At 71.3% G+C, this 115343-nt stretch carries 102 protein-coding genes, 3 tRNA genes, 1 other RNA gene and 1 pseudogene (2 of these 107 running past the window's edge); 36 read left to right on the plus strand and 71 right to left on the minus strand.

Translation table 11 applies throughout. The features are described 5' to 3' along the window. Positions 1 to 1487, minus strand: partial view of an acyltransferase family protein gene (locus ASF89_RS10505; protein WP_055814412.1) — the 5' portion only. Its footprint begins 616 nt before the window's first position; only the first 1487 of its 2103 coding nucleotides appear in the window; it begins with the start codon at positions 1485 to 1487; its stop codon lies beyond the left edge, outside the window. 62 nt (positions 1488 to 1549) lie between these two features. After that, entirely contained in the window at positions 1550 to 2338 is a 789-nt protein-coding gene (locus tag ASF89_RS10510; protein ID WP_055796093.1) for an SGNH/GDSL hydrolase family protein, read from the minus strand. A gap of 86 nt (positions 2339 to 2424) precedes the next feature. Between ASF89_RS10510 and ASF89_RS16235 the strand changes: the two genes are divergently transcribed. Further along, positions 2425 to 3021 (plus strand): DapH/DapD/GlmU-related protein, encoded by a 597-nt coding sequence (locus ASF89_RS16235; protein WP_055796090.1) that lies wholly within the window; start codon positions 2425 to 2427, stop codon positions 3019 to 3021. Here ASF89_RS16235 and ASF89_RS10520 read toward each other — a convergent pair. After that, on the minus strand, positions 3006 to 3236 hold the full coding sequence (locus ASF89_RS10520; protein WP_055796088.1) for a hypothetical protein: 231 nt from the start codon (positions 3234 to 3236) through the stop codon (positions 3006 to 3008). The genes ASF89_RS16235 and ASF89_RS10520 overlap by 16 nt on opposite strands. A 42-nt stretch (positions 3237 to 3278) precedes the next feature. Beyond that, positions 3279 to 4181, minus strand: coding sequence for a D-alanyl-D-alanine carboxypeptidase family protein (locus tag ASF89_RS10525; RefSeq protein ID WP_055814414.1), 903 nt, complete (start codon positions 4179 to 4181; stop codon positions 3279 to 3281). A gap of 158 nt (positions 4182 to 4339) precedes the next feature. Between ASF89_RS10525 and rfbB the strand changes: the two genes are divergently transcribed. Genes rfbB through ASF89_RS10540 form a run of 3 tightly spaced genes read left to right on the plus strand, consistent with a single transcriptional unit; the run spans position 4340 to position 7327 of the window. Further along, on the plus strand, positions 4340 to 5326 hold the full coding sequence (gene rfbB, locus ASF89_RS10530) for a dTDP-glucose 4,6-dehydratase (RefSeq protein ID WP_055814417.1): 987 nt from the start codon (positions 4340 to 4342) through the stop codon (positions 5324 to 5326). Next, on the plus strand, positions 5323 to 6213 hold the full coding sequence (gene rfbD / locus ASF89_RS10535) for a dTDP-4-dehydrorhamnose reductase (RefSeq protein ID WP_255354984.1): 891 nt from the start codon (positions 5323 to 5325) through the stop codon (positions 6211 to 6213). The genes rfbB and rfbD overlap by 4 nt, the downstream gene beginning before the upstream one ends. After that, positions 6188 to 7327, plus strand: a complete 1140-nt coding sequence (locus ASF89_RS10540; RefSeq protein WP_055814420.1) for a glycosyltransferase family 1 protein — start codon at positions 6188 to 6190, stop codon at positions 7325 to 7327. Before rfbD ends, ASF89_RS10540 begins: the two co-directional genes overlap by 26 nt. A gap of 74 nt (positions 7328 to 7401) precedes the next feature. Here the strand turns inward: ASF89_RS10540 and ASF89_RS10545 are convergent, their stop codons facing one another. Genes ASF89_RS10545 through ASF89_RS10555 form a run of 3 tightly spaced genes read right to left on the minus strand, consistent with a single transcriptional unit; the run spans position 7402 to position 10431 of the window. Next, a complete protein-coding gene (locus ASF89_RS10545) occupies positions 7402 to 8745 on the minus strand; it encodes an LCP family protein (protein ID WP_055796078.1) in 1344 nt (447 codons plus the stop codon). Next, positions 8742 to 9287, minus strand: a complete 546-nt coding sequence (gene purE, locus ASF89_RS10550) for a 5-(carboxyamino)imidazole ribonucleotide mutase (protein ID WP_255354985.1) — start codon at positions 9285 to 9287, stop codon at positions 8742 to 8744. Before purE ends, ASF89_RS10545 begins: the two co-directional genes overlap by 4 nt. 16 nt (positions 9288 to 9303) lie before the next feature. Further along, positions 9304 to 10431, minus strand: coding sequence for a 5-(carboxyamino)imidazole ribonucleotide synthase (locus tag ASF89_RS10555; RefSeq protein ID WP_055796074.1), 1128 nt, complete (start codon positions 10429 to 10431; stop codon positions 9304 to 9306). 119 nt (positions 10432 to 10550) lie between these two features. Between ASF89_RS10555 and ASF89_RS10560 the strand changes: the two genes are divergently transcribed. Continuing rightward, positions 10551 to 11012 carry a GtrA family protein gene (locus tag ASF89_RS10560; protein WP_055796072.1) on the plus strand — a complete coding sequence of 154 codons (462 nt, stop codon included), beginning with the start codon at positions 10551 to 10553 and terminating at the stop codon, positions 11010 to 11012. Here ASF89_RS10560 and ASF89_RS10565 read toward each other — a convergent pair. The 3 genes from ASF89_RS10565 to ASF89_RS10575 are packed head-to-tail and all read right to left on the minus strand — an operon-like array spanning position 10988 to position 13653. Next, positions 10988 to 12292 (minus strand): UDP-glucose/GDP-mannose dehydrogenase family protein, encoded by a 1305-nt coding sequence (locus tag ASF89_RS10565; RefSeq protein ID WP_055796068.1) that lies wholly within the window; start codon positions 12290 to 12292, stop codon positions 10988 to 10990. The genes ASF89_RS10560 and ASF89_RS10565 overlap by 25 nt on opposite strands. 37 nt (positions 12293 to 12329) lie before the next feature. Continuing rightward, on the minus strand, positions 12330 to 12869 hold the full coding sequence (locus tag ASF89_RS10570; RefSeq protein WP_235476385.1) for a PH domain-containing protein: 540 nt from the start codon (positions 12867 to 12869) through the stop codon (positions 12330 to 12332). A gap of 4 nt (positions 12870 to 12873) precedes the next feature. Continuing rightward, positions 12874 to 13653: a biotin--[acetyl-CoA-carboxylase] ligase gene (locus tag ASF89_RS10575; RefSeq protein ID WP_055814423.1), complete on the minus strand. Its 780-nt coding sequence runs from the start codon at positions 13651 to 13653 to the stop codon at positions 12874 to 12876. Between the two features lie 115 nt (positions 13654 to 13768). Here ASF89_RS10575 and ASF89_RS10580 point away from each other — a divergent pair, with 115 nt between their 5' ends. Next, complete coding sequence (locus ASF89_RS10580) at positions 13769 to 15394, plus strand: acyl-CoA carboxylase subunit beta (protein WP_055798243.1); 1626 nt, start codon at positions 13769 to 13771, stop codon at positions 15392 to 15394. Beyond that, on the plus strand, positions 15391 to 15660 hold the full coding sequence (locus ASF89_RS10585; RefSeq protein ID WP_082475084.1) for an acyl-CoA carboxylase epsilon subunit: 270 nt from the start codon (positions 15391 to 15393) through the stop codon (positions 15658 to 15660). Before ASF89_RS10580 ends, ASF89_RS10585 begins: the two co-directional genes overlap by 4 nt. 356 nt (positions 15661 to 16016) lie before the next feature. On the opposite strand, the gene ASF89_RS10590 is transcribed toward ASF89_RS10585, so the two are convergent. The 4 genes from ASF89_RS10590 to ASF89_RS10605 form a co-directional block, all read right to left on the minus strand. Next, entirely contained in the window at positions 16017 to 17066 is a 1050-nt protein-coding gene (locus ASF89_RS10590; protein ID WP_055814426.1) for a hypothetical protein, read from the minus strand. Continuing rightward, complete coding sequence (locus ASF89_RS10595) at positions 17063 to 18319, minus strand: ATP-binding protein (protein ID WP_055796062.1); 1257 nt, start codon at positions 18317 to 18319, stop codon at positions 17063 to 17065. Before ASF89_RS10595 ends, ASF89_RS10590 begins: the two co-directional genes overlap by 4 nt. Beyond that, positions 18309 to 19013, minus strand: a complete 705-nt coding sequence (locus ASF89_RS10600) for a response regulator transcription factor (protein WP_235476384.1) — start codon at positions 19011 to 19013, stop codon at positions 18309 to 18311. The genes ASF89_RS10595 and ASF89_RS10600 overlap by 11 nt, the downstream gene beginning before the upstream one ends. Positions 19014 to 19132: 119 nt before the next feature. Then, on the minus strand, positions 19133 to 20374 hold the full coding sequence (locus ASF89_RS10605) for a class I SAM-dependent RNA methyltransferase (protein ID WP_055814429.1): 1242 nt from the start codon (positions 20372 to 20374) through the stop codon (positions 19133 to 19135). Between the two features lie 26 nt (positions 20375 to 20400). Here ASF89_RS10605 and ASF89_RS10610 point away from each other — a divergent pair, with 26 nt between their 5' ends. The 4 genes from ASF89_RS10610 (at position 20401) to ASF89_RS10625 (ending at position 25508) form a co-directional block, all read left to right on the plus strand. Further along, the gene (locus ASF89_RS10610) at positions 20401 to 21078 is read left to right on the plus strand and encodes a nucleoside triphosphate pyrophosphatase (RefSeq protein WP_055814431.1); all 678 of its coding nucleotides are present in this window, start codon (positions 20401 to 20403) and stop codon (positions 21076 to 21078) included. A gap of 91 nt (positions 21079 to 21169) precedes the next feature. Beyond that, entirely contained in the window at positions 21170 to 22927 is a 1758-nt protein-coding gene (locus ASF89_RS10615; RefSeq protein WP_055814434.1) for a biotin carboxylase N-terminal domain-containing protein, read from the plus strand. Positions 22928 to 22995: 68 nt separating this feature from the next. After that, positions 22996 to 23829 carry a purine-nucleoside phosphorylase gene (locus tag ASF89_RS10620; RefSeq protein ID WP_055814437.1) on the plus strand — a complete coding sequence of 278 codons (834 nt, stop codon included), beginning with the start codon at positions 22996 to 22998 and terminating at the stop codon, positions 23827 to 23829. Next, positions 23826 to 25508 carry a phospho-sugar mutase gene (locus ASF89_RS10625; protein WP_055814440.1) on the plus strand — a complete coding sequence of 561 codons (1683 nt, stop codon included), beginning with the start codon at positions 23826 to 23828 and terminating at the stop codon, positions 25506 to 25508. Before ASF89_RS10620 ends, ASF89_RS10625 begins: the two co-directional genes overlap by 4 nt. 66 nt (positions 25509 to 25574) lie before the next feature. Here ASF89_RS10625 and ASF89_RS10630 read toward each other — a convergent pair whose 3' ends face one another. The 10 genes from ASF89_RS10630 to ASF89_RS10675 all read right to left on the minus strand — a co-directional run bounded on the left by ASF89_RS10630 (position 25575) and on the right by ASF89_RS10675 (position 35856). Next, positions 25575 to 25847 (minus strand): PTS sugar transporter subunit IIB, encoded by a 273-nt coding sequence (locus ASF89_RS10630; protein WP_055796035.1) that lies wholly within the window; start codon positions 25845 to 25847, stop codon positions 25575 to 25577. Between the two features lie 27 nt (positions 25848 to 25874). After that, positions 25875 to 26321, minus strand: a complete 447-nt coding sequence (locus tag ASF89_RS10635; protein WP_055796032.1) for a PTS sugar transporter subunit IIA — start codon at positions 26319 to 26321, stop codon at positions 25875 to 25877. Position 26322: 1 nt separating this feature from the next. Then, a complete protein-coding gene (locus tag ASF89_RS10640; RefSeq protein WP_055796029.1) occupies positions 26323 to 27447 on the minus strand; it encodes an adenosine deaminase in 1125 nt (374 codons plus the stop codon). Between the two features lie 48 nt (positions 27448 to 27495). Beyond that, a complete protein-coding gene (locus tag ASF89_RS10645; protein ID WP_055814443.1) occupies positions 27496 to 28788 on the minus strand; it encodes a thymidine phosphorylase in 1293 nt (430 codons plus the stop codon). Positions 28789 to 28828: 40 nt separating this feature from the next. Further along, complete coding sequence (locus ASF89_RS15715) at positions 28829 to 29248, minus strand: cytidine deaminase (protein ID WP_055796021.1); 420 nt, start codon at positions 29246 to 29248, stop codon at positions 28829 to 28831. Then, a complete protein-coding gene (locus ASF89_RS10655) occupies positions 29245 to 30534 on the minus strand; it encodes an ABC transporter permease (protein WP_055796018.1) in 1290 nt (429 codons plus the stop codon). The genes ASF89_RS15715 and ASF89_RS10655 overlap by 4 nt, the downstream gene beginning before the upstream one ends. Further along, entirely contained in the window at positions 30531 to 31814 is a 1284-nt protein-coding gene (locus ASF89_RS10660; protein ID WP_055796014.1) for an ABC transporter permease, read from the minus strand. The genes ASF89_RS10655 and ASF89_RS10660 overlap by 4 nt, the downstream gene beginning before the upstream one ends. After that, positions 31811 to 33331, minus strand: a complete 1521-nt coding sequence (locus ASF89_RS10665) for an ABC transporter ATP-binding protein (RefSeq protein WP_055796012.1) — start codon at positions 33329 to 33331, stop codon at positions 31811 to 31813. Before ASF89_RS10665 ends, ASF89_RS10660 begins: the two co-directional genes overlap by 4 nt. Positions 33332 to 33486: 155 nt before the next feature. Then, positions 33487 to 34575: a BMP family protein gene (locus ASF89_RS10670; RefSeq protein ID WP_055814446.1), complete on the minus strand. Its 1089-nt coding sequence runs from the start codon at positions 34573 to 34575 to the stop codon at positions 33487 to 33489. Between the two features lie 162 nt (positions 34576 to 34737). Continuing rightward, positions 34738 to 35856, minus strand: coding sequence for a mannose-1-phosphate guanylyltransferase (locus ASF89_RS10675; RefSeq protein WP_055814920.1), 1119 nt, complete (start codon positions 35854 to 35856; stop codon positions 34738 to 34740). Positions 35857 to 36035: 179 nt separating this feature from the next. Here ASF89_RS10675 and ASF89_RS10680 point away from each other — a divergent pair, with 179 nt between their 5' ends. From ASF89_RS10680 to ASF89_RS10700, 5 genes are all read left to right on the plus strand, one after another. Next, positions 36036 to 37220 carry a glycosyltransferase family 1 protein gene (locus ASF89_RS10680; protein ID WP_055814923.1) on the plus strand — a complete coding sequence of 395 codons (1185 nt, stop codon included), beginning with the start codon at positions 36036 to 36038 and terminating at the stop codon, positions 37218 to 37220. 132 nt (positions 37221 to 37352) lie between these two features. Further along, a complete protein-coding gene (gene sdhC / locus ASF89_RS10685) occupies positions 37353 to 37805 on the plus strand; it encodes a succinate dehydrogenase, cytochrome b556 subunit (RefSeq protein WP_082475083.1) in 453 nt (150 codons plus the stop codon). Positions 37806 to 37809: 4 nt separating this feature from the next. Then, the gene (sdhD, locus tag ASF89_RS10690; protein ID WP_055796004.1) at positions 37810 to 38253 is read left to right on the plus strand and encodes a succinate dehydrogenase, hydrophobic membrane anchor protein; all 444 of its coding nucleotides are present in this window, start codon (positions 37810 to 37812) and stop codon (positions 38251 to 38253) included. Between the two features lie 65 nt (positions 38254 to 38318). Beyond that, a complete protein-coding gene (gene sdhA / locus ASF89_RS10695; protein ID WP_055795999.1) occupies positions 38319 to 40127 on the plus strand; it encodes a succinate dehydrogenase flavoprotein subunit in 1809 nt (602 codons plus the stop codon). 1 nt (position 40128) lies between these two features. Beyond that, positions 40129 to 40884 carry a succinate dehydrogenase iron-sulfur subunit gene (locus ASF89_RS10700; RefSeq protein WP_055795997.1) on the plus strand — a complete coding sequence of 252 codons (756 nt, stop codon included), beginning with the start codon at positions 40129 to 40131 and terminating at the stop codon, positions 40882 to 40884. A 94-nt stretch (positions 40885 to 40978) separates the two neighbouring features. On the opposite strand, the gene ASF89_RS10705 is transcribed toward ASF89_RS10700, so the two are convergent. Then, positions 40979 to 41326 (minus strand): hypothetical protein, encoded by a 348-nt coding sequence (locus tag ASF89_RS10705; RefSeq protein WP_055795995.1) that lies wholly within the window; start codon positions 41324 to 41326, stop codon positions 40979 to 40981. Then, entirely contained in the window at positions 41316 to 42506 is a 1191-nt protein-coding gene (locus tag ASF89_RS10710) for a DUF6177 family protein (RefSeq protein ID WP_156463371.1), read from the minus strand. The genes ASF89_RS10705 and ASF89_RS10710 overlap by 11 nt, the downstream gene beginning before the upstream one ends. 209 nt (positions 42507 to 42715) lie before the next feature. On the opposite strand from ASF89_RS10710, the gene ASF89_RS10715 reads away from it, so the two are divergent. Next, entirely contained in the window at positions 42716 to 43168 is a 453-nt protein-coding gene (locus ASF89_RS10715) for a hypothetical protein (protein WP_055795989.1), read from the plus strand. Between the two features lie 4 nt (positions 43169 to 43172). Here ASF89_RS10715 and ptsP read toward each other — a convergent pair whose 3' ends face one another. Next, positions 43173 to 44828, minus strand: a complete 1656-nt coding sequence (gene ptsP / locus ASF89_RS10720; RefSeq protein ID WP_082475082.1) for a phosphoenolpyruvate--protein phosphotransferase — start codon at positions 44826 to 44828, stop codon at positions 43173 to 43175. Between the two features lie 152 nt (positions 44829 to 44980). Here ptsP and ASF89_RS10725 point away from each other — a divergent pair, with 152 nt between their 5' ends. The 9 genes and pseudogenes from ASF89_RS10725 (at position 44981) to ASF89_RS10765 (ending at position 54936) form a co-directional block, all read left to right on the plus strand. Then, positions 44981 to 46084, plus strand: coding sequence for a YihY/virulence factor BrkB family protein (locus ASF89_RS10725; protein ID WP_055814453.1), 1104 nt, complete (start codon positions 44981 to 44983; stop codon positions 46082 to 46084). A gap of 10 nt (positions 46085 to 46094) precedes the next feature. Beyond that, a complete protein-coding gene (locus ASF89_RS10730; RefSeq protein WP_055798228.1) occupies positions 46095 to 46940 on the plus strand; it encodes an exodeoxyribonuclease III in 846 nt (281 codons plus the stop codon). Positions 46941 to 46963: 23 nt separating this feature from the next. Next, a complete protein-coding gene (gene trpS, locus ASF89_RS10735; protein WP_082489928.1) occupies positions 46964 to 48019 on the plus strand; it encodes a tryptophan--tRNA ligase in 1056 nt (351 codons plus the stop codon). A 2-nt stretch (positions 48020 to 48021) separates the two neighbouring features. After that, positions 48022 to 48666, plus strand: coding sequence for a GNAT family N-acetyltransferase (locus tag ASF89_RS10740; protein ID WP_055795983.1), 645 nt, complete (start codon positions 48022 to 48024; stop codon positions 48664 to 48666). Further along, positions 48663 to 49697 (plus strand): bifunctional diaminohydroxyphosphoribosylaminopyrimidine deaminase/5-amino-6-(5-phosphoribosylamino)uracil reductase RibD, encoded by a 1035-nt coding sequence (gene ribD / locus ASF89_RS10745; protein ID WP_055814456.1) that lies wholly within the window; start codon positions 48663 to 48665, stop codon positions 49695 to 49697. Before ASF89_RS10740 ends, ribD begins: the two co-directional genes overlap by 4 nt. 23 nt (positions 49698 to 49720) lie before the next feature. Further along, positions 49721 to 50335 (plus strand): annotated as a pseudogene (gene ribA, locus ASF89_RS10750) (GTP cyclohydrolase II); the annotation flags it as partial. Between the two features lie 178 nt (positions 50336 to 50513). Further along, the gene (locus tag ASF89_RS10755; RefSeq protein WP_055814462.1) at positions 50514 to 51860 is read left to right on the plus strand and encodes an MFS transporter; all 1347 of its coding nucleotides are present in this window, start codon (positions 50514 to 50516) and stop codon (positions 51858 to 51860) included. A 101-nt stretch (positions 51861 to 51961) separates the two neighbouring features. Then, entirely contained in the window at positions 51962 to 53863 is a 1902-nt protein-coding gene (locus ASF89_RS10760) for an ABC transporter ATP-binding protein (protein WP_055814465.1), read from the plus strand. Positions 53864 to 53895: 32 nt separating this feature from the next. Then, positions 53896 to 54936: an enoyl-CoA hydratase/isomerase family protein gene (locus tag ASF89_RS10765; RefSeq protein ID WP_055814468.1), complete on the plus strand. Its 1041-nt coding sequence runs from the start codon at positions 53896 to 53898 to the stop codon at positions 54934 to 54936. A 30-nt stretch (positions 54937 to 54966) separates the two neighbouring features. On the opposite strand, the gene ASF89_RS10770 is transcribed toward ASF89_RS10765, so the two are convergent. From ASF89_RS10770 to ASF89_RS10835, 14 genes are all read right to left on the minus strand, one after another. Next, entirely contained in the window at positions 54967 to 55995 is a 1029-nt protein-coding gene (locus ASF89_RS10770; RefSeq protein ID WP_055814471.1) for a Gfo/Idh/MocA family oxidoreductase, read from the minus strand. After that, entirely contained in the window at positions 55992 to 56639 is a 648-nt protein-coding gene (locus tag ASF89_RS10775; RefSeq protein ID WP_082489929.1) for an isochorismatase family protein, read from the minus strand. The genes ASF89_RS10770 and ASF89_RS10775 overlap by 4 nt, the downstream gene beginning before the upstream one ends. A gap of 4 nt (positions 56640 to 56643) precedes the next feature. Further along, the gene (gene dacB / locus ASF89_RS10780) at positions 56644 to 58155 is read right to left on the minus strand and encodes a D-alanyl-D-alanine carboxypeptidase/D-alanyl-D-alanine-endopeptidase (protein ID WP_235484074.1); all 1512 of its coding nucleotides are present in this window, start codon (positions 58153 to 58155) and stop codon (positions 56644 to 56646) included. A gap of 33 nt (positions 58156 to 58188) precedes the next feature. Continuing rightward, positions 58189 to 59169, minus strand: coding sequence for a Gfo/Idh/MocA family protein (locus ASF89_RS10785; protein WP_055814477.1), 981 nt, complete (start codon positions 59167 to 59169; stop codon positions 58189 to 58191). A 124-nt stretch (positions 59170 to 59293) separates the two neighbouring features. After that, positions 59294 to 59366: transfer RNA gene (locus ASF89_RS10790), tRNA-Thr, on the minus strand. A gap of 61 nt (positions 59367 to 59427) precedes the next feature. Continuing rightward, the gene (locus tag ASF89_RS10795) at positions 59428 to 60108 is read right to left on the minus strand and encodes a TetR/AcrR family transcriptional regulator (protein ID WP_055795961.1); all 681 of its coding nucleotides are present in this window, start codon (positions 60106 to 60108) and stop codon (positions 59428 to 59430) included. Between the two features lie 14 nt (positions 60109 to 60122). Beyond that, on the minus strand, positions 60123 to 61286 hold the full coding sequence (locus tag ASF89_RS10800) for a DNA polymerase III subunit delta' (protein ID WP_055814480.1): 1164 nt from the start codon (positions 61284 to 61286) through the stop codon (positions 60123 to 60125). Then, the gene (gene tmk / locus ASF89_RS10805) at positions 61283 to 61903 is read right to left on the minus strand and encodes a dTMP kinase (RefSeq protein ID WP_055814483.1); all 621 of its coding nucleotides are present in this window, start codon (positions 61901 to 61903) and stop codon (positions 61283 to 61285) included. The genes ASF89_RS10800 and tmk overlap by 4 nt, the downstream gene beginning before the upstream one ends. Then, positions 61903 to 64815, minus strand: a complete 2913-nt coding sequence (gene topA, locus ASF89_RS10810) for a type I DNA topoisomerase (protein ID WP_055795951.1) — start codon at positions 64813 to 64815, stop codon at positions 61903 to 61905. The genes tmk and topA overlap by 1 nt, the downstream gene beginning before the upstream one ends. Before the next feature lie 137 nt (positions 64816 to 64952). Beyond that, positions 64953 to 65345 carry an Rv3654c family TadE-like protein gene (locus ASF89_RS10815; RefSeq protein ID WP_055795947.1) on the minus strand — a complete coding sequence of 131 codons (393 nt, stop codon included), beginning with the start codon at positions 65343 to 65345 and terminating at the stop codon, positions 64953 to 64955. Further along, the gene (locus tag ASF89_RS10820; protein ID WP_055814486.1) at positions 65342 to 65698 is read right to left on the minus strand and encodes a hypothetical protein; all 357 of its coding nucleotides are present in this window, start codon (positions 65696 to 65698) and stop codon (positions 65342 to 65344) included. Before ASF89_RS10820 ends, ASF89_RS10815 begins: the two co-directional genes overlap by 4 nt. Positions 65699 to 65701: 3 nt before the next feature. After that, complete coding sequence (locus ASF89_RS10825) at positions 65702 to 65947, minus strand: DUF4244 domain-containing protein (protein WP_055795940.1); 246 nt, start codon at positions 65945 to 65947, stop codon at positions 65702 to 65704. Positions 65948 to 66050: 103 nt separating this feature from the next. Then, positions 66051 to 67157, minus strand: coding sequence for a type II secretion system F family protein (locus ASF89_RS10830; RefSeq protein WP_055814489.1), 1107 nt, complete (start codon positions 67155 to 67157; stop codon positions 66051 to 66053). Next, on the minus strand, positions 67147 to 68274 hold the full coding sequence (locus tag ASF89_RS10835) for a TadA family conjugal transfer-associated ATPase (protein WP_082489930.1): 1128 nt from the start codon (positions 68272 to 68274) through the stop codon (positions 67147 to 67149). The genes ASF89_RS10830 and ASF89_RS10835 overlap by 11 nt, the downstream gene beginning before the upstream one ends. Before the next feature lie 377 nt (positions 68275 to 68651). Here ASF89_RS10835 and acs point away from each other — a divergent pair, with 377 nt between their 5' ends. Continuing rightward, positions 68652 to 70604 carry an acetate--CoA ligase gene (acs, locus tag ASF89_RS10840; protein WP_055814492.1) on the plus strand — a complete coding sequence of 651 codons (1953 nt, stop codon included), beginning with the start codon at positions 68652 to 68654 and terminating at the stop codon, positions 70602 to 70604. Positions 70605 to 70607: 3 nt separating this feature from the next. On the opposite strand, the gene ASF89_RS10845 is transcribed toward acs, so the two are convergent. Both ASF89_RS10845 and ASF89_RS15960 read right to left on the minus strand, forming a co-directional pair. Continuing rightward, positions 70608 to 71084 (minus strand): RidA family protein, encoded by a 477-nt coding sequence (locus ASF89_RS10845; protein ID WP_055795929.1) that lies wholly within the window; start codon positions 71082 to 71084, stop codon positions 70608 to 70610. Further along, positions 71084 to 71242, minus strand: a complete 159-nt coding sequence (locus ASF89_RS15960; protein ID WP_200913435.1) for a hypothetical protein — start codon at positions 71240 to 71242, stop codon at positions 71084 to 71086. Before ASF89_RS15960 ends, ASF89_RS10845 begins: the two co-directional genes overlap by 1 nt. A gap of 50 nt (positions 71243 to 71292) precedes the next feature. Here ASF89_RS15960 and ASF89_RS10850 point away from each other — a divergent pair, with 50 nt between their 5' ends. The 3 genes from ASF89_RS10850 to ASF89_RS10860 all read left to right on the plus strand — a co-directional run bounded on the left by ASF89_RS10850 (position 71293) and on the right by ASF89_RS10860 (position 74987). Beyond that, positions 71293 to 73869 carry a transglycosylase domain-containing protein gene (locus tag ASF89_RS10850; RefSeq protein WP_055814495.1) on the plus strand — a complete coding sequence of 859 codons (2577 nt, stop codon included), beginning with the start codon at positions 71293 to 71295 and terminating at the stop codon, positions 73867 to 73869. A gap of 5 nt (positions 73870 to 73874) precedes the next feature. Beyond that, entirely contained in the window at positions 73875 to 74816 is a 942-nt protein-coding gene (locus tag ASF89_RS10855) for a metallophosphoesterase (protein WP_055798215.1), read from the plus strand. A 97-nt stretch (positions 74817 to 74913) separates the two neighbouring features. Beyond that, a tRNA-Pro gene (locus tag ASF89_RS10860) sits at positions 74914 to 74987 on the plus strand. Positions 74988 to 75113: 126 nt separating this feature from the next. On the opposite strand, the gene ASF89_RS10865 is transcribed toward ASF89_RS10860, so the two are convergent. The 8 genes from ASF89_RS10865 to ASF89_RS10900 all read right to left on the minus strand — a co-directional run bounded on the left by ASF89_RS10865 (position 75114) and on the right by ASF89_RS10900 (position 84149). Further along, entirely contained in the window at positions 75114 to 75719 is a 606-nt protein-coding gene (locus ASF89_RS10865; RefSeq protein ID WP_055795924.1) for a thymidine kinase, read from the minus strand. Next, entirely contained in the window at positions 75719 to 76468 is a 750-nt protein-coding gene (locus tag ASF89_RS10870; RefSeq protein ID WP_082475076.1) for a response regulator, read from the minus strand. The genes ASF89_RS10865 and ASF89_RS10870 overlap by 1 nt, the downstream gene beginning before the upstream one ends. Continuing rightward, a complete protein-coding gene (locus tag ASF89_RS10875; protein WP_055814498.1) occupies positions 76455 to 77597 on the minus strand; it encodes a hypothetical protein in 1143 nt (380 codons plus the stop codon). Before ASF89_RS10875 ends, ASF89_RS10870 begins: the two co-directional genes overlap by 14 nt. Beyond that, complete coding sequence (locus ASF89_RS10880; RefSeq protein WP_055814501.1) at positions 77594 to 78850, minus strand: sensor histidine kinase; 1257 nt, start codon at positions 78848 to 78850, stop codon at positions 77594 to 77596. The genes ASF89_RS10875 and ASF89_RS10880 overlap by 4 nt, the downstream gene beginning before the upstream one ends. 150 nt (positions 78851 to 79000) lie before the next feature. Then, complete coding sequence (locus tag ASF89_RS10885; RefSeq protein WP_055814504.1) at positions 79001 to 80095, minus strand: Rv2578c family radical SAM protein; 1095 nt, start codon at positions 80093 to 80095, stop codon at positions 79001 to 79003. Between the two features lie 56 nt (positions 80096 to 80151). Beyond that, positions 80152 to 81630 carry a malate:quinone oxidoreductase gene (locus ASF89_RS10890; protein ID WP_082475075.1) on the minus strand — a complete coding sequence of 493 codons (1479 nt, stop codon included), beginning with the start codon at positions 81628 to 81630 and terminating at the stop codon, positions 80152 to 80154. A 95-nt stretch (positions 81631 to 81725) separates the two neighbouring features. Next, positions 81726 to 82787, minus strand: coding sequence for an aspartate-semialdehyde dehydrogenase (locus ASF89_RS10895; RefSeq protein ID WP_055814506.1), 1062 nt, complete (start codon positions 82785 to 82787; stop codon positions 81726 to 81728). A gap of 96 nt (positions 82788 to 82883) precedes the next feature. Then, positions 82884 to 84149, minus strand: coding sequence for an aspartate kinase (locus ASF89_RS10900; protein ID WP_055795907.1), 1266 nt, complete (start codon positions 84147 to 84149; stop codon positions 82884 to 82886). A 148-nt stretch (positions 84150 to 84297) separates the two neighbouring features. Here ASF89_RS10900 and ASF89_RS10905 point away from each other — a divergent pair, with 148 nt between their 5' ends. Continuing rightward, on the plus strand, positions 84298 to 85107 hold the full coding sequence (locus ASF89_RS10905; protein ID WP_082489931.1) for a DUF1206 domain-containing protein: 810 nt from the start codon (positions 84298 to 84300) through the stop codon (positions 85105 to 85107). Between the two features lie 6 nt (positions 85108 to 85113). Here ASF89_RS10905 and recR read toward each other — a convergent pair whose 3' ends face one another. The 6 genes from recR to ffs all read right to left on the minus strand — a co-directional run bounded on the left by recR (position 85114) and on the right by ffs (position 95520). Further along, entirely contained in the window at positions 85114 to 85713 is a 600-nt protein-coding gene (gene recR, locus ASF89_RS10910) for a recombination mediator RecR (protein ID WP_055795905.1), read from the minus strand. Positions 85714 to 85715: 2 nt separating this feature from the next. Beyond that, complete coding sequence (locus tag ASF89_RS10915; protein ID WP_055814510.1) at positions 85716 to 88076, minus strand: DNA polymerase III subunit gamma and tau; 2361 nt, start codon at positions 88074 to 88076, stop codon at positions 85716 to 85718. 125 nt (positions 88077 to 88201) lie between these two features. Then, a complete protein-coding gene (locus tag ASF89_RS15720; RefSeq protein ID WP_162240692.1) occupies positions 88202 to 93121 on the minus strand; it encodes a choice-of-anchor G family protein in 4920 nt (1639 codons plus the stop codon). A gap of 104 nt (positions 93122 to 93225) precedes the next feature. Further along, on the minus strand, positions 93226 to 94317 hold the full coding sequence (locus tag ASF89_RS15415) for an HTTM domain-containing protein (protein WP_055814516.1): 1092 nt from the start codon (positions 94315 to 94317) through the stop codon (positions 93226 to 93228). Beyond that, a complete protein-coding gene (locus ASF89_RS15865; RefSeq protein WP_055814519.1) occupies positions 94314 to 95180 on the minus strand; it encodes a DUF5819 family protein in 867 nt (288 codons plus the stop codon). The genes ASF89_RS15415 and ASF89_RS15865 overlap by 4 nt, the downstream gene beginning before the upstream one ends. Positions 95181 to 95423: 243 nt before the next feature. Continuing rightward, an RNA gene (ffs, locus tag ASF89_RS15420) (signal recognition particle sRNA small type) lies at positions 95424 to 95520 on the minus strand. A 54-nt stretch (positions 95521 to 95574) separates the two neighbouring features. Here ffs and ASF89_RS10935 point away from each other — a divergent pair. Continuing rightward, the gene (locus tag ASF89_RS10935) at positions 95575 to 96252 is read left to right on the plus strand and encodes an SDR family oxidoreductase (RefSeq protein ID WP_055814522.1); all 678 of its coding nucleotides are present in this window, start codon (positions 95575 to 95577) and stop codon (positions 96250 to 96252) included. 105 nt (positions 96253 to 96357) lie between these two features. On the opposite strand, the gene ASF89_RS10940 is transcribed toward ASF89_RS10935, so the two are convergent. Together ASF89_RS10940 and pta are read right to left on the minus strand one after the other, a co-directional pair. Beyond that, positions 96358 to 97551 carry an acetate/propionate family kinase gene (locus ASF89_RS10940; RefSeq protein WP_055795884.1) on the minus strand — a complete coding sequence of 398 codons (1194 nt, stop codon included), beginning with the start codon at positions 97549 to 97551 and terminating at the stop codon, positions 96358 to 96360. Then, a complete protein-coding gene (pta, locus tag ASF89_RS10945; protein WP_055798203.1) occupies positions 97548 to 99689 on the minus strand; it encodes a phosphate acetyltransferase in 2142 nt (713 codons plus the stop codon). Before pta ends, ASF89_RS10940 begins: the two co-directional genes overlap by 4 nt. A gap of 83 nt (positions 99690 to 99772) precedes the next feature. Here pta and ASF89_RS10950 point away from each other — a divergent pair, with 83 nt between their 5' ends. Further along, entirely contained in the window at positions 99773 to 100264 is a 492-nt protein-coding gene (locus ASF89_RS10950; protein ID WP_055795881.1) for a GNAT family N-acetyltransferase, read from the plus strand. A 7-nt stretch (positions 100265 to 100271) separates the two neighbouring features. Here ASF89_RS10950 and ASF89_RS10955 read toward each other — a convergent pair whose 3' ends face one another. Both ASF89_RS10955 and ASF89_RS10960 read right to left on the minus strand, forming a co-directional pair. Beyond that, positions 100272 to 100853: a DUF805 domain-containing protein gene (locus tag ASF89_RS10955; protein ID WP_082489933.1), complete on the minus strand. Its 582-nt coding sequence runs from the start codon at positions 100851 to 100853 to the stop codon at positions 100272 to 100274. A gap of 131 nt (positions 100854 to 100984) precedes the next feature. Then, positions 100985 to 101069: transfer RNA gene (locus ASF89_RS10960), tRNA-Ser, on the minus strand. 100 nt (positions 101070 to 101169) lie between these two features. On the opposite strand from ASF89_RS10960, the gene ASF89_RS10965 reads away from it, so the two are divergent. Then, positions 101170 to 101541, plus strand: a complete 372-nt coding sequence (locus tag ASF89_RS10965; RefSeq protein ID WP_055795877.1) for an RNA-binding S4 domain-containing protein — start codon at positions 101170 to 101172, stop codon at positions 101539 to 101541. 152 nt (positions 101542 to 101693) lie between these two features. Then, positions 101694 to 102311 carry a hypothetical protein gene (locus ASF89_RS10970; protein ID WP_055814525.1) on the plus strand — a complete coding sequence of 206 codons (618 nt, stop codon included), beginning with the start codon at positions 101694 to 101696 and terminating at the stop codon, positions 102309 to 102311. 9 nt (positions 102312 to 102320) lie between these two features. On the opposite strand, the gene ASF89_RS10975 is transcribed toward ASF89_RS10970, so the two are convergent. The 3 genes from ASF89_RS10975 to ASF89_RS10985 are packed head-to-tail and all read right to left on the minus strand — an operon-like array spanning position 102321 to position 106241. Further along, positions 102321 to 104228 (minus strand): helicase HerA-like domain-containing protein, encoded by a 1908-nt coding sequence (locus ASF89_RS10975; protein WP_055814528.1) that lies wholly within the window; start codon positions 104226 to 104228, stop codon positions 102321 to 102323. Between the two features lie 9 nt (positions 104229 to 104237). Then, positions 104238 to 104984: a phosphatase PAP2 family protein gene (locus tag ASF89_RS10980; protein ID WP_082489934.1), complete on the minus strand. Its 747-nt coding sequence runs from the start codon at positions 104982 to 104984 to the stop codon at positions 104238 to 104240. 27 nt (positions 104985 to 105011) lie between these two features. Next, a complete protein-coding gene (locus ASF89_RS10985) occupies positions 105012 to 106241 on the minus strand; it encodes a multidrug effflux MFS transporter (protein WP_055814532.1) in 1230 nt (409 codons plus the stop codon). 316 nt (positions 106242 to 106557) lie between these two features. On the opposite strand from ASF89_RS10985, the gene ASF89_RS10990 reads away from it, so the two are divergent. Then, positions 106558 to 107124: a TetR/AcrR family transcriptional regulator gene (locus tag ASF89_RS10990; protein WP_055795861.1), complete on the plus strand. Its 567-nt coding sequence runs from the start codon at positions 106558 to 106560 to the stop codon at positions 107122 to 107124. Positions 107125 to 107131: 7 nt separating this feature from the next. On the opposite strand, the gene ASF89_RS10995 is transcribed toward ASF89_RS10990, so the two are convergent. From ASF89_RS10995 to ASF89_RS11025, 7 genes are all read right to left on the minus strand, one after another. Further along, positions 107132 to 107668, minus strand: coding sequence for an MOSC domain-containing protein (locus ASF89_RS10995; protein ID WP_055814535.1), 537 nt, complete (start codon positions 107666 to 107668; stop codon positions 107132 to 107134). Between the two features lie 83 nt (positions 107669 to 107751). Further along, positions 107752 to 108849, minus strand: coding sequence for a sugar-binding protein (locus ASF89_RS11000; protein ID WP_055795855.1), 1098 nt, complete (start codon positions 108847 to 108849; stop codon positions 107752 to 107754). Between the two features lie 105 nt (positions 108850 to 108954). Then, positions 108955 to 110322: a multiple monosaccharide ABC transporter permease gene (mmsB, locus tag ASF89_RS11005; protein WP_200937168.1), complete on the minus strand. Its 1368-nt coding sequence runs from the start codon at positions 110320 to 110322 to the stop codon at positions 108955 to 108957. A 5-nt stretch (positions 110323 to 110327) separates the two neighbouring features. Then, positions 110328 to 111848: a multiple monosaccharide ABC transporter ATP-binding protein gene (gene mmsA, locus ASF89_RS11010; RefSeq protein WP_055798200.1), complete on the minus strand. Its 1521-nt coding sequence runs from the start codon at positions 111846 to 111848 to the stop codon at positions 110328 to 110330. A 344-nt stretch (positions 111849 to 112192) separates the two neighbouring features. After that, the gene (locus ASF89_RS11015; protein WP_200913434.1) at positions 112193 to 113212 is read right to left on the minus strand and encodes a LacI family DNA-binding transcriptional regulator; all 1020 of its coding nucleotides are present in this window, start codon (positions 113210 to 113212) and stop codon (positions 112193 to 112195) included. Between the two features lie 119 nt (positions 113213 to 113331). Next, positions 113332 to 114711, minus strand: a complete 1380-nt coding sequence (locus ASF89_RS11020) for an MFS transporter (protein WP_055814538.1) — start codon at positions 114709 to 114711, stop codon at positions 113332 to 113334. A gap of 59 nt (positions 114712 to 114770) precedes the next feature. Next, positions 114771 to 115343, minus strand: the end of a protein-coding gene (locus tag ASF89_RS11025; RefSeq protein WP_055795850.1) for a cystathionine gamma-synthase. 585 nt of this gene lie beyond the right edge of the window; 573 of the gene's 1158 nt are visible here — the last part of the coding sequence; the start codon falls outside the window, past its right edge — the gene reads right to left on this strand; the stop codon is at positions 114771 to 114773.

Consider the following 115343-nt stretch of genomic DNA (forward strand, 5'->3'; position numbering starts at 1 on the left):
ACGATCGCGACACGCGGCGCGTCGGCGGCGTCCGACCCGAAGTGGCACGGCGAGAGATCGGGTGAGCCCTGCGGCCGATAGCAGTCGAACGCTCCGCCAGTGTCGTCGAAGACCGCTGCCGTGGCCGGGACCAGGGTGTCTCCGAGCTCGGGGTTGACGCAGTCCCCGTCGCCCGCGAACGCAGCGGCTCCGAAGCACTCGACGCCGCCCGCGAGCAGCGACTGCGTCTCGCGGGCGCTCTCGGCCGCGACCGCCCGGGCCTGCACGATGCCGACCGTCGGCACGATGAGGGCGAGGACCATGCCCGCCGCGACGGCTCCGAAGGTCCAGCGCGGCGGGCGTCGGGTGAGCGCCTTCGCGGTGCGGGCCGGATCCTCGATGACGACCTTCGACAACCAGGCGAGCGCGATCGCCAGCACGAGGATGATCACCTTGACCCCGCTGTCGAGGTCGCGACCCAGCACGAACGGGGTCAGCACGATGAGGGGCCAGTGCCAGAGGTAGAGGGAGTACGAGACGTCCCCGAGCAGGCGCACCGGTCCGAACTCGGCCAGGGGCGTCGGCGACCAGCGACCGTCGGGGCTGCCGGCCGAGATGACCAGGAGGCTGCCGACGACGGGGAGCAGGGCGGTGTAGCTCGGGAACGGCGTCGCGCCGGTGAAGGTGAGCACGGCGACGGTGATCATGCCCCAGCCGAGCCAGGCCAGGACGGTGCGGGCGCGATCGTTCGCCCGCACGACGTCGGGGGCGACGATCGCGAGGATGCCGCCGGCGGAGAACTCCCACGCCCGCGTGTGCGTGACGAAGTAGGCGCTGGCGGGGTCGGTGGCGGTGAGCCAGACGGACAGTCCGAGCGAGACGACGAAGACGAGCACGAGAAGCCCGAGCACGGCGCGTCGTCGCACCGCGATCGTGCCCCCGCGGGTGAGCAGCAGGGCGAGGGCGATGAGCAGCGGCCACGCCACGTAGAACTGCTCCTCCACCCCGAGCGACCAGAAGTGCTGGACGGGCGTCTCGACGTTGTCGGCTGCGAGGTAGTCGACCGAGTCCGAGGCGAGCACCCAGTTCTGCACGTAGAGGACGCTGCCGATGACCGCGCGGAGGAACTGCTGCCAGAGCGACTGCGGCACGGCCACGAGGACCGTGACGGCGGTCACGACGAGGACCGTCAGGGAGGCGGGCAGGAGGCGCCGGGCACGACGGGCCCAGAACTGACCCAGCCGCACGTGGCCGGTCTTGTGCACCTCCCGCATGAGGTGGCCGGTGATCAGGAAGCCCGAGATGGCGAAGAAGATGTCGACGCCGACGAATCCGCCGGGCAGGCGTGCCGGCCAGAGGTGGTAGAGGACCACGACGAGGACGGCCGCCGCGCGCAGAGCCTGGATCTCGGGTCGGAGACCGGACGGGGAGGCTCGGACGCCGGCCTCGCGCCGTCCTCCCGAGGGGCCTGGTGAGACGGGCGCACGATCGGGGGTCTGGACTGACACCGCAAGATCATAACCCGCACCGCGGCGCCCCCTCGTCGGCCGTGGCGCGGGCGCCCCGGACGTCAGGACGCGGGGACCTCGGCCTCGGCGTCGTCACGCGCGACGGCGACCTCGACGAGCGCCTCGGCGACCGCCTCGGCGATGGCGCGGTGACCGCCGTCGTTGGGGTGGATGCCGTCGTCGATCATGAGGTCGGGTCGGGCGTAGAGCGGTTGGCCGATGTCGAGGAACGTGCCGTCGACCTTCGCGACCGCCGTCTGCACGACCGCGCCCATGATCGTGATGGTCGGCGGGGTCCGCCCCGCGCCCCAGATCGGCGACACGGCGACGATCTCGGCATCGGGGAGCGCGGCGCGCAGGTCGGCGAATGTCTTGTCGATCTCGATCTTCAGCTCGTTGAGGTCGTCGGTGCTCCGCGCGTCGTTGAGACCGCCCGAGACGACGACGGCGTCCGGGCGCGACGCGACGACGTCCGCGATGCGCTCGTCGTAGGTCTCTCCGCACGATCCGCCGGGCGAGACGTATCCCGACCCTCCGCATCCGAGGTTCATGCCCTGCCAGCCGAAGACGTCGTCGAGGAGCGAGACCCAGCCCTCGGCCGCGCTCGTGGCACCGGTGCCGACCGTGTACGAGTCGCCGAGATAGGCGACCCGGGCGGGCGTCGTCCGAGGACTCGTGTCGCCCCCGACCGCGACGTCGCTCTGCGACGGCGCCTCGGGGGTCGCTGCCACGGCGGGCGGCGACTCGGACGGGCCGGCCAGCGCGACGCCCGCGAGCACGGCGACGGCCAGGGCCGCGGTCGCCATCGTCACGACCGTCGTGCGTCGGCCGAGCAAGGGGGTGTGGCGCATTCTTCTCCTCGTGCGGGCTCGGTCCCGTGGTGCCCGTCGGTGGGTTCGGCGGGATCGCCGCAGGTCGATAATAGAGTGGGCTCGTGATGCAGACGTTGAGCCGGTGGGTGCGTGCCGTCACCCGAGCGCACCTCCTCGCCGAGCGGGTGGCGGCTCTCGAGAACGCCGTCGCCGCCGCTGCGCCGCCGGCGGGGAGCGGCATCCCCCCGTACGTCGAGGTCGGTTCCGAGGCCCGCATCGGCGACGGAGTCGACTTCTTCGGCACCGACCGCGCCCGTGTCGCCGTCGGGGCTCGCTGCCGCGTGCTCGACGGCACCCGCATCTTCGGCCCGGCGACGATCGGCGAGGGCACGTTCCTCAACCGCGACGTGTACATCCGCCCTCGGACCACGATCGGCGCCGGAGTGTCGGTGGGGCCCTTCGCCCGCTTCGTGACCGAGACGCACGATCTCGGCGACCCCACGGGGCGCGCCGGCCGCGGCCGCACCGAACCCATCGTGGTGGGCGACGGCTGCTGGATCGGCGCCGACGTGACGGTCCTCGGCGGTGTGACGATCGGCGACGGCAGCGTCGTCGCCGCCGGCAGCGTGGTCATCCGCGACGTGCCGGCCGACACGCTCGTCGGCGGCGTCCCCGCACGCGTGATCCGGGGCCTCGGCCCCGAGGCTCAGCGACCGGAGTAGTCGGCCGACTTCTTGACGGCGGCCTTCGGCACCGACATCGAGCTGAGCACGTTGTAGAAGCCCACGCTGTTCACCTCGCGGTAGGTGACGCCGATGGACTTGAGCGACGAGACCATGGCCGACGTCGACAGGTGCCGCAGGGTGCGGACGTCGACGAGGCACGTGTAGCCGCGGCCGACGCCGCTGAGCGTGTCGGTGCAACGGAGGATGAGCATGGGTGTGTCCTCGGGTGATAGGGGTTCAGGAGAGGCGGGGCGTCAACGACGCCAGTAGTCGGCGTTCTCGACGAGAGCGCTCGTGGGGATCGACAGGGACGCCATGATGCTGGTGAAGACGGCGGCGTTGACCTCGAAGTAGGGGGTGGCGACGACCCGCATCGAGTTGATCATGTCGATCGTCGAGAGGTGTCGGAGGCTGCGGATGCCGAGGAGCGCCGTGTACCCGGCCGGCCTCGACCCGATGGCCTGCGTGCTCCGCAGGACCACCACGTCGCCGGTGCCGACCTTGGGTGCCGCCGAGCCCGCGTTCCCCACCCAGGCGCCGACGTAGTCGAAGTGCCAGGGCTCGGGGCGCGAGAACCCGTTGCCGGTCGGCTTCCATCCGTACGACGGCGCATTCGCGTCCATCCATCGCTTGGCCGTGGTTCCGGCCGTCTCGACGCCCGACCCGAAGTCGCACGAGATGGCCCAGCCGTGGTTCGAGGTGCCGGGGTAGGCGGCGAGGTTGCCCGTGCCGTTCTGGTAGTGGTTCCAGTAGTCCTGCTGCCGGGCGTACGTGCGGTAGCCCTCGGTGATGATGAGGGGGCGCCCGACCGCGCGGGAGAACGCGAGGCTCATCGAGAGGTACTGGCGGGCGGCGTCCGAGCGCAGATAACCCGAGCCGGCCACGGTGGTCACGATGGGGGTGAGCGCCGACGTCGGGATCTTCCCGTTGGCGAAGCCGCCCCACGACGACGCCTGCGCCGCGGCCAGGGCCTGCGCCACGGTGGTCACGCCGTCGGTCGACTCGCCGAGGTTGGCGGCCGCCATCGCGGGTCGGGCGTCGAGCGTCGTCAGCGCGGCTCCCCCGGCGGCGACCGCGGCGAACGCGAGCAGGCGACGCCGGTCGACGGACCGGACGGCGGGATGAGCCGTGTCGGCCGGTGCGTCGCAGATGTCCATGTCATCAACGGTCACACGGATTTGTCCCCCGAACCACCCCCCGACCAGGGTTCGGCAGAAAGGGGGACAGACAGGACGGGAGACCTCCGACGGCCCTGCGGACGACCTGTCCCCCTAAGATCGATTGACCCTTCCGCGACCGACCCACAAGGAACAGTGTGAAAATCCTCGTCACCGGCGGCGCCGGTTTCATCGGCTCGAACTTCGTCCGCCGCACCCTCGAAGACGCCTATCCGGGACTGGAGGGCGCCGAGGTCGTCGTCCTCGACGCCCTGACCTACTCGGGGAACGAGGCCAACCTCGCCTCCGTCGCCGACTCCCCGCGGTACACGTTCGTCAAGGGCGACATCCGCGACGGCGCCCTCCTCGACACGCTCTTGCCCGACGTCGACGCCGTCGTCCACTTCGCCGCCGAATCGCACGTCGACCGCTCGGTGCGAGACGCCTCGATCTTCGTCGAGACCAACGTGCTCGGCACGCAGCAGCTGCTCGACGCCGCTCTGCGCAACGACCTGAAGCGCTTCGTGCACGTGTCCACCGACGAGGTCTACGGCTCGATCGCCGAGGGCTCGTGGGCCGAGGACCGCCCGCTCGAGCCGAACTCGCCCTACTCGGCCTCGAAGGCCGGCAGCGACCTCCTCGCCCGGAGCTACCACCGCACGCACGGCCTCAACGTGTCGATCACGCGCTGCAGCAACAACTACGGCCCCTTCCACTTCCCCGAGAAGGTCATCCCGCTGTTCGTCACGAACCTCATCGACGATCGGCATGTCCCCCTCTACGGCGAGGGGAACAACATCCGCGACTGGCTGCACGTCGACGACCACACGCGCGGAATCGCGATGGTCCTCGTCGACGGACGCGCCGGCGAGATCTACAACATCGGCGGCGGCACCGAGCTGACCAACCGCGAGCTCACCGAGATGCTGCTCGAGTCGACGGGCAAGGACTGGTCGTACGTCGACCGCGTCCAGGACCGCCTCGGACACGACCTGCGGTACTCCGTCGACATCTCCAAGATCCGCGACGAGCTCGGCTACGAGCCCCGCGTCCCCTTCTCCGAGGGTCTCGCCGAGGTCGTGCAGTGGTACCGCGACAACCGCGAGTGGTGGGAGCCCCTCAAAGAGCGCGCGGCCCTGTCGTGAGCACGCCCCAGAACCTCCGGTACCTCGTCACCGGGGCACGAGGCATGCTCGGCTCCGACCTGCTCGAAGCGCTCTTCGGACGTGAGGTCACCGTGCTCGGTCGCTCCGACCTCGACGTGACCGACCGCGACTCCGTCTTCGCGGCCGTCGAGGGTCACGACGTCGTCATCAACGCCGCCGCGTACACGGCGGTCGACGCGGCGGAGACCGACGAGGAGGCGGCGCTCGCGGTGAACGGGACCGCAGCCGGCATCCTCGGCGAGGCCACCGCCTCCTCGGGGGCCCGGCTCGTCCAGGTGTCGACCGACTACGTCTTCGACGGCTCGGCCACGTCGCCGTACTCCGAGTCGACCCCGCCGGCCCCGGTGAGCGCCTACGGACGCACCAAGGCCGAGGGCGAGCGTCTCGCCCGCGAGGCCAACCCCGACGGCACCTACGTCGTACGCACGGCGTGGCTCTACGGGCGTCACGGCGGCAACTTCGCCAAGACCATGCTGCGGCTCGCCGCCACCCACGACACGGTCAGCGTCGTCGCCGACCAGGTGGGTCAGCCCACCTGGACGATGGATCTCGCCGAGCAGATCGTCCGTCTCGTCGACGCCGACGCCCCCGCCGGCGTCTACCACGGCACCAGCTCGGGTCGAGCCAGCTGGTACGACTTCGCCCGTGCGGTCTTCGAGAACGCCGGCCTCGACCCCGAGCGCGTCACGCCCACCGACAGCTCGAGCTTCGTCCGCCCGGCACCGCGCCCGGCGTTCAGCGTGCTCGGCCACGACGCCTGGGCCGCAGCGGGTCTCGAACCCCTGCGCCCCTGGGACGCCGCCCTCAGCGACGCCGCTGCGAAGGGGGTCTTCTCGTCCGATGACGACGCTTCGAGTGGTCGTTGACCAGATCCTCGCGCCGGTGCCCGGCGGCATCGGCCGCTACACCGTCGAGCTCACCCGCGGTCTGATCGCGACGGCCCCGCGCGGGTGCGACGTCGAGGCGGTCGTCGCCGCGCATCCTCAGGCCGACTACGACCGGATCGACGACCTCCTCCCCGGGCTCGCGGGTCTCGCCAAGGCCCCCCTCGGCCGGCGCGAGCTGTCGCTGGCGTGGCAGTCCGGCCTCGTCGGCCTGCCGGGCCGGGGCATGGTGCACTCGACGAGCCTCCTCGCGCCGCTCTCGCGGCACGACCGCTCGCTCGAACCCTCGACGCAGACCGTCGTCACGATCCACGACACCGTCCCGTGGACGCATCCGCACACCCTCACCCCGCGGGGCGTCCGCTGGCACAAGGCGATGGCCCGGCGGGCTCACCGCTTCGCGGACGCCGTCGTCGTCCCGACCCACGCGGCCGCGGACGACCTCGCCGAGCGCTTCGACTTCGGCGACCGGCTGCGCGTGATCGGCGGCGCCGTGAGCAGCGACCTCGCGGTGCCGACCGATGCCGACGCCCTCGCCGACGCCCTCGATCTGCCTCCCGCCTACGCGCTCAGCGTCGGCACGCTCGAGCCCCGCAAGGGCATCGAGCCGTTGATCCAGGCGATGGGGCACGCCGACGCACCCGAGATCCCGCTGCTCATCGTGGGCCCCGACGGGTGGGGGGACGTCAGCATCGCCGACATCGTCGCGCGAGAGGGTCTGCCGGAGGGGCGCGTGCGCTCGCTCGGATTCGTCTCGGACGCCCAGCTCGCCGTCCTGCTGCAGCGCGCCTCCGTCTTCGTCTTCCCGAGTCTGGCCGAGGGCTTCGGGCTGCCCGTCGTCGAGGCGCTGAGCCTCGGCACCCCGACGGTGATCTCGGACACCCCCGCCCTCGTCGAGGTCGCGGCGGACGCCGCCGTGATCGTCGCGCGCGATGATCCGGAGGGCTACCCCGGGAGGCTGGCCCAGGCCATGTTCCAGGTGGTCAACGACGTCGAGTTGAGCACGCGTCTCGGCGTGGTCGGACTCGATCGGTCGCATGCCTTCAGCTGGACCGACTCTGCCGACAAGGTCTGGCAGCTGCACGCCGATCTCTGACGACGCGCGCAGAAAGGCCCCCGCGGGTCACCCGCGGGGGCCCTTCGTCCGCGCGCGGGACGTCCGGTCGTCGATCAGCCCCCGGCCGACGCCGTGGCCGCCGCGACGTCGGCGCGGATGACGCCGAAGTCCGGGTACACGTTGTCGTAGGTCGGCGGGACGATCTCGAGGTCGGCGATCTCCTGCCCCTTGGTCTTCAGCGCGAGCTCGACGAACGCACCCAGAGCGCCCCGCGGGATGTCCGTGTCGACGGTCTGCACTCCGGCGGCCGCCACCGACTGGAACTTCGCCAGCACCGTCGCCGGCTGGAACTGCGTCAGCAGCGCCTGCTGCACCTCGCGCTGACGCGCCATGCGGTGGTAGTCGTCCGAGCCGTGCCGGGCGCGTGCGTACCAGAGGGCGTGATACCCGTCGAGGGTCTGCTCGCCCGGTTCGATCCAGCCCTCGACGTTGATCGGCTGCCCGGCGGCGTCGACGCCGCCGTTGATCGGCAGCCGCCCCTCGGTGTTGTCGACCTGGATGCCGCCCAGCGCGTCGATCAGCTGAGCGAATCCCTCCATGTCGATCAGCACGTAGTACTGCAGGGTCAGCCCCGTGACACCGGACACGGCGTCGCGCATCGCCTCGACGCCCGCGTTCGAGCCCCGCTCCTCGGCGTCCGGATAGAGCTCGGGGTGCTCTTCGCCATAGGTGTAGAGATAGCTGACGAGGCAGTCGTCGCCGCACGAGTAGCCGTCGGGGTAGACGCCCCACAACGGCGATCCCTCCGAGAACGGGGCGTTGTAGAGATTCCTCGGGATCCCGATGAGCGTCGCGGCGCCCGTCTCGGCGTCGATGCTCGCCACCGAGATGCTGTCGGGGCGCAGCCCCGTGCGGTCGGCCCCGGCGTCGCCGCCGAGCAGGAGGATGTTGTAGCGACCGTCGACGGGATCGGCGGCCTGCGCCTGCGACGTGAAGAGGTCGTTCAGCAGCCGATGCTGCACGCCCGAGAGATAGGCCCCCCACGCAGCCGGTCCGACCGTCGCGAACAGCAGGAGCGCCATGGCGCCGGCCAGGAACCCGCGCGAGGTCGGCGTCGTGCGGATGATGCGGACCAGGCGCAGCGTGTCGAGGGTCAGGACCACCCACAGCACGGCGAAGTAGATCAGGAACAGCTGGACGACCGTGAGAGCGACGACGCTCGTCGCCATCTCGATCAGCGGACGTCGGTAGAAGAGCGCGAGCAGGACCGACACGACGGCCACGCCCCAGAAGACGAGCGTCGACGCCAGCCCGATCCGGCCGAGGCGTCGGCTGCCGGCGAGCACCTGCGCCGAGCCGGGCACCAGCACGTTCAGGACGACGAGCACCCAGGCCCGCTTCGTCATGAACGTCTCCGACCCGAGGTCGGGGTGGCGGACGGGCAGCGTCGCGCTCACAGCGACCGCTGCAGGGCCGCGTTCTTCTCCTCGACGAGCTCGCCGAGACTGCTCGCATACTCCGCGAGACGGTCGGCGACATCGGGGTCGGACACCCCGAGGATGCGCGCGGCGAGGAGTCCGGCGTTGGCCGCCCCGCCGATGGAGACCGTGGCGACGGGGATGCCCGCGGGCATCTGGACGATCGAGAGGAGCGAATCGAGGCCGTCGAGCTTGGCCAGGGCGACCGGCACGCCGATGACGGGCAGGGTGGTGACCGAGGCGAGCATGCCGGGCAGGTGAGCCGCGCCTCCCGCCCCCGCGATGATCACGCCGAGCCCGCGCCCTGCGGCCTCACGGCCGAAGCGGATCATCTTGTCGGGCGTGCGGTGCGCCGAGACGACCTCGACCTCGTGGGCGATGCCGAACTCCGAGAGGATCTCGGACGCGCTCCGCATGGTCGGCCAGTCGCTGTCGGACCCCATCACGATCGCGACCCGCGGCGGGACGCCGGGGTCGTTCGCGACGGACGGGGCGAAGGAGGCGCGGTTCGGGTCTGACACGAGCTAGAGGATAGCGTCAGCCCTCGAAGAACGCCGCACCGGCGCGCGCCCGGTAGGTGGCCTCGTCGAGGTCGTCACCGGTCGCGGTGACGTGGCCGACCTTGCGACCCGGTCGAGGGTCCTTGCCGTAGTCGTGCACCTTGACCGCCGGCTGGTGGGCCATCAGCGCCGGGAGCCGGTCGGCCAACGAGCCCTCGCGGGGGCCGCCGAGCACGTTCACCATGACGCTCCACGGCTCGTGCGCGCTCGTGTCGCCGAGCGGCAGGTCGAGGACGGCGCGGAGGTGCTGCTCGAACTGGCTGGTCGTCGATCCGTCGATGGTCCAGTGCCCCGTGTTGTGCGGGCGCATGGCGAGCTCGTTGACGAGGAGACGGTCGTCGACGGTCTCGAAGAGCTCGACGGCCAGCACACCGGTCACGCCGAGCCGCTCGGCGATCGTGCGGGCGAGGGCCTCGGCGGTCTCGGCCAGGCGTCCGGCGCTCCCCGGCGCCGGGGCGATCACCTCGGCGCACACGCCGTCGCGCTGGATGCTCTCGACCAGCGGCCATGCGACGATCTCGCCGCTCGTCCGGCGGGCGACCGACTGCGCGAGCTCGCGACGGAACTCGACGAGCTCCTCGACGAGGAGCGCCTCGCCCTCGGCGAGCTGCGCGAACCAGTCATCGGCCTCGTGGGCGGCCCGGACGACGCGGACCCCCTTGCCGTCGTAGCCGCCCCGAGCCGTCTTGACCACCGCACGGCCGCCGTGGTCGGCCAGGAACGCATCGAGCGAGGCCGTGTCGCGGACGGCGTCCCAGTCGGGAACCGGCAGGCCGAGCTCGGTCAGTCGGCGGCGCATCACGATCTTGTCCTGCGCGACGGCGAGCGCCTCGGGCGAGGGGTGGACGGCGACGCCCGCCGCGACGAGGGCCGCCAGGACGTCCTGCGGCACGTGCTCGTGATCGAAGGTCACGGCGTCGACGTCGCGGGCGAAGTCGATCACCGTCGCGACGTCGTGGTAGTCGCCGACCCCCGTCGCCGCGAGACGGGCGGAGCTGCCCTCGACCTCGGCGAGCACGCGGATGTCGATCCCGAGGTGGACGGCCGGGGGCACCATCATCCGGGCGAGCTGGCCGCCTCCGATCACTCCGACGCGGTAGGCCATGGTCTCTCCTCGGTGCTGGCGCCCCTCGATCCGGCGGGGGGCCGGGTCGACGGGGCGGCGGTACGATCTTCGGGGCTCGTCGAGCCCTCCCCATCTTGGCCGAATCCTCGAGGAGGCGCATGCGCCGGCTCGCTCTGCAGCTCGCCCGCTACGGGACCGTCGGCGCCCTCGGGGTCGTCGTCGACCTCGGCCTGTTCAACCTCTTCCGCGCGACGGTCTTCGAGCCCGACCGGGTCGAAGCCGGCCCGATCCTCGCCAAGGTCGCCTCCGGCGTCATCGCGATCGTCGTCGTCTGGCTCGGCAACCGGTACTGGACGTTCCGGGCGACCCGGCGCAGCCACGCCCTCCGCGAGGCCCTGGAGTTCTTCGCCGTCGCCCTCGGCGGGCTGCTCATCGGCCTGGCCTGCCTCGGGGTGTCGCACTACCTCCTGGGCTTCACGTCGGCCGCCGCCGACAATCTGTCGACCAACGTCATCGGCCTGGCCCTCGGCTCGGTCTTCCGATTCACGCTCTACAAGCTCTGGGTGTTCCATCCCGAGCGCGTCGGAGTGATCGATCAGGGGCGGCCGAGCCCCCGGTAGTCGAAGCCGGCGCCGCGCCAGGCGGCGACGTCGAGCGTGTTGCGACCGTCGACGACCCGAGCGTGCGCCATGAGACCCGAGACCACGGCGGGGTCGAGTTCGCGGAACTCGGTCCACTCGGTCAGCACCAGGGCGACGTCCGCGTCGCGGAGGGCGGACTCGACGTCGTCGACGTAGTCGAGCTCGGGGGCGATGCGCGACGCGGTGTGGTTCGCCTCGGGGTCGTAGGCGGTGACGACGGCGCCGGCGGCGCGGAGGCGACGGGCGACGTCGAGGGCGGGCGAGTCGCGGATGTCATCGCTGTTCGGCTTGAACGCGAGACCCAGGACGGCCACCCGGGCTCCGGAGACGTCGCCGACGAGCTGCTCGGCGAGCGCGACCACGCGGTCCCGACGGCGGAGGTTGATGGCGTCGACGTCGGCGAGGAACGCGAGCGAGTCGAGGCCGAGCTCGTCGGCGCGAGCCTGGAAGGCGCGGATGTCCTTGGGCAGGCAGCCGCCTCCGAAGCCGATACCGGCGTTGAGGAAGCGGCGGCCGATCCGCGCGTCGTAGCCGATCGCGTCGGCGAGCTGCGTCACGTCGGCGCCGGTGGCCTCGGCCACCTCGGCCATGGCGTTGATGAACGAGATCTTCGTCGCCAGGAAGGCGTTCGCGGAGACCTTCACCAGCTCGGCGGTCGCGTAGTCGGTGACCAGGCGGGGGGTCTCGGCGGCGAGGGCGGTGGAGTACACCTCGTCGAGCTGCGCGGTGGCGCGCTCTCCGGCCTCCCCGGGAGCCACGCCGTAGACGAAGCGGTCGGGGGTGAGGGTGTCCTTCACGGCGAACCCCTCGCGGAGGAACTCGGGGTTCCAGGCCAGGTCGGCCCCCGAGGAGGCGCGGACGACGTCGGCGAGGCGCGTGGCCGTCCCGACGGGAACCGTCGACTTGCCGACGACGAGGTCGCCGTCCGAGAGGTGGGGCAGCAGCCCCTCGACGGCCGCGTTCACGTAGGTGAGGTCGGCGGCGTGGCTGCCCTTGGTCTGCGGGGTCCCGACGGCGACGAAGTGGACCTCGGCCCCGGCGGCGTCGGCCAGGTCGGTCGAGAACCGGAGGCGGCCCGACTCGAGGGCGCGTCCGAGGACCTCCGGGAGCCCGGGCTCGAAGAACGGGGCGCGACCCGCGGCCAGCTCGGAGACCTTGTGCTCGTCGACGTCGATGCCGACGACCTCGTGTCCGAGCTCGGCCATGCAGGCCGCGTGCACGGCGCCGAGGTAGCCGCAACCGATCACAGAAATACGCATTGGTGACACCTTTTGTCGTTCGTGGGGCGGAACGGGTCTAGTCGCCGTTCCCGAGGGCAGACCCGTCGGCCGTGGCCGACTGGTCGTGGTGACGTCGCCGGGCGACGAAGTCCGTGTTCTGTTCCATCATGTCGTGAAGCGTCGACTGCACGAGGTCCGCGCCCGGCACGTCCCACAACACGATCGGCCGATCGAGGCCGCTGTTGATCAGCACGTCGCCGCTGCGGAACAGGCTCTGCACGCCGTTCTTCCTGACCGTGAGATCGTAGCCGCGACTGTGCAGGAGCTCCTGACGCGTCCTGACCAGGAGACCTCGCCGCAGGATGATCCGTCTCGTCGTGATGACGTAGTGCCGCCCCATCCAGACGAGCAGAGGCACCAGCCAGAGCAGCACGATAGCGAGCCCGGCGAGGGCGAGCACCAGCTGGTTCTGCCAGTCGGCCTCGAAGCGGCCACCGAGATAGCCCGCCCCCGCGCACACGGCCAGCAGGGCGACGCTCGGCCAGAACATGACCCGGGCGTGCGGCCTGAGCCTCGCCACGACGACCTCGGGCGTCTGCGGGTCGACGGAGCTCATGGGGTCATTCATAGCGCAGATGGGTGACGTCGCCCGAGGACACCGCCACGTCGTCGCCGGATGCGGGGCGGACGATCAGCCGGCCGACGCCGTCGAGCCCCACGGCGATCCCGTGCAGATCCGCGCCGCCCGGCAGCTCCACCCGCACGTCGCGTCCGAGCGTCGAGCACTCCGCCTCGGCGCGGGCGTGGAGCCCCGACGCCCGCGCGTCGCCCCCTGCCGCGACCAGGGCGTCGAACGCGGGGAGCAGGTCGGCGAGGAACGACGAGAGCACGCGATCGGCCAGCGTCAGCGCGTCGCCCTCCGCCCCGTGGAGGACGAGAGAGGTCGCGGTCGCGGTCGGCAGCCGGTCGGCCGGCACGGTCAGATTCACCCCGACGCCGACGACGATCCCGCCGTCGGACCGGGCCTGGGCCAGCACGCCGCAGACCTTCCGACCGTCGATCTGGACGTCGTTGGGCCACTTCAGCCCCACGATGCCCCCCGTCTCCGCCACCAGGGACGCCAGGGAGGCGCGCATCGCCGCACCGGCGAGCAGTGGCACCCAGCCGCGGGACTCCGCGACGAGCCCGCTCGGGTCGAGCAGGACGCTGGCGGCGAGGGTCTGATCGGTCGGCGCGACCCACGAGCGGTCGAGGCGACCCCGCCCCGCGGTCTGGCGGAGGGTGGCGACGACGTCGCCGTGCCGAGCGGGCTCGCGATCGACGAGGTCGGCGTTGGTCGACCCGGTCGTCTCGACGTGCTCGAAGGTCGGGGCGAGCGCCGAGCTGAGGGGGAAGGTCACCGCGACAGCCTAGGCGGACGAACCCGGACGGTGCACGGAACCCACCATCGTCGCCCCCTCGCACGCGTGGAAACCTCCAACGGCTCGAGACGGAGCGATCAGTAGAGTGAGGCTCGTGACCTCCGACACGACGCCCTCCCCCGAGACGACCGCCAGCGCCCAGCCCGACCTGCACACCACGGCAGGCAAACTGGCCGACCTCAGGGCGAGATACCACGAGGCCGTGACGGCCAGCGGCGAGGCCGCCGTCGCCAAGCAGCACGCGAAGGGCAAGAAGACGGCGCGCGAGCGCATCGATCAGCTGCTCGACCCCGGTTCGTTCGTCGAGCTGGACGAGTTCGTCCGTCACCGCACCCACGCCTTCGGCATGGAGGCCAAGCGCCCCTACGGCGACGCCGTCGTGACCGGCACCGGCACCATCCACGGTCGCCAGGTCGCCGTCTACAGCCAGGACTTCACGATCTTCGGCGGCTCGCTCGGCGAGGTGGCGGGCGAGAAGATCATCAAGGTCATGGAGCTCGCCCTGAAGACGGGTGTGCCGATCCTCGGGATCCTCGACTCCGGCGGGGCCCGCATCCAGGAAGGGGTCGTCGCGCTCGGCAAGTACGGCGAGATCTTCCGCCTCAACACGGCGGCCTCGGGTGTCATCCCGCAGATCTCGCTCATCATGGGCCCGGCGGCAGGAGGCGCGGTGTACTCCCCCGCGCTCACCGACTTCGTCATCATGGTCGACAAGACCAGCCACATGTTCGTGACCGGGCCCGACGTCATCAAGACCGTCACCGGCGAGGACGTCGGCTTCGAGGAGCTCGGCGGCGCATTGACCCACAACAAGGTCAGCGGGGTCTCGCACTACCTCGCGAGCGACGAGGACGACGCTCTCGACTACGCCCGGTCGCTGCTGTCGTACCTGCCCGACAACAACCTCTCCGAGCCTCAGGTCTTCGAGCGGACCGTCGAGCTCGAGACGACCGACCACGACCGGGCGCTCGACACCCTGATCCCCGACAGCCCCAATCAGCCGTACGACGTGATGACCGTCATCGAGCACGTCGTGGACGACGGCGAGTTCCTCGAGGTGCAGCCCCTCTTCGCGCCGAACATCGTGATCGGCTTCGGCCGCGTCGAGGGCCGCTCCGTCGGCATCATCGCGAACCAGCCGTCGGCCATGGCCGGCACCCTCAACATCGAGGCGGGCGAGAAGGCCAGCCGTTTCGTCCGCTTCTGCGACGCCTTCGGCATCCCGATCCTGACGCTCGTGGACGTCCCCGGCTACCTGCCCGGCACCGACCAGGAGTGGACCGGCGTCATCCGCCGCGGCGCCAAGCTGCTCTACGCCTACGCCGAGGCCACCGTGCCGCTCGTGACCGTCATCACGCGCAAGGCGTACGGCGGGGCGTACATCGTCATGGGATCCAAGCAGCTCGGGGCCGACATCAACCTCGCCTGGCCGACCGCGGAGATCGCCGTCATGGGCGGCCAGGGCGCCGTCAACATCCTGTACCGCAACGAGATCAAGGCCGCCGAGGCCGCCGGCGAGGACGTCGCCGCCGTCCGGAGCCGACTGGCCAAGGAGTACACCTACAACGTGGCGAGCCCGTTCCTGGCCGCGGAGCGAGGCGAGCTCGACGGCGTCATCGAGCCGTCCGCCACCCGCGTGGCCGTCGTCAAGGCCCTTCGCGCGCTCCGCACGAAGCGGGCCGTGCAGCCGCCCAAGAAGCACGGGAACATCCCCCTGTGACCGGCCGTCACGCGGCTCTGCCCGACGAGGACGATCGGCACGACGACCGATCCGCGTCGGAGGTGCTGCGCGTCGTCTCAGGCCGTCCGACCGACGCCGAACTGGCGGCCGTCGCGGCGGTCCTGGCCGCGCGCGCGGTCGAGGCCGAGGCCGAGCGGGCGGTCCGCGCCGCACCCGCGACCGAGTCCGCCTGGTCCCGATCGCGACGCCGACCCCGGGGGCCGTCGACCTCGGGGCCCGGCCAGTGGCGCTCCTTCTCGGGCTGACGACCACCGGAGACGTGCTCGGTGGACCTCTTGTCCCCCGGGGCGGAGACGCCATGGGGGTCGCTCCCCGGTCCGATCCGCTCAGCGCTGCCCACCCGAACAGGGGTAGACGGAGCTATCGTCCCCTGGTTGTCCCCCTAAATGTCGACTTTGCACTTCGGGTTCCGGCGGGCATCATTGATCGTGCTAGGTGTAACTCTTCGAGTCGCACCACCGTTTGAGAACCAACTAGGGTAAGCGGGTTCTCATTCGGGGGCGGGTCAGGGCGGCATTCGGGTTGCCGCCCTGATCCGAAATCTTGCGAAGGGCCGGACTCACGTCCGGCCCTTCTGCTTTCCCCGGTGGCACGGACCGACTCAGTCGGAGCCGGTCCGGGGGATCTGCAGCCAGAGCTGGACCTCGTCGTCGTCGTCGTCCTCGTCCGCCTCGCTCGCCACCCCTCGCCCGAGCGCGCTCGAGCTCGGGTCGGGCGACCCCAGTCCGACCACGGACACGGCGTGGTCGCCGCCCCCCGGCACCGTGCGGACGATGATCCGATCCGCCGACGATCCGCGCAGGGCCTCGGCGAGAGTGCGGTGGATCCGTTGCAGATCCGTCCCATGGACGTCGTCCAGGCCGCCCTCGTCGAGCAGGCTCACGACCGCCCCCCGCCGTCGGGCCGACATGACCTCGCGCCGCACGTCGTCGTCGAGCAGTCGCCGCCCGCGGATCTCGTCCCGGATGGCCCCCTCGAGGTTGAGGCACTCCTGCCGCTGCTCGGGTGTCAGGTCCCCCTCCTGGGTGACGATGGCGGCGAGCATCGGCCGCGCCGTCCGGCCCGTCTGCAGCAGGCGGTACTGCCTCTCGTTGACGTGCGCCTCCTGAGCGGCCTGCCAGTCGGCGGCCTCGTGCTCCGCGAGGATGAACTCCCTCGTCTCGCGGCTCGCCCGCGTCAGCGCCGACGACATCCAGGCGGCGAAGGCCACCCACACGACGCTGCCGATGACGCCGAGGTCCGCGAGCGTGTCGAAACCGCTCCACGCCGCTCCGTGCAGCGCCATGAAGCCCACCCCGAGCCAGGCGAAGGCCTGCCGTCGACGGGTGGCGACGATGACCATCAGTGTTCCGATGGCGGCCACGTACCAGGTCGCGTACCCGTTCTCGTCACCCGAATCGAGCTGAGACGTGATCTGCAGCGGGATGACGATGCTGACCGCCAGGGCGAACGAGGCGATCCAGACCGGCATCGCCGAGAGCCTGCTCGGCCAGAGCGCCGCCACGGTCGCCGCGGCGTAGGCGACCATGCAGGCCGCCACGGGCCACGGATCGTCGAAGCGGTCGAGCGAGACGGCCGCCAGCACGAGGTGGTAGCACGAGAAGACGGCCGCGAGCGAGACGATGAGCCACCGCGGGACCCGCACCCTCATGACAGCGACCCCGGCATGGGCGGAGTGATCTCGCCGCTCGGCCAGAGCAGCCGGACCACCGTGCCGACCCCGGGCCGCGAGTCGATGCACGCCCGCCCGCCGGCGTTGCCGAGGCGCTCGACGATCGAGACCCGGACCCCGAGCCGCTCACCCGGAACGCCCGACGGGTCGAATCCCCGCCCCGTGTCGCCGACCTCGATGATGGCGCCGCCCTCCGGCCCGGCCGCGAGGCGGATCCACCGACGGACGCCCGCATCGTCGCCGGCGTGCTGCGAGCTGTTGACGAACGCCTGGACGGCCGCGCTGTAGAGGGCCTCCGCCGCGGCCGACGGGACCGAGCGGCCCCCGATCCCCTCGGCGCGGAGGTCGACGGCGACGCCCATCTCGGCGCTGACCGTGACCAGCCGGTCGCGCATCGACTCGAGAGACGTCGTCGACTCGTCGAACGGCGTCGCCGCCGCGGCCGACGCCAGATGCGCCATGGCGTTCCGGGCCATGTTCGTCGCCAGCACGCGCTCCTCCGGCGAGTAGGCGCGGGCGGCCTGGATGAACGTCGTCAGCACGCTGTCGTGGACGATGGCGTCGACCTGAACCCGCTCGAGCTCCGTCGCGTGCTCGCGGATGGCGGACGAGTACCGGGCCACGGCCAGCGCCTGCGCGCCATCGACGTTCGCCGCGGCCTGACGCAGGATCACGACGAGGATGAGCACGGCTCCCCCGAGCAGCACGGCGTAGGTCGCGTCGAGGGTGGCGTGCGCGAACGAGACCGCGCCTCCCGAGGGGGTCAGGCGGATGAGCCCGTAGACCAGAGGCGCCGCGAACAGGTAGCCGACCGCGATCCAGGCCGTGAAGGCGTAGGCGGCGGCCGCCGTCGCCACGGTGCAGAGGTACCAGAGCCACGGCACCGAGGTCTGCACGACGCTCGGGTCGGTGACGGCGAGAGGCCAGGTGATCAGCGCGATCAGATACGAGACGGCGACGAAGGCGGCCGCCGTCTCGGCACCGCGGACGACCACGCTCGCGACGGCGACGGCGATGAAGCCCCCGAAGACAGACGCCCCGATGATCCATGCCCAGGCGCTCTGCATCGAGCCGATCTGAGCGAGCATCGCGGGGACGGTCTGCAGGCCGAACACGATGCCGGCGGCACCGACGACGCGCCCGACGACCTTCTCGAGGAGCGCGCGGCTGATCGGGTTGCGTGACGGACGAAGCGGTGGTGTCGGCCCGGCGTGAGCCGGGTCAGCGGCCATCCCCGCCGTCCGCGTCGAGGCCCGGCAGGATGCCGTCCTCGACCGCTCGACGGAGGAGGTCGACCTTGGTGGGCGCCGGGCGGCCGACCTCGACGTACTTCACGCGGATGCGGTCGAGGTACTCGCGCGCCGTCGAGTAGCCGATGCCGAGCTGCTGCGCCGCGAGCTTGAGCGGAAGACCCGAGGCGTAGAGGTGCAGGATCTCGCGCTCGCGACGCCCGAGCTGGGCCTTGGCGAAGTCGCGGTCGGCGTCGATCGCGCTCGCCCACTCCAGGTTGTTGAGCACGTCGCCCCGGGCGACGGTCGCGACGGCCGCCATCACGGTCTTGGTCGCGGACGACTTCGGGATCACGCCGGCGGCCCCGGCGGCCAGGGCCTCGCGCACCGACGCGACGCGGTCGGCGATGCTGTGCACGAGCACGGCCGAGCCGGTCGCCTGCACCCGCTTCACGTTCTCGGTGACCGTCGACCCGTCGCCGAGCGAGAGGTCGAGGACCACGACGTCGACCTCACGACCTGCGAGGTTCTCGACGAGATCCTGCACGCCGGCGGCCGTCAGCACGACCTCGAAGCCCTCGTTCTGACAGGCCGCCTGGATGCCCAGACGCACGGACTCGTGGTCGTCGACGATCGCGACCCGCACGGGCGACGTCGTCGGGGCGGGTGTGTTCGGATCCGTCACTGTCTCTGACACGGTGTTCCTTCGCTCGACGTGCGTCCGGGTCCCTGAGATCCCGGGCGTGCACGTCGGACATCGTACCGGCGGTACCGCCCCGCCGCCGGAGTCGCCCCGACGGGCGCCTCCCGGGCCGATCAGACCCGGACGAGTCGGGCGACGGTCTCGACGTGGTGCGTGTTCGGGAACAGGTCGAACGCGCTCAGGGCGTCGACGTCGTACCCGTGGTCGCGGAAGAGCGCGATGTCGCGGGCCAGGGCCACCGGATCGCAGGCCACGTACACGATCTGCGCCGGGCCGAGACCGGCGATCTCGGTCACGACCTCGCGCCCCGCACCCGAGCGCGGCGGGTCGAGGACGATCGTCGAGGCGCTGTGACGACCTCGTTCGAGCGCACCGGCCTGCGCGGCCGTCTGACGGATCCACCGCTCGACGCGCCCGGTGACCGCCGACGCCCCGAGCCAGTCGGCCAGGTTCTCGGACGCGTGCTCGGTGGCGCGCTCGTCGCTCTCGACGCTCGTGATGCGCGTCCCGGGGCCGAAGGCGTCCCCGACGGCCGCCGCGAGCAGACCGACGCCGCCGTAGAGGTCGAGGTTCGCGGCCTTCGGATCGAAGAGGTCGGGTCGGATCGCCTGCTGCACCGCGGTGGTGAGAGTCGAGGCGGCCTCGCGGTGCACCTGCCAGAAGCCGCGATCGTCGAGCCGGAACTCGCGGTCGCCGACGGTCTCGTAGATCGTCGTGCGGGACTGGTCGCCGATGATGAGTCGAGCGCCGCCGACGCTCGGGGCCAGGACGTCCACATGAGCCTCGCCCGGGAACGAGTCGCCGAGCGGCGCGGCCTCGACCAGCTCGGGGCTCGCGAGCGGCAGGTCGTCGACGCGGACGACCGTGTGCGATCGGGCCGCGTAGGGGCCGGTGCGACCGTCGGCGTCGACGTGCAGCCGCACGCGGGTGCGCCAGCCGGTGCCGCCGCGCTCGTCGTCGCCGGGCAGCGCGCGGACCTCGACGTCGGACCGCTCGGCGTCGAGCCCGCCCGTGCGGGTCAGGGCGTCCCGGAGCACCTGCCGCTTGAGCTCCCGCTGGTGCGACAGCTCGATGTGACCGAACTCCGCTCCTCCGGCGCGCTGGGCGGGGTCGACCTCGAGCGCAGCCGCCGACCAGACGTGCGGTCGGCGGTGCTCGCTCGGCGTCGTGACGGCCACGGTCTCGGCCCGCCAGAACGACCTCTTGCGGTCCTCGGTGATGCGCGCGACGACGCGCTCGCCCGGCAGCGTGTCGGACACGAACACGACGCGCCCGTCGAGCCGTGCGACCGAGATCCCCCCGTGTGCGATGCCCGTCACGTCCAGTTCGACCTCTCGGCCCAGCATGTCTCCCATGCGACGAGTCTGACAGGCTGGTCGGCATGACCGTACCCCTCTACCTGGCGAGCACCTCCCCGGCCCGGTTGTCGCTGCTGCGCGCTGCCGGCATCGAGCCCGTCCTCATCAGCCCGGGGGTCGACGAGGACGCCGCGGTCGCGATCGCCGAGACCGAGGCGGGGCGTGCGCTCACCGCCCCCGAGACCGTGGCGCTGCTGGCCCGGGCGAAGGCCGAGGCCGTGCTCGACACCCGCCTCGACGGGGGCGCCCTCGACGGTCTGGTGCTCGGCGGCGACTCCGCCTTCGAGTTCGACGGCGAGGTGCACGGGAAGCCGCACGACCCCCTCATCGCGCTCGAGCGCTGGCGACGCATGGCCGAGATCGGCCACGGCACCCTCTGGTCGGGGCACTGGCTGATCGACCACCGGGGCGGCGCACCCCGCCGCGACGACGCGTTCCCCGAGGGAGGCGCGGGTCGGGTCGCGAGCGCCGAGCTCACCTTCGCCGACGACCTCGACCCCGACGAGCTCGCCGCCTACGTGGCGACCGGCGAACCGCTCGAGGTCGCGGGGGCGTTCACCATCGACGGTCGCGCGGCGGCCTTCATCACCCGGATCGACGGGACGCCGAGCGCCGTCGTCGGGCTCTCGCTGCCCGAGCTCCGCTCGATGGTGCGGGGATTCGGGGTGCCCTGGCACCGACTCTGGACGTCGGCGGGCTGATCGGCCTTGTAGGACCCGTCACGCGCCTCCGGGGCCTTTTTGTGCACGTCATCCAAAGAAGGGTGAGGGTCGCCCAATATGCTGAGGGACTATGCCGCGTATCAGCAAGGTCCTCATCGCCAACCGTGGAGAGATCGCCGTCCGGGTGATCCGGGCCGCGCGTGACAGCGGCATCGGCTCCGTCGCCGTCTACGCCGATCAGGACCGCGATGCGCAGCACGCGCGACTCGCCGACGAGGCGTACGCCCTCGACGGGACGACCAGCGCCGAGACGTATCTCGTGATCGACAAGATCCTCGCCGTCGCCCGTCGCTCCGGAGCGGACGCGGTCCACCCCGGGTACGGCTTCCTCGCCGAGAACGCCGACTTCGCCCGCGCCGTGCAGTCCGCCGGCCTGATCTGGATCGGCCCGTCGCCCGAGGCCATCGAGCAGCTCGGCGACAAGGTCTCCGCCCGGCACATCGCCGAGCGCGTCGGCGCCCCGCTCGCGCCGGGCACGCTGAACCCCGTGTCCGGGGCCGACGAGGTGCTCGAGTTCGTCGACCAGCACGGTCTCCCCGTCGCCATCAAGGCGGCCTTCGGCGGCGGCGGACGCGGCCTCAAGGTCGCCCGCACCCGCGACGAGGTCGCGGAGATGTTCGACTCGGCCACCCGCGAGGCCGTCGCGGCCTTCGGACGCGGCGAGTGCTTCGTCGAGAAGTACCTCGACCAGCCGCGGCACGTCGAGACGCAGTGCCTCGCCGACGAGCACGGCAACGTCGTCGTCGTCTCGACCCGCGACTGCTCGTTGCAGCGCCGCCACCAGAAGCTCGTCGAGGAGGCCCCGGCTCCGTTCCTGACCGACGAGCAGACGACGCAGCTGTACGAGTCGTCCAAGGCGATCCTCCGCGAGGTCGGCTACGTCGGCGCCGGCACGTGCGAGTTCCTGATCGGCAAGGACGGCACGGTCTCGTTCCTCGAGGTCAACACCCGGCTGCAGGTCGAGCACCCCGTGTCCGAGGAGATCACCGGCATCGACCTCGTCCGCGAGCAGTTCCGGCTCGCGGAGGGCGGCGTGCTCGACTACGACGACCCGATCGCCCGCGGGCACTCGTTCGAGTTCCGGGTCAACGGCGAGGACGCCGGCCGCGGGTTCATGCCCGCCCCGGGTCCCGTCCACGTGTTCACGGCCCCCAGCGGGCCCGGCGTCCGCGTCGACAGCGGGGTCCAGGCCGGCGACGAGATCAGCGGATCCTTCGACTCGCTGCTCGCCAAGCTGATCGTGACCGGCGCCACCCGCGACGAGGCCCTCGAGCGGTCGCGCCGCGCCCTCGCCGAGTTCGAGGTCGCCGGCCTCCCCACCGTGCTGCCCTTCCACCGCGTCATCGTGGACGACCCGGCGTTCGCACCCGCCGACGGCGCCCCCTTCTCGATCTACACCCGCTGGATCGAGACCGAGTTCGAGAACACCATCCCCGCCTGGAGCGGCGAGGCCGGCACCCCGCGCGCGGACGACGAGCGCACCACCGTCGTCGTCGAGGTGGCCGGCAAGCGCATCGAGGTGTCGCTGCCCGCCGGTCTCGGCGCCCGCACCGCGCCTCCGGCGACCGCTCCGAAGCGACGGGGAGCGTCGCGTGCGGGCGTCGTCACCGCCACGGGCTCGTCGGTGACCTCGCCCATGCAGGCGACGGTCGTCAAGCTCGCCGTCACCGAGGGGCAGCAGGTCGTCAAGGGCGATCTCGTGCTCGTGCTCGAGGCCATGAAGATGGAGCAGCCCGTCACGGCCCACCGCGACGGCGTCGTCTCCGCCATCGACGCGACCGTCGGCCAGACGGTCTCGTCGGGTCACGTCCTGCTCAGCATCGACTGAGGGGTCGCGGAGCCGAGGAGGCGCGGGTCAGGCCGAGCGGCCGGGTCGCAGACTCTAGAGTGGTGGGCATGTCCGAGACACCCACGCACCCGCTCGACGACCGCTCCGCCGACCCCTTCGAGGTCGCCCGTACCGCTGCGGCGGAGATCGCGGAGAGGACCGGCGTCGACCGGCACGACATCGCCCTCACGCTCGGGAGCGGCTGGGCCAAGGCCGCCGACCTGATCGGCGAGACGGTCGCCGACATCCCCGCCACCGAGATCACCGGATTCAGCGCGTCGGCCGTCGTCGGCCACACCGGCTCGATCCGCAGCATCCTGCTCCCGTCGGGCAAGCACGCCCTGGTCATCGGCGCCCGCACGCACTACTACGAGGACCACGGCGTCCGACGCGTCGTCCACAGCGTCCGGACGGCCGCCGCGACCGGCGCCACGACGATGATCCTGACCAACGGCGCCGGGGGCATCCGCGAGACCTGGAAGCCGGGCACGCCCGTCCTGATCAGCGATCACATCAACCTCACCGCCGATTCGCCCCTCGAGGGCGCCACGTTCATCGATCTCACGGATCTCTACTCCGCCCGGCTGCGCGAGATCGCCCGCTCGATCGACCCCTCCCTCGACGAGGGCGTCTACACGCAGTTCCGCGGCCCCCACTACGAGACCCCGGCCGAGGTGCAGATGGCCAAGGCCATCGGCGGTCACATCGTCGGCATGTCGACGGCGCTCGAAGCCATCGCCGCTCGACAGGCGGGCATGGAGATCCTCGGGATGTCCCTCATCACCAACCTCGCGGCGGGCATCCAGACGACCCCGCTCAGCCACCAGGAGGTGCTCGAGGCCGGTCGCGAGGCCGAGCCCGTCATCAGCGACCTGCTCGCCCGCATCGTGGCCGCCCTGTGACCGCGGCGGAGCTCACGGGCGACGCGCTCCTCGAGGCGGCGACCGCGTGGCGCGACCAGGATCCCGACCCCGAGACGCGTGACGAGCTCGACTCGCTCATCGTGCGGGCGCGGGAGGGCGACGTCGACGCGACTGCCGATCTGGCCGACCGGTTCGACGGCAGGCTCGAGTTCGGAACGGCAGGTCTCCGCGGCGCCCTCGGAGCCGGGCCGCGTCGCATGAACCGCGTCCTCGTCGCCCAGGCGGCCGCGGGCTTCGCGGCGTTCCTGACGGGGCGCGAGACCGAGCCCTCCATCGTCATCGGCTACGACGGGCGCAAGAACTCCGACGTGTTCGCGCGCGACACCGCCGAGATCATGGCGGCGGCGGGGGTGCGGGCCACGATCCTGCCGCGGGCCCTGCCGACCCCCGTCCTGGCGTTCGCCGTCCGTCACCTCGACGTCAGCGCGGGCGTGATGGTCACGGCGAGTCACAACCCGCCCCAGGACAACGGCTACAAGGTCTACCTCGGCGGCGTCGACGCCGGATCGCAGATCGTCTCCCCCGTCGACGGGGAGATCGCGGATCGCATCGAGGAGGCCGCGAGGTCGTCCGTCGACGGCATCCCCCGCTCGACCGACTTCAGCGAGGCCGGCGACGATCTCGTCATGGAGTACGTCCGGCTGACCGCTGCCGTGGCCGGCACCGCACCGACGGGCCGTCAGCCGCGCGTCGTCTACACGGCCCTCCACGGCGTCGGCTGGGAGGTCGCCCGCCGCGTGTTCGCGACCGCGGGCTTCGCCGAGCCGATCCCCGTCAGCGAGCAGAGCGCACCCGACGCGGACTTCCCGACCGTGGCGTTCCCCAACCCGGAGGAGCCGGGCGCGATGGATCTCTCGTTCGCGACCGCCGACCGCGTCGGCGCCGACCTCATCATCGCCAACGATCCCGACGCCGACCGCCTCGCCGTCGCCATCCCGTCCGACGGCGGATGGCGCCGACTCAGCGGCAACGAGGTCGGCGCCGTCCTCGGCTGGCGCGCGGCCGAACGTGCTCGGGCCGCCGACCTCGACGGCACGCTCGCGGCGAGCATCGTCTCGTCTCCGGCGCTCCGCGAGATCGCTCGCGTCTACGGACTCGACTACGCCGACACCCTCACCGGCTTCAAGTGGGTCTCGCGGGTCGGCGGTCTCCTCTACGGCTACGAGGAGGCCCTCGGCTATCTCGTCGATCCCGACGTCGTCCGCGACAAGGACGGCATCTCGGCCGCGGTCGATCTGCTCGCCCTGGCGACGGAACTGCACACCGCCGGTTCGAGCCTCTCGGAGCACCTGGTGGCGTTCGACGAGCGGTTCGGCGCCTACGCCTCCGCGCAGGTCTCGATCCGCGTCGACGACCTCGCCACGATCGGCGCCCTGACCGCCCGTCTCCGTGCAGCTCCCCCGGCCGCCATCGGCTCGCATCGGGTCGACCGGATCGACGACTTCCGCGACGGCTTCGGCGGCTTCCCCGCCGGGGACATCCTGCGGTACTGGCTGACCGACGGCTCGCGGGTCATCGTCCGGCCGAGCGGGACGGAGCCGAAGCTCAAGGTCTACATCGACTCGTCGAGCGCCGAGGGCGACGCGGCAGCCCGCCGTGCGACGGCGGAGGCCTCGGTCGCGGACCTCGACGCCGGGATGCGCGAACTGCTGTCCTGAGCACCACACGGGCACGACCGCAGGGGTTCCCGCGGTCGTGCCCGTGTCAGAGGCCCCGAGGGTCGCTCAGCCCAACGACTTCTGCAGCTTCTCGCTGAGCTCCTGCTGGTCGAAGTGGTTGACGATCACGATCACGTCCGCGAAGGTGCTGCCGATCGCGTCGACGAACTCGGCGGAGGTCAGGATGACCTGCGCGTCGTCGGCGACATCCCGGATCGAGCCGACGTCGGCGGCGACCACGTCGGCCTCGATGTCGAGTCGGGCCAGGACGCGCTCGGCGTTGACCTTGAGGATTCCGCTGCTGCCGATGCCGGCCCCGCAGATGGTGACGATCTTCATCAGTTCGCTTTCGTGTCGGTACCGGGTCTAGGCCGGGACGCCCATGAGACGCCGGATCTCGTCGGCCGTCGTGGCCGCCGCCAGCGCGGGGATGACGGACGCGTCGTTGAAGATGTTCGCCAGATCGGCGACGGACTCGAGATGGGCGCCGACCGTCGGCAGCGCCAGCCCCAGCACGACCGACACGGGATCGTTGTGCGGATGGCCGAAGGGGACGGGTTCGGCGAGGGTCACCACGGCGAGGCCGTCGCGCACCACGCTGTCGCCCGGGCGAGCGTGAGCCAGGGCGAGCCCCGGCGCGATGACCACGTAGGGGCCGTGCTCGTCGATCATGCGGACCATCTCGTCGCCGTAGCCCTCGAGCGCGGCACCCGAGGCCACGAGTGCGGCGCCGACCACGCCGACGGCGGCGCGCCAGTCGTCGACCGGCGACGCGATGACGATCGCGCTGTCCGGCAGCGCGGGGAGCGCCATGTCAGACCCCCTCGAAGCCGCGTGCGATGCGATCCGCGAGATCGTCGCGGTCCTCGAGGGGCAGGAACGACGCGGCGGCGGCGTTGAGCTGGAACGCCTGGAGGTCGGACAGCGAGTAGTCGAAGGCCTGCGTGAGCAGCGCCAGCTCGCGGCTGAGGCTGGTCGCGCTCATGAGGCGGTTGTCCGTGTTGACCGTGACCCGGTAGCCCAGCTGGTACAGCAGGTCGAAGGGGTGGTCGTCGAGGTCGGAGCCCCAGGCGGAGATCGCACCCGTCTGCAGGTTCGACTGCGGCGACAGCTCGAGCGCGATCTCGCGGTCACGGACCCACGAAGCGATCGGCCCGAGCTCGACGGTCGTCTGATCCCCGCGGTTGCGGACCACGCGGATGTCCTCGGCGATGCGCACACCGTGGCCGAGGCGGAGCGCCCGCCCGTCGAGGAGCGCGCCCCGGATGCTGTCGAGGCCGTCCGCCTCGCCGGCGTGCACCGTCACGGGGAAGAACTCGCGCGCCAGGAGGTCGAAGGCCGCGCGGTGTCCTCCTGCCGGGTGCCCCTCCTCGGGCCCGGCGAGGTCGAAGCCGATGACGCCCGTCTCACGGTGCCGCACCGCGAGGGTCGCGATCTCGAGGGACCGGTTCTCGTGTCGGAGCGCGGTGAGGATCTGCCCCACCGACAGCTCGTGCCCCTCGTCGGCGAGCTGGTCGACGGCGTCGTCGACGCCCGACTGCACGGCCGCGACGGCGTCGTCGAGGGAGAGGCCGCCACGCAGATGCTGCTCGGGGGCCCAGCGGACCTCGGCGTGCACCACGCCGTCGGCCGCGAGATCGAGGACGAACTCGCGAGCGACCCGCTCGAGGGCCTCCGCGGTCTGCATCACGCCGACGGTCACGTCGAACGTGGCGAGGTAGTCGGGGAGGTTGCCCGCCGAGGCCGACTCGACGAACCAGCGGTCGAGAGCGTCGGCCCCGCCCGAGACCGGCAGATCGAACCCGCTCTCGGCGGCGAGCTCGACGATCGTCTCCGGTCGGAGTCCCCCGTCGAGGTGATCGTGCAACGACACCTTCGGGAGGGAGGCGATCTTCGGCCCGCCGTCGGGCATGCGGTAGTCCTTGTCCGGTGCGCTCATGATGCTCAATCTACTCGTGGCGCGCCTCCCGGATCTGGACGACGGCTGCTACGCGATGCGCTCCGCGACGATCGAGCGGGACGCCGGAGCCTCATCGCCGATCGTCCATCCGCCGGCGACCGCCTCGAGCGCGCGCTCGAAGCGTTCGGGCTCGTCGGTGTGCAGAGTGAAGAGCGGCTGACCCGCCACGACCGCGTCGCCCGGCTTGGCGTGCAGCTCGATGCCCGCTGCGGCCTGGACGGGATCCTGCTTGCGAGCGCGCCCGGCGCCGAGACGCCAGGCGGCGATCCCGAAGGGCAGTGCGTGCTGCTCCGTCACGTGACCCGAGCGGTCGGCGGTCACGACCTGCGTCTCGCGGGCCGTGGGCAGAGCCGCGTCGGGGTCGCCGCCCTGCGCGCGGATCATCCGGTTCCAGGCGTCCATCGCGCGGCCGTCGTCGAGGGCCGCCTCGACGTCCGCATCGGGCAGGCCCGCCGAGGCCAGCATCTCGCGGGCGAGCGCCACGGTCAGCTCGCGGATGTCCGCCGGGCCGCCCCCCGCGAGCGTCTCGACGGACTCGCGGACCTCGAGGGCGTTGCCGATCGTCAGTCCGAGCGGCACGTTCATGTCGGTCAGGAGCGCCGTCGTCGCCACGCCCGCGTCGGTTCCGAGGTCGACCATGGTGCGCGCCAGCAGGCGCGACTGCTCGATGTCCTGGATGAACGCGCCCGAGCCGAACTTCACGTCGAGCACGAGGGCCGCCGTGCCCTCGGCGATCTTCTTGCTCATGATCGACGACGCGATGAGGGGGATGCACTCGACCGTCCCCGTGATGTCGCGCAGGGCGTAGAGCTTGCCGTCGGCGGGAGCGAGTCCCGACCCGGCCGCGCAGACGACGGCGCCGCTGTCGGCCATGATCTCGCGCATCCTGTCGTTCGAAATCGACGCCTGCCAGCCGGGGATCGACTCCAGCTTGTCGAGCGTGCCGCCCGTGTGGCCGAGTCCGCGACCCGACAGCTGCGGCACGGCGACGCCGAACGAGGCGACCAGCGGAGCCAGGGGCAGGGTGATCTTGTCGCCCACTCCCCCGGTCGAGTGCTTGTCGACGGTGGTCTTGCCGAGACCGGAGAAGTCCATGGTCTCGCCGCTGCGGATCATGGCGAGGGTCATGTCGCGGATCTCGCGCCGCTCCATGCCGTTGAGGAAGATGGCCATCGTCATCGCGGCCATCTGCTCGTCACCGACGTAGCCACGCGTGTACGCGTCGATCAGCCAGTCGATCTGCGCGGTGCTCAGCTCACCCGAACCGCGCTTCACGCGGATCAGGTCGACGGTGTCGAACGGCTCGACGATGGTGGTCATGGTTCTCCTTCGGTGCTGGCGGCTCCGCCCAGGCGGATGGTCACGGACGCGAGTCGCGGAACTCGTCGAGCTGACGGGGGCCGAACGCGTCGGGGATGACCTCGTCGATGGTCTTGAAGCCCGAGACCGTGTCGAGGATCATCGAGGCGTCGGAGTGCTCGTAGAGCAGCTGACGGCATCGGCCGCACGGCATCAGCACATCGCCGTTCCCGTCGACGCAGGCGAAGGCCGCGAGGCGCCCGCCGCCCGACATGATGAGGTCGCTCACGAGCGAGCACTCGGCGCACAGCGTGATGCCGTACGAGGCGTTCTCGACGTTGCAGCCCGACACGAGGCGCCCGTCGGTCGTGAGGGCCGCAGCCCCCACCGGGAACCTCGAGTACGGGACGTAGGCCTTGCTCATGGCCGCGCGGGCGGCCTCACGCAGAGCCGACCAGTCGGTCTCGTCGACGACGCTCACGACTTGATGTAGGGCTTGCCGGACGCGGCCGGGCCCCGGGACTGGCCGACGAGACCGGCGACGGCGAAGATCGTGACGATGTACGGGAGCATGAGCATGAACTCGCTGGGGACGGGCGAGCCGATGGCGCCGAGCACGTTCTGGAGGTTGCTGGCGAACCCGAACAGGAGCGCCGCCAGGGTCGCCCGGATCGGATCCCACCGGCCGAAGATGACCGCGGCGAGTGCGATGAAGCCGGCGCCGGCCGTCATCTCCTTCTGGAAGTTCCCCAGCGAGCCCAGCGTGAAGTACGCGCCGCCGAGACCGGCGATCGCGCCGGCGAGCGACACGTTCCAGAACCGCGTCGCGTTGACCTTGATGCCGACCGTGTCGGCGGCCTGCGGGTGCTCGCCGACCGAGCGGAGGCGCAGACCCCAGCGGGTGCGGAACAGCCCGTAGAACACGAGCGCGATGGCGATGTACATCAGGTACACGATGATCGTCTGGCGGAAGAACACGGGGCCGATGATGGGGATCTGGCTGAGGACCGGGATGTCCAGCTGCGGGAACCGCACGCCGCGGCTCAGCGACTCCGAGCGCGCCAGCACCTGCGAGTACAGGAAGCTCGTCAGACCGGTCACCAGCACGTTGAGGACCACTCCGACGATGACCTGGTCGACGATGTACCGGATGCTGAAGACGGCCAGGACCATCGACACGAGCACGCCGGCGATCATCGCGCCCACCAGCCCGACGTAGGCGGAGCCGGTCGCCGAGGCCACCAGGGCCGAGACGAAGGCGCCGGCGAGCAGCTGCCCCTCGATGGCGACGTTGACGACGCCGACCCGCTCGCTGATGACGCCGCCGAGCGCGCCGAAGATCAGCGGCGTGCTGAGGGCCAGCGCACCGAGGAGCAGGCCGGGGACGGGGATCGTCGCGCCCGCGCTGGTCCAGGTGAGGAAGGCGACCAGGAAGAGCACGCCGAAGACCGAGACGAGCCAGATCGGCACCTTCTCGGCGCGGACGACGCGGACGACCGACGCCGCGGTCAGGAGTGCCAGGACGATCGACAGCACGAGACCGGTGCCGGCCGAGGGCAGCACCGCGTCGGGCAGGGCGAAGAAGTCCGTCGCCGTCGCGAGGCGGAACGTGCTCGACCCCTCGCGGCCGAAGGCCACGAACAGCACGAACGCGATCACGGTGAAGATGCCGAAGGCGATGGGGGCCTTGTAGCTGCGGGTGACCGCACGGGCCAGATCGGGCGACGCGGCGGCGGGGGCCGCGGTGTCGGGGCTGAGGGTGCTCACTTGGTGACCACCGCCTCCTTGGTCGAGGCCTTGCGCACCGGGCGGGCGCCCGGGGCCGGCAGACGGAAGATGCTGCGCACGAGCGGCGGGGCCGCCACGAACAGCACGATGAGGGACTGCACGACGAGGACGATGTCGATGGGCACGCCGTTGGCCGCCTGCATCGAGTAGCCGCCCGCCTTGAGGGCGCCGAAGAGGATGCCCGCGGCGAAGACGCCCCAGGGGCGCGATCGCCCGAGGAGGGCGACCGTGATCGCATCGAAGCCGATGCCGGCGTCGATGCCCGAGGTGAACCCGGAGGTCAGGGTCCCCAGCACCTGCGTGGACCCGGCGACACCGGCCAGCGCACCGGAGATCAGCATGGCGTAGAGGTAGATGTTCTTGACGTTCATGCCGGCCGTCCGCGCGGCGTGGGGGTTCTCACCCACCGCTCGGAACCGGAACCCGAGGGTCGAGCGGTTGATCAGCCACCAGACCGCGGCCGTGATGGCGATCACGAGGATGAAGCCCCAGTTGAGCCCGTAGCTCGGGCCGAACAGGTCGGGCAGGATCGCCGTCTCCAGCGTCGCGGGCGCCTTGGGGTTGTTGCTGCCGGGCGCCTGCAGGAGACCCTGCGTTCGCAGCATGAAGGCCAGCAGGTAGAAGGCGATGTAGTTGAGCATGATCGTGAGGATCACCTCGTGCGCACCGGTGCGCGCCTTGAGCAGACCCACGATGCCGCCCCACAGAGCCCCGGCCGCGATGCCCGCGGCGAGAGCCAGCGGCAGGTGCAGCGCCAAGGGGAGGTGGAACGAGAAGCCCACCCAGCCGGCCGCGGCGGAGGCCATGAGCATCTGCCCCCGCGCACCGATGTTGAAGAGTCCGACCCGGAAGGCGACGGCGACGCCGAGACCGGCGGCGATCAGGGGGACGGCGTAGTTCAGCGTCTCGGTCAGGGGGCGGATGCCCGCGGCGAACCCGTCGACCCGGAAGTTGTAGACGGCGCCCTGGAACAGCGACAGGTACGAGCCGCCGACCGACGACCCGAAGGCCTGCAGGAAGTCGCTCGGCCGCGAGAAGAAGTAGCCCATCGTGCTCTGGACGTCCTGATCGGTGAACCCGATCAGCAGACCCGACACGACGAGCGCCAGGACGACGGCGAGCACGGAGATCGCCGCGTTGCCGGTGGTGATCTCCCTCAGGAGGCGCGACCCGCGCGAGTCGCCGTCGTCGCCGGCGGGCGCCGTGGTCGGTGTGGTCGGGGGCGTCGGACCCGACGTCGTGGTGGTGGCGTCGCTCACGCTGCCTGCTCCGTTCCCTGCGGCATCTCGCCGGCCATCATGAGCCCCAGCACCTCGCGGGGCGTGCTCGCCGGCACGATGCCGACGATCGTTCCGCGGTACATGACCGCGATGCGGTCCGCCAGTGCGGCGACCTCGTCGAGCTCCGTGGAGACGACGATGACGGGCACGCCGCGATCCCGGGTCTCGACGATGCGCTTGTGGACGAACTCGATCGACCCGACGTCGATGCCCCGGGTCGGCTGGGCCGCTACGAAGAGCCGCAGGTCGCGACTGAGCTCGCGGGCCAGGACGACCTTCTGCTGGTTGCCGCCCGAGAGCCGCCCGGCGGGGGTGGTGATGCCCTGGGTGCGGATGTCGAACTCGCGGACCTTCTCGACCGCGAACGCCGCCAGCTGAGCGAGCTTGAGCGAACCGCGCTTGACGAACGGGCCGGACTGCGACCGGTCGAGCATGAGGTTCTCCGCGACGGTGAACTCGCCGACGAGGCCGTCCTGGTTGCGATCCTCGGGGACGAAGCCGACTCCGGCGTCGAGCACCTGGCGGACGCTCCGGCCCGTGATGTCGCGGCCGTCGAGAGACACGCGGCCCTCGACCCGGGGCTGGAGGCCGAGGATCGCCTCGGTCAGCTCGGTCTGGCCGTTGCCCTGGACACCGGCGATCGCGAGGATCTCGCCCCGGCGCACCTCGAACGAGACGTCGTCGACGACGACCTGGCCGATGGGGTCGACGACCCGCAGCCGCTCGACGACGAGCGCGGCCTCGCCCGGCACGGCCTCCGACTTCTGAACGGTCAGCTCGACGGCCCGGCCGACCATGAGCGAGGCGAGCTCGGCGTTCGAGGCGCTCGGCTCGGCCTCTCCGACGACCTTGCCGAGGCGGATGACGGTGATGCGGGTCGCGACCTCTCGCACCTCGCGGAGCTTGTGGGTGATGAAGACGATGGCGGTGCCCGCGTCGCGCAGCTGACGCATGATCACCATGAGCTCGTCGGTCTCCTGAGGCGTGAGCACCGCCGTCGGCTCGTCGAAGACGAGCACCTTCGCGTCGCGCGACAGCGCCTTGATGATCTCGACCCGCTGCTGCACGCCGACGGGCAGCTCCTCGACGAGAGCGTCGGGGTCGACGTCGAACCCGAAGCGGCTGCTGATCTCGCGCACCTTCGCGCGGGCGGCGTTCAGATCGAGCAGACCGCCGGCCCGGGTCTGCTCGTGTCCGAGCATGACGTTCTCGGCGACGGTGAACACGGGGACGAGCATGAAGTGCTGGTGGACCATGCCGATGCCGGCCGCCATCGCGTCGCCGGGGCCCGCGAACCCCTGGACGACGTCGTCGAGGAGGATCTCGCCCTCGTCGGCCTGGTAGAGGCCGTAGAGGACGTTCATCAGCGTGGACTTGCCGGCGCCGTTCTCACCGAGGAGGCAGTGGATCTCCCCCGGCTCGACGGTCAGGCTGATGTGGTCGTTGGCGGTGAGTGCGCCGAATCGCTTCGTGATGCCCCGGAGTTCGAGCTTCATCTCAGGTGTCCACCTCGGGTCGGGTGATGGGAAGGGGTCCGGGGCGCGTCGGGTCGGCGTGCGTCCGGGGGCGTTGCGAGGGCCGGGAGCGACGGGGTGACCGTCGCTCCCGGCCCTGGGTCAGTCGATGCTAATCGATGACGGGAGGTGCGTCGTTACTCGGTGAGTGCCGAAGGCGACTCGACCGTGATGGAGCCGTCGATGATGCCGGCCTCGATCTCGTCGAGCTCGCCCTGGAGTCCGGCGTCGACCTGGTCCTCGTAGTCGTGGAACGGGGCGATGCCGACGCCCTCGTTCTCGAGGGTCCCGACGTAGGGCTCGTTGGTGAACTCGCCGTCGGCCGCCTGGCTCACGACGTCGTCCGTCGCCTGCTTGATGCCCTTCAGCACCGAGGTGAGGAACAGGTCGCTGTTGGCGCTGTCGGTCTCGTAGGTGTCGCTGTCGGCGCCGATCAGCACGATCTCGTCGCCCGAGTCGCGGATCGCCTCGGCGGCGCTCTGGTAGATCGGTCCGCCGACGGGGAGGATCACGTCTGCACCCTGCTCGATGAGCGTCTGCGCGCTCTGCTTGGCGACCGTGCCGGCCTCGAAGCCGCCGGTGAAGGTGCCGGTCTGGCTCGCGACGTCCCAGCCGACCGTCTTGACGTCGGCGTCCTTCTGCTCGTTGTAGTACTCGACGCCGTCCGCGAAGCCGTCCATGAAGATGGTGACGGTCGGGAACTGCATGCCGCCGAAGGTGCCGACGGTGCCGGTCTTCGAGAAGCTCGCCGCCGCGTAGCCCGCGAGGAACGCCGCCTCGGACGTGTTGAACGTGATCGGGCGGACGTTGTCGGCGTCGTTGGCCGCGTCGTCGATGGTGGCGTAGTCGATGTCGGGGTTCGCCGCGGCCGCGGTGCCGGTCGCGTCGGACAGCGCGAAGCCGACCGTCACGATCAGGTTGCAGCCCTCGGAGGCGAGGTTCGTCAGGTTGGCGTCGTAGACGGTCTCATCGGCCGACTCGACGGTCTTCGGAGTGGCGCCGATGGCCTCGGCGGCCTCGGTCAGGCCCTCGAAGCCGAGCTGGTTGAACGATTTGTCGTCGAACCCGCCGGCGTCGGAGACCATGCACGGGACGAAGTCGCTCGAGGCGGCGCTGGACGAGCCGCCGTCGGCCTCCTCGGGAGCCGAGGCACAGCCGGCCAGGATCGCCGCGGTGCCGAACAGGGCGATACCGCTGAGCACGGCCTTGCGCGCAGTTGTAGTCAAGTTGTCCTCCAAGATGCAGCCCGACAGCTGAGCCGGGCACGTATGGCTGTCAGGTTACTCATTGCGACGGGCGCTCATGACCGTCCCGGCGTGATGATGCCGTGACGTTACACAAGCGGGACCGACGTGTAACGGGGACGAAACGAAACGCTCCGACGAGAGCTAGAGGACGTCGCTGCGACCGCTGAGCTTCAGGGCGTCCACCACCGATTTCACGCGCTGGGCATTGGCCGTCGTCGTGACGAGGAGGGCGTCCGGGGTGTCGACGACGATGATGTCGTTGACGCCGATCAGCGAGATGAGCCGGTCGCTGCCGGCGACGACGATGCCGCTCGAGGCGTCCGCGAGCACCCGGGCGTTCTCGCCCAGGATCGCGAGGTCGCTCTTGCGTCCGCCCGAGTGGAGCTTGGCGATGGAGGCGAAGTCCCCGACGTCGTCCCAGTCGAAGTCGCCGGGGATGACCGCGAGGCGACCCGCGGCGGCGGCGGGCTCGGCCACCGTGTAGTCGATGGCGATCTTCTCGAGAGCGGGCCACACGAGATCGACCACGGCACCCCGGCGGGGGGTGTCCCATGCCTCGGCAAGCTCCTCGATGCCGGCGAGCAGCTCGGGGTTCGTCTGCCCCAGCTGCTCCAGGAGGCGGTCGGCACGGGCGATGAACATCCCTCCGTTCCAGAGGTAGTCGCCTCCCGCGACGTAGGCCTCGGCGGTCTCGAGGTCGGGCTTCTCGACGAAGGACTCGACCATGCGGGCCGAGGGCGCGCCCTCGACCGTCAGCTCACCGCCGACGTGGATGTAGCCGAAGCCGATCGCGGGCTCGGTGGGGGTGATGCCGATGGTGGCGATGTAGCCCTCGTCGGCGACGACGATGGCCTCCCGGACGGCTCGCGAGAAGCCGCGGCTGTCGGCGATGACGTGGTCGGCGGCGAACGATCCGATGATGACGTCGGGCTCGCGCCGACGGAGGATCGCGGCGGCGAGGCCGATGGCGGCGGTGCTGTCCTTCGGCTCGCTCTCGAGGACGACGTTGTGGTCCTCGAGGGCGGGGAGCTGACCCTCGACGGCCGCACGGTGGGCCCGACCGGTGACGACCATGATGCGCTGCTCGCCGTTGAGGGGCGCGAGGCGGTCCCAGGTCGCGCGCAGCAGGGTCGAGCCGCTGCCCGTGAGGTCGTGCAGGAACTTCGGAGCGTCGGCGCGGCTGAGGGGCCACAGCCGCGACCCGATCCCCCCGGCCGGGATGATGCTGTAGAACCGGTCGAGGCTGTCCTGGGTCGTCATGCCCCCCACCATACTGAGCGCCCGGCGTCGGTCGGCGCTCCCCTCGGCCGTCGACCCCGCGGGTCACCCCGGCGCTCACCCGGCCGTTCATGCGGACGCCACCCGTCGGCCACGACGTCGAGGCGGGGACGACACCCGGCGGCGTCAGCCTGGGCTCACCGCGAGCCGAGGAGCACCGTTTGAGAGTCGTCGTCGTGACCGAGAGCTTCCTCCCCACCGTCAACGGGGTGACGACCAGCGTCCTCCGGGTGCTCGACCACCTCGCGGCCCGGGGGCACGAGGCACTGGTCATCGCGCCCGCCGGGCGCGGCCACGACTCGTACGCCGGGTTCCCGGTGCACCGGGTTCCCTCGGTCGCCTACCGCCAGTTCCCCGTGGGGCTGCCCAACCCCTCGGTCGCGGGCGCCATCGCCGCCTTCGCCCCCGACGTGGTGCACGCGGCGTCGCCGTTCCTGCTCGGTGCCCAGGCGATCTCGGCCGCGGCGCGACTCGGCGTCCCGAGCGTCGCCGTCTTCCAGACCGACGTGGCCCGGTACGCGGCGACGTCCGGACTCGGAGCGACCACCGCCTCCCTGGCCTGGCGCCTCGTCCGTCGGATCCACCAGCAGGCGACGCTGACGCTCGTGCCCTCGACGGCGTCGCGCCGGGATCTCGAGGCCGTGGGCGTGGACCGGCTGGCGACGTGGGGGCGCGGCGTCGACTCGGTCCGCTACCACCCCAACCACCGCCACTCCCCCGCGACGGCGGCGTTCCGCGCCACACTGGCGGACCCCGACGAGGTCGTCGTCGGGTACGTCGGTCGTCTCGCCGCGGAGAAGGAGCTCGACCGCCTCGCCGCCCTGCGGGGCGTCGAGGGCATGCGACTGGCGATCATCGGCGGCGGCCCGAGTCTGCCCGGGCTCCGTCGGCGACTGCGGCACCTGGACCCGGTCTTCACGGGGCCGCTGCACGGCTCGGACCTGGCGACGGCCTATGCGTCGCTCGACGTCTTCGTGCACACGGGGACGACCGAGACCTTCGGTCAGACCATCCAGGAGGCGCACGCCAGCGGGGTGCCGGTGGTCGCCCCGGCGGCCGGCGGGCCTCTCGATCTCGTGCGCCACGGCGTCGACGGCTATCTCGTCGACCCCCGTCACGACCACTCGCTCCGTCGAGCCGTGCGCCGACTCGTGGAGGCGCCGGAGCTCCGCGCGCGTCTCGGCGAGGCGGGACGACGGGCCGTCGTCGGGCGGACGTGGGAGCGCCTCGGCGACGATCTGCTCGAGCACTACGCCGACGCGCGTCGCTCGATGGCCGCCGCGCTGCCGGTCGGGCCGCGGTCCGCCGAGGCCCCGCGCGCCCGCGGTCTTTCGACATCGAACTAATTGGACCGGCCGTGTCCGCCGGGCGAGCGGCCTCGAACATAGACTGAGGACGTTCTGAGAACACATACGGCGGACACGGCTGTCCTCTTCCGACGACAGCCGGACCGCCCCAGTCCGCAAGGAGGGCAGCTCATGGCCGAGCAGTCGACGGGAACCCTGGCCTCACCGTCAGGGCGACAGGGGGCACCCGAGATCGGGGAGCCCCGCGGGAAGAACCGCCTGGTCGGCACCCTCTACCGCGGACGCGAGGGCATGTGGTCGTGGGTCCTGCACCGCATCACCGGCGTCAGCATCTACTTCTTCCTGCTCGTGCACATCCTCGACACGGCTCTCGTGCGGATCAGCCCCGAGGCGTACAACGCCGTGATCGGCACGTACAAGAACCCCGTCATGGGACTCGGCGAGACCGCGCTCGTCGCGGCGATCCTGTTCCACGCCCTCAACGGCCTGCGCATCATCCTCATCGACTTCTGGGGCCCCGGCACGAGGCACCAGCGTCTCCTCTTCTGGATCGTGATCGGCGTGGCCGCGGTGCTCTTCGCCGGCTTCGCCCCCCGCCACCTCATGAACGTCTTCTCGGAGTAGCACGATGACCACCGACACCATCGAGGCCCCCCGGTCGGCCCGCCCCGCCTCCCGCAGCTCGAACCTCGAGAAATGGGGCTGGATCTACATGCGGGCGAGCGGCGTCGTCCTCGTCGTCCTGATCTTCGGGCACCTCTTCATCAACCTGCTCGCCGCCGAGGGCGGGATCAAGGCCATCGACTTCGCCTTCGTGGCGGGCAAGTGGGCCTCGCCGTTCTGGCAGGTCTACGACACGCTCCTTCTCTGGCTCGCGCTCATCCACGGATCGAACGGGATGCGGACGATCGTGAACGACTACGTCTCGAAGCCCCTGGTCCGCCGGGTCCTCCTCGGCGCGCTGCTCGTGTCGTCCGTCGTGCTGCTGACCCTCGGCACCCTCGTGATCTACACGTTCGATCCGTGCCCGGCCGGCGCCCCCGCCGATCTGCTGCCCTCGATCTGCTCGTAGGCGCCCGGCCCGACCCGCGCCTCCTCGACCACACTCCCCTGCACCACACACCGACGGAAAGCACCGTGACCACACCTTCCCCCGCTCCTGAGAGCACCATCGTCGACGGCATCCACTACCACCAGCACGACATCGTCATCGTGGGAGCAGGAGGCGCGGGGATGCGGGCCGCCATCGAGGCCGGTCCGAACGCCAGCACCGCCGTCATCTCGAAGCTCTACCCCACGCGCTCGCACACCGGAGCCGCGCAGGGCGGCATGGCCGCGGCCCTGGCCAACGTGGAGGACGACAACTGGGAGTGGCACACCTTCGACACGGTCAAGGGAGGCGACTACCTCGTCGACCAGGACGCCGCCGAGATCCTCGCCAAGGAGGCCATCGACGCCGTCCTCGACCTCGAGAACATGGGGCTGCCCTTCAACCGGACGCCCGAGGGCAAGATCGATCAGCGTCGCTTCGGCGGGCACACGGCGGAGCACGGCAAGAACCCCGTCCGTCGCGCCTGCTACGCCGCCGACCGCACCGGCCACATGATCCTCCAGACCCTGTACCAGAACTGCGTCAAGCACGGGATCAACTTCTTCAACGAGTTCTACGTCCTCGACCTGATCATGGGCGAGATCGACGGGGAGGAGCGCCCGGCCGGCGTCATCGCCTACGAGCTCGCGACCGGCGACCTGCACGTCTTCCAGGGCAAGGCCGTCATCTTCGCGACCGGGGGCTTCGGCAAGATCTACAAGACGACGTCGAACGCGCACACCCTCACGGGAGACGGCGTCGGCATCATCTGGCGGAAGGGTCTGCCGCTGGAGGACATGGAGTTCTTCCAGTTCCACCCGACCGGCCTCGCCGGTCTCGGCATCCTCCTCAGCGAGGCGGCGCGCGGCGAGGGCGCGATCCTCCGCAACAGCGAGGGCGAGCGCTTCATGGAGCGCTACGCCCCCACCATCAAGGACCTCGCACCTCGCGACATCGTCGCCCGCTGCATGGCGACCGAGATCCGCGAGGGCCGAGGCGCCGGTCCGCACAAGGACTACGTCTACCTCGACATCACCCACCTCGACCCCGCGGTGATCGACGCCAAGCTGCCCGACATCACCGAGTTCGCCCGCACCTACCTCGGTGTCGAGCCCTACACCGAGCCCGTCCCCGTCCTCCCGACGGCGCACTACGCGATGGGCGGCATCCCGACGAACGTCAAGGCCGAGGTGCTGCGCGACAACACGACCGTCGTCCCGGGCCTCTACGCCGCCGGCGAGTGCGCCTGCGTGAGCGTGCACGGCTCGAACCGCCTCGGGACGAACTCGCTGCTCGACATCAACGTCTTCGGCAAGCGCGCCGGCAACAACGCGGTCGAGTTCGTCCGGGACGCCCCCTTCGTCCCGCTGCCCGACGACCCGGCGGGCTTCGTCCGGGGGCTCGTGGCCGACGTCCGCGCCGCGACCGGCACCGAGCGCATCGCGACCCTCCGCAAGGAGCTGCAGGACAGCATGGATCGGAACGCGCAGGTCTTCCGCACGGAAGAGACCCTCGACGAGGTCACGCACGTGATCGCCGACCTGCGGGAGCGGTTCAAGAACATCAGCGTGCAGGACAAGGGCAAGCGGTTCAACACCGATCTGCTCGAGGCGATCGAGCTCGGGTTCCTGCTCGACCTCGCCGAGGTCGTCGTGTACTCGGCGCGCTCGCGCCAGGAGAGCCGCGGCGGGCACTTCCGCGAGGACTACCCGACACGCGACGACGAGAACTGGCTCGTGCACACGATGGCCTACCTGACGGGCGACCCGCACTCGTCGCTCGCCGGCGACCACATCCGCCTCGACACGAAGCCCGTCGTCATCACGAACTACCAGCCGATGGAACGGAAGTACTGACATGAGCACCGCTGTCCTCGAGAACGCCCCCGCCGGGGCCGACGCCGTCCCCACCTTCACCGCGACGCTGATCATCCGGCGTTTCGACCCCGAGGTGGACTCCGAGCCGCGCTGGCAGGACTTCGACGTCCAGGTGCTGCCGACCGACCGCGTGCTCGACGCGCTGCACCAGATCAAGTGGGAGCAGGACGGCTCGCTGACCTTCCGCCGCTCGTGCGCGCACGGCATCTGCGGCTCGGACGCCATGCGGATCAACGGCCGCAACCGCCTCGCCTGCAAGACCCTCATCAAGGACCTCGACCTGACGCAGCCGATCTACGTCGAGGCGATCAAGGGCCTGCCCCTCGAGAAGGACCTCGTCGTCGACATGGAGCCGTTCTTCCAGTCGTACCGTGAGATCCAGCCGTTCCTGATGGCCTCCTCCAAGCCGGAGAAGGAGCGCCTGCAGAGCGCCACGCAGCGGGCCCGCTTCGACGACACGACCAAGTGCATCCTCTGCGCCGCGTGCACCTCGAGCTGCCCGGTCTTCTGGACCGACGGCCAGTACTTCGGGCCGGCCGCGATCGTCAACGCGCACCGGTTCATCTTCGACTCGCGCGACGAGGGCGCTCAGGTCCGACTCGACATCCTCAACGACAAAGAGGGCGTCTGGCGCTGCCGCACGACCTTCAACTGCACCGAGGCGTGCCCTCGCGGCATCCAGGTGACCCAGGCGATCGCCGAGGTCAAGCAGGCCGTCCTCCGCGGGAAGGCCTAGCGCAGATCGGAGTCATGACGAGGGGTGCCGGGCGATCGCCCGGCACCCCTCGTCATGCGACGCCCGACGCCGGCCGAGCCGCCACCGTCAGGGCTCAGTCGTCCTCGACGATGCAGACGGCGTCGAGGGCCAGGGCGAGGCGGAGAGCCACCGACACACCGGCCTCGCCGTCGTCTCCGAGGGGCGCCGACGCGTCGATCCAGAAGACCGGGAGGCGCACCTCCGGCGGGTCGGGCAGCAGGCGCTCGATCTCGCCCACCGTCGCGAGCTCCTGAGCGCCGTAGACGGTCAGCAGGGCCCGGCCGCCCCGGGCGAAGACCTGGTGAGCCGTCGCCCCGTCGATCGGTCGGACCCCGTACGACTCGTCGATGGCGCGTGCCGCCGTCGCGAGATCGAGTCCGTCGGGAGCCTGAGGACTCAGGATCGTGATGTCACGAGGCACTGTCGCGCCCCTCCTTCGCCTCTCCGTCGTCGGTCGACGGGTCGTCGGGCCCGTCGGGGGTCTCGTGGTCGGCCGGCGAGGTCTCCGCACCGTCGGCGTCGCCCTGGTGCAGGAGGTCGAACTCCTGGAGGTCCTCCTCCCAGGTCTGCAGCAGCGGGCTCGAGACGAGGGTGGCGAGGCGTTCGGGTCCGACGGCCTCGAGGGTCTGGTGGAGGGCGTCCCACCCGGCGGTCCTCGCGTCGCCGAGCGGCAGGACGAACGCCGGGAGGCTCGGTCGACCGACGACCTTGGCGTCGTCACCCGTCGGGAGCGTCGCCAGCTCGAGGCCGAGCCGCCTGACCGACGGCGCCCCGATCAGCAGGGCGACGGGGTTGGGAGGCGGGTAGGTGACGGCGCAGACGCACCGGTCGGCCTCGCCCTCGCGGGCCACGACGAGCGCGAACGTCGGCAGACTCCGCCGCGCGATCTCGGCCAGGGCGTCCGTGAGACGCGTGATGCCGGCGTCGAGCGAGTCTCCCTCGACGTCGTCGACCACGTCGACCGTCACGGAGACCGTCTCCTCGATGCCGTGCTCGGTGACACGGGCGGTGACGGTCCCCGAGAGGTGAGGCCCCTCGGCGAGGATCCGCAGGGGCTCCGGAGCCGCGTGCCTGGCGTGCTGCGTCATGACCCACCGGTCCCACGGATGCAGCAACGGCTCGGTCACGCCCCAGGAGACGGGGAGACTGCCGGAGACGGCCTCGGCGATGAGCTCCACCGCGCCTCCCAGGCTGGTGTCGTGCGCGGCGCGATGCAGGATGGTCAGGTCGACCGTCAGCTGGATCCTCGTGTCGATCGCCTGGCTGATCTCGGGGAACTCGACCACCTCCGTGCCGACCTCCTCGACGGGCGTGCCCGCGTCGTCGACGTCGACGTACGGGCGACCGGTGAGACCGTCGCGCAGGTCTCCGCGGTCGTCGTGCACGACCCAGGCGGCTCCTGCCTCGACCAGGGCCGATCGGAGTCCGACCGTGAGCCGCGACCGCTCGCTCGAGACGAGGACGACGCGCCGGCGATGACGACGACGACGCAGGAGATCCGCCAGGGGCGGGCTCAGGCGGAGCACCCGGCCCCGACCGTCGACACGGACCACGCGCGACGTGACGGCGTCGACGAGAGGATGTTGAATTGGGGTTCCCACACGCCCAGTCTGCTCCACGGAAGCCGAGGCGGTCCGGACCGCCGCCGACTCGCAGCCCCCGCGCATGGCCGGGCGGGGACCCCGGGAGGCCACCGCGCGGGCTCGACGACGATGCGGGCGCGGACGCCTAAACTGATGAGAGCTCCTCACGGGTCGTCGACGACGCCCGCGACGACTCCACCACGACCCCGAACGAGAGGCCGCGACGCATGGACGTCACCCGCCAGCAGCAATTGCAGAACGAGATCGCCGCGACGTTCGCGGAGTCCCTCGCCGGCCACGACTGGGCCGAGGCGACGCTCTTCCTCGTCGAGGTCGGTTCCACGTCGCGCGTGTGGGTCGACGCCCTCGATGCCGCCGGCGGTGTGAAGCACGGTCTCGCGGTCCCCGACGTGGCTGGGGCCGGATCGCGCCTCCGCGAGGTCATGGCCGACCCGGAGAAGGGCGCCTGGTTCTCGTTCGCGTTGTCTCTGACGAGCGACGGGTCGTTCACGGCCCGCTTCACCCTCGATCGCCGCGTCTACGACAACCCTGCGTCGCCGTTCGAGCCGGGCCCGACCGGCGACGTGCCCACGGACGCGGACTACGTCGCCGATCTCGAGCGGTTCCCGCGCAGCGACCGTTACCGGCCGACCTGGCTGCCGGCGGCCCGGTCGCTCTGACGGACTAGCGGGCCGCGACGACCGCCTCGGCGGCTTCGCGGGCGCCCGACGCCGTCGTCGCCTCGATCGCGGCGGCGGCCAGAGCCTTCGCCTGCTCGAGCGTGTGACCGCCCAGCTCGAGGCGGACGTCGGCCAGGGCGGCCGGGGTCATCGACAGGGTCGTGGCTCCGAGACCGACGAGCACCACGGCGAGCAGCGGGTCGGCGGCGGCCTCGCCGCAGATGCCGACGGGCTTGCCGGCCGACGCGCCGGCCTCGCCGAGGGCTCGGACGAGGCGCAGGACCGCGGGGTGCCACGGGTCCTGGTACGAGGCGACGGAGCCGAGCATGCGGTCGGCGGCCAGCGTGTACTGCGTGAGGTCGTTGGTTCCGATGCTGACGAAGTCGGCGGTGCGGAGCACCTGGTCGGCCAGGACCGCGAGCGACGGCACCTCGGCCATGACGCCGACGGTCTTCAGCCCGAGCTCGCGTCCGAGGGCGACGAAGTACTCGGTCTCCTCCGCGTCGCTCACCATGGGGGCCATGACCCACAGGTCCGCGGTGGTGGCGGCCTGGGCCTGGGCGAGCGCGGTCAGCTGGTCGCGGAGGATGTCCTCTTTGACCCGGAGGGCCCGCAGCCCGCGGAGGCCGAGCGCCGGGTTCTCCTCGTGGGCGTCGTTCAGGAAGCTCAGGGGCTTGTCGGCACCGGCGTCGAGCGCGCGGACGACGACCTTCTTCCCGGGGAACGCCTCGAGGAGGGCCGTGTAGCTCGCCGTCTGACTCTCGACCGTCGGCGCCGTCGACGAGCCGAGGAAGAGGAACTCCGTGCGGAAGAGGCCGACGCCCTCGGCACCCAGCTCGACCGCGCCGGCGGCCTCGTCCGGCGAGCCCAGGTTGGCCAGCAGCGGGACGACGTGACCGTCGGCGAGCGCACCGTCGGTCAACGGGGCCGCGGCCGCGGCGCGGCGGTCGGCGATGCGCTTCTCGGCGGCCGCGATCTCGTCGGCCGAGGGGTCGACGGTGACGACGCCCGTCGCGGCGTCCGCGACGACCATGGTGCCGTCGACGAGCTCGAGGGCGCCGGTCACGCCGACGATCGCCGGGATGGACTTGGAGCGCGCGAGGATCGCGGTGTGCGACGTCGGGCCGCCGTCGCGTGTGATGAGGGCGAGGACCTTGTCGAGGTCGAGCAGCGCCGTGTCGGCCGGAGCCAGGTCGGGGGCGACGAGCACGAACGGGGTGTCGCTCTCGGGGACGCCGGGCGCCGCGACTCCGCGGAGCGACGCGATGACGCGCTGGGCGACGTCGCCCAGGTCGGTGGCGCGTTCGGCCATGTAGCCGCCCATGCCGACGAGCATCTCCTGGAAGGCGGCGAACGCCTCGAAGACCGCCCGCTCGCCCGTCGCGCCGTCGGCGATGCGCTGCTCGACGTCGTCGGCCAGCGTGGGGTCGACCGCCATGAGCGCCTGGGCGTCGAGGACGTCCTTCGCCTCTCCGCCGGCCTTCTCACCGCGGGCCGTCAGATCGTCCGCGACCGTCCGGAGGGCACGGGTCACTCCGGCGAACTCGGCGTCCGCCTCGGTCGCGCGCTTCTCGGTGCCCGGTTCCGGGAGGGGATCCGGCATCCGCAGGATCGGGCCGACGGCCACTCCGCGTCCGACGCCAACGCCCTGTAGTGCCACTGTGAACCTCTTCGTATCGGTGAGTTCGGATGCCGGGCACGAGCGGTGAGCACGCGCCACGCGGTCGTCCGCCATCGTACGCGAGAGGCGTCCCGTTCCGACGCCCCGTGCGCCCGCCGGACGCGCGCCTCCCCCGCCCCTACCCTGGGACGATGCGACGACGACGAGGAGAGGAGAGGCACCCGGCCCGCCCCGGGATCGACGACGACCAGGCGACGCGATCGAGGGCCGCCCGGGTCGCGACCGCACGACCCGTCAGGGTCGTCGGACGCTACGTCGGTGCGAAGGGCCCCCTGCTGGCCGCCGGTCTCACGTATCAGGCGCTGTTCGCGCTGTTCGCCGGGCTGTGGGTCGGCTTCTCGGTCGCCGGATTCGTCGTGTCGGGCGACGAGGCCCTCCGCGACCAGCTCGTCGTCTTCATCCGCACGGCCGTCCCGGGTCTGATCCAGGACTCCTCCGGGGCCGGGGTCGTCGACCCGGACGCCCTGCTCGACGCGACCGTCTTCGGCTGGACGGGCGCGATCGCCCTCGTCGGCCTCCTCTTGTCGTCGATCACGCTGTTCGGCGGCATGCGCGACTCCGTCCGGACGATCTTCCGGGCGCCCTCCCCCGCGACCCCGTTCCTGCGGCTGGTGCTCCGCGACCTCGGCCTGGCGATCGCCTTCGGCGCGGCCGTCGTCGTGTCGGCCACCGTGTCGCTGCTCAGCACGACGGCGGTGCGCTGGGCGCTGCACCTGCTCGATCTGTCGACGAGCTCGCCGGCGTCGGTCCTGCTGCTCCGCGCGACCGCGCTCGTACTCGTGTTCCTGTTCGACGCCGTCGTCCTGGCCGCGCTGTTCCGGGTGCTGGCGGGTCTGCACATCCCCGGCCGGCGCCTCCTCGTCGGCTCCGCGATCGGGGCGGCGGGGTTCGTGGCGCTGACCGTCGTCGGCGGCACCCTGCTCCGCGCGACGGGCAGCAACCCGCTGCTCGCGTCGTTCGCTGCGATCATCGGTCTGCTCATCGTCATCGACCTCCTCTGCCAGGTGCTGCTGCTCGCCGCGGCGTGGATCGCGGTCGGCATGGACGACATCGGAGTGCTCGCCGACCCGCATCAGGAGGCCGAGCGGCTCCGGGTGCTCGAGGAGGAGCGGCTGGCTCAGGAGGCGCGGGTCGCCTCCCGGTCCCGCCGGGCCGTCTCGGCGGTGCGGGGCCTGCTCATCCGGGTGCCCCTGCCGTCGCGCCGGCGCGGCGGGGGTGACGGTGGCCGCCGGTAGTCTTCTGCGCATGGGAACACGCCTCCGTCTCGCCTCCGTCAACGTCAACGGCATCCGGGCCGCGTACCGCAAGGGAATGGGCGACTGGCTCGCCGACCGCGATGTGGACATCCTCACGCTCCAAGAGGTGCGGGCTACGACCGACGATCTCGAGGGTCTGCTCGGCCCCGACTGGAACGTCATCCACCATCCCGCCACGGCGAAGGGCCGCGCCGGCGTCGCCATCGCGTCGCGCGGCGTCGCCGACGTGCACCGCGTCGAGCTCGGCGCCGACGACTTCGACAGCGCGGGTCGCTGGATCGAGGCGGATTACGACGTCGACGGCACGATCGTCACGGTCGTGAGCACGTACGTGCACTCGGGCGAGGTGGGCACCGAGAAGCAGGACGAGAAATGGAAGTTCCTCGACGCCATGACCGAGCGTCTGCCCCAGCTGGCGGCGCACAACCGACTCGCCGTCGTCACGGGCGACCTCAACGTGGGTCACCGCGAGCTCGACATCAAGAACTGGAAGGGCAACGTGAAGCGGGCAGGGTTCCTGCCCCGCGAGCGCTCGTACTTCGACCGGTTCTTCGGCGAGTCCGGTGCGGCGGTCGAGACCGTCGACGGCACGGGCGGGCAGGGGCTCGGCTGGGTCGACGTGGGCCGCCGTCTCTCGGGCGAGGTCGAGGGGCCGTACTCGTGGTGGTCCTGGCGGGGCCAGGCCTTCGACAACGACACCGGGTGGCGCATCGACTACCACGTCGCCACTCCGGACCTCGCCGACAAGGCCACCGCTCACACCATCGACCGTGCAGCCTCGTACGACAAGCGCTGGTCGGACCACGCCCCCGTCGTCGTCGACTACGACATCTGATCTCTCCGACCCCTGAGGACGTCATGACCGGCACCACCCCCTCCCCTGATCCCACCGCTGCCAGCGCCGACCCGTCGCGCCGTCCCCGGCTCTTCTCCGGCATGCAGCCCTCGGCCGACTCCCTCCACATCGGCAACTACGTCGGCGCCCTGCTGCAGTGGCGCGACCAGCAGTCCACGCACGACGCCCTCTTCTGCGTCGTCGACATGCACGCCATCACCGTCGCGCAGGACCCTGCCACGCTGCGCGAGTCGACCCGTCGCACGGCCGCGCAGTACATCGCGGCGGGAATCGATCCGGCGCTGTCCACTCTCTTCATCCAGTCGCACGTCCCGGCCCATGCCCAGCTCGCCTGGGTGCTGAACACGCTGACGGGCTTCGGCGAGGCGAGCCGGATGACGCAGTTCAAAGACAAGGCCGCCAAGCAGGGTGCCGACTCCGCGTCCCTCGGGCTCTTCGCCTATCCGACCCTGATGGCCGCCGACATCCTGCTCTACGGCGCCGAGGTCGTCCCGGTCGGCGACGACCAGCGCCAGCACGTCGAGCTGACCAGAGACCTCGCCACCCGCTTCAACTCACGGTTCGGCACGACGTTCGTGGTCCCCGAGGCGACCATCCAGAAGGAGTCGGCCCGGGTCTACGACCTGCAGAACCCCGAGTCGAAGATGAGCAAGTCGGCCGCCACCGAGTCGGGTGTGGTGTGGATGCTCGACGAGCCCTCGCGGACGGCCAAGAAGATCAAGTCCGCCGTCACCGACACCGAGCGCGAGATCCGCTTCGACCGGGGCGCCAAGCCGGGTGTCTCGAACCTGCTGACCATCCAGTCCGCCTTCACCGGTCGAACGGTGGCGGACCTCGAGGAGCACTACACGGGTCGCGGCTACGGCGACCTCAAGAAGGACGTCGCCGAGGTCGTCGTCGAGACCTTCACGCCGATCCGCGCGCGCGCCCTCGAGCTGCTCGACGACCCGGCGGAGCTCGATCGCGTCCTGGCCGGCAACGCCGACCGCGCGAACGAGATCGCGCAGTCGACCCTCGACACGGTGCACGACCGCATCGGCTTCCTCCGCAAGGCCTGATCGTGCAGCCCTTCGTCCTGGCATCCGACGCGGTTCGCCTCGCGGTGCCCGAACGGGCCGACATCCCCGCCGTGGTCGACGCCTGCAGCGACCCCCTGCTGCAGAAGTACACGACGGTGCCGGTGCCGTACGACTCGTCCGACGCCGAGTTCTTCCTCCGGCGGATCGTCGACCACGGCTGGTCGACGGGTCGCGAGTACACCTGGGGCGTCAGGGCTCCGGGTTCGTCGCTGCTCGTGGGCATGATCAGTCTCCGGTTCGCCGACGACGACATCGGCTTCTGGATGTCCCCCGGCTACCGCGGGCGCGGGCTCATGACGGCCGCCGTCGGGCTGGTCGCCGACTGGGCCTTCTCGACCGGCGGCGTGGACGAGCTCTACTGGGAGGCGTTCCTCGACAACGACGGCAGCGCCGGGGTCGCCCGCTCGGCCGGATTCCGCTACACCGGCGACGCCCGCGGTCTGCACCCCGACCGCGACGGCTCGCACCCGCTCTGCCGGACAGGGCGTCTCCGCGCCGGAGATGACCGTACGGTGAAGACCGGCTGGCCGCTCACGGGTCCCCGCTCGGAATACCCCCGAGACGCCGGGGTTGACTCCCCTGATCGCATCGCACCGGGCGGCACGATCGAGTCGGAGACCGCATGACCCCGCCATCGAGCGCCTATGACGCCCCGATGCGGCGCGCGTTCGAGCTGGCCGGTCGAGGCACCTCCCTCGGGCGGAATCCCCAGGTCGGCTGCGTCCTGCTGCGCTCCGACTCGTCCGTCGCGGCGGAGGGCTGGCACCGCGGCTCCGGGACCCCGCACGCGGAGGTCGACGCCCTGGCCAGGCTGCGGCCCGACGAGACCCGTGGTCTGACCGCGGTGGTCAGTCTCGAACCCTGCGACCACACCGGTCTCACGGGCCCCTGCAGCGAGGCTCTGATCGAGGCGGGGGTGTCGCGCGTCGTGTACGCCGTGGCGGATCCGGGCGAGGCGTCCTCGGGTGGTGCGGAGCGCCTCCGCCGAGCGGGTGTCGAGGTCCTCGGCGGGGTGCTCGCCGAGGAGGGCGAGGAGGAGATCCGACCCTGGCTCGTCGCGACGCGATCCCGTCGCCCCTTCGTGACGCTCAAATGGGCGTCGAGCCTCGACGGCCGCTCCGCCGCCGCCGACGGCAGCAGCCAGTGGATCACGGGCGCGGCGGCCCGTCAGCACGTCCACGAGCGACGCGCGGCCCACGATGCCATCCTCGTCGGCACGGGCACCGTCTTCGCCGACGACCCCAGCCTCACCGCGCGCGGCGACGCCGGCGAGCTGCTGCCCGAGCAGCCCCTGCCCGTCGTCCTCGGTCGGCGCCGCGTCCCCGACGGCGCAGCGCTCCGCCGCCATCCGAGACCGCTGGTCGAGACCGGCAGCCGCGACGTGGCCGGGGTGCTCTCCGACCTCTTCGACCGAGGCGTGCGTCGTCTCTTCGTCGAGGGCGGCCCCACCGTGGCCAGCGAGTTCGTGCGCCTCGGTCTGGTCGACGACTACCTCCTCTACCTCGCCCCCACCCTCATCGGCGGCCCGCGGGCGGCTCTCGGCGACCTCGGCGTCGAGACCATCGGCGAGCAGATCCGTCTCACGACGACGCGAATCACCCCGTTGGGCGACGATCTCGTCATCGTCGCCCGCGCCCAGCACCGGAGTACGCCATGACCACCACGCCAGCCGCCGCACCCCAGATCTCGTTCGAGGTCGAGACCACCGTCCCGACGACCCACGGCACGTTCGCGTTCCGCGCCTATCGCGATCTCGTCACCGGCGCCGACCACATCGCCGTGGTGGCGACGCGTCCCGACGGTTCGGCTCCCGGCGGCGGCGCTCTCGTCCGTGTGCACTCCGAATGCCTGACGGGCGAGGCGTTCGGCTCGCTGAAGTGCGAGTGCGGCCCGCAGCTCGATGCCGCGCTCGACATCATCCACGAGCAGGGCGGCGTGGTGGTCTACCTCCGCGGCCACGAGGGGCGGGGCATCGGCCTGGTCGACAAGCTGCGCGCCTACCGTCTCCAAGAGGACGGCTACGACACCCTCGACGCCAACCTCGCCCTCGGTCTCCCGGCCGACTCCCGTCAGTACGGTGCCGCCGCCGACATCCTCCGCGACCTCGGCATCGACGAGATCCGGCTGCTCAGCAACAACCCCGAGAAGCGCCGCCAGCTGGTCGAGCACGGCATCGTCGTCTCCGAGCTCGTCCCGCTCGTGGTCGGCGTCGGCGCCGACAACGAGGGCTACCTCGACACGAAGCGCGACCGCATGGGCCACCAGCTGCCCGGGCACCTCCCGTCCGACGGGTGAGCGACGCTCACCGGCACGCTAAACTGAAAGACGGCTGTCACGAGCGGCCGAACCACACCGGCGTCGTGCGCCCCTGCTGATCCCCGGCCGTCGCACGTCGCGACGAAGCCCTGCGCGCCCCACCCGGCGCCGCCCCGTCGCCGCCGGCATCGCCTCCCCCCGCCGCTCCGGAGTACCCATGTCGTCATCCGCCGTCGCCTCGTCGACGCACCCCGCCCCTCCTGCCAACAAGCGCTCGCGCGTCATCATCGCGAGCCTCGTCGGCACGTCCATCGAGTTCTACGATTTCTACGTCTACGCCACCGCCGCCGTGCTGGTGTTCCCGACGATCTTCTTCGCGAACGACGACCCGGCGGTCGCCCGTCTGGCCTCGTTCGCCGTCTTCGGCGTCGCCTTCATCGCGCGCCCCGTGGGGTCGATCGTGTTCGGCCACTTCGGCGACCGGATCGGCCGCAAGGGCACCCTGGTCGCCTCGCTGCTGACGATGGGCATCGCGACCGTGCTGATCGGCTGCATCCCGGCCGGCACGACGCCCGGCTGGGCCGTCGCCGGGCCCGCGTGCCTCGTCGTGCTGCGCTTCTGCCAGGGCCTCGGCCTCGGCGGCGAGTGGAGCGGCGCCGCGCTGCTGGCGACCGAGAACGCGCCGAAGAACCGTCGCGCCATCTACGGCACGTTCCCGCAGCTCGGGGCCCCGATCGGCTTCATCATCGCGAACCTGCTCTTCGTGCTGCTCAACACCACCCTCACGGAAGAGCAGTTCATGTCGTGGGGCTGGCGTCTGCCGTTCCTCGCGAGCGCGCTGTTGGTGATCATCGGGCTCTACGTGCGCTTCAAGCTCATCGAGACGCCCGCGTTCCAGAAGGTCGTCGACTCGGGCTCCGTCGCGAAGCTGCCGCTCGCGCGTGTGTTCACGACGAGCTGGCGCCCGCTCATCCTCGGCACGTTCATCATGCTGGCGACGTACACGCTCTTCTACCTCATGACGACCTTCACGCTGACGTTCGGCACGGCCGACGCGGCGGGCGACCCGGCCGGTCTCGGGATCCCGCGCACGCAGTTCCTGTGGATGCTCATCCTCGGCGTGGTCTTCTTCGGCATCTTCACCCTCGTCTCCGGACCTCTGGCCGAGAAGTACGGCCGCCGCACGACCCTGATCTGCGTGACGGCCGGCATCCTCGTCTTCGGGTTCCTCTTCGCCCCGCTCTTCGCGGGCGGCGTCCTGGGCGCTCAGGCGCTGCTGATCATCGGGTTCGTGCTGATGGGGCTCACCTTCGGCCCGATGGGCGCCGTGCTGCCCGAGCTGTTCCCGACCAGCGTGCGGTACACGGGATCGGCGATCAGCTACAACGTCGCCAGCATCCTCGGTGCCGCCGTCGCGCCGTTCATCGCCGTGGCTCTGTGGACCGCCGCGGGCGGCAGCACCTGGCTGGTGGGCCTGTACCTGTCGTCGATGGCGCTGCTCACCCTGATCGCCCTGGTGCTGAGCCGCGAGACCCGCGACGTGGACTACGAGGCGGTCGACTGACAGGTGGGGTGCGCGCCGACGAAGTACGGTCGTAGTCGGCGGTCCGTCGATCGCCGCGAGCACCGCCGCGCCCGGCGCGGTCGCCAGGCACGAGAGGCATCATGAGCTCCGACACGAGCGCGCGCACCCCCACGACACCCGCCGAGGAGGCGCGGGTCGACGCCCCGAGACCGCGTCGCCGACTCGGTGGCCGTCGCCCTCCCGAGGGGCCCCGTGCCACGTTCCGTCAGCTGCTGCCGTACCTGTTCGAGCACCGGCGGGTCATGGCGGTGATCATCGTGCTCAGCGTGCTGGGCGCCGCCGCGTCGCTCGGTCAGCCGCTGCTCGTCCAGCGGGTCATCGCCGTCGTCGAGCAGGGCGATCCCCTCGGCCGTCTGGTCTGGGCGCTCGTCGCGCTCGTGGTGGCCGCCGGCCTGCTGAGCGGGTTCCAGCACTATCTGCTGCAGCGGACCGGCGAGGGGGTCGTCCTCTCGAGCCGTCGACGCCTCGTGGGCCGGATGCTCCGCCTCCCCATCAGCGAGTTCGACACGCGCCGGACGGGCGATCTCGTGTCGCGGGTCGGCTCGGACACGACGCTGCTGCGGGCCGTGCTGACCCAGGGTCTCGTCGAGGCCATCGGGGGCAGCCTCACCTTCATCGGCGCGCTGGTCGGCATGTTCCTGATCGATCCGGTCCTGCTGGGGTTGACGGTCCTCGTCGTCGCCGTCTCGGTGGTCGTCGTGGTGCTGCTCTCGGGACGCATCCGGGTCGCGAGCCGACAGGCGCAGGAGAAGGTGGGCGATCTCACGGCCGCCGTCGAGCGGGCCATCAGCTCGGTGCGCACGATCCGCGCCTCCGGTGCCACGGAGCGCGAGATCGCGGCGGTCGAGCTCGACGCGGTGGGGGCCTATCAGCGCGGACTCCAGGTCGCCCGGATCTCGGCCCTCGTCGTGCCGATCTCGTCGATCGCTCTGCAGGCGTCGTTCCTGGTCGTGCTCGGGGTGGGCGGCTTCCGCGTCGCCAGCGGCGACATCACCATCGCGTCCCTGGTCTCGTTCGTGCTGTTCCTGTTCCTGATGATCATGCCGCTCGGGCAGGCGCTGGGCGCCGTGCTGAGCGTCAACCAGGCGCTCGGGGCGCTCGGTCGGATCCAGGAGATCCTCGACCTGCCGTCGGAGGACCACGACGACGTCCGCACGGCCGCCGGGATCCCTGCGGGCGGCCCCGCCGGCACGGCCGACGCCGTGACCTTCGACGACGTCCACTTCCGCTACCCCGCCTCGCCCGATGCCGCGCCCGCCGCCGACGACGGGTCGGGCGACGGAGCCCCGGCCGACGACGATCTCACCGTCCTGCGCGGCATCAGCTTCTCCGCGCCCGCCGGGCGCCGGACGGCCCTGGTCGGACCCTCGGGAGCCGGGAAGAGCACCATGCTCGCCCTGATCGAGCGCTTCTACGACCCGACCTCCGGGACCGTCCGGGTCGACGGCGTCGACGTGCGCAGCCTCGACCGCGTCGACCTGCGCTCGCGCATCGGCTACGTCGAACAGGACGCCCCGGTTCTCGCCGGCACGATCCGCGACAACCTCACCCTCGGCTCCCCCGAGGCCACCGACGACGACTGCCGCCGCGTGCTCGAGGCCGTGAACCTCACGGCCGTGCTCGAACGCGGGGACGAGGGTCTCGACGCTCAGGTCGGCGAGGACGGCGTCATGCTCTCGGGCGGCGAGCGCCAGCGTCTGGCCATCGCCCGCACGCTGCTCTCGGCGCCGCCCATCCTGCTGCTCGACGAGTCGACATCCAGTCTCGACGGGGTGAACGAGCAGCGCCTCCGCGGGGCCATCGACGCCGTCGCTCAGGACCGCACGCTCATCGTGATCGCCCACCGCCTGTCGACGGTCGTCGACAGCGACCAGATCGTCGTCGTCGACAGCGGACGGGTCGTCGGCGTCGGAACCCACTCCGAGCTGGTCGTCAGCACGCCGCTCTACCGCGACCTGGCGAAGCACCAGCTGCTCGTCTGACGTCCGACGCGGGTGCGCGCTACCGTGACCCCATGAGCGACGACGCCGACGACCTCCCGATCGCGACTGAGACGATCGGGGGTGTCGGGGTCCTGACCCTCGATCGACCCGGGACGATCAACGCCGTGTCCGAGCGGATGCTCGAGCTGATCGACCTGGCGTTGACGGCGTTCGAACACGATCCCGCCGTCGGGGCCGTGGTCATCCGCGGCGCGGGTCCGCGGGGCTTCTGCGCGGGCGGCGACATCACGCAGATCCACCGCAACGGCACGACCGACCCCGCCCGCAGCATCGCCATGTGGCGGCGGGAGTACCTCGGGGTGCTGCGGCTGTCACGATTCGCGAAACCCATCGTGTCGCTGCTCGACGGGGTCGCCATGGGCGCGGGCGTCGGGCTCGGCGGGCACGTCTCGCTGCGGGTGGTCACCGAGCGCAGCGCCGTGGGGATGCCCGAGACGCTGATCGGGCTGACCCCCGACGCCGGCGGCAGCCACCTCCTCGCGCGCACCCCGGGCGAGCTGGGCACCCACCTGGCGCTGACCGGCCGCGCCATGACCGGAGCCGACGCGATCCTGACCGGCTTCGCCGACGTCCTCGTGCCGTCCGATCGGCTCGACGAGATCGTCCCCACCCTCGGACGCGGCGGCCTCGAGGCGGTCCGGGCTCTGGCCACCCCGCCGCCCCCCGCTCCCCTCGCCGAGGCGGCCTCGTGGATCGACGCCGCGTACGAGGGCGACGACGCCGTCGCGATCGTCCGTCGGCTCCGCGCAGCGGCGGCCGGGGGCGTCCAGGACGCCGGAGGCGCGGCGGACGACATCGAGGCCGCGTCGCCCACCTCGGTGGTCCTGACCCTCGAGGCGCTGCGTCGCGCCCGCCGCCTCCCCGACCTCGAGGCCGTGCTCGGTCAGGAGCTCGGACTCGTCAGCGCCCTGGCCGACTCCGCGGATCTCGTCGAGGGCATCCGCGCCCGGGTCGTCGACAAGGACCGCCGCCCCCGGTGGACGCCGGCGCGACTGGCCGACGTCGATGCGCCCGCCGTGATCGACCGGGTGGACTGGGCGACCCGGCTGTGAGCGACGGGACGACCTGCTCGACGCGGACGGTCAGCGTGCCGTGCGCCGCGCCTCCTCGATGACCTCGAGGGCTGCGAGCGCGTCGCGCGGATCGACCGGCACCTCGGCTTCGCCGCGCATGGCGGCGGCGAGACGGCGGTAGAACAGGGGGTAGCGTCCTCGCTCGGTGGGCACGACCCGCCGATCGTCGCCGACGCCCACGGTGCCGTGCCCGTCGGCGCCCACGAGACCGTACTCCGGATCGGAGGGCGAGAGACCCGACGCGAGCTGCACCTCCTGCGGGTCGAGGCCCGAGACGACGTAGGCCCCCTCTGAGCCGAGGACGCGGAGGCGCGGGCCGGGCTGCGCGGCGACGTGACTCATCCAGAGACGCGACCGGACGCCGCCCGCGTGACGCAGGGACACCATGACGTCGTCGTCGGCCACCGCCGAGGGGCGACGCGTGGCGATCTCGGCCCGGACGTCGTCGACCGGGCCGAACAGCCGGAGGGCCTGGTCGACGAGGTGCGGACCGAGGTCGAAGAGGATGCCGCCGCCGTCGGAGGCGGTGGCCGAGGACTTCCAGCCCGCCCGGTTGGCGGTCTTCCAGGGTTCGAAGCGCGACTCGAAGGTGTGGACCTCGCCGAGCGAGCCGTCGGCGACCAGGCGCGAGGCGGTCAGGTAGTCGCCGTCGTAGCGGCGGTTCTGATAGACGGTCAGCAGTCGGTCGGCGCTCTCGGCCTCGGCGATCAGCTCACGGGCCTCGCGGGCGGTCGTGGCGACCGGCTTGTCGACGACGACGGCGGATCCCGCGCGGAGCGCCTCGACCGCGACGTCCGCGTGCGTGGCGTTGGGGGTGGCGACGACGACGAGGTCGAGCCCCATGCTCGCGAGGTCGGCGCTGCTCGGCACGACGGCGGCACCGGGGTGGCGGCGCCTCGCATCGGCGGCCCGATCGTCGTCGCGCGTGACCACGGCCTCGACCCGGTACTCGGGGTCGTCGGCGAGCAGAGCGCCGTGGAACACGCGACCCGCGAGGCCGAAGCCGACGATTCCGACGCGGATCGGCTCGCCGGTCACGCGTCGGCTCCCGGGTCGACGGTGGACCCGGCGTCGGCGTCGACGTCGACGTCGCGCTCGGCGTCGAGCCCGGCCCGGTCGATGAGGACGGCGCCCGCCCCGGTCATCTCCGCGAGCGCGGCCTCGCTCGAGACCGGGGCGACGCCTGCGACGAGATCCGTGACGACGCGCACGGCGAACCCCGCGGCGAGAGCGTCGAGCACCGAGGCCCGCACGCAGTGGTCGGTCGCGAGCCCGACGACGTCGACGGCGTCGACCCGACGCCCGCGGAGCACGTCGGCCACGGCCCCGCCGTCGTCGGTCACGCCCTCGAAGGCGGAGTACGAGGGGCTGCCCGTCCCCTTCGTGAGATGCACGTCGATCGTCGACGCGTCGAGGGCCGGGTGGTACTCGGCGCCCGCCGTCCCCTGCACGCAGTGGACCGGCCACGAGTCGACGAAGTCGGGGACGGGCGAGAAGTGGCCGCCGTTGTCGGAGTCCGCCTCGTGCCAGTCGCGGCTGGCGAGCACGAGGTCGTACGCGTCGCGTCGGTGGGCGAGGAGCTCGGCGACCCCCTCGGCCACCCGGGCGCCGCCGGCGACGCCGAGCGCGCCTCCTTCGGTGAAGTCGTTCTGGACGTCGATGACGAGGAGTGCTCTGACCATGACCTCATTCTCCTGACAGATCGCCGCCGCAGCGATACACCGCGGCGGTCAGCGTGTCGAGCGCGGCGCGGGCGTCGTCGCGGACGTCGCCGATGGCGTAGAACGCGAAGGCGAGACGGGTGCCGTCGGCCGCGTCGATGCTGCCGGCCAGCGTGTAGGCCGTGTCGATCCAGCCGGTCTTCGCGTGCACGGCCCCGGCGGCGACCGCGTTCTCACCGGTGAAGCGGGCGGCGAGCGTGCCGGTCCGCCCCGAGATCGGCAGGGCGTCGTAGACGACGCCGAGTCCGCCGCGTCGGTCGGCGACGGCGACCATCAGATCCGCGACGACCGTCGCCGGCACCGCGTCGTTCTCGCTGAGCCCCGATCCGTCGACGATGGTCGTCGACGACGTGTCGAGCCCGTACGCCGACGCGAGCACGGACCGGTAGAGCGGGGTCAACGAGGCCGACGAGCCGTCGGCGCCGGACACCCGGGACGAGACCCGGGCGAGCATCTCGGCGAGGGTGTTGTCGGACGTCGGCAGCAGCTGCGAGATCAGGGTCGAGACGGGCTGCGAGCGGACCTCGCCGAGGACGACCGTGCCGGTCGCCGTCCCCTGCGCCATGACGGCCGTCTCCGCCCCGACGACACCGGCGTCGACGAGAGCCGCCCGGAACGCCTCCCCCGCCCGCGCGACCGGGTCGGTGCTGCGCGGGCTCGTCTGAGCGGTCGGGTCGGCCCGGTCGCCGTCGACCATGAGCGCCGTCACCTCGGAGTGGTAGCCGATGGTCTGCTCGGTCCGCTTCCACGACGGGTCCCACTCGTCCGCCTGATCCCAGTAGGTCGCGTCGAGGGTGATGCGCGTGACGGACGCGTCGCCCAACCCGCTCCTCACCTGCGCGGCGAGGTCGCTCAGCTTCGGGGCGCCGGCGTAGACGCTCGGCCCGGCCGCAGCGCTGAGGGTCGCGTCGCCGCCGCCGACGAGGGCGATCGCGCCGCCGCCGGCATCGCCCGTGACCCGGGTCGACAGCCGGTGGTCCGGCCCGAGCACCGACAGCGCGACCGCGCTCGTGAGGGTCTTGAGGACGCTGCCGGTGCGAGCGGGCGTGGAGCCGTCGCGGTCGAACAGCACGTCACCGGACGCGGCGTCGAGGACGGCGCCCTCGAACCGGGCGAGACGGGGATCGGCGGCGGCCGCCGCGACCGAGCACGTCCGGACGGGCGTCGCCGTCGGCGCGGCTGTCGTCGGCGTCTCGGTCGGGGCGGGCGTCGGCGTCGGGGACGAGATCGGCGTCGCCGAACGGCTCGGGGTCGGAGGCGTCGGCGAGACCGACGCCGTCGCGGCGACCCCGGTCGACGGCGCCGACGGGCCGGTCACGGCGCCCGCGGCGAAGGCCCCGCCGCCGAGCAGCACGAGCACCGTGACGGCCGCCGTGGCCCGAGCTCCTCGGGGGTGGTCATGGAGGAGGCGCGCGACGGTCGATCGCGCGCCTCGCCTCCGCCGACGCTCTCGCCTGACACCCGACTGCTCGTCCATCCGAGGCAGTCTACGAAACGCGCGCCGCGCCTCCTACTCGCCGGGGTAGCGGACGCCGAGCTGCCGGCGCATCTCGTCCATGGTGCGCATGACGTCGATGATGCCCGACGTCGGCAGCAGAGGGCTCTCGCGCTCCCCCGCCGCGACGACCCGGTCGAGCTCGATCGCCTGGTGATGGAGCCCGCGCAGCGACCCCTCGTCGGAGTCGTACCGCTCGATGACGGCGTCGTCGCTGTCGTAGACCGTGAAGCCGACGGGCGTGTACCAGGTCGCGTCGACCTCGATGCGACCCGCCGTCCCGTGGATCACCGCGACGTTGTGACCCGACGAGTCGAGGGCCGAGTACAGCTGAGCCGACGCGCCGCTCTCGTAGCCGAGCGAGACCGAGTGCCGGGCGTCGACGCCCTGGTCGCTGAGCACGCCCACGGTGCGGATGTCGCTCGGGGCTCCGAGGATGTCGTGCGCGAACGAGACCGGGTAGACGCCGAGGTCGAGCAGCGCTCCCCCGCCGAGCGCGGGGTCGTTGAGGCGGTGGCGCGGGTCGGTCGGAAGCGACTGGAGATGCAGCGCCGTCAGGAGGCGCACCTCGCCGATGGTCCCGGAGCGCACGATCGCCCGCAGACGCGCGCTCTGCGGCAGGTAGCGCGTCCACATGGCCTCCATGACGACGACGCCCGCGGCCGCTGCCGCGTCGACGACGGACTGCGCCTCGGCGGCCGTGATGGTGAACGACTTCTCGACGAGGACGTGCTTGCCCGCGGCGATCGCCAGCAGCGCCTGCTCCGCGTGGAACACATGCGGGGTGGCGACGTACACCGCGTCGACGGTCGGGTCGGCGACCAGGTCGTCGTAGCCGCCGTGCGCGTGCGCGATGCCGAAGCGGTCGGCGAACTCCTGCGCCTTGGCCGCGTCACGCGAGCCGACCGCCGAGACCGGCAGCCCCGCCCCCAGCACGTCGGAGGTGAAGTCGTGGGCGATGCCGCCCGCGCCGAGTATTCCCCATCGAATCGTCATGCCCCCTGTCTACCAGGCGGGGCCGGGGCGGCGGGACGACCGGGTCTGCTCGGCGCTCGATGTCCGCGGGTCGCCCACCGGACGGCGAAAGCCCCGATCCATCGGGATCGGGGCTTTCTGTCGGAGCCGCTTTGGGGAATCGAACCCCAGACCTTCTCATTACGAGTGAGACGCTCTACCGACTGAGCTAAAGCGGCGGATACCGGTCGAGACCGGGAACCCGTGCCTCTCGGCACGAATAGATACTGTACCGGATTCTCAGAGTTCCCGTGACACGAGGCGTCGGAGGTCGGCGAAGCTGTCGTCCATCCGGGCTCGCAGGCTGAACCGGTAGTCGCCGAGGTGCTCGACGTCGTCGTCCTCGATCCACTCGGCCCAGGCGTGACGCAGCGTGGCGATGACGACCAGCGCCACCAGGTTCGCGCGGCTGGCGATCGACTCGGCGCCGTCGAGGCCGTCGGAACCCTCGATGGTCGACGCTAAGCGGTCGTCGGACGCGAGGCGCTGCGCGACGACGGCGGTCACGCGCTCCTCGAACACCCGCACCGACGCCATGCGCCGGGCGAACAGCTCGGGGTACGCGCGGAGCACCGCCCGCCGACGCTGCACGAGCCCGCGATCCGTCGTGGCCGTGGTGGCCGCGTGATCGAGCAGATGCACCAGGCCGTCAAGGAGCGATCCGTCGTGGTCGTCGATGAAGGCCGTGAGCTCGGCACCCTCGGACAGCTGAGGCGGGTCGCCGACGACGGCCTCTTCTTTGGACGTGAAGTAGTTGAAGAACGTGCGCGGGGAGACGTCGGCTCGGCGGCTGATCATGTCGACCGTGACGGCCTCGAGGCCGTGCTCGCCGATGAGGTCGAGCACGGCGACCTGGATCGCCCGCCGCGTGGCCAGGCGCTTCCGTTCGCGGAGACCGGGGGCGGCGGGGAGGTCGCTCATCAGGCCATCTTGCCTCACCTGACCGCGTGTCTGCTGATGGCGACGAGCATGGCCTCGAGCGCGAGCACCGGCGAGACGTTCGACTCGATGCGCCGGCGGGCGACGGCGATGGCATCCATCACCGCGAGGGTGCTGGCCGGCGAGGAGGCGCGGGTCGCGTCGTCGAGGCGGCCTCGCATGCTCTGATTGATCGGCTCGTCGGCGACCCCGAGATGCAGCAGCAGGACGTCGCGGTAGAGCGAGAGCAGGTCGACCATGATGCGGTCGATGCCGTCCCGGAGACTGCGGGTGGCCCGGCGCTTCTGGTCGTCGTCGAGCGCGCGCAGCTGGCTGCGGAGGGCCGGCGGGACGGTGCCGCCGGCCTCTACCCCGAGCGACCGGAGCGCACTGGCGCGCTCGTCGGCGTCCCGCTCCGTCGTGATCGCCTTGGCGTCGTCGCCCGCCACGGCGAGGAGCGTGGCGGCGGCCTGCACGGCGTCCGAGACGGAGCGGATGGCGAGAGCGGTCTCGAGTGTGCGTCGACGGCGGTCCCGGGCCTCGGGGTTGGTGGCGAGACGGTGCGCCATGCCGATGTGGCTCTGGGCCTCGCGCGCAGCGACGAGGGCGGTGTCGTGATCGACACCGTCCCGACGCTCGATGAGGGCGGCGACGTCGGCCACCGAGGGGACGCGCAGCCGCACTCCGCGGACGCGCGACCGGATCGTGGGGATCAGGTCGGCCTCGCTCGGCGCGCAGAGGATCCAGACCGTGCGGGGCGGCGGCTCCTCCAGCGCCTTGAGCAGCAGGTTCGACGTGCGCTCGGTCATCCGGTCGGCGTCTTCGATGACGACCACGCGGTAGCGGCCGACCGAGGGCGAGAACTGCGACGCGGCGACCAGCGACCGGACCTCGTCGATCGTGATGATGATGCGCTCGGTGCTGAGGACGGCCAGATCGGGGTGCGATCGAGCTCCGACCTGGCGGATGGTCGCAGCCGCGTCGTCGTCGCCCCGGGCCAGCAGCGCGGCGGCGAACGCGTACGCGAGATTCGATCGCCCCGACCCCGGAGGGCCGGTGATCAACCACGAGTGCGTCATCGACGAGTTGCCGGGTTGCGTCGAGGCGGCGGCGCGCAGGGTCTCGATCGCCTCGGTCTGCCCCGTCAGGCCGTCCCAGAACGACCCTGCCGTGACGGTCACGCCAGCAGACCGGAGACGCGTCGGCGGATGACCTCGGCGATCTCGGACTGGGGCCGGGTGGCGTCGATGACGACGAAGCGGTCGGGCTCCGACTCGGCGATCGCGAGGTACGCGGCCCGCACCCGCGCATGGAACTCGGCCTTCTCGGACTCGAGGCGGTCGTAGTCGGTGCGCGCGCCGTCCAGCCGGCGCCGGCCCTCGAGCTCGTCGAGGTCGAGCAGCACGGTGAGATCGGGCGCGAGACCGCCGGTCGCCCAGTCGGACAGGGTCCGGATCTCGTCGCCTCCGAGCACGCGGCCGGCACCCTGGTACGCGACGGACGAGTCGATGTACCGGTCCTGGAGCACGACGTCGCCCCGATCGAGGGCCGGCCGGACGAGAGTGTCGACGTGGTGGGCCCGATCGGCGGCGTAGAGCAGCGCCTCGGCCCGGGGCGCGATGTGACCTCGTCGGTGCAGGACGATCTCACGCAACTCGACGCCGAGATCCGTGCCACCCGGCTCTCGCGTGCGGACCACCGAGCGACCGCTTTCGACGAGCCAGGCCTCGAGCAGGCCGGCCTGGGTCGTCTTGCCCGAACCGTCGCCACCCTCGAGCGTGATGAAGAGCCCCGCCACTACTCGGACGGCTTCTCGGCGGCCGGCTTCTCGGCGGCGGTCGTCTTCGCGGCAGCCGGCTTCTTGGCCGCCGGCTTCTTGGCAGCGGTCGTCGTCTTGGCGGCGGTCGTCGTCTTGGAAGCGGTCGTCTTCGCGGCGGCCGGCTTCTTCGCGGCGGGCTTCTTCGCCGCCGGCTTCTTAGCGGCCGGCTTCTTCGCGGCGGGCTTCTTGGCCGGCCCCTTGGCGCGCTTGTCGGCGATCAGCTGCACGGCCCGATCGAAGTCCACCTCCTCGACGGTCTCGCCACGGGGGATCGTGGCGTTCGTCTCGCCGTCGGTCACGTACGGACCGAATCGGCCGTCCTTCACCTTGATGGGCTTGCCGCTGACCGGGTCGGCCTCGAACTCCTTGAGCGCGCTGCTGGCGCGCTTCGCGCCGTACTTCGGCTGGGCGTAGAGCTCGATGGCGCCAGCCAGATCGATGTCGAAGATCTGATCCTCGCTGGTGAGCGACCGGGTGTCGGCTCCTTTCTTGAGGTACGGACCGTAGCGGCCGTTCTGGGCCTGGATCTCCTCGCCGCTCTCGGGGTCGACCCCGACGACGCGCGGGAGGTCGAGCAGACGCAGGGCGGTCTCGAGATCCACCGTGTCGACGTGCATGCTCTTGAAGAGCGACGACGTGCGCTCCTTCGGCGCGGCCTTCTTCGCGGGAGCCCTCTTCGGCTTCGCCGCAGCGGGCTCGGCGACGGCGGGGGTCGCCTCGACGACCTCGCCCGTGCTCGGGTCGGCCTCGACCTCCTCGGGGGTGCGCTCGGTCACGTACGGACCGAAGCGGCCGTCCTTCGCGACGACCTCCTTGCCGGTCTCGGGGTTGACGCCGAGCACGCGGTCGCCGACGACCGGCGCATCGATCAGCTCTCGAGCCTTCGCGGCGGTGAGCTCGTCGGGGGCGAGGTCCTCCGGGACGTTGACGCGTCGAGGGGTCTCGGGGTCTGCGCCGGGTGCCTCGAGATAGGGGCCGTAGCGTCCGATGCGGAGCGTCAGCCCCTCGCCCAGCGGGATCGAGTTGATGTCCCGAGCGTCGATGTCCCCGAGGTTGTCGATCACCTTGCGGAGGCCCCGGTGCTGCTCGTTTCCGAAGTAGAAGCCATTGAGCCAGTCGACCCGGTCGGCGTCTCCCCCGGCGATGAGGTCGAGGTCGTCTTCCATGCTGGCGGTGAAGTCGTACTGCACGAGGTCGCCGAAGTACTCCTCGAGCAGGCGAACCACCGAGAACGCGATCCAGTTCGGCACCAGCGCGGTGCCCCGCGGGGTCACGTAGCCGCGGTCGACGATGGTCGACATGATGGCGGCGTAGGTCGACGGACGCCCGATCCCGAGCTCTTCGAGGGTCTTGACGAGGCTGGCCTCCGTGTAGCGCGGCGGAGCGCTCGTGTCGTGCCCCTTGGCCTCGATCTCGTCGAGGGAGAGCGACTGACCGACGGTCAGCGGGGGGAGCTTGGCGTCGGCGGGCTCCGCCGAGCCGTGGCGGTCCTCGTCGCGCCCCTCTTCGTAGGCGTTGAGGAAGCCGCGGAACGTGATGACCGTTCCCGAGGCGGTGAACTCGGCGAGCGTGCCCTCGGCGGCTCGGGACGCGATGCCCTCGACGGCACCCGGTGTCGTCGCGGCGACGACGACCGAGGCCGTCGAGCCCTTCGCGTCGGCCATCTGCGACGCGACGGTGCGCTTCCAGATGAGGTCGTAGAGCTTCCAGTCGTTGCCGCGGAGCGAGCTCGACATCTCGGACGGGGTCCGGAAGGTGTCGCCCGACGGCCGGATCGCCTCGTGCGCCTCCTGAGCGTTCTTGCTCTTGCCGGTGTAGAGCCGGGGCTTGGCCGGGACGGTCTCGGCACCGTACAGCTTCGACGCCTGGTTGCGCGCCGCGTCGATGGCCTGCTGCGAGAGCGACGGCGAGTCGGTCCGCATGTAGGTGATGTGGCCGTTCTCGTAGAGCGACTGGGCGACGCTCATGGTCTGACGAGCCGAGAACCGGAGCTTGCGCGCCGCCTCCTGCTGGAGCGTCGATGTCGTGAACGGCGCCGCGGGACGGCGCGTGTAGGGCTTCGACTCGACCGAGGTGACCTCGATCGCGACGCCGTCGGACTCCAGGGCGCGGGTGAGAGCCTGCGCCGTCGTCTCGTCGAGTGAGACCGACTCGCTCTTCAGCTGACCGCGGTCGTCGAAGTCGCGACCGCTCGCGACCCGCGAGCCGTTGACCCGGACGAGCTTCGACGAGAATGCGACCGACCCGCTCGAGGGCTCGAACGTCGCCGTGAGATCCCAGTAGGTGGCCGACACGAACGCGAGACGCTCGCGCTCGCGATCGACGACCAGGCGGGTGGCGGCCGACTGGACACGGCCCGCCGACAGACCCGGCCCGACCTTGCGCCAGAGGACCGGAGAGACCTCGAACCCGTAGAGGCGGTCGAGGATCCGACGCGTCTCCTGCGCGTCGACCAGCGCGGTGTCGAGCTCGCGGGTGTTCTCCTGCGCCTTTTGGATCGCGTCTTTGGTGATCTCGTGGAACACCATCCGCTTGACGGGGACCTTGGGCTTCAGCTCCTGGAGCAGGTGCCACGCGATGGCCTCGCCCTCGCGGTCCTCATCAGTGGCGAGGTACAGCTCGTCCGCGGTCTTCAGCGCGCGCTTGAGATCGGCGACGGTCTTCTTCTTGGCGTCGGAGACGACGTAGTAGGGCTCGAAGCCGTTCTCGACGTCGACGGAGAACTTGCCGAGCGAGCCCTTCTTCATCTCGGGCGGGAGGTTCTTCGGCTCGATGAGGTCGCGGATGTGGCCGACGGATGCGAGGACCTCGTATCCGCTGCCGAGGTACTGGGCGATCGTCTTGGCCTTCGCGGGCGACTCGACGATGACCAGTTTCTTCGTGCCTGGCACGGGACTCCTTGGATTGTGGAACGTGTACGGCCGATCGAGAGAGATCGGCGGGGCCGGGGGACGATGTCCCTCCGGGCCGGGTGCGACGGGCTGGCTGCCGACAGGCACACCATACACACACCGCACTCGCGACTTGCTCACGGCGTGGTCGAGGGTCGAGGCGCCGCGTCCGGTGGTGGTCCCGCCGTCGCGGACGCCGTCACGGAGACGGGGCCGAAGGCGCTCGACACTTGGACGGTCACGACGGGGCCGTCGGTCCGACATGAGAGGAGGGTCGTCCCGTTCGCCGCGGCAACACGACCCGCGACATCGCAGACGGCGCCCGCTGTCAGCCCGGCGGCGACGTCGGCGCCGGCCAGGGCGGACGCGTCGGCAGCGCCGGCCGCCCTGCTGCGCTCCACGAGGGCGCCCGACGCGATCGACGTGGCGACGACGAGGGAGACGACGGCGACCAGCGTTCCGACGGCGACCACGGATGCGGACCCGGAGTCGTCGCGGAGACTGTGACGCTCGAGCTCCGAGCGGGTCATCCGCCCGCCGTGGGGGCGCAGCTCCGCCCGGACAGCTGCACCGCCTCGACCGGCCCCAGATCCACGGAACGCGTGAGCCGCACGCAGATCAGATCGCCCTCGACCGACGTGACCATCACCGCACCCGGAGCCAGAGCGGCGAGCGTGCCCGGCACCGAGTCGGCTGCGCCTCGCGCGGTCTGCCGGGCGACGACGGCGGCTGCGTCGGCCAGTCGGATGGTCTGCACACCGGCGCCGGCGACCATCACGGCGAGCCCGAGGACGGACAGGAGGGCCGGCACCACGAGGGCGAACTCGGCGACGACGCTGCCGTCGTCGGCTGCGAGACGAGGACGCACGGTGCTGGGCCGCACACGTCAACCCACCGTGAGCGCGGATCGGACCAGATCGGAGAGGGTCCCCCTGACCTCGTCCGACCGCATGATGACGACCAGGAGTCCGGCGAACCCGACGGCCGCCATGATGACGATGGCGTACTCGGCGGTCGCCGCCCCGTCGTCGGCCGCGAGCAGTCGCCGGAGGGCGCCGGGGGTGGACGGGCTGGTCTGCGAGGGGAAGGAGGGGGTCGGATCGGGCCGTTCGGAGACGAATCGCGTTGTCACGGTGTTCCTTACTGTTCTGGGGGCCACCGTCTGTGGCCTGGATCGAGTCTCGGAGACGAGGGACCGGGTCGGTCGACGGGGCGTTCCCGGGTGGGGACGTCGGTCACCAGGTGGCCGTTGTGGAGGAGACGAGCGACACCACGAGCGGCACGACGGCGACGACGAGGAAGGCCGGCAGCACGCAGAGACCGAGCGGGAGCATGAGCGTCGACCCCAGACGCGCGGCCGCCGCCTGAGACGCCGCAGCGGACTCGAGGCGGCGTTCGCGAGCTGTGGCACGGAGCAGCTCGACCGCCGGGGCGCCGGCCCGGCGCGAGAGGTCGAGGACGTCGAGGCAGTCCTGCTCGGGGTCCGGGGCAGTCGTCGGCACCGCACCCGCAGCCGCACGCGTCGGAGCGCCCGGCACGGCCTCGCGGGCGATCGCCGCCGGGAATCTCGCGAACGCCCCTCGGACCAGGCCGAGGCCCTTCTCCCATGACGCGCCACCCGACACGGCGACGGCGAGGAGCTCCAGACGGAGTCCGGGCACCGGCCCCCGGGGGGTCGCCCGCGCCACCAGCTTCGCGTTCCAGGCTCGGGCCACGCCGACGAGTGCTCCGCCGAGCCCGAGGCACGACCACCCGATCGGCGTCGCGAAGAGGACGCCCGCCGTGTCGAAGCCCATGCCCAGCGAGAAGAGGAGTCCGACCGGAGGGAGGGCGAGCACGATGCGGCCGGTCGATCGAGGGCCGCTCAGGGCCACGTCGACCTCGCGCCGCGCCGCCTCCGCCGCCCGGAGCCCCACCACGAAGGTCCGCAGACAGTCGGCCAGCGGCGCTCCGCTGCGCTCCGCGACGTACCAGGCGGATGCCACCTGCTGCCAGTCGAGCTGATGCCGCAGCCGGTCGCGCGAGCCGGCGAAGACCTCGCCGTCGAGGGCGGCCCCCAGGGCATCGGAGATCGCGGTGCCCGTGACCGCCTCGTCGGCGACGGCGGTCGTCACCGTCCGCACGGGTCCTGGCGGCTCCGACTCCGCCACATGGCGCCACGCCGACGCCGGGACGACGCCGGCGGAGAGCAGCACGGCGATCCGCTCGACGACCGTCGACGCCGGGGTGACGGCGACGGGACGCCCGACGACCGTCGACGCCGGGGTGACGGCGACGGGACGCCCGACGACCGTCGACGCCGGGGTGACGGCGACGGGACGCCAGACCCGCTCAGCCGCCACGTCGGCCGAGCCCCGGTCGAGCGACGAGGGCGCCGCGTCCGTCGAGCACGAGCCGCCCCACCTGAGCGAGGCGGCGGCCCTCGGGCGTCCGCTCGAGGTGGAACACCGCGTCGAAGGCGCTGACGGCCTGGCGGGCCAGGGCGTCGGGGCTCAACCCGGCGACCGCGCCGAGGGCCTCGAGCCGCGCGGGGACGTCGGCGAGGCCGTTCGCATGGAGGGTGCCCGCGCCGCCGTCGTGTCCGGTGTTGAGCGCCGAGAGGAGGTCACGCACCTCGACGCCCCGGCATTCGCCCACGACGAGCCGATCGGGGCGCATCCGGAGGGCCTCGCGGAGGAGCCGAGCGAGATCGACGCCTCCGACGCCCTCGAGATTGGGCTGTCTGGCCTCGAGCGCCACGACGTGGGGATGATCGACCCGCAGCTCGGCGACGTCCTCGATGGTCACGATGCGATCGGAGGGATCGGCCTCCGAGAGCAGGCCCGCCAGGAACGTCGTCTTGCCCGCGCCTCCCGCCCCGGTGATGAGGACGTTCGCCCGTCGCGCCACGCACTCCCTCACCTCGGTCTCGTCGACCGCGGCGAAGAACCCCTGCGCGGACAACGCGTCGAGAGAGAGGGGTGCGCGTCGCGGGAGGCGGATGGAGAGCAGGGTCCCCACGGTCGAGACGGGCGGAAGGACGACGTGGACGCGGATCCCCTCGTCGAGACGCACGTCCACGCACGGGCTCGCCTCGTCGACGTGACGGCCGCCCGCGGCGACGAGTCGTGTCGCCAACGCCCTCGCCGCCTCGTCCGAGAGATGCACGAGGCCGTCCGGTCGCAGGCCGGAGCCGCGGTCGACCCAGGTGCCTCGTCCCCCGTTGACGAAAACGTCGGTGACCCCGGGCTCGTCGATCAGGTCACGGAGGGGCCCGAAGGGTGCGCCGCGCGAACGGTCAGGGTATCGGTGTCCCCCGTTCTGCCGCTCTGTACCCCGGTCGATGATCGGACCCGTCACGAGCGCGGGGACGAACCGGCCCGAGCCCGACTCCCGGGTGAGCCCCGGGTGACCGGAGGCGGACGAGCCGGAGGCGGACGGGAGGACGGGGAGGGCGGGAGCGACCGACGGAAGGGACATGCTCGGACGCTAGAGCCGGCCGCGTCCGAGCAGACGGTTCGGTCTGGTGACTGGGGAGAGGCCGCCTCGGCATCGATCTGTGGAGGGGTGGTCTCGCTCACCCGTCGAGGGTGACCGACGGGTTAAAGAAAGAGGGGCGGCGCCGATTGGGGGGAACCGGCGCCGCCACCGCAACACGCGATTGGGGGGAATCAGCGCATTGCGAGTCGGAACTGAATCCGACTACGTCAACTGTACCCCAGGATGACCGCCGCGCGCCACGACCGACGGGACGGATCACCGATAGCGGACAGACCCCGACGCACCGGCCCTCGGGGGTAGTGTCGGCTCCTACGCGGCTGACCCCGCGCCTCCCGCAATGACGCGAAAGGAACGCCATGGCCGACGGACAGCCGACGCCCCAGCCCGAGGGGCGGGTCTTCGCGCCCGACCCGGTCTTCGCCGCCGAGGCGGTCGCCACGACCGAGCTCGCAGCACGCGCCCGCGCGGACCGCCTCGCGTTCTGGGCCGAGCAGGCGGACGAGTCCGTGACCTGGGGACGACGACCCACCGAGACCCTCGACTGGTCCGACCCGCCGTTCGCGAGATGGTTCGCCGACGGCACGCTGAACGTCGCCTACAACTGCCTCGACCGCCACGTCGACGCCGGTCACGGCGAGCGCGTCGCCCTCCTCTGGGAGGGCGAGCCGGGTGACTCCCGTTCGATCACGTACGCCGAGCTGACCGCCGACGTGAAGCGCGCGGCGAACCTCCTGTCGTCGCTCGGAGTCGGGCCGGGCGACCGGGTGGTCGTCTACCTGCCGCAGATCCCCGAGGCCGTGGTCGCCATGCTCGCGATCGTCCGGCTGGGCGCGGTCCACTCCGTCGTGTTCGGGGGCTTCAGCGCCGAGAGCCTCCGCGCTCGCATCGACGACGCCGAGGCGACGCTCGTGATCACGGCCGACGGCGGCTGGCGGAAGGGCGCCGTCTCGCCCCTCAAGCCCGTCGTGGACGCCGCGCTGGCCCTCGACGGCCCGTCGACGGTCGCGAACGTGCTCGTCGTGCGCCGGGGCGAGAACGAGATCGACTGGGTCGCCGGGCGCGACCTCTGGTGGCACGAGGCCCTCGAGGGCGTCGGAGGCGACCACGTCGCCGAGCAGTTCGACGCCGAGCACCCGCTGTTCATCCTCTACACGAGCGGCACCACCGGGAAGCCCAAGGGCATCCTCCACACCTCGGGCGGCTACCTGACCCAGGTTGCCTACACGCACCGGAACGTCTTCGACCTGCGGCCCGAGACCGACGTCTACTGGTGCACCGCCGACGTGGGCTGGATCACCGGGCACAGCTACGTCGTCTACGGCCCCCTGGCCAACGGCGCCACCCAGGTGCTCTACGAGGGCACCCCGGACTCCCCCGCGCCCGGCCGCTGGTGGGACCTGATCGAGAAGTACGGCGTGACGATCCTCTACACGGCGCCGACGGCGATCCGGGGGTTCATGAAGGCGGGGCGCGAGATCCCGCAGGCGCGCGATCTGTCGTCCCTGCGCCTCCTCGGCTCCGTCGGCGAGCCGATCAACCCCGAGGCCTGGCTCTGGTACCGGGAGGTCATCGGGTCGGGGCGGACCCCGATCGTCGACACCTGGTGGCAGACCGAGACGGGCGCGATGATGATCTCGCCCCTGCCGGGCGTCACGACGACCAAGCCGGGTGCGGCGCAGACGCCGGTTCCGGGCGTCGTGATCGATGTCGTCGACGACCAGGGCGTCACCGTGGCGCCCGGCGAGAGCGGCCTGCTGGTGATCACCGAGCCGTGGCCGTCGATGCTGCGGGGCATCTGGGGCGACCGCGAGCGCTACGTCGAGACGTACTGGGGCCGATTCGGCGACCGCTACTTCGCGGGCGACGGCGCGAGGCGGGACGACGACGGCGACATCTGGCTGCTGGGCCGCGTCGACGACGTCATGAACGTCTCAGGCCACCGACTGTCGACCGCCGAGATCGAGTCCGCGCTGATCTCGAACCCCCTCGTGGCCGAGTCGGCCGTCGTCGGGGCGTCCGACGAGACCACGGGTCAGGCGGTCGTCGCGTTCGTCGTGCTGCGGAACAAGAAGAAGGAGAGCGTGAGCCCCGAGGAGGCGGTGGCCCGGTTGCGCGCCCACGTCGCCGACCGCATCGGCGCCATCGCGCGCCCGCGGACGGTCGTGCTGGTCGACGAGCTGCCGAAGACCCGCTCGGGCAAGATCATGCGCCGGCTGCTGCGCGACGTCGCCGAGGGGCGCGAGGTCGGCGACACGACGACCCTCGCCGACTCGGCGGTGATGAACGTCATCACCGCCGAGATGCGGTGAGCGTCAGGCGGGTCGGACCTCGAGCACGATCTCGACCTCGACGGGCGAGTCGAGGGGCAGCACGGCCACGCCGACCGCGCTGCGGGCGTGCACGCCCGCGTCGCCGAAGACCCGGCCGATGAGCTCGGAGGCCCCGTTGATCACGCCGGGCTGTCCGCTGAAGCCGGGATCGGAGGCGACGAAGCCGGTCACCTTAACGACGCGGACGACGTCGTCGAGCGAGTCGAGCACCGAGGCGGCGGCGGCCAGGGCGTTGAGGGCGCTCGTGGCCGCGTGCTCCTTGGCGGCGGCGGGGTCGACCAGCCCCGGGCCGTCGCCCACCTTGCCGGTCGCCGGCAGGACGCCGTCGACGAAGGGCAGCTGACCCGCCGTGTAGACGTACGACCCCGTGCGGACGGCGGGCACGTAGGCGCCGGCCGGGGTCGCGACGCCCGGCAGTTCGAGGCCGAGCTCGGCGAGCCGGTCGCCGACGACGGACATCAGTCCGCCTGCTTCGGTCGCTTGAACCAGGCGACCGGGCCGCCCTCGGGTCCTTGCGTCACCTGCACGAGCTCCCAGCCGTCACTCCCCCAGTTGTTCAGGATCGCGGTGCTGTTGTGCACCATGAGCGGCGTGGTCATGTACTCCCAAAGGACCATTTGTGGTTCCGTTCAGCTTGGATTTCCGGGTCATCACTTACCCTGATCTTATGTCTGCCCCAAAATCGAAGCCGACTTCCGTCGTCGGCGCGCTCTTCGGCTTCGTCGGCTTCAGCGTCCTCGCCGGTCTGCTGGTCACCATCGGCGTCACTCCCGCCATCGCCGTCGCCGGAATGACCGCCTCCAGCTCGATCGGCGTGTTCGAGTCGATCCCCGAGTACATCGAGATCGGCAAGCTCCAGCAGCGCAACGTGCTGTACGGCAAGCAGAACGGGAAGGACGTCCCGTTCGCCACCCTCTATGCGCAGAACCGCGTCGCCCTCAAGTGGGACGAGGTCTCGCCGAACCTCAAGAACGCCGTCGTGGCCGGTGAGGACCGCCGCTTCTACGAGCACGGCGGCGTCGACCTGACGTCTCTCGTCCGGGCCGGCGTCGGATCGCTCGCCGGTGGGCTGGGCGAGAGCGGTGGAGGCTCGACCCTGACGATGCAGCTCGTGCGGAACATCCGTCTCGCCGAGGCGCAGGAGCTCACGGGCGACGCGCAGACCAAGGCCATCCAGGAGGCCAAGGAGGTCAGCATCGAGCGAAAGCTCCAGGAGATGAAGTTCGCCATCGGCCTCGAGAAGAAGTACAGCAAGGACGACATCCTGCTCGCCTACCTGAACATCGCGTACTTCGGCGATCAGGCGTACGGCGTCCAGGCGGCTGCGCAGCACTACTTCAACAAGCCCGCCTCAGGCCTGACGGCCGTCGAGGCGGCCAGCCTCATCGCGATGGTGCAGTACCCCGAGAAGCGGAACCTCGCGACCCCCGACAACTACAAGGCCAACGTCGACCGCCGCGATGTCATCCTCGCGAGCATGCTCGGCGAGGGCTACCTCGATCAGAAGGCCTACGACGCCTCGATCGACGACGCCCCCGAGACCTACGTCAAGCTGACGCAGCCGACCCAGGGCTGCGTGGCCGTCACCTCGCCCGGAGCCCAGCAGTTCTGCGACTACGTCAAGAAGAGCATCAAGGACATCCCGTCGCTCGGGAAGGACGCCGCCGAGCGCGACGCGAACTGGCGCACCGGCGGCTACAAGGTCTACACGACGATCAACCTCGATCTGACCGCCAACGCGCGCACCCAGATCGACCGCTACGCACCGCCGACCGAGCCGGCCCTCAACCTGGGCAGCGCCGTGAACTCGGTCGAGGCCGGCACGGGCCGCGTGGTCGTCATGGCGCAGAACCGCAGCCTGAACGAGGACCCCGAGGTCACCGACCCGAACGTCACGGCCATCAACTACAGCACCGACAAGCCCTACGGCGGTTCGAGCGGGTTCCAGACCGGGTCGACGTACAAGCCCTTCACGCTGATCAACTGGCTGCAGAACGGGCACGGGCTCTCCGAGGTCGTCAACGGCACGCCGAGGGCCTTCACCCCGATGACGGTCGACGGGCAGCAGTACAGCACCGTCGACGGGCAGTTCCCCCGAGGGTTCGCACCCAAGAACGACGACGGCGGGAACCCCGGATACGTCACGGCTCAGCGTGCGACGGCCTTGTCGATCAACACGGCGTACGCGGCCATGGCGCAGAAGCTCGACCTGGCGGACATCCGCGATGTCGCCAGCTCGCTCGGAGTCCACCGTGCCGACGGGGCCGAGCTGCTCACCAACACGTCGTCGTTCCTCGGGACGAACGAGATCGCCCCGCTGACGATGGCCGCCGCCTACGCCGGCATCGCGGCCGGCGGCAAGTACTGCAAGCCGATCATCGTCGACCAGATCGTGGACGCCGACGGCAAGGAGATCGGCGGACAGCCGCAGGAGTGCAACCAGGCGCTCGACCCGGCCATCGCCGCAGCCACCATCCAGGGCATGTCCCAGCTCTGGTCGGGCGGCGGCACCGGTGTCGGCGCCCTGCCCGCCGACGGGCTGCCCGAGATCGGCAAGACCGGCACCACGACCGAGAAGGACCAGATCTGGCTGGTCGGGTCGACCAGCAAGCTGGCGACCGCGGTCTGGATGGGCAACGTCAAGGGCAAGGTCAGCCTGCGGACGGCCTACTCGCCCGCCACCGGCACGACCTACGCCACCGCTCGCGCCGGCTTCTTCCGCGACGTGCAGACGGTCAACAACACCGTCTACGGCGGAGGCGCGTTCCCCACGGCCGATCCCAGCGTCGTCCGCGGCAGCGCCGCCCAGGCCCTCCCCGACCTGAGCGGACAGACCGCCGAGCAGGCGGCCGCCACGCTCCGCGGCATCGGACTGAGCTACGTCGACGGCGGTCAGCAGGAGTCGACCGCCCCCATCGGGACGGTGTCCGCCACGTCGCCCGCCGCCGGCACGCAGGTGTCGTCGGGTACGGCCGTCACGGTCTACACGAGCGTCGGCACGAACGCCGCGGCCGTGCCGAACGTCGTCGGAGCGAACTACGACGACGCCGTCGAGGCCATCGGCGCCGCGGGCTTCGACCGGTCGAAGATCGTGCTGGCCGGCTACACCGTGGGCACCGAAGACAATCAGTGCGAGGTGTCGCTCATGGAGCCGGGCGGAGGGGCCTCCGTCGACAAGGGCGCCTCCATCGCGATCCAGCTCTACGGCAACGCCGAGGGTCGCGACCCGGGCGACTGCACGTGAGCCCACTGAGCGCCGGAAGGACGACGGCCGCGACCGCGATGGTGGGCGCGGCCGTCGGCCTGGGCGCATTCGCCTGGGGTTCGCTCGTCGAACGCAACCGCTTCACGGTGCGGCACGAGGTGCTGCCGATCCTCGAGTCGGGCTCGCGCAGCCTGACGATCCTCCACCTGAGCGATCTGCATCTGGCTCCCTGGCAGACCGAGAAGCAGGAATGGATCCGCGGGCTCTCGGTCTACGAGCCCGATCTCGTCGTCAACACGGGCGACAACATGGGGCATGTCGATGCTCATGATGCGCTGGAGTACACCCTCGAGCCGTTCCGCGACACGGCCGGCGTGTTCGTCCACGGCTCGAACGACTACTACGGCCCGACGCCGAAGAACCCGTTGGCGTACTTCGGCGGCCCGAGCAAGGCGCACCGGACGCCGACCGCTCTCGACATCGGCCGCATGGAGTCGTTCTTCGCCGGTCTCGGCTGGCTCGACCTCAACAACACCGCACGGGCCATCGAGATCCGCGGCTCGCGACTCGAGCTGTTCGGGGTGAACGACGCGCACCGCGGCTGGGACCGCCTCGACCGCCTCCCCGGTGCCCTCGACGACCTCCGCGAGAACGTCGGCTGGCAGGACGACCGCGGTGGCCCCGACCCCATCAGCATCGCTCTCACCCACGCGCCGTACCAGCGGGTCCTGAACTCGTTCGTGACGAACGGCGCCGACGTCGTGTTCGGCGGGCACACGCACGGCGGGCAGGTCCGCGTGCCGGGCTACGGCGCCCTGGTGACCAACTGCGACATCCCCCGCAGCAAGGTCAGCGGCCTCAGCACCTGGAGTCATGCCCGCAGGACGGCGCACCTCGAGATCTCCGCCGGTCTCGGCACCTCCATCTACGCGCCCGTCCGGTTCGACTGCCGCCCCGAGGCCGTCGTGCTCACGCTCACCGCCTGAGACCCCGCCGAGCCGGTCGAGCCGGTCACGGACGACCCCATTCGTTTGCTAACATGATCAGGTTGCACCGGCAGCAGAGCATCGCAGCCGGCCACATCGGGGTGTGGCGCAGCTTGGTAGCGCGCCTCGTTCGGGACGAGGAGGTCGTGGGTTCGAATCCCGCTACCCCGACACCAGAGAATGGCCCCGCCTTCGGGCGGGGCCATTCTCGTCTCACGTCCCCTCCGCCCGTGGTCGACCCCGCCTCGAGGCCCGACCGGCCCCTGCGCCCGTAAGCGACGATCTGCGGCGTCCGCGTCAGGTGAGACGGCCACCGCTCTCAGCGAGGTAGCACGCCCCGCACAGCGACTCGTAGGTGACCTCGTGGCCGTCGATGGCGACCTGGTCGCCGTCGAAGACGAAGCGGCCGTCGATGGTCCGAGCGTTGAACACGGCCTTGCGCCCACACCGGCAGATCGTCTTGAGCTCCTCCAGCGAGTGCGCCACCTCGAGAAGACGCCGGCTGCCGGGGAACGCCATCGTCCGGAAGTCCGTCCGGATGCCGTAGGCGAGGACGGGCACCCCCTCGAGGATCGCGATGCGCAGCAGGTCGTCGACCTGGCGCGGCTCCAGGAACTGGACCTCGTCGACGAGCAGGCAGGCGATGTCGCTGCCCGTCGCCGCGCGGACGCGCGCCCGCTCGGCGCAGAACACCTCGAGCACGTCGTCGCCGGGAGCGAAGGCGACGTCGGCGGTGCGGGTGACGCCGAGCCGCGAGACGATCTGGTCATCGCCCTTGGTGTCGACGCGGGGCTTGGCGAGGACGACCCGCTGCCCGCGCTCCTCGTAGTTGTAGGCGGCCTGCAGCAGAGCCGTGCTCTTGCCGCTGTTCATCGCGCCGTAGCGGAAGTAGAGCTTCGCCACTACTGCAGGTAACCGTCTTCGGCGGCCCGTCGGATCAGCTCGGACTTCTTGCTCGCCGGGCGGTTCGCCTTGGCGTACTTCTCGCGGACCCGCCGGAGGTAGGTCTTGGCCGTCTCGTACTGCACGTTCATCTGCTGCGCCACCTCGTTGGTGCTGAAGCCGGAGACGTAGAGGCGGAACGCCTCGGACTCGCCCGCGCTCAGCTTCGGGCGGCTCTGGTTCGTCGCCCCGACGGGGAGGGGGCGCCAGTCCCGCTGCGGCGAGGCGTCGCGTGCGACGCCCATGACCTGACGAGCGGCGTCCATGACCTCGCGCATGGGCAGCGACTTCGACAGGAACGCCGAGGCTCCCGCCTCGAGCGCCCGCTCGCGGGATTCGCGCGTATCGAGGCTCGACAGCACGATGACCTTCGCGCCTGCGGCGCGGCAGGTCCGCACACGGGCCTCGATCGACACGGGCTCCTTCAACTGGAAGTCGAGGAACACCAGATCCGTGGGGAAGTTGTCGCTGTGGACCAGCTGCAGCCAGGTGTGCGCCGTGAGCACGAGGTCGAAGTCGAAGGCGTTGACGTTGATCCAGCTCGAGAGGCTGTCGAGCAGCACCTCGTGGTCGTCGAGGATGGCCAGTCGCACCCGACGCGTCGAGGGATCGTCGCCGGCCGGCCCCACGGTGCTCCACGACGGGGCCGCCGCGGGTCGCGAGAAGCCGGGACGGTGCGACGAGCGGTCGCTCGACTCAGTGCTGGTCATAAGAAAACCTTAGTGTCAGGTGAGGAGGGGTCACGTCGACGACGAGGTCGTCGTAGACCACCCGCAGGACGGCGAAGTAGGGTGCGAGCCGGTGTCGGATCGTGAGGTCGGATACGCGGGTGGCGACAGTCAGTCGGACGTCGACCCGCGCCTCCTCGGCTCGGAGGACGAGACGGATGTCGGAGGCGTCGACGACCCCCGTGTCGGCGAACGCCACGATCAGCGCCCGCAGGGCCGTGCGGTGGTCGTCGGCCATCTCGCCTGCGATGTGCGCCGGGTCGTCCACCGTGCCGCGTACGGCGACGGACGACGCCGTGAGCAGGTGCTCGAGCCAGCTGCGGTCGGCCTCGGCCACCATGGTGCCCCGCAGGGTCTCGGCGATGGTCCGGGCCCTCGCGCCGTCGTCGGCCGTCACCTCGCCGGACTCGATCAGGCGGGTGAAGAACGGCACGACGTCGCGGTTGAGGATCGTCACGCGGTCCTGCTGGACCGACCTCGCGATGCTGGCCCGGAGCCCGTCGGTGCTCTCGCGCCGATACGTCACCGCCCGTTCGACCCAGCGGTCGACCAGGGCGACGAACGTGCTGGAGAAGGTCGCCCCCGCCAGCGACAGGGCGAGGACGGGCGTGACGGCGACGACGACGTAGAGCCCGGTGGGGAGTCCGGCGGCGAACGACGGTCCCTCGGCGGCGATCACGCCGCCCACGACGACCGCGAGGGCGACGCCGACGATCGCGATCTCGCGACCGGGGCGGTAGGGAGCCAGCCCGAGCACGAGCACGCCGATCGCGACGGGGACCCAGTCGTCGCGCACCAGCGAGTTGTGGCCCGCGGTCGACGCACCCGAGAGCACGGCCGATCCGGCGAGGAGCACCGTCATGACGACCACGTACCTCCGGCGGAAGGGGGCGCGGGAGGGGCGGGAGACCACGACGAGGATGACTCCGGCCGCCATCAGCGCCGCCAGGGCGCCGACGGCCACCGGCCAGGACACGACGTCGTCACGGGAGACGGTCGTGAGGACGACGGCGTAGACGCCGGCCGCGACGCTCGCGAGCAGCGTCAGAGGACCGGCGCTCAGCGCACCCAGCGGATCGACCTGCTGAGGCGTGCGCTCACGGCGCCTCACGCCGCTCCCTCGACGCGGACGGGCCCCGTGCCGAGATCGCGTCCGGTGACATCTCGCGGCGCAGGAGGCTCCGGGGTCGCGTCGACCGCGACGCGGATGACGACGCTCGTGCCGCTGCCCGGCGACGACCAGATCTGCACGGAGCCGCCGACGCGCTCCATACGGGCCTGCACCGAGTTCTTGAGCCCCAGCCGGTCGGCCCCGGTCGTCTGCGGATCGAACCCGACCCCGTCGTCGATGACCATGACCGACACGTCGCCGCCGTCGCCGTAGACGACCACCTCGGCCCGCGTGGTGCCGCTGTGCCGCTCGACGTTGACGAGGCACTGCGCCACGGCGAGACCGAGGGCCTGCTCCTGATCGGGACGGAGGCGGGCCACGGCGCTCACGTCGCCGGTCACGCCGACCTCGAGGCCCGAATCGCGCGCCGACTCCACCGCGACGGCGAGCTCGCTGCGGTGCCAGTCGCGAGCGCTGCCCTCGGCGGCGCGTCCGGCCAGCCACTCGCGGCCGACGAGGGTCTCGAGATCCCGCGACATGGCGCTCGCCACCCGCGGATCGAGAGGCCCGGGTGCGCTGGTGGCGACGGCGGCCAGGTGGCTGAGGACGGTGTCGTGCAGCAGGGCGGCCGCCTGCTGCTCGATGTCGTGACGGATGCCCTGCATCTGCTGGTCGAGCGCGGCGCGGTGGAGGCTCGGCTGGGCCCGGCGGGCACGATCGCGGGCCACGATGCCCCAGCCGACCGTGACGACGACCAGGACGTACGCCATTCCGGTGGCCACGTCGAACCGGGACGCCTGGCCGGTCTGCCAGGTCGCCGCCTGGGTGCCCACCTCGCCGAGGACGAACGCGATGGTCGCCCACAGCAGGCCCAGTCGCGGCTGCCGCCCACTGCCGCCGACCATGATCAGCGCGATCTTCGGCAGCGACAGCGAGAACGCGTCGGACGACTGCACGGCCGGCACCTGCGCGAGGAGCGTGATGGCGTACCAGTACGTCCCGGCCGAGCCGATCGCGAGATAGGCGGCGATGGACGTCGCCGTGCGTCGCCTCTCGACGACGACGATGAGGGCGATCATGGTCGCCACGGCCACGAGGGCGGGCCAGAGGATGTACCCGGGGCGGGTCGCCTGATTGATGAGCAGCACCAGTGACGCGCTGCCCAGCATGACGCAGGCGATGACGTGACAGGCTCGCGCGACGGCACGGCCGGTGCTCTGCGGAGCCAGGTGAGCCGGGAGGCCGAGAAGCATGCGGCCTCTTTCTCGTCGATGGGCGGGCAGATAGAAGTATGCCTGAACATGGACTTTCGGTGTACCCCGTTATCGGGGGGATGAGCCGGGAACGGCCTTCCACCCGGCGCTTTTGTGCCCCGATCGACCTCTGGACGCGCTCGAGGGTCGTCAGAAGAGCCGAGGATGCGCGGTGCGCGAACCGCCCGGGAGCTCGGCCGACAGCAGGGCCCGGCCCGCGACGCCCTCCGCGCGGTCGCCCAGCGCGTCGTGCACGCGCGATCGGGTCGATCCCGTCGCCGGATCGGCGCGACCCCGCTCGAGGCCGTACTCGGCCAGCAGGGGCCGCAGGCGCGCCGCCAGCCACTTGCGATAACCCGTGGGCGCGTAGGTGCCGCGGGCGAAGAGATCGGCGTATCGCTCGACCACGTCCGGTCGCTCGCGACCCAGCCAGGCGAAGAACCACTCTTTGACGCCCGGCTTGAGGTGGAGCGCGCTGTACATGACGCTGGTCGCCCCCGAGTCGCGGACCGCCGCCAGGGCCGTTCGGAGATGGTCGACGCCGTCGGTCAGATACGGCAGGACCGGCATCATGAAGACGGAGACGTCGAGACCGAGGTCGCGAGCCGCTCGGACGGTCGCCAGGCGCGCCGCGGTGGTCGGGGTGCCCGGCTCGAGGGACTGCTGCAGCTCGTCGTCGTAGACGGCGATGGACATGGCGATGTCGACCGGTACGTGCTGGGCGGCCTCGGCCAGGAGCGGCAGGTCACGACGGAGGAGCGTGCCCTTGGTCAGGATGCTGAACGGAGTCCCCGAGTCGGCCAGGGCCGCGATGATGCCCGGCATGAGCCGGTAGCGACCCTCGGCCCGCTGATACGGGTCGGTGTTCGTGCCGAGGGCGACCGGCGCGTTCTGCCACGACGGCCGGCGCAGCTCACGGGAGAGGACCTCGGCGACGTTGACCTTGACGACGATCTGGCGATCGAAGTCGTCACCGCCGTCGAGATCGAGGTACTCGTGGGTGGGGCGGGCGAAGCAGTAGACGCAGGCGTGGCTGCAGCCGCGGTACGGATTGATCGTCCAGCCGAAGGGGAGCGCCGAATCGCCGCCCGGCACGCGATTCAGCGCGCTCTTGGCGAGGATCTCGTGGAAGGTGACGCCGGCGAACTCAGGCGTCGTGACCGACCGGACCACCGAGGAGAGCTTCGCCAACGGAGGGAGCGCGGCGTCGCTCTCGACGTCGACTCCCTGCCCGCTCCACCGCATGCCTCATTCGAACACACGTTCGATGCCGAGTCAAATGAGTCCGGAACGCGGAGTGGTCAGGAGCGGATGCCCAGCGCCTCCGCGGTCGCGCCCAGGGTCGCCGCGGCCCGGGCCTCGTCCGCCGCGAGGGGCGAGCCGTAGCTCGGGATCATGCGTCGGAGGGTGGGCTCCCAGTCGGTCATCCGCGAGGGGAAGCATCGACCCAGCACGTCGAGCATGATCGGCACGGCCGTCGACGCCCCGGGCGACGCGCCGAGGAGGCCGGCGATGGAGCCGTCGGCGGCGGAGACGACCTCGGTGCCGAACTGCAGCACGCCGCCCTTCTTCGCATCCTTCTTGATCACCTGGACCCGCTGCCCCGCCGTGATCCGGTACCAGTCCTTCGGGTCGGCGTCGGGGACGAACTCGCGCAGCGCCTCGAACTTCGTCGCCTTGCTGGCCGCCAGCTGGCCCACGAGGTACTTCACCAACGAGAGGTTGGCCAGGCCGGCACGGATCATCGGGTAGAGGTTGTGCGGCCTGATCGACGCGAAGAGGTCGAACCACGAACCGCTCTTGAGGAACTTCGGGCTGAACCCCGCATAGGGTCCGAACATGAGACTGGCCCGCCCGTCGACGACGCGGGTGTCGAGGTGCGGGACCGACATCGGCGGCGAGCCCACGGCCGCCTTGCCGTAGACCTTCGCCTGATGGCGGGCCACGATGGCCGGGTCGTCGGTGCGGAGGAACTCCCCGCTGACGGGGAACCCGCCGAAACCCTCGATCTCTCGGATCCCCGACTTCTGCAGGAGGTTCAGGGCTCCCCCGCCGGCCCCGACGAACACGAACGAGGCCTCGATCTCGACGGGTGCGCCGCCGGAGGGTCGCGCGGAGATGATCCATCCACCGCCCGGTCGGCGCGTGAGACCGGTGACCCGGTGACCGAGACTCAGCTCGGCGCCGCCGGCGGTGAGGTCGTCCATGAGGAGGCGCGTGAGACTCCCGAAGTCGACGTCCGTTCCGGCGGCGATGCGCGTCGCGGCGATCGGCTGCCCGAGAGGCCGCTGGGACGTCAGGAGGGGCGCCCACTCGGCGATCCTCTCGCGGTCGGTGCTGAACTCGAGACCCTGGAAGAGCGGGTGCCCGCGGAGGGCCTCGAACCGCTTGCGGAGGTACTCGACGTTCGCGTCGCCCCAGACGAAGCTCATGTGCGGACTGGAGTTGATGAAGGCGGAGGGCTCCGGAAGGGAGCCCTCGGCGACGAGGAACGACCAGAACTGCCGCGAGACCTGGAACTGCTCGTTGACCTTGACGGCGCTGCTCGTGTCGATCGTGCCGTCGGCCCGCTCGGGCGTGTAGTTCAGCTCGCAGAGTGCCGAATGACCCGTGCCGGCGTTGTTCCAGGGGTTGCTCGACTCGAGCGCCACGTCGTCCAGCGCCTCGAGGATCCGGATGGTCCAGTCGGGTTCGAGCTGCTTGATCATGGCGCCCAGCGTGGCGCTCATGACGCCACCGCCGATGAGGGCCACGTCGACGGGCTTCTTCGCATCGTTCACGAGCGCCAGTCTAAGCCCCGGCCCTCGTCGGGCCACCGGAGCCCTCGGCGGGGTGTCTCGATGTCGAGACAGCCCGCCGGGAGCCGGGATGCACGTCAGGCGCTGAGCGAGGCCGCTCGGTCGGCGGCGACGATCTCGGCGATCTGCACGGCGTTCAGCGCCGCTCCCTTGCGGAGGTTGTCGTTGCTGATGAAGAGGGCCAGCCCGCGGTTGCCGGGCACGCCCTCGTCCTGGCGGATGCGCCCGACGTAGCTCGGGTCCGAGCCGGCGGCCTGGAGCGGGGTGGGGACGTCGGTCAGCACGACGCCGGGGGCGTCGGCCAGCAGCTCCTTCGCCCGGGCGGCGGTCAGCTCGGTCGAGAACTCGGCGTTGATCGACAGCGAGTGACCCGTCAGGACGGGGACCCGGACGCACGTGCCGCTGACGAGCAGCTCGGGGCGCTCGAGGATCTTGCGGCTCTCGTTGCGCAGCTTCTTCTCTTCGTCGGTCTCGTCGAGACCGTCGTCGACGAGGGAGCCGGCCAGCGGGATGACGTCGAACGCGATGGGTCGCACGTACACCTGCGGGTCGGGCATCGTCACAGCGGATCCGTCGTGCACGAGCGCCTCGGCACCCTGCTCGAGGGCGGCCTTCGTCTGACCGATGAGCTCGTCCGCGCCCTTGAGCCCGCTGCCCGAGACCGCCTGGTAGGTGCTGACGATCAGTCGCTCGAGACCGGCCTCGGTGTCGAGGACCTTGAGCACCGGCATCGCGGCCATCGTGGTGCAGTTCGGGTTCGCGACGATGCCCTTGACGGCCTCGCCGATCGCGTGCGGGTTGACCTCGCTCACGACGAGGGGCACCTCGGGGTCCATCCGCCAGGCGCTCGAGTTGTCGATGACGAGGGCGCCGGCCGCGGCGAAGCGGGGAGCGTGGGCCCGCGAGCCGGTGGCGCCGGCCGAGAAGAGCGCGATGTCGAGTCCCGTCGGATCGGCGGTCTCGATGTCCTCGACGACGACGTCGGCGCCGCGGAACGGCAGGGTGGTGCCGGCCGAGCGGGCCGTCGCGAAGAAGCGGATCTCCGAGAGCGGGAAGTCCCGCTCGTCGAGGAGCCGCCTCATGACCTTGCCGACCTGACCGGTCGCGCCGACCACGCCGACGCGCAGACCTTCAGCCATCGTTGTCTCCTGGGGTGTCTCGGTGGTGCCGTGGGAAGGGGATCAGGAGGTGCGGTGCGGGCCGCGCCGCGCCTCCTCGGTCATCGACGGGTCGTGTCAGCGGCCGGTGCCGGCGTGGACGACGGCCTCGACGTCGCCGTCGAGCCCGAACGCCGTGTGGACCACGCGGAGCGCGTCGTTGAGGGTGTCGGCCCGGGTGACGACCGAGATGCGGATCTCGCTGGTGGAGATCATCTCGATGTTGATGCCGGCCTCGAACAGCGCGGTGAACAGCTGCGCGGAGACCCCGGCGTTGGTGCGCATGCCGGCGCCGACCAGGGCGAGCTTGCCGATCTGGTCGTCGTACTGCAGCGACTCGAAGCCGCTCTCGGCGCGCTCGGACTCGAGGGCCTGCAGCACGACGGCGCCCTCCGACTTCGGAAGCGTGAACGATATGTCGGTGCGACTGGTGGACGCGGCCGAGATGTTCTGGACGATCATGTCGATGTTCGCCCCGGTCTTCGCGACCGTCCGGAAGATCTGAGCGGCCTTGCCGGGCACGTCGGGGACGCCGACGACGGTGATCTTGCCCTCGCTGAGGTCACCGGCGACACCGCTGATGATGGGCTCTTCCACGTTCTCTCCCTCTTTCGGGTTGACGACCAGGGTTCCCTCGTTGTTGTTGAACGACGAGCGGACGTGCAGGGTGACGCCGTGACGTCTCGCGTACTCGACGGCGCGGATGTAGAGCACCTTCGACCCCGCGGCCGCCAGCTCGAGCATCTCCTCGCTGGTGACGCGGTCGAGCTTGCGGGCCTTGGGCACGACGCGGGGGTCGGCGGTGAAGATGCCGTCGACGTCGGTGTAGATCTCGCAGACGTCGGCGTCGAGGGCGGCGGCGAGGGCCACCGCGGTGGTGTCGGAGCCGCCGCGGCCGAGGGTGGTGATGTCGCCGGTGCTGCGGTTGAAGCCCTGGAAGCCCGCGACGATGGCGACGTAGCCGGCGTCGAGGGCGTCACGGATGCGCTTCGGCGTGACGTCGACGATGCGCGCCTTGCCGTGCTGGGCGTCGGTGATCATGCCCGCCTGGCTGCCGGTGTACGACCGCGCCTCGACGCCCAGGCTGCGGATCGCCATCGCGAGCAGCGCCATGCTGATGCGCTCACCGGCGGTGAGGAGCATGTCGAGCTCGCGTCCGCCGGGGATGGGCGCGACCTCGCTGGCGAGGTCGAGCAGCTCGTCGGTCGTGTCGCCCATGGCGCTGACCGCGACGACGACGTCGTTCCCCGCCTTGCGGGTCTCGACGATCCGTTTCGCGACGCGCTTGATGCTCTCGGCGTCGGCGACGGACGACCCGCCGAATTTCTGCACGATCAAGCTCACGGTGACTCCAGGAGAGGGGGACGGCGGTCGGATCGACGACGCGCCTGCGTCCGCCGATTCTATTCGGTGCCGAACGCGTGTGACGCACCGCTGCAGCGGCGCCATGGCAGGACGGGCGGCGCCTCCTCCGCTCCCCTACGGTGGGCACATGCCCGAAGCCACCGAAGACGCCCGACGCACGACGAGCCGCCTGCAGAACAGCCGCGCCCTGACGACCCTCGCGCGGGTCGGGTTCGGCATGAACGGCGTGCTGCACATCCTGATCGGGGTCATCGCCCTGCGGGTCGCCTTCGGCGGCGGCGGCGAGGCCGACCAGGGAGGCGCGCTCGGGGAGCTCGCGTCGCGTCCCGGCGGTCAGGCGCTGCTGTGGGTCATCGTCGTGGGGCTGTGGGCGCTCGGCGTGTTCCAGATCCTCGAGGCGGCGCTCGTGCGCGGGTCCGACAAGGAGGACTGGGCGGAGCGGGTCAAGGAGGGCGGCAAGGGGGTCGCCTACCTGGCGGTGGGCTTCACCGCCTTCACCTTCGCTCGCGGCGGGTCGAGCGACAGCTCGGATCAGACGGAGTCGCTGAGCGCGGGTCTGCTGGCGACGCCGGGCGGTGTGGTGCTGCTCGTGGTGCTCGCTCTCGCGATCGTGGCGATCGGCGGCTACTTCGTGGTCAAGGGCGCTCGCCAGAGGTTCCGCGAGGATCTCGTCGTGCCGTCGGGCAGCGCCGGACGCGTGACGGTCGCCTTCGGGGTCGTGGGCTACGTCGCGAAGGGGATCGCCCTGATCGTCGTGGGCGTCCTGTTCGGGGTCGCGGCGGTGCAGGCCGATCCGGACGAGGCGTCCGGTCTCGACGGGGCCTTGAAGGCCCTGGCCGAGCTGCCCTTCGGCACGGCGGTCTTGACCGCGGTGGCCGTCGGCCTGATCGCGTTCGGTCTCTACAGCTTCGTCCGGGCGCGCCGCGCGCGACTCTGACGGTCTCTATTCGGAGACGAGTCGGCGACCCTCGAAGGCCCGGCCGAGGGTGACCTCGTCGGCGTATTCGAGATCGCCGCCGACGGGCAGCCCGGAGGCGAGACGGGTGACCCGCAGCCCGAACGGAGCGAGCATGCGCGACAGGTAGGTCGCAGTGGCTTCGCCTTCGAGGTTGGGGTCGGTCGCGATGATGACCTCCTGCACGGTGTCGTCGGCCAGACGCTGCACGAGCTGTCGGATGCGCAGGTCGTCGGGGCCGATGCCGTCGATGGGGCTGATCGCCCCACCCAGCACGTGGTACAGGCCGCGGAACTCGCGGGTGCGCTCGATCGCCTGCACGTCTTTGGCTTCTTCGACGACGCAGATGGTGGCCGGCGACCGGCGCGGGTCGCGGCAGATGGCGCAGGTGTCCTGTTCGGTGACGTTGCCGCAGATCTCGCAGAAGCGGACCTTGGTCTTGACGTCGACGAGCAGCTCGGAGAGACGTGTGGTGTCGAAGTTCTCGCTCTGGAGGATGTGGAACGCGATGCGCTGCGCGGACTTCGGACCGATGCCCGGCAGTCTGCCGAACTCGTCGATCAGCTCTTGGACGATGCCCTCGTACACGACTACTCGCTTCTCTGAGGCGTGACGCGGGGCGCGATCGTCTCTTCTTCGATGAACTGGGCGTTGAGGATCTCGCGGACGACGGCTTCGCCGTAGCGGGAGTTGGCGGGGATGCCCCGGCGCGGGTCGCCCGCGGCGACACGACGGTCGGGAGCCGAGACGGAGGCGCCGGACGGGGCCGCGGAACCGGACGGGGCCGCCGCGGGCCGGCTGGAGGCGACGGGCTCGGACGCGGGCGCGGCGTCGAGCGGCGGTGCTCCCCCGTCGGGTTCTTCGGTGATGTGCTCGGGTTCGTCGGGCTCCGGCGGCGCGGCCTGCGGGATCGCCGCGACGTCCCACCCGGTGACGGGCGTGGGGGCTGCGGCGGGCGCGGAGCCCGGAGCAGCTGAGGAGCCGGCTGCCGGCGCGTGCTGACGCGGCCCCGTCGGCGGAACCGGCGCGGTCGTCGGTCGCCGAGCGGGCGCTGGGTCGGCCGGTTCGGGTTCGCGTGCGGCGGCGGTCGACGGGGGCGCGGGCGCCGGGTCGGTGGAGACGGCGGGCGTCGCGGCCGCCGGGGGCGCGTCGACCGCTTCACGGGCGGGGGCGGTCGGTCGGGTCGGAGCGCCCTCGACACGGGCGATGTACTTGACGGTGACGCCCAGCACGCTCTGGATCGCGCGACGGAGGTGCTCGCTGACTCCCTCGCCAGCACCCTGCGGCTTCTTGAAGTTCTCGACGTCGCTGGCGCTCGGGAAGGTGAGGGTGAGGACGTCGTCGGCGTAGGCCTGCACGGTCGCGGTGACGACGACCATCCAGGCGGTGCGTCGGGCCTTCTCGACCACTTCGACGATCTCGGGCCAGCTGTCGCGCATCTGCTGGAGAGTGACCGGCGCCACCGAGGTCGCCCGTTCGTCGGGGTCGGCGGGGACGCCGTCGGTCACGGGGGGCGTCTGGGCCCAGGCGGCGGAGTGGGCGGCCGCCGGAGCCGCGGGTGGTGTGGCGGCGCCCCAGGCCGCTGACGCGGTCGCGGCCACCGCGCCGGGTGCCGACTCGGGTGCTGCCGGGGTCTCGACCGTCGCCGCAGGAGACGACGTCGCGGGAGGCGCGGTGACGGCGACCGCCGGAGCCCGGGTCGGGCTCGGCTCGGCCCGGGTCGGCGTGGACGCGGGCGACGGCGCACCGACGGAGGTCTGCGGGCCGGGGCTCGACGAGACGGCGCCGTCGACGCCCACGCGCCGCTCGAGTCGTTCGACTCGGGCCAGGGCGCCCCGCTCGGTCTCGTCGGCCTCGGGGACGAGCACCCGGGCGATCATCAGCTCGAGGTGGAGCCGAGGCGACGTCGCCCCCGTCATGTCGGTGAGAGCGCGGTTGACGACGTCGGCGGAGCGGGAGAGCTCGGCGGCGCCGAACGAGCGGGCCTGGTGCAGCAGCCGATCGAGCTCGTCGGCGGTGATGCCCCGCAGCACGGCCGAGGCCCCCTCGGCGGTCGCCCCGACGACGATGAGGTCGCGGAGTCTCTCGAGGAGGTCTTCGACGAAGCGACGCGGGTCTTGACCGGTCTGCACGACCCGGTCGACCGCGGCGAAGGCGGCGGCGCCGTCGCGCGCGCCGAGCGCCTCGACGACCTCGTCGAGGAGCGAGGCGTGCGTGTAGCCGAGGAGCGCCACGGCACGCTCGTACTCGATGCCGCTGTCTTCGCTGCCGGCCATCAGCTGGTCGAGCAGCGACAGGGTGTCTCGGACGGAGCCGCCGCCGGCGCGGACGACGAGGGGCAGGACGCCGGGCGCGGCGTCGACCTGCTCGGTCGCGCTGAGCTGCTGCACGTAGTCGAGCATCTGCGCCGGCGGGACGAGACGGAAGGGATAGTGGTGCGTGCGCGACCGGATCGTGCCGATGACCTTGTCGGGCTCGGTCGTCGCGAAGATGAACTTGACGTGCTCCGGTGGCTCTTCGACGACCTTGAGCAGCGCGTTGAAGCCCTGCGGCGTGACCATGTGGGCCTCGTCGAGGATGAAGATCTTGAATCGGTCGCGCGCCGGAGCGAAGATGGCGCGGTCGCGGATGTCGCGGGCGTCGTCGACGCCGTTGTGACTCGCCGCGTCGATCTCGATGACGTCGAGCGATCCGCCGCCGTCGCGGGCGAGTTCGACGCACGAGGGGCAGACGCCGCACGGGGTGTCGGTCGGGCCCTCGGCGCAGTTGAGGCACCGCGCGAGGATCCGCGCCGACGTCGTCTTGCCGCAGCCGCGAGGGCCGCTGAAGAGATAGGCGTGGTTCACGCGGTTCGTGCGGAGGGCCGTCCGCAGAGGATCGGTCACCTGCGTCTGACCGATGAGTTCGGCGAAGTTCTCTGGCCGGTAACGGCGATACAAGGCGGTGACCACGGGACCAGAGTAGCCGGGGCCACCGACAGCGGACGACTCGCGAGAGGGCCCCGTCCGCAGCTGCGGACGGGGCCCTCCTTCGGTGGACGTCGACGGCGCGGGTGGTGAGCCCGCGCCGTCATCGGCTACCGGATCCGACGCATCGTCGTCCCGATCCTGCTGCGGCGACGGGAGGCCAGCAGCATCCCGAGGCCGAGCACGAGGATGCCCAGACCGGAGGCCGCCCAGGGCAGGGCGTCCAGTCCCGTGTAGGCGAGCGTGGGACCGCCGGCGCTGGGGCTTCCGCCCGCTCCGACGACGCCACCCGCACCTCCATCCGTTCCGACCCCGCCGGCCTCGTCAGCCGAGGCGACGACGACGAACTGGGTGGTGTCGTTCTCCGGCAGCACCGTCGAGGACTCGCTGCCGGTCAACTCGACCCGGTGCAGACCCAGCTCGAAGTCGGCGGCGACGGTGAACGTGAACGTGACCGTCCCGTTCTCGTCCGCGATCTGCGCCCCGAGAGGCAACGGCGTCGAACGGATCACGGCGTCGACCTTCTCACCGGGGATGAAGTCGGTGCCGTAGACCGTCTGGACGACTCCGTCACCGCGGACGATGCGCTCGATCTGCACCGTGGAGGTGGTGATCTCCTGGTTGCCGGGGAGCGTGTCGGGCGTGGTGCCCGCCGTGTCGCTCGCCGAGGTGTCGGTGCCGGCGGTGTCGGTGGCGGTCACGTCGGTGGCGGTCACGTCGGTGGCCGTCACGTCGGTGGCGGTCACATCCGTGGCCGTCACGTCCGTGGCCGTCACGTCCGTGGCCGTCACGTCGGTGGCGGTCGCGTCAGTCGCGGTCACGTCCGTGGCCGTCACATCGGTGGCGGTCGCGTCAGTCGCGGTCACGTCCGTGGCCGTCACATCGGTGGCCGTCACGTCAGTGGCGGTGACATCCGTGCCGGTCACATCGGTGGCCGCGGTCACATCCGTGCCCGTCACATCGGTGCCCGTCACGTCAGTGCCCGTCACGTCCGTTCCCGCCACGTCAGTGCCCATCACGTCCGTTCCCGCCACGTCAGTGCCGGTCACGTCGGTGCCGGTGACATCGGTTGCGGCGGTGACATCCGTGCCAGTCACGTCAGTGCCAGTCACGTCAGTGCCAGTCACGTCGGTGCCGGTCGCGTCAGTGCCGGTCACGTCGGTGGCGGCAGTCACGTCCGTGCTGGTCACGTCAGTGCCGGTCACGTCGGTGCCGGTCACGTCGGTGCCGGTGACATCGGTGGCTGCGGTGACATCCGTGCCAGTCATGTCGGTGCCCGTCACGTCGGTGGCGGCGGTCACGTCCGTGCCGGTCACGTCAGTACCAGTCACGTCAGTGGCGGCAGTCACGTCAGTGCCCGTCACGTCGGTGGCGGCAGTCACGTCGGTGCCGGTGACATCGGTGGCTGCGGTGACATCCGTGCCCGTCACGTCGGTGCCCGTCACGTCGGTGGCGGCAGTCACGTCAGTGCCCGTCATGTCGGTGCCGGTGACATCGGTGGCTGCGGTGACATCCGTGCCCGTCACGTCGGTGCCCGTCACGTCGGTGGCGGCAGTCACGTCAGTGCCCGTCATGTCGGTGCCGGTGACATCGGTGGCTGCGGTGACATCCGTGCCCGTCACGTCGGTGCCCGTCACGTCGGTGGCGGCAGTCACGTCAGTGCCCGTCATGTCGGTGCCGGTGACATCGGTCGCTGCGGTGACATCCGTGCCAGTCACGTCGGTGGCGGCGGTCACGTCAGTTCCCGTCACGTCCGTTCCCGTCACGTCAGTGCCGGTCACGTCGGTGCCGGTGACATCGGTGGCGGCGGTCACGTCCGTGCCAGTCACGTCGGTGCCAGTCACGTCGGTGGCGGCGGTCACGTCCGTGCCCGTCACGTCAGTGGCGGCAGTCACGTCAGTGGCGGCAGTCACGTCAGTGGCGGCAGTCACGTCAGTGCCCGTCACGTCCGTTCCCGTCACGTCAGTACCGGTGACATCGGTGGCTGCGGTGACATCCGTGCCAGTCACGTCGGTGCCCGTCACGTCGGTGCCGGTGACATCGGTGGCTGCGGTGACATCCGTGCCAGTCACGTCGGTGGCGGCAGTCACGTCAGTGCCCGTCACGTCCGTGCCCGTCACGTCGGTGCCGGTGACATCGGTGGCTGCGGTGACATCCGTGCCGGTCACGTCGGTGGCGGCAGTCACGTCAGTGCCCGTCACGTCAGTACCCGTCACGTCGGTGCCGGTCACATCGGTGGCTGCGGTGACATCCGTGCCAGTCACGTCGGTGGCGGCAGTCACGTCAGTGCCCGTCACGTCCGTGCCGGTGACATCGGTGGCTGCGGTGACATCCGTGCCGGTCACGTCAGTACCCGTCACGTCAGTCGCGGCAGTCACGTCAATGCCCGTCACGTCGGTGCCCGTCACGTCAGTGCCCGTCACGTCGGTGCCCGTCACATCGGTGGCGGCGGTGACATCCGTGCCAGTCACATCGGTGCCGGTCACATCGGTGGCGGCGGTGACATCGGTGCCAGTCACGTCGGTGCCAGTCACGTCGGTGCCAGTCACGTCAGTCGCGGCAGTCACATCAGTGCCCGTCACGTCCGTCGCGGCAGTCACGTCCGTGGCGGCGGTCACGTCCGTGCCAGTCACGTCAGTGCCGGTCACATCGGTGGCTGCGGTGACATCCGTGCCCGTCACGTCCGTCGCCGCGGTCACATCCGTACCCGTGACGTCAGTGGCGCCCGTCACGTCGGTGGCTGCGGTCACGTCCGTGCCCGTCACGTCGGTGGCGGCGGTCACGTCGGTGCCGGTCACGTCGGTGCCCGTAACGTCGCTGCCGCCGTCATCGGCCCGGACCAGGAGGGTGACCGAGTCGCCGGGCGCGAAGGGCGAGCCGCCGATCGACTGCTCGGCCGTGATCAGGTAGTCGCCGATCCCGACGTCGGCGACCGTGGTCGTCCACTCCCCGTCCTCGGCCGAAGCCGGGATCTCGCGGGCCGGCAGATCGCCGAACGTCACCCGCACGGTCGCGCCGGGCTCGGCCGATCCGCTGACGATGACGTCGGTCGTGTCGGTCGACGTCGGAACGATGACCGGTGCCGCCCCGTCGGGCGTCTCGATGACGACCGGATCGGTCAGACGCACGTCGATGAGGATCGTGACGGGAGCGGAGGGCTCTCCCCCGCCGGCCGGAGTCTGAGTCGCGCTCACCGTCTGGCCGAGACCCACGACGACGTCGTCGACGGGAACGGACCAGACGCCGTCCTCGTCCGCCGTCGTCTGAGCGATCGCGTCGCCGATCGTGACGTCGATCACGGCGCCGGGTGCAGCGAGACCGCCCACCGTCACCGTCGTCGTCGGCGCCGGGGCGAAGACGAGGAAATCGTCGCCGTCACCGGGAGCGTTGATCGTGAGGGCGTCGAGAGCCTGGGCGTTGACCGTGGAGCTCGCCAGGTCGATCACCGCACCCGACTGTCCGACCGTGCCGGGCAGCAGCGCGAGTCGCAGTGCCCGCACGGTCGAGGCGCCGGTGTCGGTTCCGTTCGGGTCGCGGAAGCCGGGTCCCGTCTGCGAGTTGACCCGCACGGAGACGATGCCGTTCACGACGTCGAGCAGCGGGCTGAGGACATCGCCGACCGCTCCGGTGAGCGACCCCAGGTCCGATGCGACGGCCGCGAGGGCTTCGCCGCCGATGACCGGCTCGAGCACCGGACGCGTGACCGAGGGGACGGTGCTCTCGACGACCGTCTCGACAGCGCCCCGCAACCCGTCGAGGATGCCTCGGACAGGCGACAGGAGCAACTCGACCGCGGGGTTCGCGTTCGGCAGGGGCGTGACGACCGCCGTCGCCTCGGGCGCCACCTGGCTGGTGCCCGCGAGGGCGCCGAGGGTGGTGTCGAGCGTGACGACGACGGTGGCGACGTCTGCCGTCACGGTGGGCCCCGTGATGGGGACGGAGACCGTCACCGCGGGCGTGGTCGTCACGACGACCGTCGCCTCGGTCGTGTCGAGGGCTCCGGTGATCGCGGTGTCCAGCGCCTCGGGCAGCGTCGTCTCGAAGATGCCGTCGAGGGCCGTCTGGAGCTCGCCGGCGACCACTTCGCCCGACAGCAGCTCGGTGTTGGGCCCGAGGCCGTTGAGCGTCTGCAGCTCGGCGACGTCGACGATGACATCACCGGTCGAGAGGTCGATCGACACGGGACCGTTGGTCAGCGGTGCTCCCAGCACCGGGGCCGTGGCCGTCGCGAGATCGACGTCGGCGGTGACGCTGGCCGTCGTGTTCCGCAGCGTCACGACGCCGAGGGGGGCCAGCGTGGTCTGCAACGGCGTCAGCACGGCTCCCTGCACGATCGCCGGCAGACTGCCGGTCGCCGTGCCGAGGTCGGAGTCGAGCGAGGTGATCGTCTCGGTCAGATCGGCGCTGAGGGCGGCGACGGCCGGGCTGTGCAGCGTGAGGCGCGCACCGTCGACCTGGTACTCGCTGGCGACGCTGTAGCCGTCGGCCGTCCGGGTCGCCGTCGCGCTCGACGAGAGCGCACCGAGCTCGAGCGACAACTCGTCCGCGAGCCCCGACAGCTGCGCCTCCGAGAGGAACCGCGTGAGATCGAGCGAGGCCTGCTGCGCCGGCGACCCGTCGCCGACCCGGATGGCGCCGCTCTCGGTGATGAGACCCGAGGCGGCCGTGCTGCCCGTCGGGGTGGCCGCGCCGTACTGCGACGTGGCTCCGAGCTCGAGGAGCGGGTTGGCGCCGAAGAGCTCGACGTCGCCCGTCAACCTGAGGGCCTGCAGCGCGGTGAGGTCGAGGGGGTTCTCGACCGGCTCGGTCGCCGTCCCCGAGTAGGCCGAGTAGGCGCCCTTCAGGTCGGCGAGCGTGTCGACGTCGACGATGCCGCTGCCGCTGAGGAACAGCCCCTCCGCCTCGGTGACGTCCGGCGGAGCCGCCTGGGCGGGGACGACGGTCGCCGTGGCGACGAGCGTCCCCACGGCCAGGGCCGCCCCCCAGATTCCGATCGACCCCACGGGGCCGCGTCGCTTGATTCGTTGCACGGGTGCCTCTTCCTGGCGGGCGCGAGCCCGCCGCCTGATCCGACTCCCCCGGTGGTTGGCCGGGGGTGTGCTGTGGTGCTGTGTCTCGTCGTGCCGTCGCTCCGCTAGGTGATCGCGGGCGACGTCCGATCGCTCGGCGCACCTTCGGGCAGCTCGCCGATCCCTCCCCTCGAACTCGAGAGACGGGCCCGCACGACCCCGACGCGGGCGGCGACGAAGGCCGCGGCGCGCTGGAAGGTGACCGTGCGGATGAAGATCATGTCGGCCGCGAGCATCGCGAGCGAGAAGAGCGGCAGCCCCATGAAGAGACCGATGCCGATGTGCATGGCGCTCACTCCGAGCAGTCCGACGACGCGGGTCCATCGGCGGAGGAGGAGGAACGGGAAGAACAGCTGCACGGCGACGGCGAACCACGTGGCGAACGCCACCAGCACGCCGTTGGCGGTCAGCAGACCGCTGAGAGCCGGCCACGGCGCGAAGCGGTCCACGTGCAGCGGGTAGTAGATCGCCGTCCCGTCGCGCCAGAGCTCGCCCTGCACCTTCGACAGACCCGCGATGACGTACACGACGAACAGTTGCCCCGCGACGGCCACCAGGGCCGCGTTGTGCAGCAGGGTCGGCACCCAGCCCGCCTCGGCGCGCACCCGGGCGATCAGATGCGATCGGGACCCGACGGCCTTGTGGCCCCGCGCCTCCCGACGTCCCCTCCGACGGGCGTCGAGCGACCAGACCCGCGACAGGTCGGCGAAGCAGAAGTAGAAGAGGAACAGCCGGACCGCGTTGTCGGTCTGATCGACCGCGATCGGGTTCGACGCGGTGAGGCTGGCGTACAGCCAGAGCGTGACGACGGCTGCGATCCGCCCGTGCCAGCCGACGAGGAGCGCCAGGGCCGACACCCCCAACGCGACGTAGCCGAACCAGAACGCCGGGCCGCCGGCCTGGGCCGCGGCGAACACCACGAACGGGAACCCCCAGTCCGACGATCGGCTCAGCGAGGCGGACCAGTCGGAGGCTCCGCCCCAGGTGTACGACGCCGTGCTCGCGTTGGCCAGCACGAAGAGCAGGATGCCGAGCCCGGTGATGATCCGGGCCGCGGCGACCCCGTACAACGCCTTCTCACCGTCGAGGAACCACCAGTCGAGCCGGCCGACGAGCCGCACCCAGGAGGCGCGGGTCACCTCCCCGACGGCGCTCACGAGCGTCCTCCGCGCCCGTACAGCACGTCGACGGCACCCTGGTCGAGGGTCGAATCGGGCAGCGGCGAGCGCCACCCCGTCGTCACGAATCGGAACTCGGGGTTCGGAGCCGGATCGCCCCTCTGCTCGAACGGCGTCACGGGGGTGATGCGGACGCGGACCTGCACGTCGTCCACCTCGCCCCACTGCGCGACGGCCACGGCCGAGGCGACCCGGTTCAGCGCCTCCTCGTGGTCCAGGTACGACCGCACGGCGACGTCGCCGGCGTCGGAGGTCGCCGCGATGTCGGCGGCCAGCTCGGGGCGCCAGTCGTCGAGGTCGAGATCCTGACCGACCGCGGGCTTCGCTCCGTCGCCGAGCGCTTGGAAGGCCCGGAAGTACCCGCGAGCGAGCGAGAAGTTCGTCAGATACGTCCGCGAGGGCACCAGGTGGTGCGTGACGCCGTTGGCGATGTCGCGATCGGTGACGGTGAACCAGTCGGTGGCCTCCGTCTCGCCGCTCGGCAGCGCCCGGACGTCGAGTGAGATGTCGCTCGAGACGGGCTCGGGGGCGAAGACCGACCAGCTCTGCCGGAAGAACGGCAGCATGTAGCCGCGGAGGTTCTCGTCGCCGACGGCCGCACGGACGGGATTCGACGCGGACGACCACAGCAGGGTCGCCCCCAGGTGCCCGACGAGCAGCACCACGACGAGGCCGAGGGCCGCGTGGGCGACGCGGGGGTGCCGTCGGTCCGAGCGCGGACGGGTTGGCGGCGTCGGGAGGGCGTCGTCCGGAGAGGGCGAGGCGGGTCCGACGACGATGGTCGGCGCGGAGTCGCCCGGGTCAGGGGTCGACGAGGCGTTTCTGATCCTGTGCGACGTCACGGTCGCGGTCCTCTCGGGTCGATCGATCTCGTCCCGCCGTGGTGAGGGGCAGGACAACCGGCTCTGGTGAGGGGCCGGAACCGCGCCGTGGTGAGGGGCACGTGGTCGACGTGGTTGGCGTCGACGTTGTGTCATCTTATGGTGTCGCGGACGAGATCCGCACCCCACGAACAGGGGCGGGCGTCGATCGGCCCGTCGCGCCGACCGGCACGCGGCGACCGACGGCCCCGAAGCCCCCACAACGGAAAAGACCCCTCACGCACCCGCCAGAGCCCGGTTACCCTTGCTGCATTTCTGCCCTGGGGGAGTTGGCCTGGATGGCGCCACGTGAGGAGCCTCGTCGAGTTTAGCGGCAACTGAGTGCCGACCGCGACCCGAGGTGTTCCCTGGAGGCATGAGAATCGTCATCGCCGGAGGACACGGCAAGATCGCCCTGCTCCTCGAACGCCGACTCGCCGACGCCGGGCACGACCCCGTCGGCATCGTCCGCAACGCAGACCACACCGCAGACCTCGAGGCCGCGGGCGCTCGCGCCCTCGTGCTCGACCTCGAGAAGACCGACGTCGACACCCTCGCCGGCCACCTCGACGGGGCCGACGCCGTCGTGTTCGCCGCAGGCGGCGGCGGTGGCAGCGGCGCCGAGCGCAAGCTGACCATCGATCGAGACGGTGCGATCCTGCTGGCCGACGCCGCCGAGAAGGCCGGAGTCGGGCGCTACGTGATGGTGTCCGCCATCGGCACCGACGACTTCGACCCGGCCCGAGCCGAGCTCCCCGCCGAGAACGACGACGACGTGTACCAGGTGTACATGCGCGCGAAGAGCGAGGCCGACTCCGATCTGCGGGGTCGCGACCTCGACTGGACGATCGTCCGGCCCGGTGGCCTCACGGACGACGCCGGCACCGGTCTCGTGACCGCCGCCTCGACCGTCGAGCGGGGAACGATCCCCCGAGCGGACGTCGCCGAGATCATCGCCACGGCGCTGATCGAGGGCACGGCCGTGCGGACCCAGTTCGAGGTCGTCTCGGGTGACTCGACGGTCTCGGACGCGCTGGCGACCATCAAGTACTGACCCGCGCCTCCCCGGTCGACCCCGGGAGACGACGGAGGGCCCCGGAGGCGCGTGCTGCGCCCCGGGGCCCTCGCCGTATCGGGATGGCCGACCCCGGTGACCCCGCTAGACGAGCGCGGCCGACTGCCGGGCGATCTCGAGCTCCTCGTTCGTGGGCACCACGAGGACCTTCACGCGCGAGTCGTCGGGCGAGATGAGACGCGCCTCGCGCGATGACAGCTCGTTGCGGTCGTCGTCGACCCGGATGCCGAAGAACTCGAGCCCCGCGAGGGTGCGGCGCCGCAGCAGCGCGTTGTTCTCGCCGACGCCGGCCGTGAAGACGACCGCGTCGAGCCCGCCCAGCTGAGCGACGTAGGCGCCGATGTAGTGGCGCAGCCGGTGCCGGTAGACGGCGAGCGCGGCTTCGGCCACGGCGTCGCCTCGGGAGGCGCTGTCCTGCACGTCGCGCATGTCCCCGCTGCCCGTGAGACCGAGCAGACCCGAGCGCTTGTTCAGCAGGGTGTCGAGCTCGGCCACGTCGAGCCCGGCCTCGCGATGCAGATGGAACACGGCCGCCGGGTCGATGTCGCCCGAGCGCGTGCCCATGACGAGGCCCTCGAGCGGCGTCATCCCCATGCTCGTGTCGATCGAGCGCCCTCCGTCGATGGCGGCGGCGGATGCGCCGTTGCCGAGATGGAGGACGATGGTCTTGAGCTCGGCGAGCGGGCGACCGAGGAACTCGGCGGTCTTCTCGCTGACGTACTTGTGCGACGTGCCGTGGAACCCGAACCGGCGCACGTGATGGCGCTTGGCGAGGTCGGCGTCGATGGCGTACGTGTACGCGGCCGGAGCCAGCGTCTGGTGGAACGCCGTGTCGAAGACGGCCACGTGCGGCACATCGGGGAACGCCTTCTTCGCGGCCTGGATGCCCTGCAGGTTGGCCGGATTGTGGAGGGGCGCGAGGGTCGAGAGGCGATCGATCGCCTTCTCGACGTCGGCCGTCACGACGGTCGCCCGATCGAACTCCTCGCCGCCGTGGACGACCCGGTGCCCGACCGCGACCGGCGGGTACTCGGCGAACGACGGCCCGTGCGACTCGAACGCGTCGAGCATCGCGGCGAAGCCGGCGGCGTGGTCGGCGATCGGCTGCGAGTCGTTGCGGGTCTCGTCGCCCGTCACCTCGTTGCGGTGCCGCGTGGACCCGACGCTGTCGCCGATGCGCTCGACGAGACCGCTCGCGAGCGTCCGCTCGCCGTCGAGCTCGATCAGCTGGTACTTGAACGACGACGAACCGGAGTTGACGACGAGGACTGCGCTCACGAGGGGTTCCCTTCGGGGGTGGGGGCGACGGCCGACGCGCTCTGCGTCCCCGCCTGGATCGCCGTGATGGCCACGGTGTTGACGATGTCGCCGACCAGCGCACCGCGCGAGAGGTCGTTGATGGGCTTGCGGAGCCCCTGCAGGATCGGCCCGATGGCGACGGCGCCGGCGCTGCGTTGGACCGCCTTGTAGGTGTTGTTGCCGGTGTTGAGGTCGGGGAAGATGAACACGGTCGCCCGCCCGGCCACCTCGGAGTCGGGCATCTTCGCGGCGGCCACCGTCGGGTCGGCGGCGGCGTCGTACTGGATCGGCCCCTCGACCAGCAGGTCGGGTCGGCGCTCGCGGACGAGAGCGGTCGCGGCGCGGACCTTCTCGACGTCGGCGCCCGAGCCGCTGTCGCCGGTGCTGTAGCTGAGCATCGCGACCCGGGGCTCGATGCCGAACTGCTCGGCGGTCTGCGCCGACGAGATGGCGATGTCGGCGAGCTGCTCGGCCGTCGGGTCGGGGATGACGGCGCAGTCGCCGTAGACGAGGACGCGGTCGGCCAGCGCCATGAGGAACACGCTCGACACGACTCCGACGTCGGGGAGGGTCTTGATGACCTCGAACGCCGGTCGGATCGTGTGGGCCGTGGTGTGCTTGGCGCCGGAGACCATCCCGTCGGCGAGACCGAGCTTGACCATCATGGTGCCGAAGTACGACACGTCGGTCACGGTGTCCATGGCCATCGACGCCGAGATGCCCTTGTGCGCGCGGAGCTTCGCGTACTCGGCGGCGAAGCGCACCTGCAGACTCGGATCGAACGGATCGAGCACCCGGGCGTCGGCGAGGTCGAGGCCGAGCTCGGCGCCCCGCGCGCGGATGGCGGTCTCGTCGCCGAGCAGGGTGATGCGGGCCACGCCGCGCTGGAGCAGGGTCGAGGCGGCCCGCAGGATGCGGTCGTCGTCGCCCTCGGGCATGACGATGTGCTTGCGAGCACCCCGGGCGCGCTCGAGCAGCTGGTACTCGAACATGAGGGGCGTCACGACGCCGGAGGGGCTGACCTGCAGGAGGCGCATCAGCTTCGCGCCGTCGACGTGCTTCTCGAAGAGGGCGAGCGCCAGGTCGTACTTGCCGGAGGAGTCGGCGGCCAGGCGGCCCCGGGTCTGCGTGATGGCGAGCGCGGTGTCGTACGTGCCCATGTCGTTGTGAGCGATCGGCAGCGGGCTGTCGAGGCCCGCGATCAGCCGGTCGACCTGCGGCGCCATCTCGAACCCGCCGTTCAGCACGATCCCCGCGAGCGAGGGGAACGTCTCGGACGCGTGGGCGAGCACGGTGGCCACGAGCACGTCGGAGCGGTCGCCCGGGACCACGACGATCGCCCCCTCGGTCAGGCGGGGCAGCACGTTCTCCATCGACATCGCGGCGACGACGACGCCGACGGCCTCGCGGTCGAGGAGGGCCTCGTCGCCTCGGATCATCGTCGCACCGGTCGCGGACAGCACGGCCCGGACGGTCGGGGCGACCAGGAGGCGATCCTCCGGCAGGGCCCAGACGGGCACGTCGGCCGCGGGCGACCCCGCGAGCGCCTCGCCCACCCCGGCGACGACCTCGTCGAGGCGATCGGGATCGACGCGGTTCGCGATGACGCCCAGGAGGCCTGCGTGCTCGCTGCGGAGCTCGGCCGTGGTGACCTCGGCGACCTGACGCATCTCGGCCCCGGTGCGCGCCGCGCCGCCGTCGGCGCTGCGCCCGCCCAGCACGAGCAGCACGGGGGCGCCGAGGTTGGCGGCCACCCGCGCGTTGAACGACAGCTCGGTGGGGCTGCCGACGTCGGTGTAGTCGGAGCCGATGACGACGACCGCGTCGCACTGCCGCTCGACGGCCGCGAACCGGCTGACGATCGTGGCCAGCGCGGCGTCCGGGTCGGCGTGCACGTCGTCGTACGTGACACCCACGCACTCGTCGTAGTCGAGGTCGACGCCGTCGTGCGCGAGCAGCAGTTCGAGCACGTAGTCGCGCTCGGCGGTGGACCGGGCGACGGGCCGGAACACCCCCACCCGGCCGAGCTCGTGACTGAGCGTGTCGAGCACGCCCAACGCGATCGTGGACTTGCCGGTGTGGCCTTCTGCGGACGTGATGTAGATGCGAGTCGACACGACGACCACCCTAGGGCGGCCGGCTCCGAGGCGGCGGTGAACCAGGCCTCCGAGACCCGCCCCGCGCCTCCTAGGCTGTCGGCATGGAGATCCGCACCGCGACCGAATCCGACCTCCCGGGCGTGCTCGAGATCCACGCCGACGCCGTGGCCCGATCGACCGCCATCTGGACCGACGAGCCGCCGACCCTCGACGGTCGACGGACCTGGCTGACGAGCCATCAGGAGGCGCGGTGCACCGCGATCGTCGCCGTCGAGGGCGATCTCGTGGTCGGCTACGGCAGCTACGGGCCGTTCCACGCGAAGGACGGCTACCGGCACACCTGCGAGAACAGCGTCTACGTGCGACCGGGCCACCAGGGCGCCGGCATCGGCCGAGCCCTGCTGACCGAGCTGATCGAACGCGCCTCCCACGACGACCTGCACGTCATGGTGGCGCTGATCGAGGCCGGCAACGAGGCCTCGGCCCGACTGCACCGCTCGCTCGGATTCGACGACGCGGGCGTTCTGCGCGAGGTCGGCACGAAGTTCGGCCGGTGGCTCGACCTGCGCTACATGACCCGCCCGCTCGGCTGACCGGTCCTCAGTCGCGGGGCCTGTCGAAACGTGCGCCCCCGGGCTTGGACGGCAGCAGGGTCATGACGAACACGGCGAGCGATCCGAAAGGCACCAGGTAGAGGAACTGGAAGAACCCGCTCAGGTCGACGTCGTGGAGACGTCGGGCCGTCAGCGAGAGGGACCCGACGAACACCGTCAGCCACAGAGCGAAGTTGAGGATGACGAGCGGGACGAAGATCGCGAGGGGCGGGTCCGAGACCGGCTGACCGCTGGCGTCGACCGTGCTGCCGATGGACGCCACGAGCCCCGTCGCCATGATCAGGACGAACGTGACGACGCCCTGCGCGAGGGCGAACCACCAGTACTCGCTGCGGCTGGCGCGACCCGAGTAGTCGAAGAACTTGCGGAAGAAGCGCGACACCGCCGCGGTCAGGGGCGCCCCGTACCAGGGTGCCCAGAGCGGCGGGGTCCCGCTCGTCGCGGACTCCCCCGGCTGCGGCTGATACGGCTGCGCCTGGTGGGGCTGCGGAGCCTGGTCGTGGGGCTGCGGCTCGTGAGGCTGCTGCTGCCCGGGCTGCTGCTGTGCGGGCTGGTGCGGATCGGTCATGTCGGTTCCCCCCGGTTCGGTGACTGATGGGGATCACGCTAGCGCGCCTCGTGCCGTCGGGCGCGCCTCCGGTCCGAGCACGCGAAAGCCCCCGACGTCGTGACGACGCGGGGGCTTCTCGGGTGCTGCGGCGGAGGATAGGGGATTCGAACCCCTGAGGGCTTGCACCCAACACGCTTTCCAAGCGTGCGCCATAGGCCACTAGGCGAATCCTCCAGGAGGCGCACCGGAGACCGGCGCGCGACCTCGACCACTCTAGCGGATGCCCGCCCCGGCTCGTGACGGAGCCCGGAGCGTCTCGTCGTAGCATCGACCCATGGACCCCCTCGCCTCGTGCCGCGTCGACGCGTGGTTGTGGGCGGTGCGCATCGTCAAGACGCGATCCGCCGCCACAGCGGCATGCCGAGCCGGTCACGTGAAGGTGGGCGGCGAGCGCGTCAAGGCGGCGCAGGCCGTACGACCGGGCGACGAGGTTCGGGTGCGCCTCGGCGGCGTCGAGCGCATCCTCGTGGTGCGGCTGTGCCTCGTCAAACGCGTCGGCGCGCCCGTCGCGGCATCGGCGCTGGAGGATCTCACTCCCCCGCCCCCGCCTCGTGAGGAGGTCGCGACCGTCGCCGTGCGGGACCGCGGCGCCGGCCGCCCGACGAAGCGCGAGCGGCGTGAGCTCGAGAAGCTGCGCGATCGCTGACCGGACCCCCGGGATCCGCACGGATCGGTCGGTCCAGGCGTTCCCCCTCCTCTAAGATCGGGGGTCTGACGACGTCCACCGGGGGGCGGTGTGCCGTCTTCGCGACGCCGACGAGGCGGCTACGACGGTGTCGTCGATCGAGGGGTGATCCGATGCCGAGAGGCGAGAGAGACGCGTACGACGTCGTCGTCGAGCCACGTCGCACGCTGGCGACGAACGCCGTCCTCACGAGCCTCGCCGCCCTCGTGCCGGTGGGGGTCGCGCTGCTGTGGCTCACCTGGTCGTCGGGTCTGTGGCCCGTGGTCGTGACGCTCGGTGCCGTCGCCGGCGTGATCGGCCTCGTGGCCCACCGCCGGTACCTCGACTCGTTCGCCGCCCTCGACGCCCAGCACTTCGTCAAGCGCGGCTGGCTGCCGGGCTTCGTGCGGGTGCGCCGCGACCGCATCGCCGAGGTCGTCGTCGTCAGCTCGTACGTGCCGCACTCGACCGACGTCGTGCTGCAGCTCGTCGCCTTCGACGCCGTCGGCGTGCGCCTGTTCCGCATGCGGGGCCACTACTGGCCCGACGAGGCGATCATGACCGTGCACGACGCCCTCGGCGCAGCCTCGACCGTCGTCACGAAGCCCGTGTCCCTCCGCGATTTCTATCGCGCCTATCCGCATGCCCGGTACTGGTACGAGGGCCGACCCGGCGTGTCCATGCCGATCGTCGCCGCACTGTTCGCCCTCGCGACGGGTGCCCTCGTGCTGGTCTACGGCAGGCTCGCCTGACCCTGCGGCTCAGCGGCGTCGCAGGGTGCCGAAGATCCCCTTGACGACCTCGCGCACGACGGCCCGTCCCATGCTCGATCCGAGGACGTCGCCCAGGACTCCTCCGCCGGAGCCCGGCGAGGTTCGCGGACCCGAGGAGGCGCGGGTCGTCGACGAGCGCCCCGCCCGTCGTGTCGCGGCGGTCCGCTCGGCCCGCTCGAACTCCTTCTGCTGACGCTCGTACTCGGCCTGGGCCGCCTTCCGCTCCCGTTCGGCGACGGCGGCGGCCTTCGCGTCGGATCGCTCTCGGGCGGCGGCCTCCTTGAGGCCCGCGTCGATGGCGGCCTGACGGGCCGCCGCGTCGGTCCGCTCGCGCGCGACCAGGGCGGCCGCCTCGAGCCGGCGGGCCAGCATCTCGCGGGCCGAGTCGCGGTCGAGGGCGGCCCCGTAGACGGACTGCAGGGGCGAGGCCGCGACCGCGGCGGCCATCACGTCGGGCGGGGTCGGCGACATCGATCCGCGCGGCGCGCGGACGCGGGTCCAGGCGACCGGGCTGGGCGCCCCCTTCTCGTTCATGACGGTGACCACCGCCTCCCCGATGGCCAGGCTCGTGAGCACCTCGTCGAGCTCGTACTCGCTCGTCGGATACGTCGAGACGGTCGCCCGCAGCGCCTTGGCGTCGTCGGGCGTGAACGCCCGCAGCTGGTGCTGGACCCTCGAGCCCAGCTGCGCGAGGACGTCGGCGGGGACGTCCTTCGGCGTCTGGGTGACGAACACGATGCCCACGCCCTTGGAGCGGATCAGCCGCACGGTCCGGGTGATCTGCGCCGTGAACTCCTTCGAGGCGTCGGCGAAGAGCAGATGCGCCTCGTCGAAGAAGAAGACGAGCTTCGGCCGGTCGAGGTCGCCGACCTCGGGCAGGTCGTTGTAGAGGTCGGCGAGCAGCCACATCAGGAAGGTCGAGAAGAGCGCCGGGCGGTCGTGCACGCCGGGCAGCTCGAGCAGACTGACGACGCCTCGGCCGTCGGCGGTCGTGCGGAGGAACTCGGCGGTGTCGATCTCGGGTTCGCCGAAGAACGCGTCGGCCCCCTGATCGGCGAACGTGATGAGCTCGCGCAGGATGACCCCGACGGTGGACCTGCTGAGTCCGCCGAGCCCGTCCAGCTCGCCCTCGCCCTCGTCGCTCGTGAGGTGCACCAGCACGGCGCGGAGGTCGGCCAGGTCGAGCAGGGGCAGACCCGCCTGCTCGGCGTAGTGGAACACGAGCCCGAGACTGGACTCCTGCGTGTCGTTGAGGCCCAGCACCTTCGCGAGCAGCAGCGAGCCGAACCCGCTGACCGTCGCCCGGACGGGCACGCCCGTGCCGATGCCGCCGAGCGCGAAGTACTCGGTGGGTGCGCCCTCGGGCGACCAGTCCTGCCCGATGCCCCTCGTCCGCTCGAGCAGCTTGGCGCCGGACTCGCCCGGGGTGGCGATGCCCGAGAGGTCGCCCTTGACGTCGGCCGCGAACACGGGGACGCCCGCGGCCGACAGCTGCTCGGCCATCACCTGCAGCGTCTTGGTCTTGCCCGTGCCGGTGGCGCCGGCCACGAGCCCGTGACGCGCGAGCATGCCGAGGGGGATGCGCACCGGGACATCGGCGAGCGGGTCGCCGTTGACGAGCGCGCCGAGCTCGAGGGCGGGACCGCCGAACGCGTATCCGGTGCGGACGGCGTCGACGGCGACCGCCGAGAGCGGACCCGACGACGCCGTGCCTGTCGAGGCCGTACCGCTCGAGGCCGTGACGGTCGAGGCCGTGCCGGTCGACGGGGCCCCTGCCGCATCCGCTGCGAGCCGCTCGGCCCGGGCGAGCGCCGCCTCCGCGTCGTGCTTCGCCTTCTCGGCGGCGGCGACCGCCGCGGCGGCCTCCGCCCGGGCCTGTTCGAGCGCGTCGGTCATGGGGTCAGCCTAGGCACCCGCGGAGCCCGAGGGCCCGCCGACCGGCTCGGCGGTCCGGTGCTGCCACACCCAGCCGCGTCCGCGGACGCGCTCCTGCTCGGCCAGCAGCCGGTGGGCGACCGGAGCCCAGAGGACGACCGCCACGCCGGCGCCGATCAGCAGCCCCCCGATCGTGTCGGTGAGCCAGTGGGCCCCGAGGTAGGTGCGGCTGAGGAGCATCGCCACCGTGTACAGCACGCCGACCACCCAGACCCACACCCGGCGGAGGATGACGCCGAGCACGACGGCGAGGGTCGCGGCGTTCGCCGTGTGACCCGACGGGAACGAGCCGTAGTCGCTGACGACCATGATGTCGGCCGGCCGGGCGCGACCGAATGCGTGCTTGATGACCTGGACCACCCCGGCGCTCAGCGCGCAGGCGGCGATCCAGTACAGGGCGGCCCACGACCGCCGCCGGAGCAGCAGCACGGCCGCCACCCCGAGCGGGACGACGAACACGCCGATCACGCCACCCCCGATCGAGTTGAAGATCAACGACGGGACGTCCCAGAAGGGGTTCCGGTGCTCGACGAGCTCCCCCATGAACTCCTCGTCGACCGTGATGGCCCCCGACCGGGCCGTGATGACGATGCCGAGCAGCAGCACGACGCCGATGGCCCCGAGCGCGCTGAACACCCACCACCGGCGTTGCACGCGTCGCGCGACCCGCTCTTCGGACGGCGAGGCGGGCTTCGGAGCGAGGGGGTCGGTGCGCATCCCCAGAAGGTACCCGCACCGCGACGGTCAGTGACCGAGCGCCGGCACCGTCCTCGGTCGGACGAGCAGCCAGAGACTCGCGATGGCGACGCACGACGTGGCGATCATGACGCTGCCCATGGGCACCGCCGACCCGATCCCGAGGAACCCGACGATCGGCGAGATGAGTCCGGCGAGTCCGAAGTTCAGCGCCCCGAGGAGCGACGCCGCCGTGCCGGCCTCCTTGCCGTGATTGGCCAGACCGAGCACCTGGACCTGCGGGAACGAGAAGCCGCATGCGGCGATGAAGAACCAGAGGGGCACGAGGATCCCGACCAGGCCCGCCCCCGCCGAGTCGAGCAGGACGATGGTCGTCGCCGACACGAGCAGCACGATCGTGGAGCAGGCGAGGATCCACTGCGGGCCGACCCGACGGGCCAGACGCGAGCTGATCTGGACCCCCGCGACGATGCCGAGCGAGTTGACGGCGAACAGGTACCCGTACTGCTGCGCGTCGAGGCCGTAGACCGTCTGGAACAGGAACGACGACGCCGAGAGGTACGAGAACAGCCCCGAGAAGGTCATCGCCCCGATCAGGGCCACCCCCACGAAGACGCGGTCGCTGAAGAGCGCCTTGTACCGCTGCCCCAGGGTCGTGTGCCCGGCCGCCAGCCGTCGGGCCGGGGGCAGGGTCTCGACGATCAGGAAGATCGCCGCGATGATGACGAACGCGCCGTACGCGACGAGGAAGACGAAGATGCCCCGCCAGCTGGTGAACCGCAGCAGCTGCGATCCGAGCACGGGCGCGACGATCGGTGCGAGCCCGTTGACGAGCGCCAGCCGCGAGAGCATCTTCACGAGGGGCAGCCCGCCGAAGAGGTCGCGGACGGTCGCCATGGCGACGACGCCGCCCGCGGCGGCCCCCATGCCCTGCAGCACGCGGAACAGGCCGAGCACCTCGATGGAGGGCGCGGTCGCCACCCCGATGCTCGCGAGGATGTGCACGGCGGTCGCGACGATGAGCGGCAGCCGCCGACCCACCTTGTCGCTCCACGGCCCGACCAGCAGCTGGCCGACGCCGAAGCCGATCGTCGTGGCCGTGAGGGTCAGCTGGATGACCCCGCTGTCGACGCGGAACTCCTCGCGCAGCTGCGGGAACGCGGGAAGGTACAGGTCGATCGTGAACGGGCCGAGAGCGGTCAGGGCCCCCAGCACGACGACGTAGACGAGTCGCTGGCGGCGGGTGAGCGAGTCACCGGGGTGGACGACTGTGGTCACGGGGCTCCGAAGCGTCAGGGACCGCCAGGCGCGGATCGGCCGGGACGGCGAGCGGGGTTCCGCTCGACGTCACCGCAGATCGAATCGTTTCGAGTCGAGTGCGCCGCGACAGGGTCGGGAGAGGAGGGGGAGGCGACGATCGGGTCCGGCGTGCCGGCGTCGTCATCGTCAAGCGTACCGCTCCCCCGGCCGGATCGGACCGGCCGCCGGCCGAGGGGATCGCGGACCCGACACGGATCCTGACGGCGGTCCGCACGGTCTAGGCTCGGGTCAGTCCCGCTCGTTCGGGCCCCGAATCGCCCCCAGGAGGCCACCGATGGTCGACGCCCGAATCGTCCAGACGACCCGCTCGCTGCACGCCGCGATCATCGACCTGGCCTCGAGCCGGCCCGTCTCGACCATCACGGTCGCCGACGTCACCCGGGCCGCCGGCATCAACCGCGCCACCTTCTACAGCCACGCCACGTCGCCCGGCAGCCTCCTCGCCGCCGTGCTGACCCCCGAGCTCGACGCCATCCGCGACGAGGACGCCGCTCGGCGGTCGGAACCCGACGCCGACCCCGAGGCGGTCACCCGGTGGGCCGTCGAGAGGGTCGTCGACCACGTCGTGCGCTACCGCGACGTCTACCGCCTGGCCCTGCCCGATCGGCTCGACGCGTCGATCCACCAGACGCTGGCCGAGCACTTCGCGGCCACGTCCCTGACGCACATCGAGGCCCTGCCGGTCGGCACGGCGCCCGACGGCATCGCGCCGCACATCGCGTCGGGGTTCTTCGCGCACGCGCTCGTGGGCGCCATCGAGGCCTGGCTCGGCGGTCGCCGGACGAGCCGCAGGACGCTCCTCGACACGATCACCGCGATGATCCCCGCCTGGTGGCGCTGACCCCTCGTCAGACGGCACCCTCGACCGAGAGCACGGCCGGACCGAGAGTCAGCGCGCCGTCGCTGAGCGGCTCGCAGCGCACGCCCCCGCGTCCCCGCATCGCACGGAACGCGCCGGGTGCGAGCACGACGTCCATCCAGGCGCAGGGGTTCGCCGGGCGGTTCGCCCGCAGCACGACCGGCCCCTCCCCCGAGTCGAGCGAGAACTCGAAGCCACGCAGGGCGTCGACGTCGACGCCGCGCAGCACGATGTTCCGTCTCGCGGCGGCCGGATCCAGCACCCCGGAGCCGAGGAGGCGCGCGACGGTCTCGAGGGACTCCGCGGCGAGCAGGGTCACGGACGCGCCGCGGTGGGCCGGTCTCGCGAAGTAGCGGTCGCCGACGATGCCGAGTCCGGCTCGGAGCTCGATGCGATCGGGCGTCTCGTCGTCCGTCGCGGGCTCGGGCCCGTCGGAGGGGCGCCCGACGTACCGGGAGCGCGGTGACGCGAGCAGCAGCTCGATCGTGACGGGCGCGACCGTGCCGACCCGCGCCTCCTCGTCCATCCCGTCACCGTAGCAAGCGGGCGCACGGCGAGAGCCGACCACCCGGCTGGGCGATCGGCTCTCGTCTGGTGCTGTCGGTGCGACTACTTGGTCAACGGGCCCAGCGTGGGGTCGTTGGCGTAGGCCTCGGCCGCGTTCTCCTTCGTGACGATCTGCGGGGGCAGGAGGTACGCGGGGACGACCTTCGAGCCGTTGTCGTACGACTCGTCGTCGTTCGTCTCGGCGGTGTCGCCCTCGGAGACCGAGGTCACCATGGCCACGGCCTGCTTGACCAGGTTGCGGGTGTCCTTGTTGATGGTGGAGTACTGCTCGTCGGCCATGATCGACTTGACCGACTCGACCTCGGAGTCCTGACCGGTGACGACCGGGACGTCCTTGCCGGCCTGCTTCACCGAGGTGATGATGGCGCGGGCGAGCGTGTCGTTGGGGCTCAGCACGCCGTCGAGCTCGGTGTCGGTGTAGGTGCTGGTGAGCAGCGAGTCCATGCGGCGCTGGGCGTTCTCGGCCTTCCAGCCGTCGGTCGCCGTCTGCTTGATGTCGGTCTGGTCCGAGCCCACGACGACGGTGCCGTCGTCGATGGCCGGCTGCAGGACGCTCATCGCACCGTCGAAGAACACGGCCGAGTTGGCGTCGTCGGACGAGCCCGAGAACAGCTCGATGTTGTACGGGCCGTCGGCCTTCTTGGCCTTCATGCCGTCGAGGAGGGCCTGGCCCTGGAGCTCGCCGACCTTGTAGTTGTCGTAGGCGACGTAGTAGTCGACGTCCTCGGTGTTGAGGATCAGACGGTCGTAGGCGATGACGATCGCGCCGGCGTCGTGCGCCGCCTTGACCTGCGTGCCGAGCTGACCGCCGTCGGCGGCGCCGATGACGATGACCTTCGCACCCTTGGTGACCATCGACTGGATCTGCTCCTGCTGGTTCGCGACGGTGCCGCTGGCGGCCGCGTACTGCACGTCGGGCTCGAAGCCCGCGGCCTCGAGGTCCTCGTTGAAGAGGTCGCCGGCGAGGACCCAGTTCTCACTGGTCTTCGCGGGGAGCGCGACCCCGACGATCGAGCCCTGCTCGAAGCCGGCGGACGCGTCGCCCGATCCGGCCTCGGTGCGGGCGGAGTTCGAGCAGCCGCTCAGGATCAGCGTCGTTGCTGCGGCGACCGCCATGGTCGCCAGCGCGATTTTGCGCATGCTGTGTCTCTTTCTCGTGTGTGAGGTGGTGCGAGGCGGGTCGTCGAGCGACGACCCCGGGGAGGCGCGGCCGGCCGTCGTGGACGGTCGCGCCGGGTGGAGGGTCTAGTTGGGGGTCGTCGAATTCGGACGCTGCACGTCGGACACGTCGCCGTTGGGGGTGAGGACGGGGCTCGCGGAGTCGGTCGACGGACCGACGCCGTTCTGGGTGCCGGCCGCGGACTGCGGGGCGGCGGGTGCCGCGACGCCGTTCTTGTCGCGGTTCAGCCCACGGGTCAGGAAGCCCGTGATGGACGGTCGGCCCTGGCTCTTGTTGTAGACGTCGACGGCCACCGCGATCAGCAGCACGAGGCCCTTGATCATCTGGACCTTGTCGGAGCCGACTCCGAGCAGCTGCAGACCGTTGTTCAGAACGGCGATGACGAAACCACCGACGATCGAGCCGGTGACGGTCCCGATGCCGCCCGCGACCGCCGCTCCGCCGATGAAGACCGACGCGATGGCGTCGAGCTCCCAGTTGAGGCCGTCCTGAGGTCCGGAGGCTCCGGCGCGGGCGACGTAGATCATGCCGGCGACCGCGGCCAGGACGGACATGTTCATCATGACCAGGAAGTTGACCCGGCGGGCGTTGACGCCCGAGAGCTCGGCGGCGTGCGAGTTGCCGCCGACGGCGTAGATGTGGCGACCGAAGATCGTGTTCTGCGTGATGAAGCCGTAGACCAGCACGAGCACGCCGAGGATGATGCCCGAGATCGGGAACGAGGTGCCCACCCGACCGCCGCCGAAGAGCGTGGCGGCGTACAAGATGATGGCGACGAGCACGCCGATCTTGACGAGGCTGACCCACATCGGCGCCATGTCGGAGCCCATGGCCTGCTGCTTGCGACGCAGGCGGAACTCGCGCCAGACGACGACGGCGGCCAGGACGAGCCCGAGCAGCAGGGTCGCGTTGTTGTACCCGGTGTTCGGGCCGAACTCGGGCAGGTAGCCGGCGCCGATGACCGTGTAGCCCTCGGGGACGGGCAGGGTGACCGCGTTGCCGACGAACTGGTTGGCACCGCGGAACAGCAGCATGCCGGCGAGCGTCACGATGAACGCGGGCACTCCGACGTACGCGACCCAGAAGCCCTGCCAGGCGCCGATCGCGGCGCCCACGACGAGGCCGAAGACGATGGCGACGGGCCAGGGGAAGTTCCAGGTGGTCATCGAGGTCGCGACCATGATGCCGACGAACGCCGCGACCGAGCCGACGGAGAGGTCGATGTGCCCGGCGACGATGACCATCACCATGCCGATGGCGAGGATCAGGATGTACGAGTACTGGCTGACCAGAGCGATCAGGTTGGGCGGGTCGAGGGTGAGTCCGCCCGTGAGCACCTGGAAGATCAGGATGGCGACCACCAGGGTCGCGATCATCCCGAACTGGCGGGCGTTCGACTGGTTGCCGCCGAACACCTTCTTCAGGTCTTTGATGCCACTCATGCGGCGTTCTCCTTCTTCTTCGACGTCATTGTTCTCATCAGCGTCTCGGCATCGGCCTCGGACGCGTCGATCTCGTTGGTGACGGTGCCCTCGAAGATCGTGTAGATGCGATCCGAGAGACCGAGCAGCTCGGGCAGCTCGGACGAGATCACGATGACGCCCTTACCCTGGGCCGCGAGCTGGTTGATGATGTTGTAGATCTCGAACTTGGCGCCCACGTCGATGCCGCGGGTCGGCTCGTCGAGGATCAGCAGGTCGGGGTCGGTGAACATCCACTTCGCCAGGACGACCTTCTGCTGGTTGCCGCCGGACAGCTTGGCCACGCCCTCGTCGACCGTGGGCGTCTTCACGCGGAGGCTCTTGCGGTACTCCTCGGCGATCGTGTGCTCCTGGTAGCGGTCGACGACCGTGCCGCGCGAGATCTTCGTCAGCTTGGCGGACACCGTCGAGCGCTTGATGTCGTCGAGCAGGTTGAGCCCGAGCACCTTCCGGTCTTCGGAGACGTAGGCCAGTCCGTTGTCGATGGCGTCGCGGACGTTCTTGATCTCGACCTCGTGACCGTCCTTGACGATCGTGCCCGAGACGAACTGCCCGTACGACCGACCGAACACGCTCATCGCGAGCTCGGTGCGACCGGCGCCCATCAGCCCGGCGAGACCGACGATCTCACCGCGGCGCACCGTGATGTTCGAGCCCTTGCAGACGAAGCGCTCGGCGGTCTGCGGGTGACGGACCCACCAGTCCTTGACCTCGAAGAAGACCTCGCCGATCTTCGGGCTGCGGTCGGGGAATCGGCTCGCGAGGTTGCGGCCGACCATGCCGCGGATGATGCGGTCCTCGTTGACGCCGTCCGCCTTCACGTCGAGCGTCTCGATCGTCTTGCCGTCGCGGATGATCGTGATCGAGTCGGCGATGGCCTCGATCTCGTTGAGCTTGTGGCTGATCATGATCGACGCGATGCCGCGGCCCTTGAGCCCGCGGATGAGGTCGAGCAGGTGCTGCGAGTCGGCCTCGTTGAGCGCGGCCGTGGGCTCGTCGAGGATGAGCAGCTTGACGTTCTTGTTGAGCGCCTTCGCGATCTCCACCAGCTGCTGCTTGCCCACGCCGAGGTTCTTGATGGCCGTGTCGGGGTCGTCTTTCAGACCGACGCGGGCGAGCAGGTCGATGGCGCGGAGCTTGGCGGTCGTCCAGTCGATGGCGCCGAAGCGGGTGGGCTCGTTGCCCAGGAAGATGTTCTCGGTGATCGAGAGCTCGGGGATCAGCGCGAGCTCCTGGTGGATGATCACGATGCCGGCCGACTCGCTCGACTTGATGTCGCGGAAGCGCATCTCGTCGCCCTGGTAGACGATGTCGCCGGCGTAGGTGCCGTACGGGTAGACGCCCGAGAGGACCTTCATGAGGGTCGACTTGCCGGCGCCGTTCTCGCCGCAGATGGCGTGGACCTCTCCGGCCCGCACCTGCATCGACACGGAGTCGAGCGCCTTGACGCCGGGGAACTCCTTCGTGATGCTGCGCATCTCGAGGATGATCGGGGACTCAGCCACGCGAGTCACCCCCGGGGGTTCCGTTCGTCGCGATGTGTGCACCGGGCACGCTGACCTCCACGTTCGACTTCTCTGTCGGTCCGCCCCGCCGCGAGGCGTGGTGGGCACTGTCTGTTCGACGTCGGGTGTCGACCCGCGCCGAGGGCGGCGGATCAGGGCGGGGACTGAATGTGACCGTTCACACCGCGACTGGAGCAAAGCTAATCCTGGGAATGCCCCGTGTCAAATGCCGTGGCCGATCTGTTATGAAGCCCGCCGGATCGCCGTCGCGACGGACCCGCCGAGGAGGTGCGGGGACGTCGCCGCGCCGCCTGCCGTCAGAGGAACCAGGGCCGGTCGGTCGAGGCGCGGACGATGAGCTCGGCGGCCAGCAGGGTGCGGTCCACGACCTCTCGACCCTCGAGCTCGCCGATGACGAGCTCGACGGCCCGACGGCCGATCAGATCGAAGTCCTGACGGACCGTCGTGAGCGGCGGCCAGAGGTGCGCCGCGGTCGGGGCGTCGTCGAAGCCGACGACGCTGACCTCGCGCGGGACGTCGACGTCGGCCTCGCGGAACGCGTGGAGGAGCCCGACGGCCATCAGGTCGTTCGCCGCGAAGACGGCCGTGAAGTCGCGACGACGCAGCAGCTCCTTGCCTGCGAGGTACCCGAAGTCGGCGGTCAGGTCGCCGAGGATGGGCGGCTCGATGGAGAGCTCGGCCTCGCCCATCTCGAAGAGGAAGCCCTGCATGCGCTCGTCGGCCTCGATCCAGTCCTGCGGGCCGGCCACGTGCACGATGTGCCGATGACCGAGGTCGATGAGATGCCGGGTCGCCAGACGCGCGCCGGCGAACTGGTCGACCGAGAGGCTGTGCGCACGATTGCGCTGGGTCGAGTCGAGGGCGACGATCGGCACGTCGAGATCGAGCTCGTCGATGATGTCGAAGAACTTGCGTTGGGGCGCGATGACGATGATCGCCTCGACCGCCTGGCTCGTCAGCAGGTCGAGGCTCGCGCGCACGTCCCCGTCGGCCCGCGTCGTGCTCGCGATGCTCAGCCGGTAGCCGGCGGCGCGCGCCTCGGCCTCGATCGCGTTCACCATGGTCTGCGGCCCGAAGTGGACGTTCTGCAGCGTCAGCACCCCGATGGCCCGCGAGCGGCTGGTGACGAGGGCCCGGGCCGCCTGGTTCGGCCGGTAGCCGATCTCGTCGATGACGTCGAGCACCCGCTGTCGCGTGGCCGGCCGGATGCTCGGGCTGTCGTTCAGCACCCTCGAGACGGTCTGGTACGACACCCCGGCGAGGGCGGCGACGTCGCGGATGTTGGGAGCACGCACCTTGTCGATGTCAGGCTTCACCGTGGCTCCGTCGCTCTGCTGCCGAGCGGTGTGACCGTACACATCGCTGTCTGCTGACCATTATGCAGTTCGGCGGACCGGATCGACGACCACGGGCCGCCCACGGCGGGAGGCGCGGGTCAGCTCGGGCGCGGCACCGCGCGCCCGCTGAGGACCAGCGCCAGCAGCGCGACGAGGGCGCCGACGGCGAAGCACGCGGCGAACGCCGCGGCGCCGGGCGACCCTCCGAGCAGCCCGAACACGCCGCCCGCGACGGCCAGGGCGACGGCGGAGCCGGCCGAGTCGGAGATGGTCAGCGCCGAGCTGTTGAACCCGCGATCGGTCGGGGTCGACAGGGCGAGCGTCAGCACCGAGAACCGCGGGTACATGAACCCCATGCCGAAGCCCGCGAGGGTCCACGTCGCGATGAGCAGCCCCGGGGCCAGGTCGAGCAGGGGGGTGACGACGGCGACCACGAGACCGGCGAGCACCAGCGCGAGGCCGACCCGGATGCCGGTCCGCTGCGGCACCCGGTCGCCGAGTCGCCCCTGAGCCCAGCTGGCGAGGGCCCAGCCGAGGGCGCCGAGCGTGAGCGCCGTGCCCGAGGCGGAGGCCGAGAAGCCGTACCGGTCGTGCAGCAGATAGGGGATGTAGACCTCGCTCGCGAGGAACGCCGCCCCGGCCAGGCCCCGGAGGAGCACGAGGGTCGGAAGACCCGGCCGGGCCCGCAGCGTTCCGGGCGGCAGCAGCGGCCTCAACGCGATCGCGAGGGCCGCGACGGCTGCCACGACGACGGCGACCGCGAGCACCGGCTCGAACTCGTTCACGAGGTTCAGGGCGAGGACGCCGAGAGCGGCGCCCGCCGCCCAGAGGATGCGCCCCGGGCTCCACGGGACGACGTCGGCCCCCTCGGCCCGAGCCGGCGGGGGCACCCGCCGCAGACTCGGCAGGATCATGACGAACGCCGGGACGGCCAGAACGACGGCGCCGATGAAGACCCAGTGCCAGCCGAGGGTCTCGGCGATGAAGCCGGCGATCAGCGGACCGACGAGGGCGGGGACGACCCAGGCCGCGGCGAACCCGGCGAAGATCGACGGGTGCAGACCCGGCGGGAACAGCCGAGCCACCATCACGTACAGCCCGACGATGACGGCGCCCGACCCCAGCCCCTGGACCAGACGACCCAGCAGGAAGACCAGCATGTCGGGCGCGGTGCCGACCACGAGCAGGCCGACCGCGAAGAGCAGCATCGAGGCGATGACGACGACCCGGGGGCCGCTGCGATCGGCCCAGTTGCCGGCCACCACCATGCCGACCAGCCCGGTCGCCAGCGGGGCGGCGAAGCTCAGCGAGTAGAGGCGCTCCCCGTCGAGCTCGGCGCTGATCAGGGGCATGATCGTCGTCACGGCGAGCGACTCGAACGCCGCGATGCCGATCAGCGCGCACATCCCCAGCGTGGCCAGGCGATAGCGACCGCTGAGGACGCCCTCGGGCCGGGTTCGCAGGACGCCGTCGGTCATCGTCCCAGCCTATGCCGCGCCCCCTCCGGCGCGGACGGTCGGCGGGGGCGGGGCAGACGTCAGTCGGTCGTCGCGCGGTCGAGAGCCTGCAGCACGTCGGCCAGGAGGTCGTCGACGTCCTCGATTCCGACCGAGAGCCGGACCACGGTCTCGGGCACCTCGAGCTCGGTTCCGCGCACCGACGCGTGCGTCATCTCGGTGGGGTAGCCGATCAGCGACTCGACGCCCCCGAGCGACTCGGCGAGCTGGAAGAGCTCGGTCGACTCGGCGAAGCGACGCGCCACGGCGGGCCCGTCCGCCAGCGAGACGGAGATCATGCCCCCGAAGGCCCTCATCTGCCGGGCCGCGATCTCGTGCCCGGGGTGCGAGGCGAGCCCCGGGTAGTAGACCCGATCGATCGCCGGGTGACCCTCGAGCGTCTCGGCGATCGTGGCCGCGTTCGACGAGTGGCGATCGACCCGGACCCCCAGCGTCTTGATGCCGCGGACGGTCAGCCAGGCCTCCATGGGGGCCGAGACGGCCCCGGCGCCGAACTGCAGGAACCCGATCTTCTCGGCGAGCTCCGCGTCGTCGACGACCACGGCTCCCCCGACGACGTCCGAGTGCCCGCCGATGTACTTGGTCGTCGAGTG

Origin of the sequence: Frigoribacterium sp. Leaf172 (assembly GCF_001424285.1) — a bacterium.
Lineage (GTDB): Bacteria > Actinomycetota > Actinomycetes > Actinomycetales > Microbacteriaceae > Frigoribacterium.

Bases quoted from the DNA above. Each gene is read 5' to 3' on its own strand.
- ASF89_RS10510 (WP_055796093.1), bottom strand. From the start codon at position 2,338: ATGCGCCACACCCCCTTGCTCGGCCGACGCACGACGGTCGTGACGATG.
- ASF89_RS16235 (WP_055796090.1), top strand. From the start codon at position 2,425: ATGCAGACGTTGAGCCGGTGGGTGCGTGCCGTCACCCGAGCGCACCTC.
- ASF89_RS10520 (WP_055796088.1), bottom strand. From the start codon at position 3,236: ATGCTCATCCTCCGTTGCACCGACACGCTCAGCGGCGTCGGCCGCGGC.
- ASF89_RS10525 (WP_055814414.1), bottom strand. From the start codon at position 4,181: ATGGACATCTGCGACGCACCGGCCGACACGGCTCATCCCGCCGTCCGG.
- ASF89_RS10540 (WP_055814420.1), top strand. From the start codon at position 6,188: ATGACGACGCTTCGAGTGGTCGTTGACCAGATCCTCGCGCCGGTGCCC.
- ASF89_RS10555 (WP_055796074.1), bottom strand. From the start codon at position 10,431: ATGGCCTACCGCGTCGGAGTGATCGGAGGCGGCCAGCTCGCCCGGATG.
- ASF89_RS10560 (WP_055796072.1), top strand. From the start codon at position 10,551: ATGCGCCGGCTCGCTCTGCAGCTCGCCCGCTACGGGACCGTCGGCGCC.
- ASF89_RS10565 (WP_055796068.1), bottom strand. From the start codon at position 12,292: ATGCGTATTTCTGTGATCGGTTGCGGCTACCTCGGCGCCGTGCACGCG.
- ASF89_RS10570 (WP_235476385.1), bottom strand. From the start codon at position 12,869: ATGAGCTCCGTCGACCCGCAGACGCCCGAGGTCGTCGTGGCGAGGCTC.
- ASF89_RS10590 (WP_055814426.1), bottom strand. From the start codon at position 17,066: ATGAGGGTGCGGGTCCCGCGGTGGCTCATCGTCTCGCTCGCGGCCGTC.
- ASF89_RS10595 (WP_055796062.1), bottom strand. From the start codon at position 18,319: ATGGCCGCTGACCCGGCTCACGCCGGGCCGACACCACCGCTTCGTCCG.
- ASF89_RS10605 (WP_055814429.1), bottom strand. From the start codon at position 20,374: ATGGGAGACATGCTGGGCCGAGAGGTCGAACTGGACGTGACGGGCATC.
- ASF89_RS10610 (WP_055814431.1), top strand. From the start codon at position 20,401: ATGACCGTACCCCTCTACCTGGCGAGCACCTCCCCGGCCCGGTTGTCG.
- ASF89_RS10615 (WP_055814434.1), top strand. From the start codon at position 21,170: ATGCCGCGTATCAGCAAGGTCCTCATCGCCAACCGTGGAGAGATCGCC.
- ASF89_RS10620 (WP_055814437.1), top strand. From the start codon at position 22,996: ATGTCCGAGACACCCACGCACCCGCTCGACGACCGCTCCGCCGACCCC.
- ASF89_RS10630 (WP_055796035.1), bottom strand. From the start codon at position 25,847: ATGAAGATCGTCACCATCTGCGGGGCCGGCATCGGCAGCAGCGGAATC.
- ASF89_RS10635 (WP_055796032.1), bottom strand. From the start codon at position 26,321: ATGGCGCTCCCCGCGCTGCCGGACAGCGCGATCGTCATCGCGTCGCCG.
- ASF89_RS10640 (WP_055796029.1), bottom strand. From the start codon at position 27,447: ATGAGCGCACCGGACAAGGACTACCGCATGCCCGACGGCGGGCCGAAG.
- ASF89_RS10645 (WP_055814443.1), bottom strand. From the start codon at position 28,788: ATGACCACCATCGTCGAGCCGTTCGACACCGTCGACCTGATCCGCGTG.
- ASF89_RS10665 (WP_055796012.1), bottom strand. From the start codon at position 33,331: ATGAAGCTCGAACTCCGGGGCATCACGAAGCGATTCGGCGCACTCACC.
- ASF89_RS10675 (WP_055814920.1), bottom strand. From the start codon at position 35,856: ATGACGACCCAGGACAGCCTCGACCGGTTCTACAGCATCATCCCGGCC.
- sdhC (WP_082475083.1), top strand. From the start codon at position 37,353: ATGGCCGAGCAGTCGACGGGAACCCTGGCCTCACCGTCAGGGCGACAG.
- sdhD (WP_055796004.1), top strand. From the start codon at position 37,810: ATGACCACCGACACCATCGAGGCCCCCCGGTCGGCCCGCCCCGCCTCC.
- ASF89_RS10700 (WP_055795997.1), top strand. From the start codon at position 40,129: ATGAGCACCGCTGTCCTCGAGAACGCCCCCGCCGGGGCCGACGCCGTC.
- ASF89_RS10715 (WP_055795989.1), top strand. From the start codon at position 42,716: ATGGACGTCACCCGCCAGCAGCAATTGCAGAACGAGATCGCCGCGACG.
- ASF89_RS10725 (WP_055814453.1), top strand. From the start codon at position 44,981: ATGCGACGACGACGAGGAGAGGAGAGGCACCCGGCCCGCCCCGGGATC.
- ASF89_RS10730 (WP_055798228.1), top strand. From the start codon at position 46,095: ATGGGAACACGCCTCCGTCTCGCCTCCGTCAACGTCAACGGCATCCGG.
- trpS (WP_082489928.1), top strand. From the start codon at position 46,964: ATGACCGGCACCACCCCCTCCCCTGATCCCACCGCTGCCAGCGCCGAC.
- ribD (WP_055814456.1), top strand. From the start codon at position 48,663: ATGACCCCGCCATCGAGCGCCTATGACGCCCCGATGCGGCGCGCGTTC.
- ASF89_RS10755 (WP_055814462.1), top strand. From the start codon at position 50,514: ATGTCGTCATCCGCCGTCGCCTCGTCGACGCACCCCGCCCCTCCTGCC.
- ASF89_RS10760 (WP_055814465.1), top strand. From the start codon at position 51,962: ATGAGCTCCGACACGAGCGCGCGCACCCCCACGACACCCGCCGAGGAG.
- ASF89_RS10765 (WP_055814468.1), top strand. From the start codon at position 53,896: ATGAGCGACGACGCCGACGACCTCCCGATCGCGACTGAGACGATCGGG.
- ASF89_RS10775 (WP_082489929.1), bottom strand. From the start codon at position 56,639: ATGGTCAGAGCACTCCTCGTCATCGACGTCCAGAACGACTTCACCGAA.
- dacB (WP_235484074.1), bottom strand. From the start codon at position 58,155: ATGGACGAGCAGTCGGGTGTCAGGCGAGAGCGTCGGCGGAGGCGAGGC.
- ASF89_RS10785 (WP_055814477.1), bottom strand. From the start codon at position 59,169: ATGACGATTCGATGGGGAATACTCGGCGCGGGCGGCATCGCCCACGAC.
- ASF89_RS10795 (WP_055795961.1), bottom strand. From the start codon at position 60,108: ATGAGCGACCTCCCCGCCGCCCCCGGTCTCCGCGAACGGAAGCGCCTG.
- ASF89_RS10815 (WP_055795947.1), bottom strand. From the start codon at position 65,345: ATGACCCGCTCGGAGCTCGAGCGTCACAGTCTCCGCGACGACTCCGGG.
- ASF89_RS10835 (WP_082489930.1), bottom strand. From the start codon at position 68,274: ATGTCCCTTCCGTCGGTCGCTCCCGCCCTCCCCGTCCTCCCGTCCGCC.
- acs (WP_055814492.1), top strand. From the start codon at position 68,652: ATGGCCGACGGACAGCCGACGCCCCAGCCCGAGGGGCGGGTCTTCGCG.
- ASF89_RS10845 (WP_055795929.1), bottom strand. From the start codon at position 71,084: ATGTCCGTCGTCGGCGACCGGCTCGCCGAGCTCGGCCTCGAACTGCCG.
- ASF89_RS15960 (WP_200913435.1), bottom strand. From the start codon at position 71,242: ATGGTCCTTTGGGAGTACATGACCACGCCGCTCATGGTGCACAACAGC.
- ASF89_RS10850 (WP_055814495.1), top strand. From the start codon at position 71,293: ATGTCTGCCCCAAAATCGAAGCCGACTTCCGTCGTCGGCGCGCTCTTC.
- ASF89_RS10870 (WP_082475076.1), bottom strand. From the start codon at position 76,468: ATGACCAGCACTGAGTCGAGCGACCGCTCGTCGCACCGTCCCGGCTTC.
- ASF89_RS10880 (WP_055814501.1), bottom strand. From the start codon at position 78,850: ATGCTTCTCGGCCTCCCGGCTCACCTGGCTCCGCAGAGCACCGGCCGT.
- ASF89_RS10885 (WP_055814504.1), bottom strand. From the start codon at position 80,095: ATGCGGTGGAGCGGGCAGGGAGTCGACGTCGAGAGCGACGCCGCGCTC.
- ASF89_RS10895 (WP_055814506.1), bottom strand. From the start codon at position 82,787: ATGGCTGAAGGTCTGCGCGTCGGCGTGGTCGGCGCGACCGGTCAGGTC.
- ASF89_RS10905 (WP_082489931.1), top strand. From the start codon at position 84,298: ATGCCCGAAGCCACCGAAGACGCCCGACGCACGACGAGCCGCCTGCAG.
- ASF89_RS10935 (WP_055814522.1), top strand. From the start codon at position 95,575: ATGAGAATCGTCATCGCCGGAGGACACGGCAAGATCGCCCTGCTCCTC.
- ASF89_RS10950 (WP_055795881.1), top strand. From the start codon at position 99,773: ATGGAGATCCGCACCGCGACCGAATCCGACCTCCCGGGCGTGCTCGAG.
- ASF89_RS10955 (WP_082489933.1), bottom strand. From the start codon at position 100,853: ATGACCGATCCGCACCAGCCCGCACAGCAGCAGCCCGGGCAGCAGCAG.
- ASF89_RS10965 (WP_055795877.1), top strand. From the start codon at position 101,170: ATGGACCCCCTCGCCTCGTGCCGCGTCGACGCGTGGTTGTGGGCGGTG.
- ASF89_RS10970 (WP_055814525.1), top strand. From the start codon at position 101,694: ATGCCGAGAGGCGAGAGAGACGCGTACGACGTCGTCGTCGAGCCACGT.
- ASF89_RS10975 (WP_055814528.1), bottom strand. From the start codon at position 104,228: ATGACCGACGCGCTCGAACAGGCCCGGGCGGAGGCCGCCGCGGCGGTC.
- ASF89_RS10980 (WP_082489934.1), bottom strand. From the start codon at position 104,984: ATGCGCACCGACCCCCTCGCTCCGAAGCCCGCCTCGCCGTCCGAAGAG.
- ASF89_RS10990 (WP_055795861.1), top strand. From the start codon at position 106,558: ATGGTCGACGCCCGAATCGTCCAGACGACCCGCTCGCTGCACGCCGCG.
- ASF89_RS10995 (WP_055814535.1), bottom strand. From the start codon at position 107,668: ATGGACGAGGAGGCGCGGGTCGGCACGGTCGCGCCCGTCACGATCGAG.
- ASF89_RS11000 (WP_055795855.1), bottom strand. From the start codon at position 108,849: ATGCGCAAAATCGCGCTGGCGACCATGGCGGTCGCCGCAGCAACGACG.
- mmsA (WP_055798200.1), bottom strand. From the start codon at position 111,848: ATGCGCAGCATCACGAAGGAGTTCCCCGGCGTCAAGGCGCTCGACTCC.
- ASF89_RS11020 (WP_055814538.1), bottom strand. From the start codon at position 114,711: ATGACCGACGGCGTCCTGCGAACCCGGCCCGAGGGCGTCCTCAGCGGT.